This window comes from Candidatus Finniella inopinata (assembly GCF_004210305.1).
Lineage (GTDB): Bacteria > Pseudomonadota > Alphaproteobacteria > Paracaedibacterales > CAIULA01 > Finniella > Finniella inopinata_A.
The window spans coordinates 227,844-343,186 of record NZ_SCFB01000004.1 but is presented as its reverse complement, the minus strand read 5'-3'; the positions used below and the strand labels follow the sequence as shown (position 1 = coordinate 343,186).

112 protein-coding genes, 1 tRNA gene and 2 pseudogenes (1 of these 115 only partly in view) are annotated in these 115,343 nt (G+C 44.6%); 79 read left to right on the top strand and 36 right to left on the bottom strand.

The features are described 5' to 3' along the window. The 6 genes from EQU50_RS03460 to EQU50_RS03435 form a co-directional block, all read left to right on the top strand. Positions 1–544, top strand: the 3' portion of a protein-coding gene (locus tag EQU50_RS03460; RefSeq protein ID WP_130153750.1) for an ATP-binding protein. The gene continues 332 nt to the left of window position 1, outside the view; 544 of the gene's 876 nt are visible here — the last part of the coding sequence; the start codon falls outside the window, past its left edge; the stop codon is at positions 542–544. Then, on the top strand, positions 545–1,150 hold the full coding sequence (locus EQU50_RS03455; RefSeq protein ID WP_130153749.1) for a hypothetical protein: 606 nt from the start codon (positions 545–547) through the stop codon (positions 1,148–1,150). Between the two features lie 15 nt (positions 1,151–1,165). Continuing rightward, complete coding sequence (locus tag EQU50_RS03450) at positions 1,166–2,875, top strand: DEAD/DEAH box helicase (protein WP_130153748.1); 1,710 nt, start codon at positions 1,166–1,168, stop codon at positions 2,873–2,875. Then, positions 2,872–3,795 carry a hypothetical protein gene (locus EQU50_RS03445; protein WP_242508815.1) on the top strand — a complete coding sequence of 308 codons (924 nt, stop codon included), beginning with the start codon at positions 2,872–2,874 and terminating at the stop codon, positions 3,793–3,795. The genes EQU50_RS03450 and EQU50_RS03445 overlap by 4 nt, the downstream gene beginning before the upstream one ends. Next, positions 3,795–6,029 (top strand): AAA family ATPase, encoded by a 2,235-nt coding sequence (locus EQU50_RS03440; protein ID WP_207216301.1) that lies wholly within the window; start codon positions 3,795–3,797, stop codon positions 6,027–6,029. The genes EQU50_RS03445 and EQU50_RS03440 overlap by 1 nt, the downstream gene beginning before the upstream one ends. Before the next feature lie 193 nt (positions 6,030–6,222). Beyond that, positions 6,223–6,828: a hypothetical protein gene (locus EQU50_RS03435; protein WP_130153747.1), complete on the top strand. Its 606-nt coding sequence runs from the start codon at positions 6,223–6,225 to the stop codon at positions 6,826–6,828. Between the two features lie 44 nt (positions 6,829–6,872). Here the strand turns inward: EQU50_RS03435 and EQU50_RS03430 are convergent, their stop codons facing one another. Further along, a complete protein-coding gene (locus EQU50_RS03430; protein ID WP_130153746.1) occupies positions 6,873–7,343 on the bottom strand; it encodes a crossover junction endodeoxyribonuclease RuvC in 471 nt (156 codons plus the stop codon). On the opposite strand from EQU50_RS03430, the gene EQU50_RS03425 reads away from it, so the two are divergent. From EQU50_RS03425 to EQU50_RS03295, 27 genes and pseudogenes are all read left to right on the top strand, one after another. Next, a complete protein-coding gene (locus EQU50_RS03425; protein ID WP_130153745.1) occupies positions 7,342–7,551 on the top strand; it encodes a hypothetical protein in 210 nt (69 codons plus the stop codon). The two genes, EQU50_RS03430 and EQU50_RS03425, sit on opposite strands and share 2 nt — an antisense overlap. A 729-nt stretch (positions 7,552–8,280) precedes the next feature. Then, positions 8,281–8,721 (top strand): DUF5681 domain-containing protein, encoded by a 441-nt coding sequence (locus tag EQU50_RS03420; RefSeq protein ID WP_130153744.1) that lies wholly within the window; start codon positions 8,281–8,283, stop codon positions 8,719–8,721. 405 nt (positions 8,722–9,126) lie between these two features. After that, positions 9,127–10,542 carry a terminase large subunit domain-containing protein gene (locus EQU50_RS03415; protein ID WP_130153743.1) on the top strand — a complete coding sequence of 472 codons (1,416 nt, stop codon included), beginning with the start codon at positions 9,127–9,129 and terminating at the stop codon, positions 10,540–10,542. Between the two features lie 229 nt (positions 10,543–10,771). Next, positions 10,772–12,604 carry a portal protein gene (locus EQU50_RS03410; RefSeq protein ID WP_130153742.1) on the top strand — a complete coding sequence of 611 codons (1,833 nt, stop codon included), beginning with the start codon at positions 10,772–10,774 and terminating at the stop codon, positions 12,602–12,604. Beyond that, positions 12,601–13,566 carry a hypothetical protein gene (locus EQU50_RS03405; protein ID WP_130153741.1) on the top strand — a complete coding sequence of 322 codons (966 nt, stop codon included), beginning with the start codon at positions 12,601–12,603 and terminating at the stop codon, positions 13,564–13,566. Before EQU50_RS03410 ends, EQU50_RS03405 begins: the two co-directional genes overlap by 4 nt. A gap of 190 nt (positions 13,567–13,756) precedes the next feature. Then, positions 13,757–14,944, top strand: a complete 1,188-nt coding sequence (locus tag EQU50_RS03400; RefSeq protein WP_130153740.1) for a DUF4043 family protein — start codon at positions 13,757–13,759, stop codon at positions 14,942–14,944. Between the two features lie 88 nt (positions 14,945–15,032). Beyond that, positions 15,033–15,404: a hypothetical protein gene (locus tag EQU50_RS03395; RefSeq protein WP_130153739.1), complete on the top strand. Its 372-nt coding sequence runs from the start codon at positions 15,033–15,035 to the stop codon at positions 15,402–15,404. A gap of 95 nt (positions 15,405–15,499) precedes the next feature. Next, complete coding sequence (locus EQU50_RS03390) at positions 15,500–16,138, top strand: phage adaptor protein (protein ID WP_130153738.1); 639 nt, start codon at positions 15,500–15,502, stop codon at positions 16,136–16,138. Positions 16,139–16,143: 5 nt separating this feature from the next. Then, the gene (locus EQU50_RS03385) at positions 16,144–18,291 is read left to right on the top strand and encodes a hypothetical protein (protein ID WP_130153737.1); all 2,148 of its coding nucleotides are present in this window, start codon (positions 16,144–16,146) and stop codon (positions 18,289–18,291) included. Next, positions 18,291–19,433: a hypothetical protein gene (locus tag EQU50_RS03380; protein WP_130153736.1), complete on the top strand. Its 1,143-nt coding sequence runs from the start codon at positions 18,291–18,293 to the stop codon at positions 19,431–19,433. Before EQU50_RS03385 ends, EQU50_RS03380 begins: the two co-directional genes overlap by 1 nt. An 11-nt stretch (positions 19,434–19,444) precedes the next feature. Continuing rightward, positions 19,445–20,596, top strand: coding sequence for a hypothetical protein (locus tag EQU50_RS03375; protein WP_130153735.1), 1,152 nt, complete (start codon positions 19,445–19,447; stop codon positions 20,594–20,596). A 5-nt stretch (positions 20,597–20,601) separates the two neighbouring features. After that, complete coding sequence (locus EQU50_RS03370; protein WP_130153734.1) at positions 20,602–21,048, top strand: hypothetical protein; 447 nt, start codon at positions 20,602–20,604, stop codon at positions 21,046–21,048. A 1-nt stretch (position 21,049) separates the two neighbouring features. Next, positions 21,050–22,081, top strand: a complete 1,032-nt coding sequence (locus EQU50_RS03365; protein ID WP_130153733.1) for a hypothetical protein — start codon at positions 21,050–21,052, stop codon at positions 22,079–22,081. A 3-nt stretch (positions 22,082–22,084) separates the two neighbouring features. Beyond that, positions 22,085–23,452, top strand: a complete 1,368-nt coding sequence (locus tag EQU50_RS03360) for a hypothetical protein (RefSeq protein WP_130153732.1) — start codon at positions 22,085–22,087, stop codon at positions 23,450–23,452. Further along, positions 23,449–25,383, top strand: coding sequence for a hypothetical protein (locus EQU50_RS03355; protein ID WP_130153731.1), 1,935 nt, complete (start codon positions 23,449–23,451; stop codon positions 25,381–25,383). The genes EQU50_RS03360 and EQU50_RS03355 overlap by 4 nt, the downstream gene beginning before the upstream one ends. Before the next feature lie 599 nt (positions 25,384–25,982). Then, complete coding sequence (gene istA, locus EQU50_RS03350) at positions 25,983–27,512, top strand: IS21 family transposase (RefSeq protein ID WP_420886594.1); 1,530 nt, start codon at positions 25,983–25,985, stop codon at positions 27,510–27,512. A 21-nt stretch (positions 27,513–27,533) separates the two neighbouring features. After that, complete coding sequence (istB, locus tag EQU50_RS03345) at positions 27,534–28,355, top strand: IS21-like element helper ATPase IstB (protein WP_130153461.1); 822 nt, start codon at positions 27,534–27,536, stop codon at positions 28,353–28,355. A 168-nt stretch (positions 28,356–28,523) separates the two neighbouring features. After that, entirely contained in the window at positions 28,524–29,297 is a 774-nt protein-coding gene (locus EQU50_RS03340; RefSeq protein ID WP_165380323.1) for an outer membrane protein, read from the top strand. Positions 29,298–29,590: 293 nt separating this feature from the next. After that, positions 29,591–30,022 (top strand): annotated as a pseudogene (gene tnpA, locus EQU50_RS03330) (IS200/IS605 family transposase). Between the two features lie 613 nt (positions 30,023–30,635). Continuing rightward, entirely contained in the window at positions 30,636–31,376 is a 741-nt protein-coding gene (locus EQU50_RS03325) for a lasso peptide biosynthesis B2 protein (RefSeq protein WP_165380322.1), read from the top strand. Between the two features lie 22 nt (positions 31,377–31,398). Next, positions 31,399–33,237, top strand: a complete 1,839-nt coding sequence (locus EQU50_RS03320) for an asparagine synthase-related protein (protein WP_130153728.1) — start codon at positions 31,399–31,401, stop codon at positions 33,235–33,237. Positions 33,238–33,273: 36 nt separating this feature from the next. Then, the gene (locus EQU50_RS03315; RefSeq protein WP_165380321.1) at positions 33,274–34,986 is read left to right on the top strand and encodes an ABC transporter ATP-binding protein; all 1,713 of its coding nucleotides are present in this window, start codon (positions 33,274–33,276) and stop codon (positions 34,984–34,986) included. Between the two features lie 85 nt (positions 34,987–35,071). After that, on the top strand, positions 35,072–35,239 hold the full coding sequence (locus EQU50_RS08355) for a hypothetical protein (protein WP_165380320.1): 168 nt from the start codon (positions 35,072–35,074) through the stop codon (positions 35,237–35,239). 230 nt (positions 35,240–35,469) lie between these two features. Next, positions 35,470–36,333 carry a hypothetical protein gene (locus tag EQU50_RS03310; RefSeq protein ID WP_130153726.1) on the top strand — a complete coding sequence of 288 codons (864 nt, stop codon included), beginning with the start codon at positions 35,470–35,472 and terminating at the stop codon, positions 36,331–36,333. Beyond that, the gene (locus EQU50_RS03305; protein WP_130153725.1) at positions 36,297–36,551 is read left to right on the top strand and encodes a hypothetical protein; all 255 of its coding nucleotides are present in this window, start codon (positions 36,297–36,299) and stop codon (positions 36,549–36,551) included. The genes EQU50_RS03310 and EQU50_RS03305 overlap by 37 nt, the downstream gene beginning before the upstream one ends. Positions 36,552–36,617: 66 nt before the next feature. Next, positions 36,618–36,827 (top strand): colicin E3/pyocin S6 family cytotoxin, encoded by a 210-nt coding sequence (locus EQU50_RS08635; protein ID WP_420886598.1) that lies wholly within the window; start codon positions 36,618–36,620, stop codon positions 36,825–36,827. 137 nt (positions 36,828–36,964) lie between these two features. Then, the gene (locus EQU50_RS03295) at positions 36,965–37,336 is read left to right on the top strand and encodes a hypothetical protein (RefSeq protein ID WP_130153724.1); all 372 of its coding nucleotides are present in this window, start codon (positions 36,965–36,967) and stop codon (positions 37,334–37,336) included. Between the two features lie 50 nt (positions 37,337–37,386). Here the strand turns inward: EQU50_RS03295 and EQU50_RS03290 are convergent, their stop codons facing one another. The 3 genes from EQU50_RS03290 to EQU50_RS03280 all read right to left on the bottom strand — a co-directional run bounded on the left by EQU50_RS03290 (position 37,387) and on the right by EQU50_RS03280 (position 39,436). Beyond that, entirely contained in the window at positions 37,387–37,662 is a 276-nt protein-coding gene (locus EQU50_RS03290) for a type II toxin-antitoxin system RelE/ParE family toxin (protein WP_130153723.1), read from the bottom strand. Further along, complete coding sequence (locus EQU50_RS03285; protein WP_130153722.1) at positions 37,662–37,931, bottom strand: CopG family ribbon-helix-helix protein; 270 nt, start codon at positions 37,929–37,931, stop codon at positions 37,662–37,664. Before EQU50_RS03285 ends, EQU50_RS03290 begins: the two co-directional genes overlap by 1 nt. 341 nt (positions 37,932–38,272) lie before the next feature. Then, entirely contained in the window at positions 38,273–39,436 is a 1,164-nt protein-coding gene (locus tag EQU50_RS03280) for a hypothetical protein (RefSeq protein WP_130153721.1), read from the bottom strand. A gap of 410 nt (positions 39,437–39,846) precedes the next feature. On the opposite strand from EQU50_RS03280, the gene EQU50_RS03275 reads away from it, so the two are divergent. From EQU50_RS03275 to EQU50_RS03255, 5 genes are all read left to right on the top strand, one after another. Further along, positions 39,847–40,173, top strand: coding sequence for a RebB family R body protein (locus EQU50_RS03275; RefSeq protein WP_130153720.1), 327 nt, complete (start codon positions 39,847–39,849; stop codon positions 40,171–40,173). 39 nt (positions 40,174–40,212) lie between these two features. Beyond that, complete coding sequence (locus tag EQU50_RS03270; protein WP_130153719.1) at positions 40,213–40,560, top strand: RebB family R body protein; 348 nt, start codon at positions 40,213–40,215, stop codon at positions 40,558–40,560. 73 nt (positions 40,561–40,633) lie between these two features. Next, a complete protein-coding gene (locus EQU50_RS03265) occupies positions 40,634–40,849 on the top strand; it encodes a RebB family R body protein (RefSeq protein WP_130153718.1) in 216 nt (71 codons plus the stop codon). A gap of 6 nt (positions 40,850–40,855) precedes the next feature. Next, a complete protein-coding gene (locus EQU50_RS03260) occupies positions 40,856–41,191 on the top strand; it encodes a RebB family R body protein (protein WP_130153717.1) in 336 nt (111 codons plus the stop codon). 11 nt (positions 41,192–41,202) lie between these two features. Further along, entirely contained in the window at positions 41,203–41,658 is a 456-nt protein-coding gene (locus EQU50_RS03255) for a hypothetical protein (protein WP_130153716.1), read from the top strand. A gap of 33 nt (positions 41,659–41,691) precedes the next feature. Here EQU50_RS03255 and EQU50_RS03250 read toward each other — a convergent pair whose 3' ends face one another. After that, entirely contained in the window at positions 41,692–42,855 is a 1,164-nt protein-coding gene (locus EQU50_RS03250) for a site-specific integrase (RefSeq protein ID WP_130153715.1), read from the bottom strand. Between the two features lie 411 nt (positions 42,856–43,266). Here EQU50_RS03250 and EQU50_RS03245 point away from each other — a divergent pair, with 411 nt between their 5' ends. Then, positions 43,267–44,415, top strand: a complete 1,149-nt coding sequence (locus EQU50_RS03245) for an ISAs1 family transposase (RefSeq protein ID WP_130153184.1) — start codon at positions 43,267–43,269, stop codon at positions 44,413–44,415. Between the two features lie 163 nt (positions 44,416–44,578). On the opposite strand, the gene EQU50_RS03240 is transcribed toward EQU50_RS03245, so the two are convergent. From EQU50_RS03240 to rnhA, 10 genes are all read right to left on the bottom strand, one after another. Then, positions 44,579–45,322, bottom strand: coding sequence for a hypothetical protein (locus EQU50_RS03240; RefSeq protein ID WP_130153714.1), 744 nt, complete (start codon positions 45,320–45,322; stop codon positions 44,579–44,581). After that, entirely contained in the window at positions 45,322–46,668 is a 1,347-nt protein-coding gene (locus EQU50_RS03235; protein WP_130153713.1) for an alpha-amylase family protein, read from the bottom strand. Before EQU50_RS03235 ends, EQU50_RS03240 begins: the two co-directional genes overlap by 1 nt. Positions 46,669–46,951: 283 nt before the next feature. Continuing rightward, positions 46,952–50,386 carry a transcription-repair coupling factor gene (mfd, locus tag EQU50_RS03230; protein WP_242508816.1) on the bottom strand — a complete coding sequence of 1,145 codons (3,435 nt, stop codon included), beginning with the start codon at positions 50,384–50,386 and terminating at the stop codon, positions 46,952–46,954. Between the two features lie 427 nt (positions 50,387–50,813). After that, positions 50,814–51,788 (bottom strand): sodium-dependent bicarbonate transport family permease, encoded by a 975-nt coding sequence (locus EQU50_RS03225; protein ID WP_130153711.1) that lies wholly within the window; start codon positions 51,786–51,788, stop codon positions 50,814–50,816. Between the two features lie 12 nt (positions 51,789–51,800). Continuing rightward, entirely contained in the window at positions 51,801–52,754 is a 954-nt protein-coding gene (locus tag EQU50_RS03220) for an acetyl-CoA carboxylase carboxyltransferase subunit alpha (RefSeq protein WP_130153710.1), read from the bottom strand. Positions 52,755–52,830: 76 nt separating this feature from the next. Then, positions 52,831–54,192: a M48 family metalloprotease gene (locus EQU50_RS03215; RefSeq protein ID WP_165380319.1), complete on the bottom strand. Its 1,362-nt coding sequence runs from the start codon at positions 54,190–54,192 to the stop codon at positions 52,831–52,833. Positions 54,193–54,320: 128 nt separating this feature from the next. Then, entirely contained in the window at positions 54,321–56,525 is a 2,205-nt protein-coding gene (locus EQU50_RS03210; protein ID WP_130153708.1) for an Rne/Rng family ribonuclease, read from the bottom strand. 283 nt (positions 56,526–56,808) lie between these two features. Further along, on the bottom strand, positions 56,809–60,087 hold the full coding sequence (locus tag EQU50_RS03205; RefSeq protein ID WP_130153707.1) for a hypothetical protein: 3,279 nt from the start codon (positions 60,085–60,087) through the stop codon (positions 56,809–56,811). 20 nt (positions 60,088–60,107) lie between these two features. Further along, on the bottom strand, positions 60,108–60,743 hold the full coding sequence (gene tmk, locus EQU50_RS03200) for a dTMP kinase (RefSeq protein WP_130153706.1): 636 nt from the start codon (positions 60,741–60,743) through the stop codon (positions 60,108–60,110). Then, positions 60,743–61,309, bottom strand: coding sequence for a ribonuclease HI (gene rnhA, locus EQU50_RS03195; protein ID WP_242508813.1), 567 nt, complete (start codon positions 61,307–61,309; stop codon positions 60,743–60,745). Before rnhA ends, tmk begins: the two co-directional genes overlap by 1 nt. Positions 61,310–61,470: 161 nt before the next feature. Here rnhA and EQU50_RS03190 point away from each other — a divergent pair, with 161 nt between their 5' ends. Next, positions 61,471–62,019 (top strand): hypothetical protein, encoded by a 549-nt coding sequence (locus EQU50_RS03190; protein ID WP_130153705.1) that lies wholly within the window; start codon positions 61,471–61,473, stop codon positions 62,017–62,019. A gap of 301 nt (positions 62,020–62,320) precedes the next feature. Here EQU50_RS03190 and EQU50_RS03185 read toward each other — a convergent pair whose 3' ends face one another. Further along, entirely contained in the window at positions 62,321–63,604 is a 1,284-nt protein-coding gene (locus EQU50_RS03185) for a DNA-packaging protein (RefSeq protein WP_130153704.1), read from the bottom strand. Positions 63,605–63,895: 291 nt separating this feature from the next. On the opposite strand from EQU50_RS03185, the gene EQU50_RS03180 reads away from it, so the two are divergent. Continuing rightward, complete coding sequence (locus EQU50_RS03180; RefSeq protein ID WP_130153703.1) at positions 63,896–64,837, top strand: phosphatase domain-containing putative toxin; 942 nt, start codon at positions 63,896–63,898, stop codon at positions 64,835–64,837. Positions 64,838–64,928: 91 nt separating this feature from the next. Here the strand turns inward: EQU50_RS03180 and EQU50_RS03175 are convergent, their stop codons facing one another. Beyond that, the gene (locus EQU50_RS03175) at positions 64,929–66,098 is read right to left on the bottom strand and encodes a class I SAM-dependent methyltransferase (protein ID WP_165380318.1); all 1,170 of its coding nucleotides are present in this window, start codon (positions 66,096–66,098) and stop codon (positions 64,929–64,931) included. A gap of 477 nt (positions 66,099–66,575) precedes the next feature. On the opposite strand from EQU50_RS03175, the gene lon reads away from it, so the two are divergent. After that, positions 66,576–68,984 (top strand): endopeptidase La, encoded by a 2,409-nt coding sequence (gene lon / locus EQU50_RS03170; RefSeq protein ID WP_130153701.1) that lies wholly within the window; start codon positions 66,576–66,578, stop codon positions 68,982–68,984. A gap of 8 nt (positions 68,985–68,992) precedes the next feature. On the opposite strand, the gene EQU50_RS03165 is transcribed toward lon, so the two are convergent. The 3 genes from EQU50_RS03165 to EQU50_RS03155 all read right to left on the bottom strand — a co-directional run bounded on the left by EQU50_RS03165 (position 68,993) and on the right by EQU50_RS03155 (position 71,159). Continuing rightward, complete coding sequence (locus EQU50_RS03165) at positions 68,993–69,577, bottom strand: hypothetical protein (protein WP_130153700.1); 585 nt, start codon at positions 69,575–69,577, stop codon at positions 68,993–68,995. 79 nt (positions 69,578–69,656) lie between these two features. Continuing rightward, positions 69,657–70,691, bottom strand: coding sequence for a beta-N-acetylhexosaminidase (nagZ, locus tag EQU50_RS03160; protein WP_130153699.1), 1,035 nt, complete (start codon positions 70,689–70,691; stop codon positions 69,657–69,659). A gap of 9 nt (positions 70,692–70,700) precedes the next feature. Next, the gene (locus EQU50_RS03155; protein ID WP_130153698.1) at positions 70,701–71,159 is read right to left on the bottom strand and encodes an outer membrane protein assembly factor BamE; all 459 of its coding nucleotides are present in this window, start codon (positions 71,157–71,159) and stop codon (positions 70,701–70,703) included. 360 nt (positions 71,160–71,519) lie between these two features. On the opposite strand from EQU50_RS03155, the gene EQU50_RS03150 reads away from it, so the two are divergent. Together EQU50_RS03150 and dapF are read left to right on the top strand one after the other, a co-directional pair. Further along, positions 71,520–72,041 carry a YceD family protein gene (locus EQU50_RS03150; protein WP_130153697.1) on the top strand — a complete coding sequence of 174 codons (522 nt, stop codon included), beginning with the start codon at positions 71,520–71,522 and terminating at the stop codon, positions 72,039–72,041. Beyond that, on the top strand, positions 72,038–72,847 hold the full coding sequence (dapF, locus tag EQU50_RS03145; protein WP_130153696.1) for a diaminopimelate epimerase: 810 nt from the start codon (positions 72,038–72,040) through the stop codon (positions 72,845–72,847). Before EQU50_RS03150 ends, dapF begins: the two co-directional genes overlap by 4 nt. Here dapF and EQU50_RS03140 read toward each other — a convergent pair. Further along, positions 72,744–73,403 carry a leucine-rich repeat domain-containing protein gene (locus EQU50_RS03140; RefSeq protein WP_130153695.1) on the bottom strand — a complete coding sequence of 220 codons (660 nt, stop codon included), beginning with the start codon at positions 73,401–73,403 and terminating at the stop codon, positions 72,744–72,746. The two genes, dapF and EQU50_RS03140, sit on opposite strands and share 104 nt — an antisense overlap. A 295-nt stretch (positions 73,404–73,698) precedes the next feature. Between EQU50_RS03140 and EQU50_RS03135 the strand changes: the two genes are divergently transcribed. Further along, on the top strand, positions 73,699–74,886 hold the full coding sequence (locus EQU50_RS03135; RefSeq protein WP_130153694.1) for a hypothetical protein: 1,188 nt from the start codon (positions 73,699–73,701) through the stop codon (positions 74,884–74,886). A gap of 170 nt (positions 74,887–75,056) precedes the next feature. Beyond that, on the top strand, positions 75,057–75,494 hold the full coding sequence (locus EQU50_RS03130; RefSeq protein ID WP_130153693.1) for a hypothetical protein: 438 nt from the start codon (positions 75,057–75,059) through the stop codon (positions 75,492–75,494). On the opposite strand, the gene EQU50_RS03125 is transcribed toward EQU50_RS03130, so the two are convergent. The 5 genes from EQU50_RS03125 to EQU50_RS03105 form a co-directional block, all read right to left on the bottom strand. Next, on the bottom strand, positions 75,455–76,333 hold the full coding sequence (locus tag EQU50_RS03125; RefSeq protein ID WP_130153692.1) for a nucleoside-diphosphate sugar epimerase/dehydratase: 879 nt from the start codon (positions 76,331–76,333) through the stop codon (positions 75,455–75,457). The genes EQU50_RS03130 and EQU50_RS03125 overlap by 40 nt on opposite strands. After that, on the bottom strand, positions 76,326–77,018 hold the full coding sequence (locus EQU50_RS03120) for a YcbK family protein (protein ID WP_130153691.1): 693 nt from the start codon (positions 77,016–77,018) through the stop codon (positions 76,326–76,328). Before EQU50_RS03120 ends, EQU50_RS03125 begins: the two co-directional genes overlap by 8 nt. 36 nt (positions 77,019–77,054) lie before the next feature. After that, entirely contained in the window at positions 77,055–77,930 is an 876-nt protein-coding gene (locus tag EQU50_RS03115) for a hypothetical protein (protein WP_130153690.1), read from the bottom strand. A gap of 44 nt (positions 77,931–77,974) precedes the next feature. After that, positions 77,975–78,883 carry a hypothetical protein gene (locus EQU50_RS03110; RefSeq protein ID WP_130153689.1) on the bottom strand — a complete coding sequence of 303 codons (909 nt, stop codon included), beginning with the start codon at positions 78,881–78,883 and terminating at the stop codon, positions 77,975–77,977. 187 nt (positions 78,884–79,070) lie between these two features. After that, the gene (locus EQU50_RS03105) at positions 79,071–79,730 is read right to left on the bottom strand and encodes a hypothetical protein (RefSeq protein WP_130153688.1); all 660 of its coding nucleotides are present in this window, start codon (positions 79,728–79,730) and stop codon (positions 79,071–79,073) included. A 171-nt stretch (positions 79,731–79,901) separates the two neighbouring features. On the opposite strand from EQU50_RS03105, the gene hslO reads away from it, so the two are divergent. Beyond that, a complete protein-coding gene (gene hslO / locus EQU50_RS03100) occupies positions 79,902–80,813 on the top strand; it encodes an Hsp33 family molecular chaperone HslO (RefSeq protein ID WP_165380316.1) in 912 nt (303 codons plus the stop codon). Position 80,814: 1 nt separating this feature from the next. On the opposite strand, the gene EQU50_RS03095 is transcribed toward hslO, so the two are convergent. Further along, positions 80,815–81,087 carry a DUF167 domain-containing protein gene (locus EQU50_RS03095; RefSeq protein ID WP_130153686.1) on the bottom strand — a complete coding sequence of 91 codons (273 nt, stop codon included), beginning with the start codon at positions 81,085–81,087 and terminating at the stop codon, positions 80,815–80,817. 258 nt (positions 81,088–81,345) lie between these two features. On the opposite strand from EQU50_RS03095, the gene EQU50_RS03090 reads away from it, so the two are divergent. From EQU50_RS03090 to EQU50_RS03070, 5 genes and pseudogenes are all read left to right on the top strand, one after another. Then, positions 81,346–83,025, top strand: a complete 1,680-nt coding sequence (locus tag EQU50_RS03090; RefSeq protein ID WP_130153685.1) for a hypothetical protein — start codon at positions 81,346–81,348, stop codon at positions 83,023–83,025. An 85-nt stretch (positions 83,026–83,110) separates the two neighbouring features. Continuing rightward, positions 83,111–83,377 (top strand): 30S ribosomal protein S20, encoded by a 267-nt coding sequence (gene rpsT / locus EQU50_RS03085; protein WP_130153684.1) that lies wholly within the window; start codon positions 83,111–83,113, stop codon positions 83,375–83,377. 5 nt (positions 83,378–83,382) lie between these two features. After that, positions 83,383–84,420 carry an NAD(P)/FAD-dependent oxidoreductase gene (locus EQU50_RS03080; RefSeq protein WP_130153683.1) on the top strand — a complete coding sequence of 346 codons (1,038 nt, stop codon included), beginning with the start codon at positions 83,383–83,385 and terminating at the stop codon, positions 84,418–84,420. Between the two features lie 89 nt (positions 84,421–84,509). Then, positions 84,510–84,737, top strand: a complete 228-nt coding sequence (relB, locus tag EQU50_RS03075) for a type II toxin-antitoxin system RelB family antitoxin (RefSeq protein WP_130153682.1) — start codon at positions 84,510–84,512, stop codon at positions 84,735–84,737. Continuing rightward, a pseudogene (locus tag EQU50_RS03070) lies at positions 84,721–84,989 on the top strand (type II toxin-antitoxin system RelE family toxin). The gene relB and the pseudogene EQU50_RS03070 overlap by 17 nt, the downstream one beginning before the upstream one ends. A gap of 5 nt (positions 84,990–84,994) precedes the next feature. On the opposite strand, the gene EQU50_RS03065 reads toward EQU50_RS03070, so the two are convergent. From EQU50_RS03065 to EQU50_RS03040, 6 genes are all read right to left on the bottom strand, one after another. Continuing rightward, positions 84,995–86,362: a UDP-glucose dehydrogenase family protein gene (locus EQU50_RS03065; RefSeq protein WP_130153681.1), complete on the bottom strand. Its 1,368-nt coding sequence runs from the start codon at positions 86,360–86,362 to the stop codon at positions 84,995–84,997. A gap of 67 nt (positions 86,363–86,429) precedes the next feature. After that, a complete protein-coding gene (fabF, locus tag EQU50_RS03060) occupies positions 86,430–87,689 on the bottom strand; it encodes a beta-ketoacyl-ACP synthase II (protein WP_130153680.1) in 1,260 nt (419 codons plus the stop codon). A 13-nt stretch (positions 87,690–87,702) separates the two neighbouring features. Then, positions 87,703–87,945, bottom strand: coding sequence for an acyl carrier protein (locus EQU50_RS03055; protein ID WP_130153679.1), 243 nt, complete (start codon positions 87,943–87,945; stop codon positions 87,703–87,705). A gap of 117 nt (positions 87,946–88,062) precedes the next feature. Further along, entirely contained in the window at positions 88,063–88,593 is a 531-nt protein-coding gene (locus tag EQU50_RS03050) for an N-acetylmuramoyl-L-alanine amidase (protein WP_130153678.1), read from the bottom strand. Then, a complete protein-coding gene (locus EQU50_RS03045; RefSeq protein WP_130153677.1) occupies positions 88,571–90,133 on the bottom strand; it encodes a GspE/PulE family protein in 1,563 nt (520 codons plus the stop codon). The genes EQU50_RS03050 and EQU50_RS03045 overlap by 23 nt, the downstream gene beginning before the upstream one ends. A 273-nt stretch (positions 90,134–90,406) precedes the next feature. Continuing rightward, a complete protein-coding gene (locus EQU50_RS03040) occupies positions 90,407–91,297 on the bottom strand; it encodes a hypothetical protein (RefSeq protein ID WP_130153676.1) in 891 nt (296 codons plus the stop codon). Positions 91,298–91,594: 297 nt separating this feature from the next. Between EQU50_RS03040 and EQU50_RS08505 the strand changes: the two genes are divergently transcribed. The 9 genes from EQU50_RS08505 (at position 91,595) to EQU50_RS03005 (ending at position 96,597) form a co-directional block, all read left to right on the top strand. Beyond that, complete coding sequence (locus tag EQU50_RS08505; RefSeq protein WP_242508812.1) at positions 91,595–91,981, top strand: phage portal protein; 387 nt, start codon at positions 91,595–91,597, stop codon at positions 91,979–91,981. Then, positions 91,929–92,837, top strand: coding sequence for a phage portal protein (locus EQU50_RS03035; RefSeq protein WP_242508811.1), 909 nt, complete (start codon positions 91,929–91,931; stop codon positions 92,835–92,837). The genes EQU50_RS08505 and EQU50_RS03035 overlap by 53 nt, the downstream gene beginning before the upstream one ends. A gap of 2 nt (positions 92,838–92,839) precedes the next feature. After that, a complete protein-coding gene (locus tag EQU50_RS03030) occupies positions 92,840–93,361 on the top strand; it encodes an HK97 family phage prohead protease (protein WP_130153675.1) in 522 nt (173 codons plus the stop codon). A 101-nt stretch (positions 93,362–93,462) separates the two neighbouring features. Next, positions 93,463–94,575 (top strand): phage major capsid protein, encoded by a 1,113-nt coding sequence (locus EQU50_RS03025; protein WP_130153674.1) that lies wholly within the window; start codon positions 93,463–93,465, stop codon positions 94,573–94,575. 3 nt (positions 94,576–94,578) lie between these two features. Then, positions 94,579–95,133, top strand: coding sequence for a head-tail connector protein (locus tag EQU50_RS03020; protein WP_130153673.1), 555 nt, complete (start codon positions 94,579–94,581; stop codon positions 95,131–95,133). After that, positions 95,130–95,354 (top strand): phage head completion protein, encoded by a 225-nt coding sequence (locus EQU50_RS03015; protein ID WP_130153672.1) that lies wholly within the window; start codon positions 95,130–95,132, stop codon positions 95,352–95,354. Before EQU50_RS03020 ends, EQU50_RS03015 begins: the two co-directional genes overlap by 4 nt. A gap of 140 nt (positions 95,355–95,494) precedes the next feature. Next, positions 95,495–95,935, top strand: a complete 441-nt coding sequence (gene gp17, locus EQU50_RS03010; RefSeq protein ID WP_130153671.1) for a tail completion protein gp17 — start codon at positions 95,495–95,497, stop codon at positions 95,933–95,935. 2 nt (positions 95,936–95,937) lie between these two features. Next, positions 95,938–96,078: a hypothetical protein gene (locus tag EQU50_RS08350; RefSeq protein WP_165380315.1), complete on the top strand. Its 141-nt coding sequence runs from the start codon at positions 95,938–95,940 to the stop codon at positions 96,076–96,078. Between the two features lie 9 nt (positions 96,079–96,087). Further along, positions 96,088–96,597 (top strand): hypothetical protein, encoded by a 510-nt coding sequence (locus EQU50_RS03005; RefSeq protein WP_130153670.1) that lies wholly within the window; start codon positions 96,088–96,090, stop codon positions 96,595–96,597. 165 nt (positions 96,598–96,762) lie between these two features. On the opposite strand, the gene EQU50_RS03000 is transcribed toward EQU50_RS03005, so the two are convergent. Continuing rightward, positions 96,763–97,758 carry a DMT family transporter gene (locus tag EQU50_RS03000; RefSeq protein WP_130153669.1) on the bottom strand — a complete coding sequence of 332 codons (996 nt, stop codon included), beginning with the start codon at positions 97,756–97,758 and terminating at the stop codon, positions 96,763–96,765. A 90-nt stretch (positions 97,759–97,848) separates the two neighbouring features. On the opposite strand from EQU50_RS03000, the gene EQU50_RS02995 reads away from it, so the two are divergent. The 8 genes from EQU50_RS02995 (at position 97,849) to EQU50_RS02960 (ending at position 103,311) form a co-directional block, all read left to right on the top strand. Beyond that, positions 97,849–99,468, top strand: coding sequence for a hypothetical protein (locus tag EQU50_RS02995; RefSeq protein ID WP_130153668.1), 1,620 nt, complete (start codon positions 97,849–97,851; stop codon positions 99,466–99,468). After that, the gene (locus EQU50_RS02990; protein ID WP_130153667.1) at positions 99,465–100,289 is read left to right on the top strand and encodes a hypothetical protein; all 825 of its coding nucleotides are present in this window, start codon (positions 99,465–99,467) and stop codon (positions 100,287–100,289) included. The genes EQU50_RS02995 and EQU50_RS02990 overlap by 4 nt, the downstream gene beginning before the upstream one ends. Continuing rightward, entirely contained in the window at positions 100,289–100,714 is a 426-nt protein-coding gene (locus tag EQU50_RS02985; protein ID WP_130153666.1) for a cell wall hydrolase, read from the top strand. Before EQU50_RS02990 ends, EQU50_RS02985 begins: the two co-directional genes overlap by 1 nt. Positions 100,715–100,716: 2 nt before the next feature. Further along, a complete protein-coding gene (locus EQU50_RS02980) occupies positions 100,717–101,256 on the top strand; it encodes a hypothetical protein (RefSeq protein ID WP_130153665.1) in 540 nt (179 codons plus the stop codon). Positions 101,257–101,541: 285 nt separating this feature from the next. Continuing rightward, positions 101,542–102,048 (top strand): hypothetical protein, encoded by a 507-nt coding sequence (locus tag EQU50_RS02975; protein ID WP_130153664.1) that lies wholly within the window; start codon positions 101,542–101,544, stop codon positions 102,046–102,048. A gap of 12 nt (positions 102,049–102,060) precedes the next feature. Then, positions 102,061–102,606 (top strand): D-alanyl-D-alanine dipeptidase, encoded by a 546-nt coding sequence (ddpX, locus tag EQU50_RS02970; RefSeq protein WP_130153663.1) that lies wholly within the window; start codon positions 102,061–102,063, stop codon positions 102,604–102,606. Between the two features lie 144 nt (positions 102,607–102,750). Then, positions 102,751–103,113, top strand: coding sequence for a hypothetical protein (locus EQU50_RS08345; RefSeq protein ID WP_165380314.1), 363 nt, complete (start codon positions 102,751–102,753; stop codon positions 103,111–103,113). Positions 103,114–103,234: 121 nt separating this feature from the next. Then, positions 103,235–103,311: transfer RNA gene (locus tag EQU50_RS02960), tRNA-Arg, on the top strand. Between the two features lie 8 nt (positions 103,312–103,319). Here the strand turns inward: EQU50_RS02960 and recR are convergent. Continuing rightward, positions 103,320–103,919 (bottom strand): recombination mediator RecR, encoded by a 600-nt coding sequence (gene recR, locus EQU50_RS02955; protein ID WP_130153662.1) that lies wholly within the window; start codon positions 103,917–103,919, stop codon positions 103,320–103,322. 151 nt (positions 103,920–104,070) lie between these two features. Between recR and EQU50_RS02950 the strand changes: the two genes are divergently transcribed. The 7 genes from EQU50_RS02950 to EQU50_RS02920 all read left to right on the top strand — a co-directional run bounded on the left by EQU50_RS02950 (position 104,071) and on the right by EQU50_RS02920 (position 110,710). Next, positions 104,071–104,910 (top strand): hypothetical protein, encoded by an 840-nt coding sequence (locus EQU50_RS02950; protein ID WP_130153661.1) that lies wholly within the window; start codon positions 104,071–104,073, stop codon positions 104,908–104,910. Positions 104,911–104,917: 7 nt separating this feature from the next. Next, positions 104,918–105,298 (top strand): ion transporter, encoded by a 381-nt coding sequence (locus EQU50_RS02945; protein ID WP_130153660.1) that lies wholly within the window; start codon positions 104,918–104,920, stop codon positions 105,296–105,298. Between the two features lie 109 nt (positions 105,299–105,407). After that, on the top strand, positions 105,408–106,556 hold the full coding sequence (locus EQU50_RS02940) for an ISAs1 family transposase (protein ID WP_130153184.1): 1,149 nt from the start codon (positions 105,408–105,410) through the stop codon (positions 106,554–106,556). Positions 106,557–106,733: 177 nt separating this feature from the next. Next, complete coding sequence (locus EQU50_RS02935) at positions 106,734–107,183, top strand: ion transporter (RefSeq protein WP_130153659.1); 450 nt, start codon at positions 106,734–106,736, stop codon at positions 107,181–107,183. A 57-nt stretch (positions 107,184–107,240) separates the two neighbouring features. Beyond that, complete coding sequence (locus EQU50_RS02930; protein ID WP_130153658.1) at positions 107,241–108,836, top strand: hypothetical protein; 1,596 nt, start codon at positions 107,241–107,243, stop codon at positions 108,834–108,836. Between the two features lie 47 nt (positions 108,837–108,883). Continuing rightward, a complete protein-coding gene (locus EQU50_RS02925) occupies positions 108,884–109,564 on the top strand; it encodes a lysophospholipid acyltransferase family protein (protein WP_130153657.1) in 681 nt (226 codons plus the stop codon). A 75-nt stretch (positions 109,565–109,639) separates the two neighbouring features. Then, the gene (locus EQU50_RS02920) at positions 109,640–110,710 is read left to right on the top strand and encodes a C1 family peptidase (protein WP_130153656.1); all 1,071 of its coding nucleotides are present in this window, start codon (positions 109,640–109,642) and stop codon (positions 110,708–110,710) included. A 54-nt stretch (positions 110,711–110,764) separates the two neighbouring features. Here the strand turns inward: EQU50_RS02920 and EQU50_RS02915 are convergent, their stop codons facing one another. Then, entirely contained in the window at positions 110,765–112,237 is a 1,473-nt protein-coding gene (locus tag EQU50_RS02915; RefSeq protein WP_130153655.1) for a leucyl aminopeptidase, read from the bottom strand. 218 nt (positions 112,238–112,455) lie between these two features. On the opposite strand from EQU50_RS02915, the gene EQU50_RS02910 reads away from it, so the two are divergent. Genes EQU50_RS02910 through EQU50_RS02900 form a run of 3 tightly spaced genes read left to right on the top strand, consistent with a single transcriptional unit; the run spans position 112,456 to position 115,171 of the window. Further along, positions 112,456–113,475, top strand: coding sequence for an ABC transporter substrate-binding protein (locus EQU50_RS02910; protein WP_130153654.1), 1,020 nt, complete (start codon positions 112,456–112,458; stop codon positions 113,473–113,475). A gap of 4 nt (positions 113,476–113,479) precedes the next feature. Continuing rightward, entirely contained in the window at positions 113,480–114,364 is an 885-nt protein-coding gene (locus EQU50_RS02905) for an ABC transporter permease (RefSeq protein ID WP_130153653.1), read from the top strand. Positions 114,365–114,382: 18 nt separating this feature from the next. Beyond that, the gene (locus EQU50_RS02900) at positions 114,383–115,171 is read left to right on the top strand and encodes an ABC transporter ATP-binding protein (protein WP_130153652.1); all 789 of its coding nucleotides are present in this window, start codon (positions 114,383–114,385) and stop codon (positions 115,169–115,171) included. Positions 115,172–115,343: the final 172 nt, after the last annotated feature.

Below are 115,343 nucleotides of genomic sequence, written 5' to 3'. Positions count from 1 at the left end.
CGACACTGTGTTTATCGACTCCATCACTGTGGCAGCGCGTCTGTGCTTTCAATGGTGCAAGGGTGAACCCCAAGCGTTTAGCGAAAAAAATGGTAAACCGGATACCCGAGGAGCCTACGGTTTGCAGGGGCAAGAAATGATCGCCTGGCTGACTCATCTCCAACATACCCGTAATAAGAACGTTTGGTTTGTCGGCATTTTGGATGAAAAGACGGATGACTTTAACCGCCGCCTTTATCAGCCCCAGATTGAGGGCAGCAAAACGGGCTTAGAGTTACCCGGTATTGTGGATCAAGTCATCACCATGGCTGACGTCACAGCGACCGAAGGGATCAAAGACAGCAAGTTCTATCGCGTGTTTGTCTGCCAAACCTTAAATCCCTACGGCTATCCCGCCAAGGATCGATCGGGACGCCTAGAGCTTCTGGAAGAACCCCATTTGGGGAGACTCATGGAGAAGATTCGCAAACCCCTCACCAATCGATCCGCAACCCTAACCTTTCCGATTCCACAACCTTCTAAACCCCACCAACAAGGAGCATAAATGATGACTTATAACAATACGACGAACATGTCCCATACCTATAATGGCCTTGATCATAATGGCCTGGATTATAACGATGCCAAACCCCAAGGCGTCTTTGATGTCATTCCCAAAGGAACTGTAGCTCGGGTCATCATGACTATTAGACCTGGGGGATATGATGATCCTCAGAGAAACTATACTGGTGGCTGGGCAACCCTTAATCCAAACACCGGTTCTATTTACCTATCGTGTGAATACAGCGTTTTAGAACAAGGAGAGTATTACGGTCAAAGAATCTGGGGGTTTATTGGTCTGCACAGCCCCAAGAGCGATGTCTGGGCCACCATGGGACGCTCAATGATTCGAGGGATTTTAGATTCCGCTCGAGGGTTTTCTTCCAAGGATGAGTCCATAGGCGCTAAAGCTGCCAGAAAGATTAAGGGTTTTGGCGATTTGAATGGCATTGAGTTTGTGGCCCGCATTGATGTGGAGAAAGACAAAGATACCGATGAGCTTCGCAATGTGATCAAGGCGGCCGTGACCAAAGACCAAAAGGATTATGCGGGTCATGACTCAGGCTATTATGCCGGGACGTCATCCTCAACAGCCTCTTGGGCTCGGTAAGGAGGGGTTGAGACGATGTTACTCAGACCCAGGCAAAAAGAATTGGTGGATCGGGCTGTTGAAGCTTTACAAACGCATGGTAACACGCTGGCCGTTGCTCCCACAGGGGCTGGAAAGACGATCATGTTGTCAGCTGCGATTGGAGCGTTATGCAAATCCACAACGGCTAAAACCGATTGGGTTAAGACCTGTGTGATTGCCCACCGGCATGAATTAATTTTACAAAACCAAGATAAGTTTTGTCGGGTCAATCCTCATCTCTCCACCAGTATTTTTAATGCTTGGGAAAAATCATGGCAAGGGGACACCACCTTTGCCATGGTTCAAACCTTGTCTCGGTATAAGAATTTGATAACCATGCCGCCCTTGGATTTGTTGGTTATTGATGAAGCTCACCATGCGCGGGCTGATACGTATGTTCGTGTCGTGGACTATGCCAAATCTTTAAACCCTAACATAAAACTGTTGGGTGTCACCGCGACCCCTAACCGAGGTGACAAAAGGGGTTTAGGAACGTTATTCAACAATGTCTGTGACCAAATCTTCTTTAAGGATCTTATGGATTCTGGAGACCTGGTCAGACCTCGAACCTTTGTGATGGACCAAGACGCTTTGGAAAAATTCCAAGACGTCAAGAAAGTCGAAGATGGTGAGTTTGATATGGTTGCCGCGGCTGGGCTTATGGACACCAAACCTCAGAATAAGGCTGTGGTGGCTCACTGGAAAAAGAAAGCTGGCGATCGGCAAACCGTAGTGTTTTGCTCAACCGTGGATCATGCCTTGCATATCTATCACGCCTTTACCCGAGCACATATTAAAACTGTGCTCATCCATGGGAAAATGGATAAAGACGAACGTGAGGAAGCTCTACGCCTCTATACCAGCGGACAAGCCCAAGTCATTGTGAATGTCTCGATCTTAACCGAAGGCTGGGACCATCCACCGACGTCTTGTATCGTGTTGCTTCGCCCTTGTGCCCATCAGGCCACTTTTATCCAAATGGTGGGTCGAGGTCTTCGTCCTGTTAACCCTGAAGAGTATCCGGGGGTTCAGAAAACCGATTGTATAGTCTTGGATTTTGGCAATGCCACGCTGATCCATGGCAAGCTCGAACAAACGGTTATCTTGGAAGATCGCCAAACAGAGGAAGAGAAAGAAGCCGCCTATCAGAGACATTTTCCCCAAGTTTGTCCTGAATGTAAGGAGCGGGTTGTTTCTCTTGAGCCGGAATGTCCTAAATGTGGTTATAAAGCCCCGGAACCTGAACCGAAAGAGCATCAGGAAGGCTCTTTAAAGGCAGACGAATTTAGTATGAGGGAAGTCACTCTCTTAGAACAGTCTGCGTTTTCATGGATTTCTTTGGACGATGATCAACAAACCTTGATGGCAGGTGGCCTTGAGGCCTGGAGCCGTGTGGTGTTTAGAGACGGCCAGTGGCATGCGATTGGGGGTCTTCATAAAGAAAAAACCTATCTTTTGACCACAGGAGACAAAATGAGTTGTTTAGCCGCGGCCGATGATTGGATGGACCAACAAGAAACCGATGATCGTGCTCATAAAACGAGAAGTTGGTTAACTCTTCCTCCTACACCCAACCAACTTCGGCATTTGCCTGAGCACGATAACGACTACGACATGACCCGTTATCAAGCAGCCCTATTGATAACCCTAAAACGCAAGAACGACGAAATCGAAACGGTCCTAACCCAAGGAGGTTCGTTATGATGCCCCACAAAATCCCTAACAAAACACAGATAGCCTTGGAATTCGCGTTAACGCTGATCCAAGGAACGACTGATTTTTATCAGGAGGACCTCTTCAAGAATGCCTCCCCCCAACTCGAACCTAAGGATTGTCTTTGTATGCCTGTTACCCATGATTTTAATGCCGTTTCGTCAACGGGAGACACGCCCAGCGACACAATTAACAAGCTGATTGACGACGCTTTGCAACAAGACCATGCCTTAAAACTCGGTCGTGACTATCTGGGAGCATCGCGATTAGGAGAGCCTTGTGCTCGGGCTTTGCAATATGACTACACCCAAACATCTCGTGATAAGCCCTTTACAGGCCAAACATTACGGATCTTTGAGATGGGCCATATGCTTGAAAAGAGGACGTGGCAGTGGTTGCAGGGCGCTGGTTTTGTCATTGACACACATGATCCTGCCACGGGAGAGGTTTATGGCTTCTCGGCTGCACAAGGACAGCTACAAGGGCATGTGGATGGAATTATGTGGCAGGTTCCAGAAAGTCTAGAGCCAGCGATCAAAGTGCCTGCCATTTGGGAATGCAAGTCCTTGAATGCCAAATCCTGGAAACACCTGGTCGACAAAGGGGTAAAGGTTTCTAAGCCTGTCTACGCCGTTCAAATCGCTTTGTATCAAGCCTATATGGAAGAACTGATCCCGGGCGTTTCGCAGAACCCAGCTCTTTTAACGGCGGTGAATAAGGATACCTCAGAAATCTACCATGAGTTCGTGCCTTTTGACGCTGCGCTGGCTCAAACGGCCAGCGATCGAGCTGTTCATATTCTACGGGCCACCCAAGCTGGAGAAACCTTGCCCCGTATCTCCCAGGATCCTGATTCTTTTTATTGTCGTTTTTGTGACTGGCAGAACACCTGCTGGAAGGAGATTGTCTAATGCAGCCCCCTCTGACCGTGATGACCAATCCCAACTGGCTGGATTTTAATGATGCAGCTCCTCAAAGCTTTATCGTCCCCAACCATGAGCAAAAGCTGAGTGTTGAGATGCTCAAACAGCGCCTGCATAATCAACTCACCACCGTCTTGGTTCATTTGTTTCCTTATGGCAGAATTAGGCAACCACACTTCGTTATTGGCAATGTCCAAGGTGACGCTGGCGAGAGTTTAAAGGTTGAGCTGACAGGGCCTAAAATCGGCATGTGGCATGATTTTGCCACCGGAGAAGGGGGTGATATTCTCTCCTTATGGGGAGCTGCCAAGGGATGGGATCATCGTCACGAATTCCCAGAAATTGTGAGTTCCATTCATGAATGGTTGGGAATGCCTCTGGGAATGGATACATATTCTCCAGGCAACACCCTTCAGCCACCTTATCAACCACCTCTATCTCAGACAACCTCTGGATCATATGAAGAATTAGGGGCCCCGACCGACAGCTGGAAGTATGAAGATGCTAAGGGGAATCTGCTGGCGTGTGTCTATCGGTATGACACCCCTAAAGGCAAACAGTTCCGACCTTGGGATGTCAAAACACGGGCCTTTAAAACGCCAGATCCTCGCCCTTTGTACAATCAACGAGGCATGATCAATTCAGAAACGGTTATTGTCGTCGAAGGCGAGAAATGTGCGCAAACGTTGATTGATTTAGGTATCTGTGCCACCACAGCCATGAATGGGGCCAAGGCGCCATTAGATAAAACGGATTGGTCGCCTTTACACGGCAAACACATGATCATCTGGCCTGATCATGATACAGTGGGTCAAGAGTATGCTGACAGGCTTGTAATCAAACTCAAAACATTAGGGATTACTTCTCTCTCAAAAGTAGTCATCCCTGACGACAAACCTGAGTCGTGGGATGCAGCCGATGCCTTTGAGGAAGGGGTGGACATTGACGCGTTGTTACAAGCTCAGACACAACCGATTGACCTTACAATCGCCAATACTGAAGAAACGCTGCCTTCAGCGACTGCCGGTGAAGTGATGACAGACAGAACACCCTCCCCACAAGATTGGATAGCCCCGCGTATTTTGACGCCTGGCGGTTTATTGGTACTGGGAGGTGCTCCTAAGGTGGGTAAAACAGACATGATTCTCAGCTGGCTAGCTCATATGGCCGCTGGTTTGCCGTTCCTGGGTATGATCCCTCCCAGACCCTTAAAGATCTTTTATCTGCAAACGGAAATTATGCGTCCTTACTTAAGAGAAAGGTTACAAAACCTAAAGTTTGATCCCAATTTCCTACCACTTCTCCACAAAAATTTGGTTGTCACGTTTCAAGTGCGACTGTTGTTGAATGAAGATGGTGTTAACAAGGTTTATGAGACGGTGAAACGCTTCTTTAAGCCAGAAGAAGTAGACATTTTAGTCATCGACCCGTTGCGCAATGTTTATGATGCGGGTAAATCAGGCAGTGAAAACGACAATATGGCGATGTTGGCTTTCTTACAAGATCGGGTAGAAAAACTCCGGGCCATGCTAAACCCGACTATGGGCGTTATTTTAACGCACCATACCAAGAAAGTGACCAAAGCGATGGTGGAAGAAGATCCTTTCCAGGCTTTAAGCGGAGCGGGCAGCTTACGAAGCTTTTATACCACGGGCATGCTGTTGTTTAAAGCGGATGAAAAGCAAAGTGTGCGGAACCTGATGTTTGAGTTGCGCAATGGGGAAGCTATTCAGGCAAAGCTCGTGGATAAAATTGATGGCACTTGGCAGGAGATGTCATTCAACTGCGAGAGAATTGTCCAAAAAGAATATGGCGCTAAACTGGATGCTGAACGTCATCGTCGCCACGATGTGATCTTGCAGTTAATATTTGATGAGGCCCGTGAGGGACGTTTGTATACACCAGCCCAGTTTAGAGAGGCTTTTGAGGGGCATGCAGGCCTTGGGGGTGAGAGAACCATTCATAATCGTTTGAGTGTTTTAGCAACCAAAGGCTACATCAAGTTCAACAAGGATAAGGCGATTGCCATGGGCATCAAAAGCAAGTATGGCATCATGTGCGTAGAAGACATGGAAATACCAACGAACATGGAAGAAGTAGACATTGATACAGGGGAAGTGCTGCCTATTATGCAACCTGTGCTACCTACCCACTTTAAGGAGAGTCAGAGCGGGGCCATTCTGCCCGTGGAAAATCCTGACGTGTGGGTTTATTTGGACTGATGTGTAGTCATCTTCAAAATAAGAGCTCTGAGTGTTATTCTCGTACGTAAAAAATTCCTACGATGAAAATACGGATATGAAAGCTCATTCCATTAATTTATAGGTTTGCGTGGTAATCGGGTGTGATTATATGTTCTGTACTTTACATCTGCCTGATATTTTATATCAACGCAAAAAAATAAAGGATTAAAAAATGAAGAAAAGTAATAAAATGTTAGCGATTTTAGGATGCTGTGCTGTCCTATCATCTCATGGTTTTTCTTCTGAGTGTAACTGGGCTAAGGATGAGGACTTGTCAGGAGGAAAACTTCTTTCCTCTGTCTTTAGAATTCCCAACTCTCTAATCGCAAGCTTAAGGAGAGATTTAGCAGAAGGATTTGCTGAAAGGAAAGCACGTAAAGCAATTAATAGGCTAAGCGAATCTTTCTCTTATTTTTGTGAAAGGGGGTCAAGTGAAACAGTCTTACTGAATCTCTCTAATAACAGTTTATTAGATTATGATATTGCTTATTTACCCTCAGTCATTATATCAAAATCCAGCCTCTTGAAATTAGATCTTTCTTCGAATGGCATTACTCCTATAGGGGCAAAACACATTCTGCATTGGTTGATAGATCAAAGATATTTTTTCGATATTATCTCACCTGCTAGCCACAATCAGACTTTGGCAGAAATTGACTTAAGAGGAAATAAAATTCCGACTATTTGCAACAAAGAATTAGATCAATTGGTTGTTAAAGTAAACAAAAGCCGAGATTTAATGAAAAGTCCAAAATTTGTATTAAGGTTAGACCGTTAAATATTTGATGGGTTGATAGACCATTTATCATTGGCCTTGATGGATCAGTGACAAACCTGTTGCATCCGGGCCCACTCCAGTAAAGCCAGTGCATCCGCTTCATTGTCATCCTGGGGTTGATAACCTTTGGCTCTAACGGATGCCAGCACTTCCTGTTTGCTGGCATTGCCTTTACCGGTGGCGTGGTGCTTAATGGTGCCAACGCTAACACCCTGATACGGAATAGATTCCTTTTCGCACCAAGCTGTTAAGGTGGCTAAGAATCCCCCGTAGGCATGCGCGGCATCGACACCTAAATGCCGTCTAACTTCCTCAAAATAGACTTCTGCAAGGTTACCTCCCGCTAAGGCTTTCATCTCGTCTAGCCAGCGACAGAAGCGAAGATAGCGCATGCCACCCCCTTGATACCGATCGTTCTTGAAGCTCAGGGTTCCGCTGGCTATGATGCCATCATGATGCAACAACGACCAACCTGTTTGGGTACCAAGATCGAGGGCTAAAAGGGTTGTCATAATGTTTCCTTTTTTACTTACGCGCTGGCGATTATTTATTTACCTATCATACCCTATACTTGTAGGGATGTCCACAAGGAAAACTGCGGATTTGAAGGTACATCGCCGCTATGCCCGTTTAATTGCACGCACAGCGGTTTTAGGGGTCGAGGATCACTCACCTATGGAATTTCCGATCAAAGCCATCACAGCCTCAAATTTGGGGCATTAAAGACGATGTTTAGTCATGATGCAAATCCCAGTTTGCAAAATCGGTCCAATTTTACCACATCGTCGCTAGGGTCGTTTAATCGCTCAGCCACGAGTTTTGGGGGTTGAGGTCTACTCTCCGGTATGGAATTTCGGGGCAAAGGCATTACAGGCTCAAATTTGGGGCATTGGCGAGGGTTCTTGTTCGTGAATCTTTCCCCATCCAGACAACAACGGCTGGTCAAATCGTTTTTTGGTTCAGCTAGGGGATGGATCGTGGGGTGGTGGTTTTGGGTTCCTTGACCCCCTCTGAATCAAACTGTCGCACCAACACCACACCACCCCTCCCCAGGATGGTATTATATAAAACCCCCTAGGGGGTTTATATATAATAACCCTCCGGGAGTGGGGGATATTTAGCAAAATCTAGGTTAGTGCCATTCTGAAAGCCGCAGAAAACAAAGGGTGGCACAGGATGGCAACAGAATGCAAATCCATAATCTCCGTTTTGCCATTCTGGAGCAAAAACTTCCAGAACCCATAAAATATAAGGATTCCAGGATGGCAAGACACTAGTCACCCCAACGGCATGACGAAAGGTGGATATGTCTAAAAAATAGGCATAAAGGCATTGGGGTGGAGGTGAGGTTAAAATAGGCTTAACACAAGGAGCCACAAGGCTTTGAGGCGGTTTTGAGGGGATGGTAAACCTTGACTTTTCCCACGAAATAGCCCACCATGGGCCCTGTTAATGTTGTTTTTAGCAAGGATGGTTCAGCAGATGACTTTTATGCCTGGAAAGAGCGGAAATCCTCATGGTCGGCCGAAGCGCATCGATCCTTTATCCCAACGATTACAAGCGTTTTACAACAAACATCAAGCGGATATCGACAAAGTCGGTGAAGTAGCCTTGAAGAAGGCTGTGGTTGAAGGCGAACCTTGGGCCGTTAAGCTTTGCATGGAGTACTTCTACCCCAAGCCAGGAAAAACAGTGGCTATCAGCAAGGAGGAGACGAGCTCAGTCAATCTGAGCATCCATTCTTTCACTCAATCCTTGAGCTTTGAGGATAAGCGCGAGTTCCTTCGGATGTGGACGAAGAGTAAAAGGGGCACGCCAGCGTTTAGATCTGTAGTCGAGGGTGATTGTGTGACGGTGGAAGAGGATGTCTTCAAGGGGGATAAAGAGGGCTGATTGGTAACATTGTGGTAGAATCCGATCATTTGCCTGCTTTAGTCTGTTGTTTCATAAGGCCTTTGGGAGATAGAGCGTCTGCTCGTACATCAGAAGGTCGTCGCGTTATCGATCATCAATCCAATGAAAATATGGCTTTACAAGTATCTAAGTATATGGATGATATGCTAAAAGTATTGAATACTTCCATTTATTGATTTTTTTTTTGGACCCTGGGGGGCAGGGGTGAGGGGTATTCAATTCACCAACCCCCATACCCCCCTTGAGGTTAATGGCAGGCACGGTTTGTCCTTGTTTTTGGACGCGTTTCTTAAAACACGTTTCCTTGAAAAAATCCCCCAAAAATGCTAGGATTTTCCTAGGTTCCAGCTGATTTTTAACCCCCCCCCTTTGGATGTGTTTTGTATGCTTAATTCTCAGGCAGCGGATAAGGTCGCTGAGACCCTGTTCAAACAGTTTGCTTTTTACCAACCTACCCCAAAACAGTTGGCGTTTCATGAGGCCGGCCTTCTAGCCTCCGAGCGATTGTTTCTAGGGGGTAACCGGACCGGTAAGACCAACGCTGTGTGTATGGAAATGGCCATGCACCTCACAGGTGTCTATCCCGACTGGTGGACAGGCTATCGGTATCGGCGACCCATCCAAGCCATCTCGGCTTCTATCAGCCTAAAGGACACCCGGGATATCTTACAAAAGAAACTGTTTGTGGGTGACATTGATGGCTCCATGCCACCCATCTTGCATGAAAGCTACATTGTGGAGAAGACCCACACGACGATTGCCGGCGCTTGGGATATGGTCAAGATTCAGCATATTTCTGGGGGCGTGTCTGAATTAAAGTTTAAAGCTTTCCAACAGGGCGAATCGTCTTTCCAAGGGGTGAAGGCCGACTTTATCCATCTGGATGAGGTGCCCAACTTTAAGGTCTATCAAGAAGCCCTGGTGCGGACCACGTCCTTTGATCACGAGAAAACCTTCCTCGTGTGCTCTATGTGGCCAGAGAGGGGCAAAGATGATCTCATCTCCCACTTTCTGGACTATGCCCCTGAAGGAGAAATTAGAAACGGTCGCTTTTACATTATGGCCAGCTGGGCTGACAACCCCTACCTCAAGGAAGAAGAACGGGAACGTCTTCGCCAATCCGTGCCAGCGTGGCAATTAGAAGCCCGCGAACATGGCATCCCGGTGTTTGGTCAAGGTAAAGTCTTTACCATGAAAGAATCCCAGATCTTTGTGGACCCCTTTGAGATTCCCAAACACTTCGCTTTTGTGTATGGGCTTGACCCCTCTTCGTCGTCAGGTGGCACCTGGGGATCCGTCCTTCTGGCCCATGACCGAGATCATGACATTCTTTACGCTGTCGCTGATTACAAGCTCAGCAATGCGACGCCCACAGAACATGCCTCTAATCTGTCTCGGATCATTCCTGACTGGTGTACTGGTATGGTGGATCCAGCAGGCGCTGGCGAGAACATGCACACCAAAGAAAAGACAATTGATTTCCTACAAAACCGTTCAGGGTTGCGCCTGCTCAAAGCGTATAAAGCCAACAACACCAAAGAAGCCATGATTGATGAAATCTATGAACGGGTCCGAGGCGATCGTTTTAAGATTTTCTCAGGCACAAAGGGAATCGGCTGCTGTCATCTGGTGACCGAGTGGCGGCAATACGCTAGGGATGATAATGGTTTGATCCTCAAAAAGAACGACCACTGCATCGATGCGCTCTTTTATGCCTTGAACGGCTTGGCGTATGCTCGCACTGAAACCCAGTTTGCTCAAGAAAGAAGTCCCCGCTGGCAAGAGGCAGGATACCTATAAACCAGTCCTTTACAAAAGCTCCAAAAATACCCTAAATCACCCGCTGATATAGGTTTCAAATGTTGACTGCGTGATGTATAATAAATCTAATTAGATTATTAATTAAAATCTCGACATGGACTTAAAGTGCCAAATTGATCTTAATAGTAATAAATACGCTATAAATAGCTGTTTTGTGATTAATTCGACAGCCTTTAATGATCTTGCTAAAGACTGAGTTAACTTTGATATGGCTTATCCTTTGTCTTCTTCCCGTCAAAAGGCCCTGACCACGGCGCAGGAGTTTTTTCGCATGGCTAACCTCCATCCGTCATCGGCAGAGTTCCGTTTAAAATGCCTTAATGATTATGGTTTTTATGATGGTACTGGCCAATGGGAAGCTCATGATTTACGGATCCTACAAGAACGGGGTCAGTTGCCTATTACGGTGAACATTTGTAAAGGATTTATCGATAACCTCTCTGGCGTTGAAATCCAATCTCGATACCGTATCGCGTGCCGTAACGATTCCCAAAACCCCGAAGATGATGCTTTGGCGGATGCCTTAACCCATCTGCTGTTTCATATCCAAGAAAACCAAGAAATCCCCTACAAGGGATCGTTAAAGTTTCGAGATTCCCTCATTTGTGGTCTGGGTTGGAGCTACCTTTACCAAGAAGATGGTGTTGTGTCGTATGATTATGTACATCCCTTCAACATGCTCCCTGACCCCGATGATTTGACACCCCAATACACGGCTATGAAATACGTCTGCCGCAAACGCTGGATGCGCCCTGATCGGGTTAAAGCGCGCTGGCCGCATACCGCTAAAGACATCGATTTCAGTGGGGACTTTGGGTATTACCAGGGAATGGAAAGTCCTGAGTTGATGGATCGAGAAGCCCTGTATACGGATCCTAATCTAGGTAACGGCACCAATCGCAGTCGGGTGTTGGTGGTGGAAGTCCAATACAAGGTGCCCGCTAAAATTTATAGGGGCTTGGATACCCAAGGACGATCGTTTGAGACGTTTCAGCTTGAAAAGGCTGAATCTCTGGCAGGGTCGGAAAAAAACCTAGAAGAGGTCCAAGGCGAACGCCTCATGCGTACCTTGTTCTTGGATAATACGCTTCTCGAACATGCACCGTTAGACGCCACGTTTCCGGATCAAAAGGATTTCAGTTACATCCCGATCGTCTTTCAGCGCCGGTTTAAGACAGGGGTACCCTATGGCCTCTTGGAAAGCATGAAGGACATCCAGCGTGACTGTAATGTGCGGGTGACCAAATCCGTCTATGCTATCAATTCGGCGAGGGTGGTCTTTGAAGGGAACCCCATGCCAGGGAGGGACATTGAAACCATTCGTAAAGAACTCAAAATCGCTGATTCTGTCATCCTGCTTCCCAAAGACTCCAAGTTTCAGGTCTCCAGTAATAGCCAACTGGGGGAAGAACAGCTGAAGATTGTGGAGTTATATTTGAACCTGATTCAACGGGTCACCGGCATTTATGATGAAATGCTGGGGATCCCAACCAATGCCACCAGTGGGATTGCTCAAAACATTCGCCAAGTCAACTCTGTGCGGAACAATGTGTTCGCCTTTGACAACTTCTCGCAGATGAAGAAACGTGAAGCCCGATTTTTATTAACCCTTCTCCAAGCCGGAGGTGAAGAGAACCTGGCGGTGGAGATTCTCAACCCCGAAGAGCGTAAACGCATCATTTTAAATCTTACCCGGATCATCGATGGCAAGCCGGTGGTCTTTAATGATATCCGCACCTTGCCTTTGTCCTTGTATGTCGAAGAAGTCCCAGATTACCAAAGCTCGTTTGCAGAACAAAAAGCCACCTTTGAATCCCTTCTCAGCAATGCCCATGCTCAATGGTTGATGTCCTCGCCAGAGCTACTAAGACGCCTCGGGGTCAGAGACCCTGAAACCGTTGCCAAGGAGATGCAAGCAGCGATGCAACAAAAGACCATGATGGAACAAGGTGTTGCTGGGCGAGGTCAGCCTATGCAGTTCCCTGGGCAATCCTCTCATCCACAACAACCCTCTATCCCTCAAACACCAGGAGTGCCATGATGACAAACATTTTTAAACAGGAGAATAATCCAAATGAAACCCAAAGTGCCAAAACACTTGAAGAAATGGGTGGCCCTTTTCTCAAAAATAGCCTGGATAAAGATACGATCTCTGATTTATTTAAAGATCGCGATTGGAACCCTTCTTCTGACAGAGATCAGAAAATACCTGAAAAGCCGTTACCAAAAAAACCCTCTTCCCCCGAAGAAGACGTCAACAGGGATACCATTTCTAAACAAGAAGAAAAGGATGAAGGCGAACCCCAACCCAAAAAACAAGAAACGCCGGTAGAGCTTCAGCGCCTGCAAGAAGAACTAACCAAGACCCAAAAACGCCTGACTGAAAACCAACAGTATGGCCGGCAAAATGCCCAGCGTTTAAAGAATGCTCTAAAGCTGACCAAAGAGTTTATGGAAGAAGGCTCATTAAGCGAAGAAGAAGCGGCTAAACTCATGGGCACGTTGGACACTGATGCTGAAGAGGATCTGTCTTCCTATTCCCCTCATCCCTTTGGAAAAGTGCTAGCCATAGCCAATCAGGAACTCGAGAATATCCGTAAATATACCGATGATGCTAGCTTAGATGATAAAATCCGAGCTTTTGATTATTTCCTGATGGTTGCCTCCAAAGAAGACCAAGACCAGGCCTTAGAAGACTTGACGGATATGAAAGACAACCCTCTTAAATTAGCTAAAGCGATGCTTGAAAGAGGGCAACGGTACCAAACCTCTTACCAAGAAATGAAAGCCGCTGGCAGCCTTTATGACTTGCTCAACAAAAAAGATCAAACCCTCGCAGATTTAAGGAAAAACCTTGACAAATTAACCAAAAAACTGGCACAGTATGAGGACTACGACAAGCCACGATACCGTCTGGATGAGATGGGTGAATCCGAAGAAGCTGCTTCCCAAGATTCCATCAGTTCTTTGTTCAACGATCGTGACCGTATAAGAAGAAGATAGAAAAGCCTCGCCATTATAGGCCCTTTTCAACTCTTCCGCTTGGATGGAAAGTCGATTGAGGTAACAGGAAGACAGCCCTGGTCATAATCAAGGCTCCTCTCTTCCTCGGTTAATTTCAGTCCCTCCTTTTTTGAAAAGACGAAATAGAAATATTTTTTGTTTTTTTAAAGCCTGAAGGAGGTTTTTGACCATGGCTCTCTATCCTGTCCCTGCTCCCGGTTATAACGGGATCAACCAAAACCTGTTTCCATTTGAAGTGGCCTCTTCTTTGTTCAAAGAATGGGTTCAAATCACGCCTCTCTACAATCTCATAGGCAATGAGCCCACCCGTCCGATTGTGCGGAAGAAACTGGGACCTAAAGAAGGCCTCCAATACCGCATGGGCAAACTCCAAGCCCTGGACTATAAAAACCCCATCGTCAACTTCGATCAACGCCGCGGTAATGCGCAACAGCAAAAGGTCGATTATGATGCGGTCAACGTGGATTTTAAAAGCTTTTTGGTTCAGATCAAAGGCTATGACATCCTCAATTACGGAACCCCCATTGAGTTGCCACCTTATGCGAGAACGCAGCTTGTCGAGGCTTTCTCACGGGCCTTAAACCGCGATTTATTTTTAGCCGCTACCACCGGGGCTTATCCAAACATGACCAATGGCGGCGCCAACTGTAACGTGGCCAACACCATCCCTTCCTATGACCGAGCGGTGATGGCTGGGTTAACCCCCACATTAGCTCAGTACTACGCCAATGCTGCGTTTCCGGTGTTGTTCAATGCCACCAACCCCGCGCCTGCCAACAATGGCCTCAGTGCAACGCACCTTAAAAACCTAAAATTAACGGCGGAACGCGGCGGCACAGCCATTAACCGAGAAGATGCGATTCAACCTGCTTACGTTCGAAACAAAGCCGGTTGGCCGATGAACAAATACATTTATCTGGCCCATCCGGAGAGCTTAACTTCCTTATTCGCCGATCCCTTATTTTCCACTTCGACCTTTAATCGAGGCACGGTCATCGATGCTGAGAATACGCCTCAAACCTTGAATGGGGCCGATTACATCGGGGAATTCTTTGGTATCAGCATCTATTCCTGCAAGGACTTGTATGAGTTTGAATTTACCAGTGCTGCCAACAATCACCGCATCGCTTGGAACCTGTTTATCGGCGCTGGGGCTTGGTCATTGGGTTGGGCAGAAGAACCGATGCTGGGCATGGAAAATGATCTGGTGGAAAGGATTCAGTTGTACTTTGGTCATGAGTTTCGGGGGCAAAAGATGCTGAAGTTTGCCAGTCAGCAAAATGCCAGGAACGCAGCCACCAACTTAGCGACCACAGTGGAACAAGGGATTTTGCATTCCTTTGTAGCCTTGACTTAAAGCAAAGCTGGAAGAATTTCCATTCGTAAAAAACCCCTGGGGAATAATCCCCTAGCGGGATGACCTTAAAACGATAAAGGAGATAAAAATGACCAGTGTTATCCGATATGTAAAAAGCACCACAACCGCGCCCAACGTCAATACAGCAGTCGGCTCAACAGGCAGTGACTATCAGCTTGTGGCCTTTGACATAACGACTACAGCCGGCATTGCCCAAGGAGCCAATTCCAATATTCTCACCTGGACAGGGGCTGGGAAGATCAAGTCGATCCAAAACGTCTTTATTAGAAATCCCGCTGATGGCGAAGTCATTCCGATGGGAGAAGTGGATCAAGCCACCCATACCATCATCACGCTCAATGATACCGGCAAAATCATCAACCTCAGTGTTCCTGGAGGGGGTGCTGCTCTGGATGCGGGGTGTGTGGTGTCGTTATTGTTGGTCATTGGTAACTATTAAGGGCCTAGGAGCGTTCTCTTGACTTTTCTTATTTTAGTTCTCCTCTTTTTGCTGTTCCTCATGAGCAAATTCTTTTCCAATCAGGGTTTTTGACTATGACGGTGGTACAGCTCTTAACATTGATGGGCCATTTATCTCTCGGCAATGATAATATCACGGCCGGTGAGCGGTCTATTTTCTTGCAATACCTGAACCTTGCGCACTATGAGCTTTATCAAGTCACAGCCACCTTTAACCAGGACTTGTACACCAAACAAGAAATCAATAAACCCGCCAATGTTGGCCTCATCGACCTGCCTGAAAAACCGTTTGTGATGGGAGGGGTCTCTGTGCCTTCTTTAAGAACCACCCTTAAGAAGATTTCCATCCAACGCGCACTGGAAATGGACCCAGAGTTTAAAAAACCGGGACCCCTGACAAGTTATGTCCTGAAGAAAAACACCATCCTCTTGGTGCCCTATCAATCCATGCCTTTGGATGTTGTGATTTGGTATATCCCAGAGGTTGCTCCCTTGACCGAAGATACTCAAGAGTCAAACATCCCCTATCCCTTAGCTTATCATCCCGTGTTAGTCGATGGGGCTTTGTATTATCTGTTTCAAGAAGAAGGGGGGTTTAAAAATGCCCAAAAAGCCTTGGCTGCTGAACAACGGTGGGAGATGGGACAATCTCGCTTGTTGAGTTATCTCTATAACGCCAGTGGCGAAACTCTTTCAACCTTTATGAATGTGTAACGCTGATGCTACAAGAAGGCAATTACACGGTTTTAGAGTTTTATCCCCCAACCGAAGGGATGAACCGGCTGATAGCCCCAGAAGCGCTTCCTCAAGGTTTTGCAAGTTCCTTGGAAAATATCCTCCCAACGCCTCTGGGTTCAGCGACGGTACGCTATGGCACCCGTCGGTTACAAGGCATGACCTTGGATGCGGATGCCTCCATCTTGGAAGCGTTTCCCTTTTCAATGCCCAATGGGGATAAGCAAGCGGTTCTGTATGTCCAAACCTTTGTCCATGACGCCACGGCACAAAACTTTGCCGTCTTGAACCCGCAGAGCTTCCGGTTTGACACCACCAATGCCGTTGCTTTTCAAACCGACACCCCGGTTAAAATCGAATATACCCATCGAGGCGATACCACTCTCTATTCTTCGATTGTGAATAAAACTGTCACAGGACAGACCGTGACCATAACGGTAGAAACCAATTCATTTCCGTTTCCCGTTGATGGTGTGACGCTTCATCGGGTGAGTTTTGCCCAAGGGTGCCTGTATGTTTATGATTTTCAAACGGCGACTTTAAGACCCGTGCTTAAAACCGGCCTCAGTGCAGGTTGCGTGCCAAGGTCGGTGACCTTCTTAAACAAACTGCTGATTTGTAATGGCGTGGATCGGGTTCTTATTTGGGATGGCGACACCCTCAGTGAGATGATGGAGTTTGTCAAAGAAGAAGCCACCCAGATCACACGCTTGGATGACCGACGGTTTTCTTTTTCCTGTACGGATAGCTTTGAGGCTTCTCATTATGTTGCAGATCGTATCATCCAGCTGCGGATCAATGGCTCTACCAGACGGCGAACGGTTGTCAATGCTGTCAGAGCCGGCAATACCGTGACCGTCACGGTCAGTATGAACATTCCTGCCTTTGTGGCTGATCATACGGAAATCCTTTACCAAGATTGGCCCCCAGCCTTTAGTTTTCTATCGGTCGCCCATAACCGACTTTGGGCTTTGGGTCCGGGGGCTGTCGGTCTGAAGTATCGAAATCCCGACCAAGCCTTGCGGGTCCATTTTAGTTATCAGTCCAATACCTTAAACGGCTGGTTTAATCCCACTACCAAGACCGTGCCCAGTATCAATCTGGCAGAAGGGCATGGCAGTCCTGATAATCTTGAAGCGATCGCTTTTGTGAATGGCCTCATGGTGTTCATGGGACGGCATAAGACTCAAGTCTGGACAGGATCAGAACCTTTAGGGGGATCGATTGACCCCACCAAGCCCAAGTTTGAGTTTTCCTCTCTGTTACCCATTGGTATTGTGCATGGCAATTTGGTGGTGGACATGGCCAATGATCTCTACTTTGTCAGTCAAAATGGCCTGTTATCGTTTAGTACCCTCAACATAGCCAGACAGTTTGCCGCCACGTCCAGTGACAGTGTGGATCCGTTAGTCAGGCAATACGTCAGCTCCACTACAACCTCCAATCAAGCCTATCGGGCATGTCGGTCTTTCAAATACCAATCCGGTGCCTTCTGTGGCTTTAAGATTGGCCTCAATAAGGTTTTGGTCTCTCTCTATTCAGCTAATCTGTATGCTTGGACGCTGTTCTCGGGGGATTTTGCCAAAGCCCAAACATTCTTGTCTGATTTGGATAATACTTTGTATCTGTTGATCGATAATCAACTATACCAATATGCTGATAGTACCGATTCGATCCCTGTTTATGGGGATAACAATGGAAAGGATTTAATATCCTTTTTATGGACGCCGCCCGTTATTAATTTTCCAGGCAAACGCTATGCCAACAAGCGTTATGAGATTGCCTGTGATTACCCCTCGAGCTTTGTCCTCAAAGACCAAAACACTGTCTGCTTGATGATTGCAGGGGATTTACGCAAGACCTTTCAGCTCCAGGATGACTATAAGCTTCAGTTTAAAGGCGACAGCGTGGGGGAGACGCCTTTTGTGAATCCCGCTGATGTAGGTTCCAACCCCAATGATCCGAATGAAGACGCTTTAGGGTTTCGCTTCGATGAACCCTATGGTTTTGTCAAAGGGCGTCTCAAGTTCCTCAGCTCCAGCTTTAGCTTGACCCTGACGGGCTCCACCCTCAGTGGCCCCCTAGTATTTAAAAAGATTCGTCTCTTTGGAATTGTGGAAAGGAGTTCGTAATGCCATTACCCACCAACAATAGCAGACCCAGTTTACCCTATACACCGGACCAATCCTTGCCCAATAACCAACGGTTTAATTTACTGGGCAAACGACCTCCGACAGCTCAGATGTTAGATGCGGAATTCAATTCCTTACAAGACGATGTCAATATGTTGGCCCATGGGATTAACGAGGTGGAAGCTGGCAATATTCCTGGATTTGATGATCCCTTGAATGCCAACAAGGTGTTAAAGACAGACGGTCATGGCACGTTATCCTTCACGCTGATCAACAGCAATCAGATGGCTCCTAATTCTGTCGTGGAAGCGGCTTTAGCGCCCCAAAGTGTGACAAGCCCCAAGATTGGGGATGGTGCTATTACATCCGCTAAAATTGCTAGTGACTCCATTCAAAACCGACATCTTCAAGCCAATTCGGTGAACACAAATGAACTGGTTGATCAAGCAGTAACGTCAGAAAAGTTAGCCCCCATCTCCGTGCAGACAGCGTCTATAGAAGATCAAGCGGTGACCACAGATAAGATTGCGGATCGAGCCATTACGACAGCAGAGATTGCCGATCGGGCCGTCACAACAGCCAAAATAGCCAATGCAGCGGTATCAACGCTTCAGCTGGGCTTAGGAGCGGTTACCACGAATGAGTTGAGTAACCTGGCGGTAACCAACCCTAAAGTTGCCCTGAAGGCCATTCGAGATACCAACATTGATGCTCAAGGATCTGCTACCAGTACGGTCCTCATGGCCACAGGGTCTGGGAATGTCAGTTTTAACAAAATATCTTCGGCGTCTTTTGATGGCTCGTTGATCCAAGACGGAACAACCCTTGGTTCGATCAATGGTTACAGTCTAGGCGCTGTGGGTGGCCTCATCTTTTGTATGTTCCAGATCATTTCTGGAAGTGATTCAAGCCTTCAATGGAAAGGATTTAACATTCGAAGAGCCACCTGCACTATGGAGGATGATTTTGGTGACTGCCTTGTCACGGTTACTTATAGGCGTCGCTCGCCAGGGCATTTGATTGGTTTTGCTGCGAGTAATATCTATTCTCCCACCTACTCAGACACTGGCTTTACATACAGGACACCTCACCATACAACTGCCTCCTATTTGATATTAGCCTACTTACCAGAAGGCAGTTAAAGGAGAACCGTATGCCTCTTCCCACCAATAAAAGTCGCCCCTCTCTCCCTTATGAGCCTGATCAATCGTTGCCCAATAACCAACGTTTTGATCTGCTGGGAAAAAAGCCGCCCACAGCGGAAATGTTGGATGCAGAGTTTAATGCCGTAACGGATGATATCAATCTTTTGGCCCATGCTATTAACGAAGTGGAAGCGGGGAATATCCCTGGGTCTTCTGATCCTTTAAATGCCAACAAAGTGTTGAAAACGGATGGACAGGGGAACCTGTCATTTGTCTTGGTGAATGCGGCGCAATTGGCTCCCAATGCGGTGGTTGAAGCGAGTTTATCATCTCAAAGTGTCACGACAACCAAGATTGGGGATGGCGCGGTGACGCAAGCCAAACTGGCCGATGGATCAGTTCAGACCAGAAACCTTCAAGAGAGTTCTGTGACAACCGATAAGCTTGCCGATAGAGTTATCACCTCACCCAAACTGGCGAGCGAATCTGTTCAAAGACAGCACTTGGTGGCCTATGCAGTAGATACTGACGAACTGGCCGATAATGCCGTTACGACCCCAAAGCTGGGCGCTTTAGCGGTAACGGCAGAGAAGCTCGCTTCTTCAGCAGTCACAACAGACAAAATGGCGAATTTAGCGGTAACCAATCCTAAAATTGCCCTCAAGGCTATTCAGACAACCAACCTTGATTCTCAAGCGGCTGCCAGTGGCACGGTTCTTATGTCTCAAGGATCTGGCAACACAACGTTTCAAAAGGTTGGGAGTTCCAGTATTGATGGCTCTTTGATCACCAGAGGAGCGGTTTTAGGATCGACCGATGGCTACACCCTTTCCCCTCAATTTCTGCCAGTGTTTTCTATTTTTGAGAACTTAGGGCCCCCTTCCTTTGGGCAATGGAGAGGATACAACATCCGAAGAGTGGTGATAGGAGGGAGCGGCGCCCCCACACCTTATTCGTTAAGAATCACCTTTAATGGGGGTTATGATTCAGATGAGTATGATCGGTATTGGTTATGGAACCCAGGGGCATATTATTCCTTTCATTTTAGAGGTGACCCCAGTTATCCAAGCCATCTTCCCAAAAATTGTGATCTCATCATCCCTCTCAATGGTCAATCGAACAATAAATTCCTTCTTTATTATTACCCTGAAACGAGTTGACACTCATGACGATTACCTTTCAAAACCTATCGCCTGAAGACGTTTGTACAAACCATCCTCGGTATTATCGAACGGATATTACCTGTTTTTTGATCCTGAAAGATCAAATATCGGCAAGGGCCTCCCCGGCTGGGCTTTATGGCCTGATCGATCGGGGTATCGATCCTGTGACAAACGTTCGTGAAGCGGAAGCGTTTTTAACCATCTTTCCTGCCTTTCGACACCAAATCCTTGGGAAGGGCTTTTTCTTAGGCTTGTTTGATCATGCGTTCAAGTCAGGGTTTGAGAAAGTCTATACCTGGACCCGCCTTACCAGTTGGCAAAAGCTTTTGGATCGGTTTGAGCCGTTAAGCATCCATCGTCTGGAAACCCCACCCGCCTGGAGTCTCGACTCGTCGGACATTGATCCAACAAAGGTTTGGTTCCTGAAACAAAAGAAAAAGGAGGTTTGATATGTGTTTTGGTGGTAATGATTCTGCTCCTCCTGCTCCGTATTATCCGCCGGTACCGCCGCCTGAAGAATTGATGGATGTGATTGACCATGTGACAGGGACCCAAGCGATTACGGTGGTGGGTGCTGATGGCAAGAAAAAACGGGTGATTGAACGGTTACCCAGAACCCCGGAGGAACAAGCCTTGTATGACCAGGCCGGTGACTTAATGACGCAGGCGATTACAGAGATACAACGCCTCAATGAGTATGATCCCTCAGCTCTGGTGGACTTTGCCCCGTTTGTTCAGGTGATGAATGATCTGAATACCGAGCGTAGGCAAGATATGGAAGAATTAGCTCGGGTTCCTGACTTTAATGGGTATGTCCAAAACTTTAAAGACATGAACAAAAGGGTTTTGGAAGAAGAATTCACCAGGCAACAAAATGAAGGCCAAGAATATCTCAACCGTCGAGGGTATGGCGATAGCACCGCCGCCATTGAAATGCGCAACACCTTGGGCAAAAACAAGGCCCAAGCGTTGGAAGAAAGCCAAGTACGAGGGGATCTATATGGACAACAGCTCAAAGGGGCTGACTTAGCCAACCGACAAGCAGCGTATGGTCTTCGAGAACAAGGACGCATGGGTCAGTTGCAACGAGCCCAGATGGAACATCAGTTAAGGTTAGATCAAAGGAACCAGCTGGATACAGCCCGTCAACAAGCCCTGCAGAACCAGATGGGCCTCTTTAATGTTGGTGCTGGGATTCGGGGCGAAGATGCCAACAGAGCCATGGCGAGCCGGGCTCCTGATTTAGCCAATACGATCTTTCAGCAAAGCAATATGGACAGTCTCAACCGTCATCAGGCTCAAATCAATCAGATTAACGCCCAGTATCAAAACCAAATGGCCCAGTATCAAGCCACCCCTCCCAGCTTTGGCGATACGATGTTGCATCTTGGGGGTATGGGTATCGGAGCGTATTTTGGCGGTCCCATGGGGGCGATGATGGGGTCTCAATTTTCTAGCACTGCCACGGGAAGAAGGAGATAAAAAATGTCCAATCCACACATTGAGATGATGAAACAAAATAGATTTCAACAAAAAGCCGGACAAACTGCAAGCAGAGCGGGTGTTCAGAATTTAGGACTCCTTGGGGCCATGGCCAAGCAAGGCCATGATATCCAAGCCAATGCCCCTGATCCCAGAAACGATATGGCTGACCTCTTGGGTAAAGCAGGAAAAGAGGTGACAGGGAATCGTCCCGCACGAGGATGGCGAGCGTTGCTATCCGGCATGCTAGCGGGTGCCGCTGCGGGTCTTAAAGGCAAAGTGTCTCAAGAAAAGAAGGAACAAGCCGAAAAGGTTGGACGTGTCTTTGAGTGGCTAGAAGCCAATGGCATGGCCATGGCTGAGAAGAACAAACAGCATGAGCTCAAGATGCAGGCAGAAGAAGAGTTGGAACCTCTCTTAAAAGATTACTCCCAGAATATGATGACCATGGCACCCTTAGCCAAAGAAAAGTATGCCGAGCATATCTTAGGCAGACTGAACGAGATCACGGGTTCTGATTATGAACTGTCGTCTATTGATCAGGTAAACCCGTTAAAGATCACCGTTAAAAGCCCATCAAACGGCAATGCCCTGTTTGTGCAAGACTTTAGCAAAAGAGTGGGTGGGGTCAATGCTGATCTGTATCAAAAGGCCGTTGACTTTGAAAGCCAAAAGTTCTCCCAAGAGAATCAACGCATTGCCATTGCCCAACAAAACACAGAAGGGCGCTGGAACCCTCAAAAACAGTTTGAGGTGGGCCTTGGTAAAGAAGGCGCTAAAAAGCTTGTCGATTCTATTAAGAAAGCCGAACAAGAAAACGCCACCTTGGAAGATGTCTTATATGCCACCAAGGAAGCCAGAGACCTTCTCTCCTCAGGCAAAGTGATCGCCGGTTCAGACTTAAGCGCCTATCTGCAACGCCTGACTGGCAAGGCCTTTAATACCGAAGGCATGACCGCGACGCAACTGTATGACACAGCTGCAGCCCAACTCTATGAGTTTGCCAAGGGGAACATCTCGTTTGGCAATACTAATCAAAAAGAATTTGAGTTTTTAACCAGTCGGATTCCTGAATCCTCTAAAACCCCTAAAGCCTTAGCCATGATGTTGGACCGGTTTGAGAAGAAGATTGAACGCAAAATGGCCAAGAATGAAGCCTTGATCAGCAAGATTCCTGATTACAGTCAGGGTTTGGAATCCAGGTCAGCGGGACTCATGCCTCAGGGAGGAACACCACAAGCAGGGGGGCAATCCGGTATTCAGGAACAACAAAGGACGTTTAAAGTCAAAGCGCCTAATGGTGCTATTGTTTTAGTGCCGGAATCTGAGATTGATGACGCCATCTCTCATGGTGGAACGGTGGTGCAATGATGGTTTCTAATTACTGGGATCGCTTCGCAAAAGTCGGTGAATCGCAAAACCAAGACAATACTTCCAATTATTGGGGACAGTTCCAAAGTGCGGAAGTAGGAGAATTATCGGAGCCACCAATAAACAATGATGGGGTACCACCCCAAGAACAACAACAAAATCACGGTCAAGATTCTTCTTTTTGGGAAAAGACCAAGCGTATTGCCGGCGTGGCTGCTCATGGCTTTTCTCAAGGTGTGGGAGGACTGGCTGATATAGCTGCCATAGCTGAGCAACGAAACACGCCTGAAGGATTTCCTTCAAAGACCGAGGTGGGGGTTGAGAAACAAACCTCGTCTGTTCCTTCTGATCCTGTCATCGCCGACTTTCTGGGTCAAAAGGTCAATCAGCTGTTCGGAAGCAACCTAAACCCGCAAGATGCCTTTGAGAAGTTTGTCCATTTGGCTGGTGAATTTTCGGTACCGATTCCTGGATTAGGGATTGCCAAGACTGGTGCAAAAGTAGCCAGTCTACCTATGAAGGCTTTAAAGCATGAAGCGTTAGCCGCGGGGGGAGCAGCAGGTATCACGGCAGCAGACGAAGCCGGCGTGGAAAGCACACTGGGCAAGATGGCAGCTGGTATTGGTGGGACGACGGCTGTAACGGCTTTAGGGGCCGTTAATCCAAAAGCATTAGCGTTAACTTTGGCGGGATTTGGCAAGAGCCAGCTGAAGACCAAAGCTTTAGATGCCGCCAAAAGAATTGGCGTTGATTTACCCGGTGTGGCGGCGACCGATGCCGTCGCTCCAGCCGCTGCCCATAATCTGATCAGTCGCATTCCGTACTTTGGTGACAAGATTCGAGAAACCCTATCTAAGACAGGAGAACAGTATCAGCGGTCCTTTGAGGAGTTGTTAGATAAAGTCTCGCCTCCGTTAACCGAAGATTTGTCGCAGGTGGCAAAAAGAATTTACGCCCCTCTAGAAAACCTTCTCCCTGCTACCGATACCATTGATCCGACCCCTTGGCTTCAAGAGATCAAGAAACTGGAAACCAAGCTGCAATCGGTTGCGAAGTCTGAACCCACCAAAAAGCTTTTAGGCGTTTTTAGGGAAATCAAGCAGAACTTGGAGGGCAAAACACAAGAAGCTCTGCCAGAGTATCTGGCAACGGCTTCAGAGACCGTCAAGAAGTCCCTGGAAAAGCAACTCCAGGAAGGGGCCCCTGCCGTTAAACCGATTACTGTTCAAGAGGCGGTACGGCAAAAAATAGAATTTAACAAGATGATGAAAGACAAGAATCTGTTTGATCGAGCGGATAGCGATAGCTTGTCTTATCTTCACAATCTTCAAGCCACCACCAAAACCATGTTAGAAGACTATGGCAAGCAAAATCCTGCCTTCTTACAAGCCCTTAAAAAAGCTGACTTGGAATACGGTGCCTACGCCAAAAGGGAGAATTTAGAAGGGTTATTGGGTGAAAAGCTATCGAGCTTGATCACCGAAGAACCTCAGTACAATCCCCTCATTAAAGCCCTTCAAAAGAAGGACAATCAGAAATTCCTCAAAAACAACCTCGGCCCTGAGAATTACCAAAAGCTTGGTGATTACGTCGACGTCGCCAAGGCCATGGAGAGTATCAAGCGCAATAATCAAAACCCTTCGGGATCGGGATGGGTTGGGGCCCTGGCAAGCATTGCAGGCGGTCTCTATGCAGCACCAGCCTATACAGCCAGTCTTTTAGCAGCAACCCAGGCTGGCACCAAGCTTCTCACCAGCAAACGATTTATCACCCTGGCTCATCGGTATGCCAAAAACCCCACCCAATCGACCGCTCAAAAACTAGAAGCCATTATAAAAGAGACAACAGGTAAGTCCTCTAACATTCTAAGCCAAGAACTGGGAGAGATTCAGAAACGTCAAGAAACATCAACCCATAACAAAGAAGAGTGAGTCAAGCGTATGCGTATTTTTAAACCAACCCCAATCTCCAAAATGATCTTGTGTGTATTTCTTCATCTCGCAGTCTGTCATTTCCTATCAGGATGCTCTGGTCCTGTTGTTGCAGAAATCGCCGAAGGCGTAACCGAGGGGATCATCGATCAAATAGAAGAATACGTCCAGGAGAAGAACCACAAGAAGTAAAAGCTATTAAAGCCTCTACTTCAACTCTGACCATCTTATCATACATCAAAAAAACTTTAACAATAAGGATATATCCCATGAAAAAAATTCTTCTCCCTCTTTTCTTAACGGTTGCCACCCTAGAGTGCGTATTCCGGCGAAAATCGAATAGTGATTCCGGTCTAAACCGAACGGCAATTCCGGCTCAATTCGAATGGTGATTCTGGTCTAATCCGAACGGCAATTCCGGCTCAAATCGAACAGTGATTCTGGTTTAAATCGAATAACGATTCCAAGACGAAGCGATGGCCTTTGACCTCCTGTATCAAGGAGACCTTTGGTTATAAAACGCGTTTTATGAACGCTGTATCCTTTTTTTGTTCAACAAAACATGAAAGGAACAGCCCATGTCACGGAGTCACATATCAATGAGAAAGATCAGAGAAATCTTACGTTTACGGTACAGCTGTGGATGTAGTTACCAGGAGATAGCCAAGAGCATTGGCATTAGCGCGAGTACGGCGGTTGAAGGCGTCAAGAGGGCAAAAGCAGTTAACTTAAGCTGGCCTGTGCCCGACAATCTAGGCGACGAAGAGTTGGAGATCAAGCTGTATCCGCCTGCTCAAAAAATCAATAAAGAACAACGGGGAGAGATTGATTGCATTTATATTCATAAAGAACTCAAGTGCAAGCATGTTACGTTACAATTATTATGGAGTGAGTATAAAGAAAAGTACCCCCAAGGGATTAGCTACAGCCAGTTCTGCGACGTTTACCGAGGATGGCGTAATTCAACACTTGATGTCTGGATGCACCAGACCCACAAAGCAGGAGAGAGACTTTTTGTGGATTATGCCGGTCAAACGATGTCCGTTGTAACGGATACGTCGACAGGGGAAGTCGGTGAAGCACAGATTTTTGTAGCTGCGCTTGGTGCGTCCAGTTTTACCTACGTGGAGGCCACATGGACCCAAACGCTTGCAGACTGGATCAAGTCTCACGTGAATGCGTTTGAATATTATGGTGGCTGTCCAGAGATTGTTGTGCCAGACAATTTAAAGAGTGGGGTCCATAAGGCGCATCTTTACGAACCTGATATCAACCCAACCTATCAAGATATGGCCTCTTATTACGGCGTCGCAATTATTCCAACAAGGTCAAGAAGTCCGAAGGATAAAGCTAAAGTTGAGAATGCAGTCCAACAAGTCGAGAGACAAATTCTGGCCAAGCTTCGTAACCGTACCTTTTTTAGCTTGAGCGAGTTAAACCAAGCTATTCAGCCACTTTTGGATGTCTTAAACCGACGTCCTTTCCAAAAACTGCCAGGATCCCGTTTAAGCCACTTTCAAGACCTTGAGAAACAGGCATTAAAATCCCTTCCAACAACTCGGTATGAGTACGCCGAGTGGAAAAAAGTTAAAGCCGGCTTCAACTACCATATTGAGTTAGACAAGCATTTTTACAGTGTTCCCTATGCCTTGGCAAAGGAATCTCTCTATGTTCGCTATGGACCGACGATTGTTGAAATTTTTTGTCAGAATAAATGTGTCGCGACCCATGTCAGAAGTTATGGTGCCAACGGATATACGACAAATACTCTGCACATGCCAAAAGCTCATCAAGCACAGGTGGAATGGACACCCGAACGAATTGTTTCTTGGGCCAAGAAAACGGGGGAAGCAACGGCAAAATTGATAGAAGTCATCATGGCTTCACGCGCCCATCCTCAACAGGGGTTTCGCACGTGTCTTGGGATTTTAAGGCTCGGCAAGAGTTACGGTGAAGACCGTTTAGAGCTGGCTTGTAAAAGGGCTTTAGAGATAGGAGGCCACAGTTACAAAAATGTTGAATCTATTTTGAAGAACAAGATGGATCAACAGTCTTTATCCTCGTCCTCAGAAGTCAATAGCCTCTCTGATTCTCACGAATATATTCGTGGCCAAAAATACTTTAAATAATCTAAAAAAGGAGACCCTTTCATGTTACTGAATCCAATTGTTTACAACCTTCAAAAACTTCGTCTTCATTCTATGGCAAAAGCCTTTAAAGAACAGCTGGAGCAACCAACCATAACGCAGCTGAGCTTTGAAGAACGTCTTGGCTTGTTGGTTGATACAGAAGTCATCGCCCGGGAAAACAGGCAATTACAGGCACGCTTGCGCAGTGCCAAACTACAGCAGACGGCCTGCCTTGAAGATATTGACCATTCATGTCAGCGTAACCTAGACAAATCTTTGTTGGCCACACTTTCTCAATGCCAATGGGTTGCTTCTCATCATAATATTTTGATTGTTGGGCCGTGTGGCACGGGGAAAACATTCTTGGCTTGTGCTCTGGCCCACAAGGCTTGCCTTCAAGGTTATAAAGTTCATTACTGCCGCCTCAGTCGCTTGCTTAGCGAATTGCAGCTTGGAAAGGGGGATGGGAGTTATGGAAAAAGAATGAGTGAACTTGCTAAAACGGAGGTTTTAATTTTAGATGATTTTGGATTGTCTATTCTGACAGATGAGCAACGCCGTGACTTATTGGAGGTTTTGGATGACCGACATGATAAACGCTCTACGATTGTCACCAGTCAGATTCCTGTCAAACTCTGGCACGAAACCATAGGAAATGAGACGTTAGCGGATGCTATCCTCGATAGGTTGGTTCATAATTCTTATAGGCTTGAAATTAAAGGGGAATCTATGAGAAAAGTGAGGAGTAAAGAAAAGGATCAGGAAAACACCAAACAAAAAAACATCGAGGGTCCTTTGCATGACACAACGGAAATCACAAACAATGAAGGGGTGAAAAAATGAGATAAAATCGGAGAGTTCGCTTCTCTTTGATTCGTATTCGAATTAAACCAGAATCCGCGTTCGGATAAAACCGGATTCACCGTTCGAATTAAACCGGAACGGCCATTCGGATAAAACCAGAATTGCCGTTCGAATTAAACCGGAACGGCCATTCGGATAAAACCAGAATTGCCGTTCGAATTCGCCGGAATACGCACCCTAGAGGGAACCCATGCTGATTCAGGGTTGTTTAACGGCTTTTATTTAGGTGGGAATTTAGGAGGCATCCAACATCATGTCCAGACCAGTTTCCCCTCCATCGATTGGACGGTGAACGTCAAAGATTCTTCCCTCAATAAGAAAACCGCCTATGATTCGTTGGTTTATGGCCTTCATGCCGGATATGGCCACAACTTTTCTGGGTTTTACCTCGGTTTAGAGGTTAATCTTGAACAGGACACGTCTCGTCAGAAAGCAACATATGATATCGAAACCATTAAAACAGGAGCTGTTTCCTATCAATATCCAACAAAACTGACAACTCAATACCAACGCGGTCTTGTCTTGGGTGTCGCCCCTCGTATTGGTGCTGTCACTGCGAATGATAATCTTTTGTATCTGAAATGTAGCCTTGGGATGAGTCGTGATAAGGTTGAAGCCTACCATGCCTGGCAAGAGGTCAATGTCAGAGGATTTATCATCCCTGGAAGTGGAGCTTGCAAAACCGTCTCGGCCTCGAAAAGGCAAATTGTTTTTGTGCCCGGGATTGGATATGAACGCGCTTTTGGAAGCATGGTCATCCGTCTTGAATATAATTATAATTTAGGAGCCAAGGTTAAAACTCCTTGTTTGATGGAGAATACTATGCCCAAAGACACGCTGGCAACGCTTCAATATTCCGCTCATGTTATTAAGGCGGGATTGTCTTATCAGTTCCAGCCTAAGGGACTGGTGATTTTTTGAAGCGCCAGTCCGTCTTCTCAAGACATGCATCATCACCCTTTAAAATTAAAATGGATAACCTCAAAAGCCCTATCTAGTCCCTATTTCCTAAATTGATTATAGACCGACTCTAGCTTGGAAAGATAGGGCAAATGACACCACGGACACCCTGTTCTTAGCATAAAAACAGCATTCAATAACTCTCTCTTAGTGTGTTTAATCGGCCGCGCTAGATTGCTGTCTCTCTTACAACCAATAACCGCGGTTCTTAATAGAATAATACATTAAATATACTGCTCTAAATTTATTTAAAGATGTCTGAGAACCAATATATCCATAAAAGTCATAATGTATCGGTATTGTTGTGTAATTTGGTTTGTGCAGCAAAATATCACAGGGTAGTTTTTAAGGAACGAGTGGATAAAATTTTAGAAGAGACTTGTTTAAAGATTTCTAAACGATTGAGATCGTATTTTTAGAAGTTAGAACTGGCCAAGACCATGTCCGCCTTTTGATTCAATCTGTTCTAATGTGCAGTCCTAAAAAAGTGCTTCAAGCTCTTAAGAGCATTACAGTACGAGGGATTTTTAGATTTATGCCTGAGGCGAAGAAACAGTTATAGAGAGGGGAGTTTTGAGGTGAGAAATATTTTATTAATACTGTAAATCAGCATAGTAATGAAAAAAATAGATAATTATATTAAAAACCAAGAGGAAGAAAAGGCGTATGAAATTCTCCGCAAATAATTACAGTTAGCATTATATCTTGTTTTGAGGTTATAACAAAATTGTCCTTTCGAAAAAATCTCAATACCCCTTTGGCTCTTACTTCACAAGGGATTACCTTGAGCAAAAAAACTCTAATCACAAACTTCCTCGGCTGCTGTAAGAGGTGCAAAAAATTTCTTAGTCAAATTAATTTTTTAAAAGTCAAATTGATTTTTTAAAAAAATTCTCAAACATTGACTCCTGTCAAGTGTGATATATCATGGACAGACTCAATAGTGAGTCTGAATAAAGGAAGGTTCTAATGATGAATAATATTCAGTTGTTTGTATCTCTTGGTGCGGCTTCGGAGATGACTCTCGGGACGTGTAGTAATAGTTTTGAAAACTTTGGTATGAAATGGGCGTGATTTAGGTTGTTGAAATCCTCTGTTTTGAAGCTTTATTAACTTAATAAATAGGTTTTAATATGAAGACAAATGAAAATATAGTAAAAAAAATCAGTCAGTTGTTTGTATCTCTTGGTGCAGCGTCAGAAATGACTCTCGGAAATGGTTGTACTAGTTTTGAAAACTTTGGCTCTAAGTATTGTAACTGTCATTAATTGAATGGCGGTAGGTCAAGGATATTCAGTTATGAATAGTTTCTTGGTTCAATTTGAGTGGGCGCCTGGTGTTTACGGCGCCCTTTGTAATGACAGGTTTGTGATACTTAAAGCCTCCGATGATGAGTATCTATCTATGTCTGTTGAGTCAAGTGTTTTTTTATCCAAAATTTTGAGAGAAGTTTTTGTAAAAAATGGTTTAGAGTATTCCAGTGAGTTTAATTCTTGCGATGGGCTGTACATAAGCCAACACATAATTTTGTTTATTAAAAATGGCTTAATAGTTGAAGCAGCATGTAGACAAAGAAACAATAGAGTAGCTTCTCCAAAGATAGCAGGCGGTATTAAAGTACGTGAATGGGTTTCAGATATTAAAATTGAACACAAAGTAAAAAAAACTTTAGTAATTAAATCTTTTTATTTATTGCTGAAAGTGCATAGAGTCATAAAACGCGACAAGATAAAGGGCATCCTTTCCCTTCTTCAAACCGTCGAAAGTAAGATACCCCGATTTTCTTACTCAAAAAGTGAAGAACTTTCAGCTGCGGTTGAAGCTGCAAGTTTTTTTTATCCTAAAAAAACTATGTGCCTTGCATTTGCCGCAACATTAGCGCTTTTACATAAAAAACAAGGATTAAATTGTGATTTTGTAATAGGTGTTCAAAATTTACCCTTTTATGCTCATGCTTGGGTTCAAGTCCAGGGTAAAGTAGTTAATGACAGAGAAGAGCTCAACATTAAGCTTGCCCCTATATTGTTTTTAAGTGTTTAATTTTTAGGTTTTTTAATATACAATGAATGTAATTTTTTCAGGAATCTTTTATTCAAAAAAAAGTTTTATAACGGATGCTATTAAAAATAAAACCATAAATTTGGTATCCCCCGCGATAAGTGAAAATAAAACTATTATTGAAACACCATTCTCCCAAGTTATTGCAGGAAGACGTAAAGGTTGCCAACAATCATATTACGATTTTTTTATAATAGAAGCTTCCGATTCAAAAACCTCATATAAAGGGTTTTTGGCTGGAAATTTATATAATAAAAGCACTAGCACAGAATCATCCAAAAAAGTGAATTTTTTAGAAGTAAATATAATAAGAAAAATAGTAGAGACAAAAGGTCAATATTTATCTGAAAATTTTTGGGGGCAGTATATTCTGCTATGCCAGGATTTGGAAAACAAGAAAATTTATATTTTCCCAGACCCAATTGGCTATAGTTCGCTGTTTTATGCAGAAACGGAACAAGGTATTTTATTTTCTTCAGACTTATGGTGCCTTGCGGACCAAATAGAGAAAAATATTTCAATCAATTATTTTGTATCTCAGCTAAGCAGTATGGGAGGACTTCTAAATTCAAACACGACTCCTTTTTCAGGAATAAAAGAATTACCCCATGGTAATTGCATTATAATCACCAATGATAATTTTGAGATAACTGAGTTTTGGAACCCTTGTAATACTAAAATACTGGATAGCAAAAATAAGGGATGTTTAGAAGTTTTTTTTGATGTTATCTCTGCTCAGATCAAAGAAAATCATAACACATCCCTATTTCTTTCTGGTGGTAGCGATTCAAGTTCTCTGTTGATGGCCTTAAAGCATCTTAAACCTACAAAACATCTAATAGAAGCGCTTAATTTGAGAGACTTAGAGGTTTCTTCATCTGACGAATCTAAAGAAGCTACCAGAATTGCTGATTCCCTGGGTATAAATTTAAATTTCTATGATTGGGACAATCCGTATTCTTTAATGCAATCTAGTAATATGTATATGAGGTTTGATAAGCCCCATGTATCTCTTCTCAACCGGCGTTCAATCATTGAGCAAGAAAATATTATGCTTAAGAATGGGGATACCGTTTTTTGGAGTGGTCATGGTGGTGATCATTTGTTTTGCCAAGGAAATACTGTTTATAAATCAATAGCTGATTATTGGATTAAACATAAAAATAAGGGGATTACTAAAAAAATTATTGAATTATGTGCCCTTCATAAAATCCCATTGGCAATGGTATTGAAAGATAATATTCAAGCTTTATGGAAATATTACAGAGGCGATCATCAGCAACATGACTTGCTAAATTTTGGGAAACCAAAATGGCTTTTGCCTGAATTTCATAATCTTGAATATGATCGGGATGCTATTTATCCTTATTTTTTTGAAGATTTGAAGAATTGTCCTCCAGCGAAGGCCATTCAGGTTCTTTCTATTTATGAAGGAGTAAATCAAACAAAAGTCTCTGAGAAGCTTAATAGAGTACCAACTATATACCCCTTTTTTGCACAGCCTTTGGTTGAGTTTGCTTTAGCATTACCAGTATATGAATCATTTGATAAGTTTGATACAAGACTACCATTTCGTGAGGAAATTAGGAATTTTTTTAAAAACAATATAGTTTTAAGGAGCACTAAAGGTGAGACCTCAGGAATGTTACAAAGAGGGATAGAACAAAATATTAGAGAAATTTATGCATTATGTTTAGATGGCTATTGCGCAAAACAAAAAATCTTAAATACAAGAATTCTTGAAGAACATATTGAGATGGTAAGAGGTGGTAAAGTTGATGAATTACATTCTATCCTTAACTTAATTTCCGTGGAGTTATGGTGTCGTGACTGGGGATTGTAATTAAATTCTACAATAAAAACTAAATGAATTTTACTAGTGAGGTTAGATACAGTGAAGATTATTTTTGGTCCCAACGATAGATTAAAGAAGTATTTAGCCGTTTTTAAACCGATTTTTTGGGAGTTATTATCAGAAAATAAAGTTGTTTGTCTGTTAAGCTTTTCGCTACTTATCTTAGCATCTTTAATAAACGTTACATTGCCATATCTGTTTAAAAATGTGCTTGATTCTCTAAATACGCAAGAATCTATATATAGTATTTTCTATGCTATCGCTTTTTATTCGATAATATGGATATTAAACAATTTTTCCCCAATAATAAAAGAATTCTTTATCTCAGTAATAAAGCAAAAATTTTCTTTACACTTAATACATAGAACCTTATCTCATATATTTAATTTGTCTTTCTATCAATATATTGATTACAGTGTAGGAAAATTTTCCAATCTATTCGTTAAAGCTAAAAACAGCATTCCTCCTATATTTTGGACTACTTTTTTTATTGTTATTCCTTTGGTGTTAGAGATATTCATAGTTACTTTAATTCTTTTGATGACATACCCGATATTTTATGCCTTTCTTTTATTGACATCATTTTTATTGATTTTTTCTTTTGCTTTTTACACAACCAAGTTGGCATTAAAAGCTCGCGAAAAAGCTAATATTAAAGATATGGAAACTGATTCAACTATCCACGATTGGATTATGAATTATGAGGCAGTCAAGCTTTTTGATATAAAAAAACAAATAATGGAACGAGCAGATGTAATATTAAAAGAGAGAGCTTTGTCCGAAATAAATGTTCAAAAAATATACGATTTTTTATTATTTGCGCAGGCGTCAATATTAGGCTTATGTTTTACAATGATAACTGCAATTCTTGGTTATTATGTTTATACTAGAGAATTAAAATTTTCAGATTTTATCTTAATACATGGGTATTTAACTCTATTTATAAACCCAATAAATGCTTTAGGTTTTGTATTGAGTGACTTAAAAAAGTCTATTATTGATCTAAAACAGTTGTTGGACTTTTTTTTAATGACAAATCAAGAGGAAAAGATAACATCAGTAAAATTATTATCACAACCTCTAAGGATAGATTTCATTAATGCTTCATTCCACTATGACAAAAAAGTTATTTTAAATGATGTATCATTTACATTGGAGGCTGGTAAAATCACAGGCTTGATTGGAGAAAGTGGTATAGGAAAATCCACGATAATGATGCTTATATTAAAACTTCGTAAGCTTTGTAGTGGAGAAATTTTAATTAATGGAAATAACATTTCTGATATTTCTCAAGAAGAAATTGCTAGATTATTCAATATTATTCCTCAAAATACATCTATATTCAATGATACAATTTATAACAATGTTCTTATATCAAACTCTAGTTCAGATTTTAAAAAGGTAAAAGAAGCTGTTGAATTAGCTTGTTTGAGTAATTCTATAGATAGTATGCATGATCAATATAAAACAGTCGCGGCGGAAAGAGGTATGAAATTATCTGGAGGAGAAAAACAAAGAGTTTCTATCGCAAGATTTTTTTTAAAAGATAGCTTGAATTGCTTAATTGATGAACATACAAATTCTTTAGATACGGATGTAAAAAACATAATACAATCAAACATTCACGCATTTATCACAGGAAAAACATCTCTTATTATTTCTCACGATTACTCTATTCTGCAAAATGCAAATAGGGTGTTAGAATTAAGAAATGGTAAGATATCAATCATTAAGTAAATTAGGATAACTGATTTGCCAGCTTTTTCTCATTCTTGTCCGATAAGTATTAATCATGATAGTTATTTTCGCGAAAGGGTAGGACATGTGTTTTTTCATCAAACCCATTCTTGTTCTGATTGTTACCCTCAAAACAATCTATGCTTATGATGGTGTTGACGTTCGATTCGAAGTTGAGAAAATTGGGCACAAACGATTGATTATCAAAGCTTTTGAACGATCCACCTCATTGTTTTCTCAAACTGTCGATTAGTCTTTTAATTCAACCCTTGTGTTTGGTCAGAATATTTTTAGTCGCCATGGTAGTGGTTATAAAGTTGTTTACAAAGGCCGAGACGAAACGTCTTTGAGCCTAGAAGTGAAGATGAAGGTAATATATCCCTTGCAGATAGCAGTAAGAGAACGGGGTTTGAGCGATATAAATCTTGGGGGTTTAAAACATCAGGAATTATCCGTCATACGGGTGCTTCCCTTTGCTACCAGATGTTCACGCGTGCCAAACAGTTCCACAACCAAGGCATTCTGAAATCCTATACAGGCGAGTTTTTGCAAGATTACCTCTTTAACGGAGGAATCATCCATTTTGGGGATGATACTCTTCATGTGACTCCTGAAACTTATTTAGAATGTTTAGCAATGGTTGATGGGAAAGCAGGACCTTCTTATGAAGAGGGTATCATTGATGATAGAGGAGTTATCCTTGCTGACAAAGGACTGCGCATTACTAATTTAACCTATCGTTCTCAAGGTCTAGCCGATATTGGTGGACAAGGATTGCAATTAGAAAACGCAGGAATCGATAGTCGCAATGGAATGAAGGTGGAAGGCCCTATCAGAGGACATCTTCACCATTTTGCTAATTCCTGTTCTTTCTTTACTGAGTCAATGGACCGATCAGGTTTAACAATTTTAAATTGGTCAAACAGTTCTAACGTTTATTTAGGCAGAGAGTCAGACATTTTTGCCCAAGACAGTTGGAATAATACTGGGCAAATCTTTGTCAGAGGAAACTCCTCAGTCGGAAGCCGCAAGAAACCTACAGCTTTAGGCGCTGTTATTGCGGATGGAACAATCATAGAAGAAGCGATGGATGAGGCGTCTTCAAAAGCTTTGTTGGGAAAAGCTGTTTTCTTCTCCGGTAAAGGCAAGGTTATCCTCAACCGACTTCAACACACGGATCATTACCTGAATACGATTACTCGTCACTATGCGGTTGATAAATTGGGAAGGCAACATTTCACTCATACAACAGAAACGGGTTACATTTTTCAAAGACGAACGACAGAAAGGACTGTCAACCGCCTTCTGAAATGCAACACCAGCTTCAATCTGATTTGCCAGATATAGGTTCCTTCTTAAACGGCGTTGCTTCACAAGATCAACGAGCCAGTATTTTTATTTGGCAGTGGGCACAACGGAACGGGCCAGAATTCCTTGAAGGGGTCTGTAATCTTGCTATCCTCACTTCCCGTTTTATACCCCATCCTGCCGTTACTGTCCCTGCTCGAGTATGCACTTTGGGACAGTTGGCCGCTCGTCCTGCTCAAAACCTGCAAAAGGCGTAAGCTTTCTTTAACAAGAAGCACGGTGATGGGGGTAAGAGTCAGAGTGGAGGCGGTAGCTCAGGACATATGGGAGCTCACCAGCCAGTAGTGGCTCCCGTATCTCTACCGGCTTTTCCTGAAGCTGTCATAGCTCCACGCAAAACATATGTGCAGGGGGGAGGAGCCATGAGAAGGAGATGGAAAGACAAAGATTATATCTGCGAGTGGGATAGCAGGCATGGAACCGTTGAAAAGTATAATAAAAGAGGAACCAACCAAACACCTTGGCGAATTTGATCCGATTACAGGAAAGGAGTTGAAGCCCTCTAATCCAGCCAAGACGGTGGAACCTTAGACATGAATCAAATTATTCCATTAACGCTTGAGTGGTTTTCCAAACGAAACGATTCCCTTATAGGGGGGAAACATGCTGTATGGATCTTGAACTGGCTTTAAATCTAATTGGCATAGATTGGGAACTTGATCCATATGTAGCGTATGATTATAAAGTTTCTCAGAAAATCGCCAAAAAGATACAGAAATATTATAAACATCATATAAATCTTAAAGAGTTTTCTTACTTTTTGTGTCGTTATAGTGATAACATCATTCCACGAGGTAACCTAGTATGGCGAGATTACCCTCGCATCCGCGCAGTCGAACACAAACCAAGAATGTTACTGGCAATCTCGCTTTCTAAAAACAATGGTTATCTTGCTTCTTGTAACCGCTTTGTTGGTTATTGTTCTCAATCAGTAGAAACAATAAAAATTCTTTCCATGTGGCGACTTTGGCACGTTTCTTAGCCATGAGCTAGGAATACATAGATAATAGATCAAATTTTTGTTGATATGGTTTACCTGTTTTCTCGCGTGTGCCAAACCCTCAGAATGTAAATTGTCTGATCTCGAATCTCATAACGGATTTCATATTTTTGCACGAGTAATCTTCTCACCTCATGGGGTTCAAACCCACATAATCTATCTCCAATACGAGGGGTTTCTATTAGCATGAGCGGCGCCTTAACCAAAGATTGCACGGACTTATCAGCGGCTATTTTGTTTGAGGGAGAAAGAAATTGATGCAGTCGTATAATATCAGAAACGGCTTTGTCCGTCCATTGCAGTTTCATTAAAGTGGCATTGAAATCTGGTTGTGTGTGCTCAGATTCTCTGCCCAATCTTGCATAAGCGCTTGATTGATTGTTTTCCCAGAATCAACACTGGAAATAGCTTCCCAGGTTAAAAGGTCCTTCTTTTCTTCCTGTTCTATCCAAGAAGAAAGGGCTTCCTTGATAATCCATCCACGAGATCTCTCAAGCTTGTTGGAAAATAAATCAACTTTTTCCGCTAATGTTACCGGAACATGTGCCGTCAAAACCCTGGTTTCTGTTGGGATCATATCATTTCTCCATGTCTTATTGATAAACGTTTGTTTGGTTAATAATAATGATTAACTCTGATTAATGCAAGCTATTGACTTGCTTTGGAGATTATCTTCTAGATATTGATCATCTTCTCTGATCAAAAGAGGAGGCGCGACAAGAAAGAAATTGGACCTTTTTTCTCGCCGCTAATCACAACTAACTTCTAGGGAGCTACATGTTTAGTCTCACTAATCATCATGTGAAGCATGTCGGCGTATTTAAGAAAGTACCCTTTGAATTTTTCTCAGTTTCAAAGGATAGCGAAAAAAAGCCAATTTAATTGATGATATACCCTAGTCAAGGAAAAAATACAGTTTCATTTAAGCTTAACTTTGACTTCCTTGCCGTTATTTATTCTAATCAGAATAAAAGTGGGTTGATGAAATTCATTCAACGCCAACTCAGGGCTATGTTCTATATCTTCTTCACCTCTAGCGCCTGAAGAAGAGGCGTAACAATCGTAACCCGTACCACTTTCTTTATCCAATCTAATTAAAGGCTTTATGACTTTTGGATAAAAAAACAGTGAAGATCCAAAAATATTAGCTTTTTGGTCTCCAGAAAAATTAACTAGTTCAGGATGGTAGAAAGTGGAGGCTTCAAAAGTTATTACAAAGGGCACTGGCCTATCTCTACCAGAGGTATCTTTACCGCTGATAAACTTAAAATCCTTCAATTCTTCGCGGCACTCAATTTGTAATTGACGTAAAGACTCATAACATGAATCACAAGCATCATTCGATGAGAATAATTTAAAACCAATTATGTCAAGTTTTTTATCCTCTGCTGTTATAGATGATGATTGGTGCATAAAATAATCCCAAAGAGCTTTTTGATTTAATTTTATGTAATCTAAAAATACTTTCTCGGTATGTCTTCCATCACAGTTCACGTAAGTATAAGCACGTTTTGAACCATCGGCATCTTCTTCGATCTCATCTTCTATTTTGTCACGTTGAGTTTTCCAAATTATTCTAGATTTATACCCTGTAGAGGTAAACATTTTTCCGTTTCCTACCCGCCTAACAGGCACTTCTATCTGTTTAATAGTCTCTCCATCGCCGGCTGTATTTGTGTAACTCCAAATTCCAAAAAAAATTGCTCCTAAATAGTTTTTGACAGCCGTTCGGTCTAAGCCAAAAATTTTAGTTTTAGTATGAGGGCTTTCCTTTCCACCTCCTGAGAATAAATCACTATCATAATATTTTGCACCTTTAGAATAGGAACCCCCTACTGTGTCACCACAATCAAATGTTCTAAAAAACGTTCCATCAGAAGGGTTATGGAGTTTTAATGCTAGGCGAGAAGATGGATCATCTATTCCTAACTCTTCAACACCTGCAACAATTTCTGCCACATCAGCAGCACTTACTTTATCTGCTGCGATGCTTATGTTGGGAACGAGAAAGGTAAAAGATAAAACTAATATTACGATATAATTTGCTAAAAATTTTGGATTAATCATCTCATTTTTTTCCATAACTATGGCCCACCAAATACCAACAACAGAAGAGTAGAAGCATTATTCAACCTGAAAAACAATCATTTTTTCTCTTATGAGATTCTAATGTCTTAAGTCTAAAACGCTAAATTGGGTATTTATAAATATCATATTCATAGCTGCTTTGTGTGCCAACTAAAAATATATCAATTCTAATTGCTACCTTGTTTTACATCAGAGTAGATCCCATAACTATATTTTTTTTGTAAGTTAAGGGTTCATCCTTGCATATCTCTCATTCTGCTAAATATCGCTGAATTCATATAAATAACACTGTTTTGATACGAATAATATTGTGTTTATTATTCACAAATAAATATTGTTACAATAAAGTTTTTGTGCTTTAATGGTAATCATCTCCCCCGATAAACCCAACAGGAGTCTTCCCTATGGCCTTAGAAACAGCTCTCAATTCCCAAATTACCGATGCCGTCACCCAAGCAAACGTGAAAGTGCTCGCCGATTCACCGGCTATGGCACTCAGTAACCTTTATCAAATTTCCTCCCAATCCTTGGGTCTTGCCGCTCAAAATGCTGTCATGGCCCAACAGCAATCCAATATCATTCACCAAGCTTCAACCACGCAAGGGGTCAACTTGATCTATGCCGTGGACACAGCCGCTGTTGGCGATGCCAGTGAAAAGATTTCCAGAGGCGATATCCCTTCTGACATGGTCAATATCCTGGGTGTCCTTAAAGCGTTATCAAAAGCCTAATATCATTCAATCATTTCTAATTCTTAATGGAGGCTCCCTATGACGCTACCAACACCCGTCAATTCCCAAATTACCGATGCTGTCACCCAAGCGAATGTGAATGTGCTTGCTGACGCCCCCGCTATGGCGCTCAGTAACCTTTACCAAATAGTATCGAGCTCTTTAGGCTTATCGCTGCAAAATGCCACCTCTGCCCAACAGCAGTCTAATATCGTTCATCAAGCGTCGACCACCCAAGGGGTGAACTTAATCTATGCGGTGGATACGGAAGCCGTTGCTGATGGAACGGAAAAAATTTCACGGGCGGATATCCCGTCTGATATGCTTGATGTTCTCGGCGTGGTTAAATCGCTTAACAGGAAACAACCAAGTTCTATTGTTGGCTAACAATACTATAAAGGGAAAGAGAGGGTAAGGCTCTTTCCCTTTACCCTGGGGTTGTGAAGGAAAGGCATAGCTAATGAATGACAAAGTCAATGGACAAATCACGGATGCTGTTACCCAAACCAATGTAAAGGTTTTAGGGGAATCGCCTGCTCAAGCTTTGTCGATGGTTTATCAAACCATGGCCCATTCCTTAAGCTTATCTATGCAGAATGCCAGTTCCACCCAACAGCAGATGCAACAAATTGGCAATGCCATTGTGGCAAAAGCCGTTAAGAATATTATGGACTAATAACCGATGGCTGATTCCTTTGATCCAAGTGTTTCTTTTATTCATGGCCTGGTTACAGGCGCTAGCACCTTGCAAAGCGAATCAGTTGGTAAAGCGTGTCAAGCAATGGCCCATACCCTTGCTTTGGCTTTACAGGATGCAAGCGATAGCCAGCGGAACTTTGATGCTATCAATGGCGCCGCTTTAGCCAAAGCAACCGAAGAGTTTGTCAAAAGCAAAGACCCCGCCTGGTTGCCGGTAATTGAAGGATTGCAAAAAGCAAAGATGACCCAAGATACCGAGTTTTTAAAAATAAGCCAGGGTGTGGAAGGTTTATTGAAAAACCTGCCCTTGCCAAGCTAGAGGTTATAAGCATGGAAGAAACAACACCGACACCATCATCGGACTCTTCGCCAGCTGGATTGATAGCCCGTTTGGAAACGCAAGTGATAGCGGATATGGATGCCCTCGTGGCTCAACTCCAGTCTTCTCAGCAAAAAGGGAAGCTGGATCACTCAGCCTTCAAGAGAGGGGTTCAGCAGGCATCAGGTTTCATCCAAGCAAGCATACTTATTCATACGTTGCCAACCTTATTGGCCGCACCCACCCATGAGTGCTCCTTACAAACAACGCATCTTTATACCAAATTAAATCAAGTTGCCGAAAAGCTAAAAACGCTTTGTCAAGGTCAGGCCAAGCAAATGGTGGCAAAGAAAGCTTCCAAGATTCTGGAGCAGATTCAAGCCAAGGAGCAGGCTATTCGAGAACAAATCGCCCAGAAGCAGAAACAAGTTGCTCAACTTGTCCAAGACCAAATGACGGTGCATTAAGAAACAGCGTCACAGGTCTTATGTTGGCTTACGTCATCCCCCAAAGACTTGGTTTACGATATTGGTGGATTCCTTGAGCTGTTCGAGCTCTAGGTGAGCATATCTCATCGTGGTGGCAATATTTCGATGGCCTAAGAGCTTGGAGACATGGACAAGGGGGACACCCTTCTTGAGAGCAAAACTGGCGAAGGAATGGCGGAGATCGTGGATGCGAAAGTCTTTAATTCCGGCTCTTTTTAAAATCGTTCCCCATGCTCTTTTAATTTCAACAACAGGTTGACCAGGCACTTTGCCATAGAAGACATATGGATTGCCTTCCTGTCGTTTCATGGAAACCAAAAGATCAATCGCTTTTTGATTGAGAGGCCGCGCCCCTTCACCTGTCTTTGTGTCGGGTAGATGAATGTAGCGGTCGTCTAAGTGAACATTTTCCCATTTGAGATTAAGAATTTCACTAACTCTGCACCCTGTATACAGGATCATGAAAATAGCGTTAACAGTGCAGTAAGAAGCTGGTTGCTCTTTGTGTTGTTGTATCAAGGATTCTTCTAATCGTTTCAGCTCAGCATCACTTAAAAACCGCTGCTTCTTGTTTTCCTTATATTTATTGACGCCTGTGCAGGGATTGCTTCTAGGAGGCAAATACTCCCAATCCTCTGCCTTTTTAAAAGCCATACTCAACAAAGCAAAACAGCGGTTGGCTGTTGTGGAAATATGCGCCAGTGAATCCAGAAAACTTCTAATGTCTTTAGAAGTAATCTCGTCTAGTTTTTTTTGACCAAAGTAGGGATGGATGTGTAGGTTGGCACACCCCATATTGTTTCTTCCCTTATCTTTATAGGCAATAAGAATATGCTTGGTCTTGAAGATTTCAAAGAAGTCAGCAAAAAGAATGGATTGTTTTTCCTCAACCAATTTCTCTTCTTTTTCTTTTTTAGGATCGAGACCTGAAGCAACGGTGGCAGCCAGTTTCTTAGCAGCATTTCTGGCAAAGTCTACAGTTATGTTGCCATGACATCCTATTTTGACATAGCCTTTCTTCCTAGTCAGAGGAGACCAGTAATAAAAGACGTAGGTTTTTTTTGTGCCACTTTTTAAAATCTGACATCCAAACCCTTTAATCTCGTTATCCCAAACAATATAATTTTTCTCATTGGGGGAGCTGTAATCTATAATGGCTTTTGTTAACCTTGGCATGGCAAGTAGGCTCTTTAGTAAAATCTACCACAATCCTACCAGTTAATTTGATACAAAAGCAATTTTTTAGAAGAATTAAGTAGAATGAGACTTCAACAAACACCCTTAAAACCCTTACATAGGCTCATGTTTCGCGGATATGCTGGGTTTAGAAGTAGATAGGGCATGAGATTTGTAATCAGTAGGTCGCGAGTTCGAATCCTGCAGCCGGCACCATTATCAAATACTTTTCCTTTCAAATCATCCTTTCAAGCCACTGTTTAACGATGATGATGGTGACCTTCCCATGGCGATTGCACTGAAAATTAGTTTAGTATTCTAAAAATTATTTCCTAATTTTTTATTCGGCTTTTCTGCTGTTCTATCCGTTGTTATTATTCTTTTTTCTCAATAAAGAAAAAGGAAACAGGGATGCAGTTATCAGATACTTTCCTCAAACATTTTGAACCTCTTGCCGATCCTCGTATTGATAACCACAACAAGCTTCACAAATTGCACGATATCTTGGTAATAACAATATTGGCCACAATTTGTGGCGCTGATAACTGGGTTGATATTAGTGAATTTGGCAAAGCCAAATACGATTGGTTATCAACATTTCTCGAGCTGCCTAATGGTGTGCCATCTCATGATACTTTTGGCCGTGTGTTTTCCATACTTGACCCAGAGCAATTTGAATCCTGCTTTTATGCATGGATCAAGTCACTCTCTATCGATGTTAATTCTGAGATTATTGCTATTGATGGAAAAACGCTACGGGGTTCTGGCAACAGAAGAAAAGAGAAAAAAGCCCTACACATTGTAAGTGCCTGGGCAAGCAATCAAAGTCTTCTTTTAGGGCAAGTTAAAACGGATGAAAAATCCAATGAAATTACAGCCATTCCAAAATTACTCAAGATGATTGATGTTACTGGTAGTACAGTCACCATTGACGCCATGGGTTGTCAGCAGTCAATTGCTGAAGAGATCTTAATTCAAGGTGCAGACTACGTATTAGCTCTAAAAGATAATCAACCGAAGCTTCATGAAATGGTCAAGGCAATTTTCCATATAGGAGAATCACGTCAGTACAAGAAGATGCTTAATCGACGGAAAGTAGAGAAGATCCATGATCATGGTCGCATAGAAACACGTCGCTATACATTAGTATCAGCACGCGATCCGGCAGTATTTCAACTTCGTTGGCCTGGGTTAAAGGGTGTTGGCATGCTTGAAACAACACGCACAACTAATAATCAGGTTGAGCGTAGTACCCGCTACTTTCTAACAAGTTTAGCCTATGAAAATATTGATCAGTTTATGGTTGCTGTCAGAAAACACTGGAACATAGAAATTAACCTGCACTGGTCTTTGGATGTAGGTTTTAGGGAAGACCATAACCAGGTGCATGTTGGCCACGCGGCCAAGAATTTGGCTGTCATGAGACGTATTGCTTTGAATCTACTCAAGCAAGAAAAAACGAATAAACGAGGGGTGAGCTGTCGACGGAAGGTAGCAGGCTGGGACAACAAATACTTATTGAAAATTCTAACCGCTGACCACAATTTAAAGCGCGTTTGAGCGGATTGACTGATATAAACGGTAAGTCTTTTAAAGGGGAGGATAGTGTCTAAAAATAAAAAAAACAGGAAGTAGATCTCTCAAAACCTACAAAATCAAATCAATCTACAAAAGTTTGGGAAATAGCAGAAACCGTAATTTTAAAAACTAGGCTGAGGAGATGTCAGTGCAATCGCCATGGGGTGGTAACCTGGAAAACGACCGATTGTGAGCTCATAGTCGATGGTGGATTTTGCAAGACAAAAAATTTGATATTTCTTGAATTGGCCGTTGCGTTGAAGCTACTACTACTTTTTGTATAAGAGCTTCCAGCTTCATCTTTGTATGTTCCATCAGGTATATATGTCGATGGGACTTTTTGAAGATCCACCAGGCTGATTGTCCGATTTCCGCTTGCGTCAACCGGAGAAGTGTTACTAGAACTGCCAGTCCACATATTTATCACCGCGAAACCATACTGGCGGGCAATCAATAACGTGTTCGTGTCAAGAACCAAGATGTACTCGTGCGGGGCGTTTTTTGCATCCATAGCTGTTCTGAAGGCCAGAGCATTTTGAATAATACCGGCAAAGTCACCTGTCGCAACCGTTCCATCAGGGCTTAAGTAACCATTTTCATCCTCAAACCGTAAAATAAGGGGTGATCCATCACGTTTAGTCAACAGGTATGCAATGGATAGTTGCGAATTGATAACGAATGCAGGGCTTGTTCTCTGGGCAGCGCAAATTACACAGTTGCTCGCATTAAGTGCATTTGGGAAATGTGCCTGCATGGATGGGTCGGCAACCGTAGAACCATGATTACTGTCTTCATAAAATGTAAATCTTTTGTTGGCTATGTTCGGGTACATATCGTGAACGACAGAGAACGGTACGGCTGATTGCGAGTTACCAAGAGCCGCGGGCATCAAAAGATTGCTAACACTGCCGTAACCCGGATTAGCAAGGCATGAACCTGCCAGCTGCCCTGTATGATAAAATCCACCAGAGGCATTATGGGAATAAAGGGAGAGACCTGTGGGCTGTAGGACCAGAAATATTCACCATATCCACAATTAAAGGAAAACCCTGGCAAAGTCACAGACGTGCTGCTGCCTTGTGGTGTGTATGTATATGCCGTGTTGGCTTGAGTGAAAATAGATTTCCAAATTGCTGCCGACTGCTGATTCGCAATATATTGGGCATCTTGACCCGATAGTGCAATGATGGATGCAGCACTGATAATAGGCAAATCATCCACGCGAACGCCTGCAACACCCAAATCATAAAGAAGCCTTAGGTAGCCAACAGCCATTTTTTGTACCAATGGATTGCTTAAATCCAATTTAGGACCGAATTGCCAGCTATTTTTGTTCAAATCATCTTGCGTAAAAAAACCGGCTGGGAAATATCTGTTTTTATCTTGAGTAGCACCTTCAGGAAATGAATTGTCAATTTTCATAGGATGCAATTTAGCAGGAACAACTTGACTGTTGTCAGGCAGCGGAAGGGGCGTTTCTACCATAGCAAAATTAGCTTGGTCAAATACAACATCTGCAATCACACCAATATTGGTTTTCGGAGTAGGGTTGAGGTTACTCTGTTTTATGCCAAATGGTGGATTCCCTGCCGCCGTCAAGATAAAATTGGTCAGATCTGAAAGCCCCCCATATAGAGGGCTTTGAAGCATATATCCAACAGTAATTGTTTGACTACTTTTCGCCGTATCCGGAATAGCAACCCCATAGCGTTGAAGGTCAGTAACTGTTGATTTACCCATTGCCGTTAAAGCAGTATTGACCGCGGTTAAGTAATATGCATACGGTGCTGTCGTTTGATCTGAATAGTTTGGGTCATAAAGAACCATGACATAAGGTTGATAAGCTGCGCTCCAAATATTGGAATTGCTTGGAATGTATTGCATGGGGGAAATTTGAATGTGCGTATATCCCCTGGCGCCGGCACGGTTGATAGCTTGTGTAGGATTGACAGCTGTAGAAGGAGCATAGACATAATTCAAGATAGGGCTCATGTCTGCCGTATTAAAATTTGGGTATATAGTACTGAATACTGGGTCACATTGAAAAGTTGGTGGCCGTGTAATCGTCGTTAACGACACATCAAATGCATGCAAGATGGCCCGCGGCCGTGTAACACTGCTGTTAAACAAAAATGATGGTCCACTCACCGATGTGGCTTGTGAAGTTCCTGCATAGGCGCAAGTGACAGACGTTGACATAAGCAACATCAAACGCATAATTTTATTAAAAACCATTTCAAAGCCAATTTAATAATTTTGTGTATACTTAAGTGTAAATAGAGATTATTAATATATGTTTAATGAAACGTATCGAATACATTCCAATTGTATTCCGACGATATCTCTTTTCCCTTAACGCTGTATTGTTACCCCCGCGGAGGCAGGGGTCCAGTTTCATTGATTGTTTGGATTCCCGCCTGCGCGGGAATGACAGGAGGGACTGTGGGAATGACAAGGGTGATTGATGGAATTGATATCCATAGTGTTGAAACGAGGGGTTCTTAAGAAAAATGCCGCCCTAAACCAGCGCTGCTATGGCCTTCACAATTTCGGTCGTCCCCCTCAGGCGCAGTTGTTCCGATGGCCATTCGCGAATAAAAACCAACTTTTGGTCAGGGCGAATTTTGGTCGCGCCAGCCTGATGCACAACGGGCGATTGAAGGTATACAAGCAAGGCCTTGGGGTTGGAAAATGTCCCATCCCTGAAGCCAATCACCAACCCCTTGGGGCCTGCATCGATTTTTTCAATATGGGCTTGGCGACATAAACTTTTCAGTTCAATCACAGCCAGCAGGTTTTTAACCTCCCGCGGCAGGGCACCAAAACGATCCACCAGTTCGGCGGCAAATTCATTAATTTGTGCACGTTCTTGTAAATGGGCCAACCGGCGATATAATTCCAACCGCAGGCCCAAATCTTTGACATAGGTTTCTGGAATCAAAATTGCCATGCTTAGGTTAATTTGCGGAGTCCAAGTCTCTTCAAAAGCATCGGCCTGGTTGGCCTGCTCGGCCCTTGCCATGATGATCGCCTCTTGCAGCAGGTTCTGATACAGCTCGACGCCCACTTCGCGAATATGACCCGATTGTTCTTCACCCACAATATTGCCGGCGCCACGAATATCCATGTCATGGCTTGCCAATCGAAACCCAGCGCCCAGGCTGTCAAGGCTTTGCATCACGGTCAACCGTTTTTGCGCGGTATCAGAAATCGGCTTATCCGCGGGCAGCGTTAAATACGCGTACCCCTGAACCTTTGCACGCCCGACCCGACCCCTTAATTGATACAGTTGCGACAATCCAAACAGGTCAGCCCGATGAATAATCAGGGTGTTGGCGGTGGGGATATCGATGCCCGATTCCACAATATTCGTTGATAATAAAACATGAAACGCGCGGTCATAAAAGGCGGTCATCACGTCCTCCAGCTGGGCAGCTGGCATTTGTCCGTGGGCAATGGCAATTTTAACCTCTGGCACCAAAACGCCCAGCTGTTCCTGCAAAGTTGCCAAATCCTCTAACCGGGGTGATACATAAAAAATCTGTCCGCCCCGATGATATTCCCGCAAAATCGCCTCTTTAATGACAACGCTGTCATAGGGCATCACGAACGTGCGCACAGCCAACCGATCAATAGGCGGCGTTGTGATCAGGCTAAGCTCTCTAACGCCACTAAGGGCTAATTGCAGAGTGCGGGGGATGGGTGTGGCGGTCAGGGTCAGAACATGCACATCGGTTTTAAGGGTTTTCAGCTTTTCCTTTTGCTTCACGCCAAAGTGCTGCTCCTCATCAACGATCAGTAAGCCTAAATCGTGAAAGCGAACGTCATTGGCCAAAATCGCCTGGGTAGCAATGATAATATTAACGTGACCGGCCTCTAAGTCCTTCTTGATCTCGCCAGCCTCTTTGGTCTTAACCAGGCGTGAAAGTTGCTGCACCCGATAGGGAAGCCCATGGAACCGTTGACGAAACGTTTGATAATGCTGACGCGCTAAAAGGGTGGTGGGCACGATCAGGGCAACCTGCTTGCCATTCGCCACCGCCATATAGGCGGCCCGCAACGCAACCTCGGTCTTGCCAAAACCAACATCCCCGCACACCAGGCGATCCATAGGTTTACCAAGCGTCAGATCATTCAGGGTCTCTTCAATAACGCGTTGCTGATCTTCCGTTTCGGCATAAGGGAACCGAGCACAGAATTGGTCATATTCATTAGAAATCTTATCCAAGACAACGCCCTGGTGCAAAGCCCGTTCTGCCGCCAGGCGAATCAGATAATCTGCAATCACCCGAATGCGTTTCTTAACCTTCGACTTTCGATTTTGCCAAGCGGCCGAGCCTAGGCGATCAAGGGATGCCAGGCTGTTCTCATCGCCATAACGACTAATCAACTCAAGGTTTTCAACGGGCAGGAAAAGCTTATCGCCCCCCTCATATTCCAAGCAAAGGCAGTCATGGGCTTTTTGATTGACGGTCAGAGTTTCCAACCGCAAATAGCGACCAATCCCATGGTCATTGTGAACAATTAAATCACCAACGGCTAACTGGCTGGCGTCTTGAAAAACAGAACTCTTTTTGCGTTTGGGCGATTTGCGCACCATACGGTCGCCCAAAATATCTTGTTCGGTCAAAACCAACTGATCAGGCGTCATAAATCCCTGTTCAAAGGGGGCGGTCAGACTGTAAACAACCCCGCGATCGGCGCCGTCTGCGGGCCAATTTTGTACCGCTAAAATACGTTTCAACCCTTGGGCCCGAAGCAGACTTTCCAGGCGCTGGCGTGAGCCATCCGTATGGCTGGTGATCACAACCAGCCGGCCTTGTTGTTGATGCGTTTGAATCGTTTGACAGACTTGGTCGAATACTTTTTCAGGCTGCGATTGACGAATGGCCGTAAAATCAGGCGGCAAGCGCCCCCCTTGGTCTTGGCTGTTTTCAGCAACAAAAGGGCTTAAACTTACAACCTCAACGGTTCGCTGAAAATCTTCCCATTCTGTTTTTGTCCAATACAACTGCTCAGGGGGCAGGGGGCGATAAGTCCCCTCGCGACCAATGGGATTCGCCCGCGCCTGATAATACTCATGGATAGATTGTTGATGGCTGATCAGCGCTTGATCGGCAGCATCTTCCTTAATCATTAAAGCATTGGGGAAATAATCTAATAACGTCTCACACCCGTCGTAAAACAAGGGCAGCCAATGCTCCATACCCGCATAAGATCTGCCAGCAGAGATGGATTCATACAAAGCGTCCGATTCAATGCCCACTTTGCTGGCCCCAAACAATTGACGATACTTCTGACGGAACTGTTGAATGGTCTCGAGGGTTAAGGTGACTTCATGGATGGGTTTCAATTCAACCCGTTCACAAACCGCAATCGTTTTTTGAGTAATAGGATCAAAGCTTTTTAGGGCATCCAAAACATCATCAAAGAAATCAAGCCGCAGCGGATTTTCACAGGTTGTTGGAAATATATCAACGATGCTGCCCCTGACAGCATAGTCGCCCGGTTCATAAACCGTCTCGCAACGGCGAAATCCTTTATGAGTCAGGTAACTTAACAAGGCCTCCCGGGCAATTTTCTGGCCGATCTGCAAGTCAAGCGATTCGCCAATCAATGACAATCGTGGTGGTAGATGCTGGGCCAAGGCCGCCACAGACGTGATCACACAGAAACGCTGGGGTTGATGAATAAGGGTTGTTAACGTTTCCAGGCGTTGGGTTACAATGTCTTGACTGGGGGATACCCGATCATAGGGCAGGCAATCCCAGGCCGGGAAGTTAAGGCATTGGATATGGGGCGCTATCCGATTCAATTGTTCTTGAAGAGCCCCCACATGCTCCTCCGTCGATGTGACCACCAACAAAGGTTGGGCATGATCCTGCCACAACTTTTCAATGACAAAAGGTTGATAGCTTGTGGGAACACCCCCTAAATACACAGATCCAGCCATCACATCCTAATACACATAATCTAAATACCTGCCACTTTTATCTCTTTTTGAGCGTTGTCAGGGCATTATACGTACCCATAGAGCCGATATAAACCAGAAACTTTCCGTATAGCTAAATCAGTTGGGATAGAAATGTTTTAGCAGGAACAATTAATGAATTGTCCGAACTTGTGGGGGCAAAGCAATCTGCATCAATATATTCCGCCTCAACGGCCACCTGAAATATGTGTTCAGCATTAAGTTACTTTTGAAAGTGCATAAGGTTTTTTGATAAAGGTTCCTCAGGATTTGATTTGACTGAAATGATCATTCAGAATTGTTTGGTATATTCTATCCATGTTTTTTGGCGCCTCATATTTGTCCTAAGGATAGCATATCCGGCAAAATTTATAAGACCAATCCGAAATAAGCTTCGGATTGGTCGGCTTTACCGCCCAAACAACCAAACGGCAAATTGGTAATACAACGGAATCCCAAAGGCCAGGTTAAAGGGGAAAGTCAGCGCAATGGCCGAGGTTAGGTAATAAACCGGGTTAGCATCGGGAATCGACACCCGAACAGCAGCTGGCGCTGCTATATAAGACGCGCTGGCCGACATGGCGCCCAATATGGTGGCTCCGCCCAACGATAAACCGGCAAGGTAACCGCCATAAACACCAAGGGCACCGTTCAGAATGGGAATTAAAAAGGCGTATACGAATAAGAAACCCTTAACTTGTTTTAGGTCATTTAGGCGCTCGCCCGCCACCAACCCCATGTCTAACATGAACAACACCAACACCCCTTGAAAGGGCGCAATAAAGAAGGGGGAGATTTTTTCTAAGCCCGGCTTGCCAGAGATAAAACCAATGAGCAATCCCCCTAACAACAACAAAATACTTTTGCTGAAAAGGATACCTTCCAACCGTTGCCAAAGGCTTGATTCTTGTTTAACACCGGGTCGGTGTTCTGCCAACAGTAAGGCGATAATAATCCCAGGAATTTCCAAAATGGCCACCAGGGCGGCCATAAACCCTTCGCCAGGTGTGCCTAAGGTCTCCACAAAAACTTCACACGCCATAAACGTGACCACCGAAACCGACCCATAATGGGCCGCCAGGGCCGCCGAATCAGCCTGGGAAAAACGCCCAATGAAATGCGCAATAACATAGGCAATAACGGGTAACACCATCCCCAACAACAAGGTCATAGCCGCTGGCACGCCAATGATATTAAAAGACGTTTGGGAAAGATACGCCCCGCCCTTTAAGCCCAATGCCAACAGCAAATACATCGACAGGCTGGCGTACAGCCCCTCTGGCAATTGCAGGTCGCTTTTGGCCCAAACAGCCATAACGCCCAAGAAAAAGGCCAGAACCATAGGGGATAATAGGTTGAGTTGTAAAAGCTCGAAGGAAATCATAACTGGGAACCCTTAAGCTAGATTTGAGCCCATGCTCAAGAATTTTTCTCGGCGATGACTAAGGATTTTGTGACTGTCCAGATGGGAAAGATTTTGAAACGCCTGGTGAATAGCCTCTTTGACAGACTGAATCGCAACATCGACAAGCCGATGCGCCCCGCCCACAGGTTCAGGAATGATTTTATCAATAACCCCAAACTGCAAAAGGTCTTGCGCTGTCAATTTTTGCGCCTCAGCCGCCTCCGAAGCCTTACTGGCGCTTCGCCATAAAATAGAGGCACATCCTTCCGGCGAGATAACAGAATAAACCGAATGCTCCAGCATCAGAACCGCATTGGCCGCTGCAATCGCAATCGCCCCCCCGGATCCCCCTTCGCCAATCACCACACTGACCAAAGGAACTTTCACCTTGAGACAAGCTTCGATACACCGGGCAATGGCTTCCGCCTGGCCGCGCTCTTCGGCATCAATGCCTGGATAAGCACCTGCCGTATCGACAAATGTTAAGATGGGAATGCCAAAACGATCCGCCAATTCCATCAAACGAATGGCCTTGCGATATCCCTCTGGCTTAGCCATACCAAAATTATGTTTAACGCGGCTTTCAGTGTCGTTGCCTTTTTGTTGGCCGATGACAAGCGTGACTTTACCCATGAAATAGCCCAACCCGCCGATGATGGCATTGTCTTCACCGAATAAGCGATCCCCCGCCAGCGGAATAAAGTCTTGAATAAGGGTGTTTAGATAATCAAAAAACTTAGGCCGGTCAGGGTGGCGCGCCACTTGAACTTTTTGCCAGGGTGTCAAATTTTTGTATGTCTTACGCAACATGGCATTGGCTGAGACCTGAAGACTTGAAACTTCCTTGGCAATATTCAATTCATCTGTACTGGCAAGATTCCTAAGTTCCTCTATTTTATTCTCAAGCTCAGCTATTGGACGTTCAAAATCTAGAAATTTAGTCATGTAACTTTATTTATGTTGGGATTTTGGAATTACCCTTCGTTTCTAAAAGGTTCCTGCGCACAAAGCAAGCTTTGTTTCACGCACCAGCAGGCTCGATCTGCCCCAAAATGTCTTTGGCACGTTTAGCCACGATAGGATCCTTGCTTTTAGAAGCCTTCTGAGCCTGGGATTTCGCCATGGGGACGTTATTGAACAAGAAAGCCTCTTCAGCTAAACACAAGGCCATATGATCCATTTGATTTTTTCTGCCGTAAGCCTTGGCCAATAAACGCCAGGCAAAAACATTTTCAGGGGCGTGGTCAACAACCTCCATTAGCAAACTAACAGCTTCGTCTAAAATTTTGCTGTCAGGGATTTGGCTTTCCAATAAAGCCTGAGCTAACAGCATAGAAATGGTTTGAGCCTTGGGCAAAAGTTTCAAGGCTTGTCGGAAATAACTTGCCGCTTCAGAAATCTTGCCTGTTTCAAAATAAATCTGCCCCTTCAATTCTAAAAAGAACGGGTCAGAAGGATGTTCATCGATTAAGCCCTGCAATACAGCCAATGCTTCGGAATGTCTTCCCTTGCGATACAAGGCAATTGACCGTGCATACCGGGCCGCAATGCTTTTGTCAGTGGATTTATATTCCCGCAACACAGCATCCGGCTTATTCATAAAACCATTGATTTTGCCTTTGATGCGCTGGAATTTTCCCTCTTCCTTTGGCAGGGTCTGAACGTTTACCAAGGCTTGTCTCTCGAATAACGAAACTTTTTCCCGACGTTCATTCGACAAAGGATGGGTTAAGGTGTAAGGGTCTGTGGGGCCCGTGTAATTGGTATCCAACAGGTGTAAAAATTCCCCCAATCCACGCGTGGGCCAGCCAAGGGCTGTTAAATAGCGAAGGGCTGACGCGTCGGCTGTCTCTTCTTGGTCTCGGCTATGCTTTAAAAGGCCGCGTTCAAATACCTGGGCTCCCCCCGCCAAACCTGCTGCCAAGAGGTCTGGGGATCCTGCAGCTAACGCAGCGGCTCCGCTTAACAACATGGTGGCCACAGCTGGAACCAACGCTTGATTTTGGGCCTCGGCCGCACGGGCGCTGTGGGCGCCTGCAATGTGACCCGTCTCATGCGCCAAAACCCCCAACAGTTGATTGACGTTTTGACACTTTAAAATCAATCCGGTGTAGACAATAATCATCCCCCCCAAAGTCGCACCAGCGTTCACCTCAGGCGAGGATAAAATCAAAACCTTCGGCTTCATGGACACATTAGCAACCTTAAAGATTTGACTTAACCAATCCGTTAAGGTTTGTTCAATTTCTTCGTCGCTAATAAACTGGTCTTTTGGAATGTCTCCGGTTTGGGCAGTCGACAAACATAAAAACAGACATGCGAATAGAAGGGTAAAGAATTTGCGTAGTCCAGCCCCCAGTGGTTTTTTACTCTTCTTTATCATCGCTCTGCCTTCTATTGTCACCCCCGCGTAGGCGGGGGTCCAGTTGTATTGTTCTAGATTCCCGCCTGCGCGGGAATGACATGGGGTACAATGGGGATAATAACCAAAAACCATTTGAAAGAAGTTTTTTAAGAATCTAGAAGACGCCTGAGCCACCCACGGTTCCCTTTTTTTGAAGTAGTGCTTTTTGTGGTATCACCTTGGTCGACATTGGCGGGAAGCCCCTCTATATCAATAACCTGAGAACTTGGTTGATTCCCCTTTACAGTGGAAGGTTGGGTGCTGTCTTCTGCAACCGTGGCTATTGTTTTGTTCGTTGCTGGGCGTCTGCGCCGGGGGCGACGATTCTTGCTGGGCGGACGTACTTCCCCCTCTGTTTTTGGTTGCGCCGGTAAATCCGATATAACAGCTGCAACTTGAGGCTGAATAGGGGATTGAGTACTTGCCGGCTCTACATTTTGTTGGCGTTCAGCAGCTGAACGGCGACGCCGTTGACGACGACGGTTATTGCGGCTTTTTGTTGCAGCCGCTTCCTCTTCATCTCGCCCTTGAGAGGTTGGCTCTTTCTCGTCTTCGTCCTCTTCCATGATTTCGGGTTTAGCCAATAATGGTTTTGATTTAACATCAGGAACAATTTTTTTAAGGGTTTCTTGAATAGCCAAAACATCTAATTTGAAATCAGGCGAGTTCAAGGCAGGGTCCCGATTGACCTGTATTGATACAGAAAACCGATTTTCCAAGGCAATAAGATTCTGACGTTTTTGATTAAGCAGATATAAATCAACCCCACTTGGAACCGTCAAAAGAATTTCCTTTGCAGACTGTTGCAAGGCGCACGTTTCAACAGCGCGCAGGACATGCAATGACATAGATTCAATGGAGCGGACCAAGCCCGTCCCATGACAATGCGTACAGGGAATGGTATAGGTTTCAATCAAACTGGGACGTAACCGCTGACGTGATAATTCCATCAAGCCAAACTGGCTGATTTTCCCCAACTGAATGCGGGCACGATCGGTCTTAACAACCTCTTTCAGTTTTTTTTCAACCTGCTGAATATGATTGTTATCACTCATATCAATAAAGTCGATGACCACAAGACCGGCCAGGTCGCGCAGGCGCATTTGCCGTGCGACTTCATCAACGGCTTCCAGGTTTGTTTTTAAAGCAGTGTCGTCAATATGACGTTCCCGGGTTGAACGGCCCGAGTTGACGTCAATCGCCACCAAAGCCTCGGTCAAATTGATCACAATCGACCCACCAGACGGCAACCTGACAGACGGTTGCATCATTTGGTTGATTTGTTCCTCAACCTTAAAACGATGCAAAAGGGGAGAATTTTCATCCTGATACAATTTAACTTTGCGGGCATGACTTGGGATCAATTGGCGCATAAAAGCCTTGGCTTGCTTATAAGCCTCTTCGCCTTGCACCAAGATCTCATCAATATCCCGGTTGTAAATATCGCGTATTGATTTTTTGATCAGATCGCCTTCGGCATAAACTAAGAACGGCGCAATGGACTGTAAGGTCAAATCGCGGATTTCGCTCCACAGCCGCAGTAAATAGTCGTAGTCGCGACGGATTTCATTCTTATTTCGTTCTTGCCCGGCGGTGCGCACAATCAAAGCCATGCCTTCAGGCATGCTTAAATCTTTGACAAGGTCTTTCAAACGGCGGCGGTCTTCCCCATCATTAATCTTGCGAGAAACTCCACCCGCCCTGTAACCAGCGTTTGGCATCAAAACACAATAACGACCCGGAAGGCTAAGGTATGTGGTTAAAGACGCGCCTTTATTGCCACGCTCCTCTTTCACAACCTGCACCAACATGATATGGCGGCGTTTGATAACCTCTTGGATCTTGTATCTATAGCCAGCGGTTCGAGAAGGTTTTGGTTTTTGACTAACTTTTTCCGTGTCTTCGGAATCGGCGCTTGAATCTTTTTCTGACGCATTTTCATCTGGTTCTGAAACGGCATCCGCTTCTTCATCTAAAGACTCCTCTTGTTCGCTGCCGAACAAGGTATCGTCTATATTTTCTTCGTCATTTTCCAGGCCTGATTCTGCAGCAGGGCGATCAGCAACAGGCACACGATAATAATCGGGGTGAATTTCGCTAAACGGCAAAAATCCGTGACGATTGCCCCCAAATTCGACAAACGCAGCCTGAAGGGACGGTTCAACACGAACCACCTTAGCAAGGTAGATATTGCCTTTTATTTGTTTTTTAGTTGAGGTTTCGGAATCAAAATCTTCTAAGATTTGTCCATTAACGACAGCAACCCGAACCTCTTCGGGATGATTCGCATCAATAAGTAGTTTTTTGGCCATTTGGCAGTGATCTCCACGCGCCGCCCAACCAAAGCCTCAAAGTGATCCTTAGTGTTATTAACGTCAAGGGAAGTAATTCTAGGCATGTCAGGCGTCATCATATAATAATTAAAAATTTTGCGACCAGGTCAGAAGGCAGCTCGATAGACGCCGAAACATTATTAAAGCCTTAAGATGGCGTATGATACCAAGCTGACACAGTAATCCCATTTAATGCTGCGATTTAAGCATACTTTGTTTTTAATCACCAGTGAAAAAATACTCCCCCGGGACCCCTAGAAAATCATCCTATATGGAATCGCCTCAGGACAACCTCATTTTGCCATGCCTTTTCTTGATATGGCATAAATTGGCATGTATTGGAATTCACGTGATACTGAAGGGCATGAGTCCCTATTTTTTGTTCCTTGATCTTTTCCTCTTGTATTAATTTCTCTATGGGTGCCATTAGTTTCTGAAAATAATCCTTAACTTTTTGGCGTTTACACAGACATACAGAAATTCCTATCGAGGCATGGTATTTCCCAATCGTATCGATTGTTTGTGGACCATCCTTGAAAAACTCGTTCAATCCAATATAGCTGTCTTCCCCAACACGGAAAAGATTTACACCTATTCCAGCCCCTGTTATTTCCTCCACATTGGGTAGATAGAAACTTCCCCCCAAAGCAGTTTTTAACGGGAAGGATCCATCTTGTTGAACCCTTTGAGCAGATGGCACAAAATTTTTTATCTTGTTAAAACATTTTTGAAGGTGTCTAAATTTTTGCCATTCTTCATCCATGTTCCAATGCCCAGAAAGTCGATCATGATCCCTTGTTGCAAACTTTCCCAAAGTTTCAATTGTTGGTCCGTCAATTAAGGGAAGGAAAAATTCTTTATCTTCATCCTCGCAATGCTTTATAAAAAGTTGGCTTGTTATGTGGGGCAGTACAACCCAATTAAGAGTTTGACGCAGGCTTTGATCATCAAATTTCGTCATTGAGTCATCAGCGACTAAATCGGAAAAGGCGAATACGGTCGGATAGTGTCTTTTTTTAAAAAAAAATGATATCCCAAAGACTGTCTCAACATACCAATAATCGGACTTGGTGAATGGTTTCTTGTCGTAAGACTTGTTTTTATTCATAGTCAATAAATATTCAAGACGCGTTTGCGCACAATAGGCATCATATTCCTGCTGGCTTTGGGGCGGTGTCCATCCTTGGCGCTGGGCGGGGGTTGTTACCGAACAATAACTTTCCCACGCATCTTCTAAAAGTTGCCTGTTCTTTTGTGTGTAGTAATCGCTGAAACCTTCCGTGGTGAAAGAGGATTCGACTGCCTTCAAGACTAGACGGCCCCCTTCTGCAAGCATAGCATCAGTTGATTGAATTTCTTTAGGTTTAACTTTTGCCTTGGACCCCTCCCATTCTGCTGGAATGACAAAAAAACAGCACGTGCCAGGTTCAACAAGAAATTGCAGTGGGTGTACGCCTTCCTTCTTCTTATATCTTCCCTCTGCAATTAATTTTTTTATGATAGGCATTGTTTTGGTTACCAGCCATTCAGATGTTTTGATTCCTTTGCTTTTTGCGCGTCTTTCAAGTTCTGTTGCAATATCAAACAAACTTTTTGGGCCGTCTACGAACAGGGGGTCGTAGCTTATGTAAAGTTGTTTGGCGATATCAACGCAGAAAAGACTAAGGCCTTGAGAGGGGCCCAATTCTTCCTCTCCCACGCCGGGCAAATAAATGGCTCCACCCTGAACGGTTTCATAGGGGAAATTTTTACCTTGGGGTACATCCTGAATTTTTCGCGGAATTCCCCGTAATTTTCCAAGGCTTTTCTGAAACCATGTCAAGGTCTTGATTGTGTCGTCCAGGCCATCGAGCCAAGTCGAAAGTTGAGGGTTTTTTTTAAGCTCTGCTTTGCTTAAAGTTCGTTGGCTTTTGCGCTGCTGTACCAATGCTTCCGCCAATTGCAGCTTCTCTGACAAAGTGTGCTCACTAATCAAAGGAAAGCAAAGCGGTTCAGTTACCGATTCATATTCTTTGACAAAGTTATCAACAGTATCCTGGGGTAAAATACTCCAAATGCCAATTTGTTCAGCAGTAACGCTGTCAAATTGTGTCTTTGATGTGTCTTGCATCAAGTCTTGAATGGCATGTGAAGTAAGTACATTTGGTTTTTTTAGAAAAAATACATCTCCAAAAATTTCTATCGTTTCCCAAGATGGCGATTGTGTAAATGGTTTTTGGCCGAAAGTTTGTTTTTGATTCATAAGAGAAAAGAGCGTATGCAGAATTTTTGCACAACAAACATTATATTCTTCTTGGGTTGATGGTGGGGGTGATTCATCAGTCGCGTCCAGTGCTTCTTCTTTGCTTAAGGTTGACAGCGTTTTTTCTTTGGCAGCATCGCTGATTTCCAAATCTGGAGGAGGGTTCCAATTCGCCGGCTTTATGTAGTAGGTGTGTAAGGAAGGATCGGTAAGGTACTGCAGGGCGTGGGTCCCTGCCTTTATTTTTTTTTCCTTTATTTTCTGCTTTTGAAGCGAAATCGATATTTGGTTACGGTACCATTTTTCGGCATCTTGTGCTGCGGCGCTGATTTCTGCTTTTACGCGCCTCTCGTGGTCTGTCGCAAGCTCAAACAATGTTTTAGGGCCCGCTTTGAAGAAAGGACCAAATCCGCTATAAAGTCCGTGAATGGCATCCACACAATAAAGGTATTGACCCTTTTCTGGAGTTTTTTCTCCTTCGGCATCTATACCCTCCACACTCGATAAGTAAAGAACTCCCCCCAATACGTCCGTTGGTAAAGCCCCATTACGTGGCACTATTTCAGAACGCGGCAACAAGCCTGCTGTTTTTTTAAAATTTTTCTTTAATAAATCAACCTTCTTCAAATCATCAGGATGGGCGGGCTCTCCAATGAGAGCGGGGCAATGATCAAGCATTTTTTGTAAATATTGAACTATCTGGCCGCTTATTAAGATGAACTGAAAATCATTATCTTTTTGTTCAAGGTCACTGATGAAAATATCCGTTGCGTCCAGCCGCAAAAGACTCCAAACGGGCAATAGCTGGGCACCGAAACAGTCGAATTCAGTTTTTGATCCCACGGCAATTAAATCCTGCAGGGCTGCCGAAAAGGGGATACCTTTTTTCTTTGCAAAAAAGGGCATTTTAAGGAAAGTTATAACTTCCCAAGCTTTCGATTGGGTATGCAAATCGCCTGTGAATCTATTATGTTTATTGATGGTTTCAAAGATAATGCGAAATTCCTTGGCACAATAGGCATTAAAATCTTCTTGGGTTAAAGGCGCTTCTTTTTTAGGGGCGACATTGGTTGTTGCTGCTGCGCCTTGAGCTAATTCATATTTAGCTTCTTCTTCTGACTCTTGGATGGTTGGCAATGTCCCATTTGTTGAGGCGACAGACGATGCTGCTGCGCTCTGAGGTAATTCATATTTCTCTTCTTTATCTGATTCTTGGATAGTCGGCGATGTTCCAATGGTTGAGGCAGCAGCCCCAAGACCACAGCACAAAACCATGGTCAGTACGCGTAATATAGTCATTATTTACTCTGGGAAAAGCATCATAAATATGAACAGATATCCTGACGGATTAAGTCTTGAATCTGTTGGATTGATTGATTGGCATCAACCATAAGACAGCGGCCCTGATTCTGCTGAGCAATCGTAAGGAACCCCTGATGGACCCGTTCATGAAAAGAAAGGTCGAAACTTTCAAAACGGTCTTCGTTTTTATTCCCGTCAATAAATCGGTGGGCAGCCCGCCCTAGACCTTTATGGGGGGCAATATCAAACACATAAGTTCTGTCAGGGTTTCGGTCCCCAACGGTTTTTTTGTAAAGCAGATTCAGAAAGTCAAGATCCAGCCCCCGCCCATAACCCTGATAAGCCACGCTTGAATCGGCAAATCGATCGCAAACAACCCAGTATCCTTGGTCAAGGGCAGGGTGGATTCGTTTTTGCCAGTGGTCGGCTCGGGCCGCATACATCAACAACAGCTCAGCCTCTGCTGACCATTTGTCGGCCCCACCCGTTACCAACAGGTTTCGAATCAGCTCGGCCCCCGGGCTGCCGCCTGGTTCCCGGGTCAAAATGACTTTGAACCCCTGCTGTTCCAGATAGTCGGCCAGATATTTTGCCTGGGTACTTTTCCCCGCACCTTCTCCGCCCTCAAAGGTAATAAATTTGCCCGGCGACATTACGATGAAATCCCCATACGCTGGGCGATAATGGCATTGCGGGCTAAGGCATCTGCCCGTTCATTTTCTGCATGGCCGTCGTGGCCGCGTACCCATTGCCACTCAACCGACTGGTTCTGCGTCAGGGTATCCAAGCGTTGCCACAAATCTTGGTTTTTAACGGGGCTTTTATCAGCCGTTTTCCAACCATTCTTTTTCCAATTTTTAAGCCACAGATTCATACCATTTTTTAAATACTGACTGTCCGTATACAGGACAATTTTTGTTTGCAAAGGCAAACAAGTCAAACTTTCCACCGCCGCCAACATTTCCATGCGGTTGTTGGTGGTTTGCACCTCGCCCCCTGAATGTTCCCACTCTTGCCCTTCACAGCGCAAAACAGCGCCCCAACCCCCCGGACCTGGATTGCCACTGCAAGCCCCATCCGTGAAAATCTCCACCAATGAAGACGGCGTTATCGCGTTTAAAAATGTTTGAAAGTCAAACGTGTCGGTTTGGTTGGAAAGTGTGGGCATCATACCTTGAAAATCTTTATAAAAACCTACTTTTAGACTTAAACAGTTCACACAAAGTTTTCAAGCTGATGATTTATAAAAAAGGAAAAGTGTGCCTCATAAACCAGACGAACCAAAATTAACCATTATTTTAGTTAAATTTTTGTTGAAATTATTAATAGTTTTTAACTAAATTAGTAATTGAAATTAATTGTTTGTTAAGGAATTGTTCAATGACCACCAAAAATCACACTTTAAAGCTGTGTGCCGTTGGCCTAACTTTGTTGCAAACCAACATGACTTGGGCAAGCTGCGGATGTCCAAGCCAGCAGCATACAACGAAACCAGCTGAAACTTCGTCGAATCGATGGGGTGTTCAGGCTAGCATTGTCGACAGCGGCACCACTTCCATTGGTGTTGTCAACTATGGCGAATGTCATTCAGCAGGCTTTAATGTTTCAGGATTTTTAAGAACAAATGGAAAAAGCACTAATGTTTTCTCTCCTGCATTTTTTGGCGGACCCCGTTTCAAAGTCCGGGAAAATACTTATTTCGCCTTTGGAGTTGATATAAGCACAGACATAGGTAAGAAAGATGGAAGAAGTATTAATTCTTCTGTGAATGTAGGGCCTTATGTATCGATTGAGTATCAACCCGTTAGCCACATTGTTCTAAGCGCTTGGATTAATCCCTACACATACCAAAACCAACGGATTGGTGGCCAACGAACCACAACTCATAAATTCGCAGCAGGCGGCATTGGGATCAGTTATTTGTTCTAGGGAAATCCGGGTTATGCACTACAGTTGACGGCCTGGTCATGGAGCAATTCAGAGCCAGGCGTCCAATTGTGTCAGAATAACAAACACACATTTTTCTGTTTGCAATTCCAATTCGACATGGCGTTATACGAATAACAAACACACATTTGTTATCTTTATATTCCACGAGTTTTGTATGAGTCATTTCATAGGTAGACAAGATGAGCTTAAAAGACTTGTAGAAATCACCAAAAAAACACGGCCATTGTTGATGCAAGTGACTTGCTTCTGGCAACGTCGTAATCGTTTCATAGGGGATTGGCTATACGCCGCCCCATATTTTTGGAACCGGGTTGCTTTCTTTATCCAATACCAAATCGGTAAGGGCCCAGACCAAGGCATCCAGGCGGTCGGGTGATTTACTGGTGATGCCCGGAATATACTCACACAATTGGGTTTCTAACAAAGTATGGGGGCGGGTGTGAAAAACTTTCCCTTGTTCATACAACGCCGCAATCGGCTCAGCTCGCGTTGCCTTCCCACGGGTGGCCCGCACAGCGCGATAGCTGACATGTGGGTCAAGGCTTCGAACAATACGCTCAACCATATCGCCGCCTTTGTTCACCTCCGCTACTACACGGTCGGCTTTATGACGCCAATACGCCTGCACAACCCGCTGGCCCCAATCGGCCGGACTGTGGCGCCCGCTTAAATCCTCTAACACATAAGCTGTCTGATCAGCGGTAATGCCAGCAACGACAATACCCGTCTCGTCGCTTTGTTCATGGTGCGTGGTGGCAGGGTCAATAGCAATCACAATGCGTTGATAATTTGTCCCTTCCGGTGGCTGTTGATATCGAAGCATCGACCGTTGCCACAAGGCGCCCTGGCGTTCGGTTAAAACCTCCGCATACAATTCCTGGGCCCCCAGACGCGTCCCCTCAAACTGTTTCACGATTTGTTGCAGATAAACCGCCGCCAAGTTTGCCTGATTCTCAAACGTGGTGCCCTTGGTCACAACCGTATGGGGCGATTTCAAAAGTTGATCAATTAACGGAATCGGCCGTGGTGTTGTGGTGATCAGGCAGCGCGGATTATCGCCAAGACGCAGGGCCAGCATCAGCTGTTCCCACAAAGCCTGGGGGTATCGAAACTTTGCCAGCTCGTCAATCCATACCAAATCAAACTGCGGCCCGCGGAGCTTTTCAAAATTATCCCCTCCGAATAAAGTCGCCACAGCCCCATTGGGCCAAACCAACCGTTGCTTCGAGGCCTCAAACTTGGGCTGCTCTCCCACTGGATGACAGGCCAACAGACCGCTTTGACCCTCCACCATGACGTTCCTGGCTTCATTTAGGCTGCGTCCGATCAGGGCCACATGACGATACAGCCCCTTTTCAATCCACAGACGCAGCGTTTCAGCGCCCGTTCGGGTTTTGCCAAACCCACGTCCTGCCAAAATCAACCATACGCGCCAATCGCCCGGCGGAGGCAGTTGGTTCGGTCGTGCCTGTTTTAACCAGTCATAGCGCAGTTTAAGATCTTGCCGCCGTTTCAGTTCTTTCTTTAATAACTTCAGCAGTTGTTTTTTTAAAACTTTGGACATCCTTTTTCTCCCTTTCGGGATCAGGATCAGGGGATGACCGGCAAAAAGCCAGTTCTGAGATAGCCTGGGATAAATGCGTTGAAAGGCGAAGGGTATAGCTAATTCGATATGAAGCGAGTACAAGGCGCCCAAGTGTCGAGGAGCGGAGTTTACATAAGTAACTGAGCACCGCAGATCACGCCGGGAAACGCCGTAATCGTTTCATAGGGGATTAGCTATATTAACGATTAATTAACATGTTACGCATATCTTCCCTTCTGCATAGCATTGATATCAGGAAGGATTATTCACATGTTCTTTCACAAAACATATTCAGGAAAAAACGACTTTTATCTTATCATTTTTGCAGTTTCTCTTTTATTCACTTTACAAGCCCAGGCGGCCACCGCCAGCCAACAGATTTATCCACAGGACCTAACCCATTTCCCAGAGGGTCTTATTCCCCAAAAATTTAGAATGGCAGAGGATTTGTGTGTTTCTGGAAGTCACCAATTCACCGAACCAGAATTTCAAATTTTACTAAGAACAATCCCTCATAAAAATATAACAATTGTGGACCTTCGAGAAGAACCGCATTTTATGGCGTTTATGACCGAAACGGCGTCTGTTACTGGGCCAAAAGTCAACGCCTATAACGGGCTGACCAGCAAAGAAATCCAAAGGTTGGAGAATGGATTTACCGCCAGATTTCCCGCTTATCAAACGGAAAAAACGTGCGTAGAGGGGCTGGGAATGCGCTATCTTCGCATTCCCGTAACCGATGTGACCCGGCCAGAAGATTCCGATGTGGACACCTTTATAACTTTTCTGCGGTCCATCGAAGGACAGAACAATTGGCTGCATTTTCATTGCTTGGCGGGGCAGGGACGGACAACCACTTTTATGGCTATGTCTGAAATGATAAAAACGGCCGCTTCAAAAGACACCTGCTTGGAGGATATTTTGGATCGACACCATCAAATGGGCGGGGCCAATTTAAAGAACATGTGGTATTCGTGCTCTAAAACCCAATGGCTAAATTTTTTACGAAATTTCTATGATTATGCTGAAAATGGCTTTCACAAAGGAATGTTATGGAGTCAGTGGGTATCTGAGAAAGGTTTGCAAGCTTTTCAACAACAGCCCTCTATAACGTCCTGGTGGAGCCTAAAAGGTTTTTCTTCTTATGGCAGGTGCGCGGCCATGCTGTTTTTCATGCGCGGTTTGCAACTTTACAGAGCGGTGATGAATTAAGCTGCGGTTGTATTTATATGAAAATGTGAGAGTTTTAAGAGAATATCAACCAAGATAATTCCCTTATGGGTATATGAATTTACTCAGGTTTTTAAGCCACAAAACCAATGACACTTTGCATGAATTTGCCCAACTGTTTTTGATAGGTGGAGTCTGTTTTTATTGCTTCTTTAGTTTTGTTCTTAAAAGAATCATCAACAGTCATTCCTTGTGCTTCAGCCAGCTCTATCTGACGCTTAAGGAATTGTTGTTCGAAAACTTCGGGTGTTGCGACAGGAAAGGATTTCGCTTCTGTAATTTTAAAGCCCAGCTTCTGGAGAGCCTGACCCAAAATGGCTACACTAAGGGGGTGAATAAAAGGTTGATCAAAGGGGAAAATTTTTCTATCAAAACCTTTACTACCTAGGCTGTCTGCCAGTTGATTCGGGTTAAAGCCCGTTGGCCAAGAGTTTGTTTTGACTTTCTTGGCCTCCGCTTTCAAATAATCCTCGCACCATTCAAAAGGGGTACCATCAATAGAAAGAGCCGTGATGAATAACCTGCCACCTGGCTTTAAAGCTTTAAGAATGAGCGCAAGGCTGGCTTCAATCTTTGATCCCTCGAAGTAATGGATCAGATGAAAACAAGCAATGGCATTCTGAGAGTTGTCGGGAAGTTTTAATTCGTCAGGAAAAGTTTGATTGTTGAGGAAAATGTCATTTCTTTTGGGAAAATCAAGGGCTGGCCTCATCAAGTTCAAGGGCATCATGTCATTAAAGATGTATTGACCTTTGTAAGTTTGAAGAATCTCGTAAGCCAAGCTACCGGTACCCCCAGCAATTTCGGTCACGCTCTGAATTTCCGTCGATTGGCAATAATCCCAGAAGGCTTTCTTGGTGGGATCGATATGGGCCATTTGGGCTCCAAAATGTCCGGAAGAATTAAGATTGTGTGCTCGCGGAGGGATTTGTCTAGCAGCCCGAATTTCTTCGCCCTGGTAGAGGATCTCGAGATTAATATATTGCTTTGAAGAAGCTACAGGGGCTAGCATTTTGTTCGCATCAATAGCGGTAACAGGCGTTCCCAACGATGTCTTATTAAAAACATCAGGGCCATACACTTTTACAAAAGGACCACGAGGATCAGCACGAAGTTGTTCATTTAAACAATCTCCAGGCGTTTTTACAACAGTTGCCTGAGATGAAGCTGAAGCTAGAGCGTCATATGAATACACGAAGAGGGCAGAGACGAGAGAAAGTAGAGGTAAAATTTTATTAGGCACTTTTAGCACTCCGTTCTTATTTATAGTATTCATATATTCTTTTCCATCATTTAATGCAAACATTATTCACATATTTTGAATGAAAGGAATGAGGGCTTCGCCTGGAAGCCCTTAATAACAGTTTATTTAATGCCGTAAAAGTCCTTAGCACAGTATTTGTTTTCCAAGATACTTCAACTCTAGCTTTGGGGGCGTAATTTTTCTGATCGCTGGTTGGTTTTCCAGGATGATTAAAAAATGATGCAGCAACGCCTGTTCCTAGAAGTATGGTCGCAATCAGCCAAATTTTGCTTAGGTTTGTTTGCATAGGACGTAAACATATCCCGATATAATGCTCGACACAGCGACCCTAGAAAACCTGTAAAAAACAAGAAAATTATTTCTGTTTGTGCCCAATGAATTCTTAGTTCCTTCTTAATCTTCACCGTGATAGACTGATTCCGTCTATAAAAGGTTTTCTAAAATGGGGGGTTAGTCATGCAAAAAATTAAAAAAAGGTATCCAGTTTTGCCCTTGCGTGACATTGTCGTTTTCCCCCACATGATCGTTCCCTTGTTTGTGGGTCGGGAGAAGTCTGTTTTGGCTTTGGAAGAGGTGATGCAGACTGAGCACAAACTGATCCTTCTGATAACGCAAAAAAACTCAGCCCAGGATTTTCCCTCTGCCCAAGATCTGCACAAAGTTGGAATCATTGGAACAATTTTGCAGATGTTAAAGCTGCCCGATGGGACTGTTAAGGTTTTGGTTGAAGCACGCGATCGCGCAAAGGTTACGAAATTTGAACGTCACGAAGATTTTTTAGTCGCCGAAGTTGAAACCATCGATGAAATCGTTCATGACGACGACGAGACAGAGGCTTTATGCCGAACCATCGTCACAGAATTTGAACAATACATTAAGTTAAACCGGAAAATCCCCCCTGATGTGTTGATCACGATTAATCAAATTGAGGAAGCTGGTAAGCTTGCAGATACCATCTCGTCATACTTCAATCTGAAAATTGCCGATAAGCAGGTTTTGTTAGAATGCGCAGACATTAATAAGCGCCTGGAAAAGGTTTTAACTTTCATAGAAAACGAAAACAACGTGATGCAGGTTGAGAAAAAAATTCGCACCCGCGTTAAACGACAAATGGAAAAAACCCAGCGCGAATACTATTTAAATGAACAAATGAAAGCCATCCACAAAGAATTGGGTGAAGGCGAAGAAGGAAAAGACGAAATTGCTGAAATTGAGCTTCGCATTAAAAACACTAAATTCTCTAAAGAGGCCAGAGAAAAAGCAACTGCCGAAGTTAAAAAATTAAGATTGATGAATCAATCCTCCGCCGAGGCGACCGTTGTTCGTAATTACCTGGATTGGTTATTGTCCATTCCTTGGTCAAAGCCTAAGAAAACAAAGTGTGACTTAAAACAAGCACAAGATTTTTTAAATCGAGAGCATTACGGTCTGGAGAAGGTTAAAGAACGCATTTTGGAATATCTGGCCGTTCAAACCCGGGTTGGCAAAGTGAGGGGGCAGATTTTATGCTTGGTGGGCCCCCCTGGTGTGGGTAAAACGTCTTTGGGTAAATCAGTTGCCGAAGCAACAGGTCGTGATTTTGTTCGTGTTGCCTTGGGCGGTGTGCGTGATGAGTCGGAAATTCGGGGACATCGCCGCACCTACATTGGCTCTATGCCCGGCAAAATTATCCAGGGAATGAAAAAGGCCAAGACGTCGAATCCTTTATTCTTATTGGATGAAATCGATAAAGTCGGCAGCGATTGGCGCGGAGACCCTTCCTCTGCTTTGTTGGAGGTTTTGGATCCCGAACAAAACGCCACCTTCAGTGATCATTACTTGGAGGTGGATTACGATCTGTCCGATGTCATGTTCATCACAACGGCCAATACACTTAAAATGCCGCAGCCGCTATTGGATCGTATGGAGATTATTCGTATTCCCGGGTATACAGAGGACGAAAAGTTAGCCATAGCCCAAAATTATCTGGTTCCTAAGCAGGTTAGTGCCCATGGCTTAAAAAAAGGCGAGCTTGAGGTGACGCAAGAAGCCCTGGTATCGCTTATCAGAACTTATACGCGTGAAGCGGGTGTGCGAAACCTGGAAAGGGAGATTGCTAACTTGGCGCGCAAAGCTATTAAACAGATTTTGACAGATTCGAAAACGTCGATTGTCGTGACCAAAGACACGCTGGAGCAATACGCTGGCGTGACCCGGTATACCTATGGCCAGGCAGAGGTCGACGATTCCGTTGGAACGGTTACAGGTTTGGCCTGGACCGAGGTGGGCGGAGATTTGTTATCTATTGAAGCTGTTGTTATTCCCGGCAAAGGTAAACCCATCTTTACCGGCAAGTTAGGCGATGTTATGCAAGAATCCATACAAGCCGCGCTTAGTTATGTGCGATCAAGAGCACACCTGTTTGGCCTTCAGGCGAATTTGTTTGAAAAAAGGGATATCCACATTCACTTTCCAGAGGGCGCTATACCAAAGGACGGTCCCTCAGCCGGTATTGGAGTCTGTACGGCTATCGTTTCGGCCTTTACTGGCATTCCCGTTAAAAAAGATGTGGCGATGACGGGCGAGATTACCTTACGCGGTCGGGTCTTACAAATTGGTGGATTAAAGGAAAAACTGCTGGCAGCACACAGGGGCGGTATTAAGACTGTTCTGATTCCCATTCAAAACCAGAAAGATTTGCAAGAAATTCCCGAGAACGTTAAGGCGGGGTTAACGATTATTCCAGTCTCAACCATCGATGAGGTTTTGAAGTTGGCGTTAACGCATCAACCCCAACCGATTCCGTTTCAGGATTTTGACCCGATTATTGCCCAACCTCCTACTTTGAGTGTGAGCAAGGAACAAGGCGCGCCCTTGACGCATTGATGGTGGGGCTAATTCTGGGGACTTAAAGGATTCTTGGTGAATTTATCTTCAGGGTCGAGGTATCGAGAAGTTTCCACCCAACTGTCAGATAAAGTTTTCTGACTAATTAAGCTGTCTTTCTTTATATATTTTTTGATGAAACGGTTCAGGTCTTGCCCCGCGGGCGTGACCTGGTACCTGTATTCAATAACACTATAAACGCCGGCCTGAACCGTTTGTTCCGTGGCTGTGATGATCAGTAATTCGTTCAGATATCTGAAACCATAGTCCAGATTTACCCCATATTTTTTTTCAATATCATCATCCAATTGTTCGATCTTTAATCTGATCTCTTCATCGGTTTTCAGGGTGCTGCAAGCTGCCTTGATCTCAGTCAAAATGGTTTTCACCGTTTCTATTCGGGCCCCTTCATCAAGGTATAATTTTTTAAAGTTACTTCTGATGCGACCTATGACGACATGATCTGGAGCCAGTGTCAGTTCAGCAGTTATCGACGCGTTTGCAGCGTTAGCTGATAAGCTGTCGTTGGTGTCACTGGCCATTGCCCATGTGCCGACCATCAAGGTAATAATAACTATAATATTTAACATCATGAACTATAAACCATTTTGTAATATAAAAAGATTTGTAGGGTTATGATATTTAAAATTAGTTAATATAAAGTTAAGTCAATCAAAAAGACTTGACGGCCTTCGAAAGACTTAAGACATAGTCCTGTTGGTCACTTGGTGAAAGCGTTTGAACCTTAGGTAATAAAGATTTTTCTAGACGTTGAAGGGCCTGTGACGAGAGCGTCTTGGCCGCTTTGGCTACTTCCACCATCTCGTCCAAATTACTTTTGCAATATAAAACGGCATCGCAGCCAGCCTTTAGGGCCTTTTCAGTGCGGTTTGTAAACGACCCTTCCAAAGCCTCCATCGTCAGGCAATCACTGATGAGAAAGCCTTCAAACCCAATGAATTCACGAATGATTTTTTGCGTGACCACCCCTGAATGAGTCGCTGGTAGTTGGGTATCAACAGCATTATAAACGACGTGGGCCGTCATACCCCAAGGTTGAGGGGTTCTATCGTTCAAGGATTGGCAAATCTGTGAAAACGCCAGAAAGTCTGTTTTGTGCAAAACGTCCAAAGGGGTTTCAACAATTGGCAGTTCCTTATGGCTATCCACCGGCGCCCGTCCATGACCGGGCAAATGTTTGATGATGGGGATAATGCCTTGGCTTTGAAGACCCTTTATGGTTTGCAGACTCAAGTGGTGAATGATGGGAACTTGGTCCGAAAAAGCCCGGTCCCCAATAATGGGGTCTGCATCTGGCATAAACAGATCAGCACAAGGCGCGCAGTTCACATTGATGCCAATCTCGGCCAATTCTTGCCCAATAAGGCTGGCTTGCCAAAAAGCGCACTGCCCAGCCAGGGCTAAATCCTTTTCAGCCAGTTGTCCAAAAACCGAGGCAGGGTAGGCTGATCGCCATATCGGGGGCTTCAGACGCACCACTCGCCCACCTTCTTGATCAATCAGAATGGGCACAAATGAATGGGAAACAGTTGACCTTAAATCCTCAATCAGCTTTTTAACCTGTTCGCGGCTTTTGCAGTGGCGTTCAAACAGAATAAAACCCAGCGGCTGAACGTCTTTAAAAAACGCCCTTTCTTCAGGCAGAAGCTCTGGTCCTTGGCAGCTTAAAATGACAGCTTTTGGCATTATAAAACTTTATTGACGTGGTTTTGTCGCAGCAGCACCGCTGTATCGGCCAAAGTTACCAAAGATATCCCGCAACATGCTGGATTCATAACCAGAGGTTTCTGTCTTCCGATTCACGGCCTCAACTTGATGTTCGCCTTCAAATCGTCTGATATTTTGAACTACCCCTTTGTTGTTGAAATCAATCACGAATACGTGCTGCTCAAGGGTGTCTGGTTGATAAAAGGAGGTCGATGAGGTCTTCTTGGATATATAGTACCAAGACTGGCCCTGCTGCGTTGGAGAGAATAGGGAAACTGTGGAAGGCGACCCTAGACGTTCCTGTATGGTCTGCTGGGTGTCAATGCCAACCTTTACATCAGCTGTATTGATGGTTTCGATATTATACCCGCGGCTGTCTATTCGGGGACTGCACCCACATAAAAAGACCAGAGCCAGAATTGCCAAATTTTGAAATACAGAGAACATAAAAAACCATTCTTTAAAAAGTGATGTGCCCCGCTCAGATCATTTCGCTGACTTGCTTCGTCTCAACACCCCTTTTGTCACCCCCGCGTAGGCGGGGGTCCAGTTGTATTGTCTGGATTTCCGCCTACGCGGGTATGACATCTGGGACGTTATAAGAACGGAAGGTCTCACAGAATCATCAATAAGCAGCACACTAAAGCACTTACATTTTTTAGCTTTCGTATTATACCGCTTTCTAATGAGTTTGCGAGAATTTTATGGAAGAGTTGATGGGCAAAAAATCAAACAGAAAAACTCGCAAAATCATTTGAAAGTGGTGTAGCTTAGGGTTATGTCAACTCCTGTTGTGTTTTGAGTTTTATGGAACCCTACGTCGAACTAAGCCGCCTTGTTAATTTAGAACGTCTTCACAAAAAGAATTTGCTTTATTCATTAAAGGCCACACCCAGCGAAGCTGCAGCTTTAGCCCAACGGTTTGGTGTCGTAAGCATTGATAAATTGAAGATGGAATACGCCATTGAATCGGGCCACACAGCCTACAAAGGGTATTACCTGACGGGCAGTCTTCAAGCTGAGGTTATTCAAAGCTGCGTTGTCAGTTTGAAAGAGGTGCCGGAAAGTGTCGACAGTCGCTTCAGCTTTCACGTTGTTGATCAACGATATCAGGACGAAACTTTTCATGATCACGAAGATGATGATATAGAATTTAGCATTGAAGACGTTGTTGATTTGGGCGAAATATCTGCGCAGTATTTGTCTTTATCCTTAAATCCCTATCCCCGTGCCTCAGCAGATTCGGATCAACTAATAGTTGACTCAGAAAATTCGCCTCCTTCAAAAAAACCGAATCCTTTTGCTATTTTAAAATCTTTAAAGCCATGATAGGGTCCCTTTCGTTCATCAAGGCATGTGCGTTGGGGAACGATTTCGTGATCATTACTGACCACACCTTGATTGACCCAACAACCCTACCCAGCCTCAGTCAAAAAATGGCTGATCGCCGTTGGGGGGTTGGATGTGATCAGGTTATTTACGTTTATCCCGCTGGTGACAATGGCAGTATTCATAATGTTCGTTTTTTCAATTCTGATGGTTCAGAGGCTGAAGCCTGCGGCAATGGTAGTCTTTGTGTTGCAAAGCTGCTGATTCAACGTTACAACCTTGAAAAAGTCACTTTGCAAACGGCGGGGGGTACCTTGGATTGCACCCTTTTAAAGGATGGGACTGTTCGTGTTGTTTTGCCAAAGCCAGTTTGTGTTCAAACAATTGATTTGAATATTTTTGATGATTTTGGCAATCCATCGGCTGTTTTTGTTGATTTAGGAAATCCCCATTTGGTTTGTTTCGTTAATGACCTGTCTGTTTGTGAAAAATGGGGGCCTCTTTTAGAAACGTATCTGCCTAAACTTGACCCAACCATGCCCCAGCGGGTGAATGTGGGGTTCGCCACCGAGGTCGATCGACAGACTTTGCATTTAAGAGTTTGGGAACGAGGAGCGGGCTTTACGCAGGCTTGCGGAACGGGGGCCTGTGCTGCCGCTGCAGCGGGTCAGGCCCTGGGTTTGATTGATCATGATGTTCAAGTTAAGCAGCAAGGGGGCGTGTTAGGTGTTCATCTTGGGACTGACCATTTTCTGATGCAAGGTGAAGCTCAGCTGATTTATGCAGGCTCTTTTTTGGCGGATTAAAAAGAAACTTGTTGCCAAAAATTTTCTGCAAGTCCTCCCAACCTAAAGCCCCTTTTTCACCATGTTTCATCAAAGGGTTGCCCATTAAGTTCAAAGTACTCAAGCTTTTTTCAAGCTGTGCTGTTTCCGCTGGCAAGCTGGTCAGTTCATTAAAGGCCAAATTTAACTCTTTTAAGTCGTTCAGATCCCCAATCGTCTTTGAGACGCGGTGCATTTTATTACCCTGCAGGTGCAAAGTCGAAATTCTTCTAAATTGCTGAACAGCAGCATCATCTACAGATCGAAGCTGATTGTTTTCCAAATACACCTGTTTCAATTTTGGTAATTCACTTAAACCGACAGGGATATTTGTCAATTTGTTGCTGCCCAAATAAAGGGTTTCAACATCCCTCCATTGGTCTGCTGGAATAGTGATTGATGAAAGTCCGCACCATGTCTTATTAATTTCTGTGATTTTTGGACCAGCATTAGTCGATTCATCAAAAAATGAATTACTGGCCTGGCAAGGTTCAAGGATAAGAATGGTGGCTGCAAAAGTAAGTAAATTGGTTTTCATGTTCGCCTCCTATGGGGTTGAAGATGTTAAAAATATCATCTTGTTACCGCACCAATCCAAATAACATAAAGCTATTAATAAAGTCTTAAGAAACAATAAAAAGCTAGAGATTATTGAATTTTTATTTGTGTGCGCGATGAGACAATTCTGGTCAGCGACGCACCTTCGTGCGGTTTTGTTGCAGACGTTGTCTTCCTTAGACATTTCTATACATTTTTTATTTTAACAATATTTTAATAAAGAAAATGTAAGATTATATTGTGACTAATAAATTTAATTAAAAAGGGTTTTAAAAATGAGAAAGAACCACCTAATGCAAGCCGCTTTGGCTTTGTTCATGTGCCAATCCGTCATGGGGTCAGGTACGCCTGACTTGACGCAGGTAACTGCAAACGGAAGCACCTATATAAGGTTGTTTCCCCTTACCACTGACAATTCTGACCAACAGCCAACATCCACGATACCATTTGCCATTTTTAATAACACATGGGCTTATCAAAACCATCAAGGCGGGTTTCCTATGAATCTGGTCCTACTGACCAGTGATGGAACTGTCACTTCACCCTCCATCACTAATCTTGATTCTAGCAGCGCCTATATTCAGCCTGGCGGATATGCATACTGGAATACTCCCATCAATTCCGCGAATGCCTGGGTATGTTGTCCCGTTATTAATGGCGAGGATCCAACGCAAACGATAGCCGCCTTAACTGCCGGCAGTATAGGCGTTGGCTTCCAGGGACATACGAACGTAGTGACGAATGATCCTTATCCAAATTGGGCATTTTGGAATGTAAGTCAAGATACCTTAGGCATGGTTATTTCTGTTCAAATACCCAATTACAGTCAACAAAGCTCTGCCAATTTCTTTGCGGCCCTTTTGGGAACATTACAACCCGTATCCCCACCTGTCACACCTGCCGTCGATCCATCACCAGGGCCCGTACAGCCTGCCCCCAGCGATTTGACACCAGTTAGTGTGGGCCAGCAAGTTTATCAGCCCCTGTTCTCGTTGCCCTCAGAAAGTCAGCAAACAGCAGCAATTATCATAAACTCCACAGCATCAACCATCAGTATAAGCCTGTTCCAAAACGGTAACGCAGCTGCCACCCAAAACGTAACCATCTCTGCGGGGCAGTCGTATACGTTTCCAAGTCTTAATGCGGGCAATACATACTCGGGAGTAGGATCGCTTGTCACGAATGACGCCAGCACGCCGCAAGCGATCACGGCGTCAAATATAGGCACACCAGTTGGATTGGTTGGAAGCGTGCAAATGTTGTCGGATCCGCAACAATACATGGCTTACAATGTCAATGAACCTGTCTCTGTTATCACGGTTTCTGCAGCGACACCTGGAACGACGGCGACTGCAGCTGCGTTCCATGCTGCTGTTGCAAGTGTTGCTTATCAGGCACCTGTGACTGTTACTACCCCCTCTCCCGCAGCAGTGAATAGTGCCGGCCTGACATTTCAACCATGAGTCTATTAAACAGACCATTGATCAAAAGAATAAGGGTGTCTCTCCATGGGGAACCCCCATTTTGAGTTATCACCGGTTCTGGCTTAAATCCAACTTTCAACTTAACCTTATATTAATAATAAAACGCCTAAAATTAAGTTAATAGAAAATTTAATTGTATAGACATGATTATGAAAAGTTTTTACATGATCCCAGCTGCCCTGGTGTTATTTTTCTGCCAATCTGTAAGGGGCAACGATATAGAAATCAATGGAGCCCAATTCAGCATCCTAAACACTATTCCCTCGCACCAGCATAAATCAAGCATCCAAATTGTGAATCATGGAAAAGAAGGCATACAAGTGCAGCTGGTCAGGGTTAAAACCGGCCAAACAAGCGAGTGGCATTATCTGAAAACTGGTGAGGATTATACTTGTCCAGGACGACCAGATTCCACAGGCGATCTTTATCTTGTGACTCCCGTCCTTATCAAAAAGCTGGTGGATATAACCCCACGCCGTCTTTGCACGGTTGAACAACATGAACAAAAGATCGTGTTAGCGTTGAACGATGCACTGCAACCTCTAAACTACCCCTCGTCCTCTTCAACCACATCCAACGAAAAATGATGCAGCAAATGCATCAAAGTTAGGCCGTAAAGTCGCGCGGTTTGGGCAATAAATCGGCGATCTTTGGCTTCTATTTGGTTATGGGTGATGATCAGTTGCTTTGGCATACGGTTCTCGATTTTCAAATCATTCAGAACAGATGCCAATTCTTTCAAGCTGCCTGTAATGGGAACGCCATGAATCTTGCGTCCAATCTCCTCGTCGTCAAGGGTTATCAAGGCAATCGGGTCATAGGGCAAATTGGGACTGTGGAAGGCTTCACGAATAAAACTTTCCGCGTGAATGCTGCACCCAATCAGCAAAACAGGCACCGCGGCCTCGGCGTCTTTTCGTTTATTTTGCTGCAGATGGCGTTCCTGAACAAGACGATACAAAAAACGGGGAACGCCCAGTAACATGATAGAAACCAAACTGTTAATCACAACAACTGATCGGGGCATGGATTCTTGTTGGGCAATTAAAATCATCAAGGGGAAATAAAGGACGTTGGCCAAAAGGGCGGCCAAGGCCAAAGGAACCATATCCTCAAACGTAATATATCGCCATAACGTCCGGTGCGTCTGCATCCAACAAAAAATACTGGCCGCAGTTAGCGAAAAAACCACCATATTTTTTAAAATAAATTGGGGCGAATAATCTAAAAATTCATCCCCCACCCGAAGATAAAGGGCGATAAACAAGGACAGAAAGGCCATCAATGTGTCGAACACCAACACGGTTTGAGGCATCATCATATTAGGGTGATTACGGGCGATATCGAATCTTTTTTTAAGGTGTTGTACCCAACTTCTTAAAAGTTCTGCCCCCCAGTTGTTTGTATTGAATTTCCCTTCAAGCATTTGAAAATCCCCAGCGTCTGACCTGACCGGTATCAATGTGAACAAATTGAGAGTATCCGCCCGTTCCACCTTTTTTTAAACTTAAGGCTGCCTTGAAAAGAGTGCGTGTTGAAATGCCATGGATATAAAAATCCATCGCTTGACCTTTTGTGTGGTAACTGTTGCGGGCGACCCCTTGGCTTTGTTCACACAAGTGCTGGTTAGACGCCACAGATCGGTAACCTGAAACAATATTAACGATCTTGGTGGTATCTACTTTTTCTAAAATCTTATTCAAATACAGCAGAAGTTGGGGGTCAATGGGCTTAATCAAACCTGTACGATGGTCGCGACATAACCGGTTGATAGCAGACAGTGCCTGGGAACAAAATTTATTGTCAGCCCAAAATGTGCAATTTTTCAAAAACTCACCCGTATGATTGTTGTAGAAACTAACAACCTTTTTTAAGGGTCTGAGAACGGTTTTTTTAACTTTTTGCGATGCCGTTGGTTGCTCAACCTTAGCTGCTTCAACAACAGTTGAAAGCATTTCTATTGGTTTTTGATCCCGAACTAATAAGCCTGACGGCAAGCTTACGAAAACACCAGCTTTAAAAACTGTTCCCAGAAATTGACGCCTTGATAGACTAATGACCATCACCGTTAAATCAAAAAAAGTATTAATATACCCTAATGAATTACACAATCAAGCTCAATCTAAAAAAGCGTTTTTGGTCAGTTCTTATGAATCCTCAATCATCCTTTTTATGATTTTTTGTTGTTTAGGCGTTCCATAGGGCAAAACTTTTTTCAACAGGTTTGAAATAGACGGTGTTATCGGAGAACACTCGAAAGCTTTGATGATCTTTTTGATGGCTTGTTTTGTGCCTTTGTCAATTTCACAATCTTGTGATGAAGTGGCAAGACTTCCGAATGGATCAATCGTTATATCCAAGGCTCCCTTGCCTTTAAAGTCCAGTTTTACACCACATTGTTCTAATAACTTCGCATAAAAAGTAAGATCGCTGAATTGAGTCATTTGGGCCTGAAGCGATAATGGATTAAAAGCAGCAGCATGCTCCGTTCCACCGTTGGCAAGGCCAGCCTCAGCTTTAGCCACTAAACGAGCATTGAAATTTCTTGAAAAGTTCTCAATCAATTGAGCAATTTTGCAAGAATTTAAGTCTACATCTGCTGTTAAAGTGATGGATTTTCCTGTTTTTTCAGATGACTTTTGTTTTTCCTGGCTGATGGAAGGTTTCGGATTTGTCTGAATGATCAGTTGTATCAAAGCGTTACCAGAAGCCAGTTTCCTTTGTTGAGAGCCTGTTTCTAACATTCCATATAAGGACATAATAGCAAGTTCCTGCTGACCATTATTGAATTTTTCCAACCAACCCGCAGCTTCTTTTCGGGGTGAAATATAACTGGAACCACAGTGACTTGGAGCTTTTTCTTCACCAATTTTAAGCAAACGCTTCATAATAGTGCGTCTGTTTGCCCGAGCTTCATCGTCTGAGTCGGAATCACATCCAAAATTGCTTGATTGAGCAGTGCCATTAAACCCAAGGGCAAAGACAAGAGCCAATAAGGATATCTTCAAGGTATCAAGTTTCATGCTATTCTCCAGAAATGTTTTTTCTAACAACAAAAGGCCTTTTTTTACAGGTAAGCTTGCCCTAGAATTCGGCGTGCAAGATCTGAAAGAAAATATTCATCCCCCCTAAGGTCGTTTGCAGCCCTGCTAAAAAGAGTAATAAGGGGCGAAGTCGTTGGGGCTTTGTAAAGGCATTTGACCACAATCTGAGAGATAAAGGGCTCAGGTGCTGCAATAGTTCGCCTTAAGTTTGAGGTCATTGGAATTTCGTTGTTGTTCAAGCTGTTTTTGTTAATAGCTTCTTCTAATGCTGCATTCGCTGCAGCCAAACGGATGTCCAATGGGATATCCTGACAATCATCCAAAATCTTTGAAGAATTCAGTATATCGGCAGTACATATATTAGAGTTTCCCCCACTTAAGATATAGGTAAGCGCATCAGCAGCTTGACGGCGGACATCAACACACCCTCTTGCCATCAAATATCCCAATAATTCGGCCTTTTTTATGGAACAAGATATCGTTTTCGCGATATCGAAAAGCTTTGCCCCAGTCGGAAGGGCAATAGTTTCAGTTGAAAACCTCAATAATGTTTTGAGGGCCAAGATTTGTGTTTCTTGATCAACGGTTTCGAACTGGGAAGGTGCAGATGCTAAGTCTCTTTTAGCATGTGCACAAAGGCTTCCAGTGGCACAACTTTGACAGATATTTTCTTGAGAAACACTTACCGAAGTCGATCCGGGACTACTTAACGCAGAAAGCCCTGCGGAAAAATCGGTTAAACTTAGTGAAGGTTCTTGAATGGTTGGGGAAGTGACAGGAGTGGGTATGCTGGAGTTAGAGGTGTTAGAGCCTAAAGTGGCATTGTTTATATCGTTCTGATTTGTATCAGCTGAAAAGGCATTCTGAGCTAGAGTTGTCCATAAGACCAGACTAAAAAAAGCAATTTTAAAAATTTTTTTGTTAAATTTCATGCGTTATCTTCTTAAATTTTACTAAATTTCATTCATAATTTTGCCATACAAAAATTTAACGAAGTCTTAATAAAAAGGAAAAAATATCGAGGGAGTGAAAAATAATTTGAATGGGGAGTATAAAGGCAGAGACTAAGCTACTGCCTTGTCGATATTCTAGGCTTAAGAGGAAACCTCTTCCCGGGTTTTATTTTGCATCAGTCGGATTTTTAAATTGTTTCATCAACATGATTAACTCTGTCTGTTGCTTTATCATCATGCTATTTTGTTCTGTAATTATCGATAATTTAGATACTAATTCCTGGGTGTTGGTTCTTCTGTGATTAGCAATCCCAGGTGCGGTTTGAGTTTTGACAGTTACGGTCGGTAAATCTGCAAGATCGGAAGAATCATTATCTTCTGCGCCCAATTGATTCAATGCTGCCCAAATACTGGCCGTGTCGGAAGTGGAACTACTCCCCCCTAATTTTTCCTTGCGCCGTTTTCCTTTCTCAACCTTGGGTTTAGCGACAGATTTCTTGTCGGATTCATCCTCTAAATCGCTGCTGTCTATATCGTCAACGACAGGAATTGCAGGTGTTGCTACAGTTTCACCCTTTTTTTCTTGGGGGGCTTGTGCACCGCCTGTCCAGTTCGAGGAAAAAGCCAACGGCTCTTCAGTATCACTATCTGATTCATCTTTTAAAGTTGTCTGTTTTGCAGCAGAACCCTTATTTCCAGATTGCAAGGCTGAGATACCGTTTTTCAATGCAGCTTGATCCAATTGACTATCAGATGCTATTAAACCTGTGCTGGTAAACAGGCAAGGCAGCACCAAACCATACAAAAATTCTTTTCTTAAGCTCACTTTTAAGACTCCTTATTAAATTTGATCCGTTGACGACAGATACATTTTAAGGTGAATTTATTTCAAATTAACACTAAAATTTTAAAACCTTTTAATGGGCCTCCTGTTTTTATGTTTGATCTTTTTTCCCCAAAGGGCGTATGGATTAAAGGACATTAGAATAGGATGTTTATGGCTGTTTCAAATTTCTTGTCTTCCACAGCGGAAGGTGTTTTTCCCTTCTACCTTGATCATGCCCATGTTAAAGGGCGGCTGATTCGTCTGGGGTCCGTGATTGAGGAGCTTTTGGCGAATCACCAATATCCTGATTTCGTCAACCAATATGTCGCCGAATTGGTGGCCTTAACCGCGGCCTTGTCGGTTGATGTTAAATATGATGGTATTTTTACCCTTCAAGTTTCGGCGCACCCTGATCATGAGGGGCCCATCCGTCTGATCACGGTTGATATCAATACGCAGGGTCACGTGCGTGCCTATGCCCAATTGGCGCCTGCGTTTGAAAGCACAAAGGATTATCATTCGCTGTCCTTGCTGGATGTTTTTGGACAAGGGTTTATGGTTTTTACAGCAGACCTTGCCCATCAAACCGAACGGTATCAGGCGATTGTTGAGTTGACTGGGAAGACGCTAGCGGATTGCATGCATCACTTTTTTCGTCAATCGGACCAAATAGCCACCGGGTTGGTTGTATTTAGTCAACCGAGCCGTTCGGATGGGCAGTTGATGGCAGGGGCTTTGATTCTGCAACGCTTGCCTTTAGAACAAACAAGTACCTCTGAACAGAAAGAGCAAGAAGAAGACGATTGGATAACGAATCTGAGTCTATTGGGAACGTTAACCAAACACGAATTGTTAGACGCTGACCTGGGCAGCGAGCAGCTGTTGCATCGCCTTTTTCATGAACGCCAGTTGCAGCTTTTAGAACCAAAATCGTTGAAGGCCCAATGCTCCTGCTCAAAAGATCGCATCGAAAAAGTCATTCAAAACTTCCCATTGGAGGATCGCATGGACATGGCTGTTGATGGAGAGATCAAAGTTGTTTGCGAATTTTGTACCGCCGATTATCGATTTGGTGTGAATTAATTCAGATGTTAATCCTGATGGTTTTGGTTCGACTTTTAAGGCCGTGGGTAATTTCAAACGCCCCTAAAGGCAGGCCAAGCTCTTTCGCCAGCATTTTAAGCAGGGCTTTGTTGGCTTTGCCATCCTCTGGAACGATGGTTAAATATGCGCGAATCAGTACCGTGCCATCCTCTTGAATCTGGGCTTTCAGGCGGTTGGCCGATGCTTTCGGGGTTACCCGAACAGTCAACGTATATGGAATTTTGTTGTCAAAAAATTCAAGGATTTTGTCCATGGTTATTAATCAACATAACGCAAGTTACTTGTCAACGAATTCACCCTAAAGATTACCAATCTTTCATCCGATGGAAAACACTCATCGATTCCAAAAAATTGAACAAGTCTAAAATAGATTATTATTATACTTTACATTTAATCCTTTTGCAGGTAATTAGTTTTTATGTAAGAGGATGTTTTTGTATTAACGTTTAAGAACGGTTTTCAGAATATGTGTTTAAAAAAGATTACTTTATTTTTTTGTGTAATGGGGTTAATGGCGCATGGTCATGCGGGTGATCATTTTGATGATGATGACTATTTGATGCAAGCCACTATTGCGCTTTCTGTAGAAGAGCAAAACCAACGAGAACAAGCGGAAATGGGGAGAGCTATAAAACTTTCAATACAGCCTCAGCAGAGTTCAGCAAAGCAAACAAAATTCCCCCTGTTCGCGCATGTAACGCAGCTGTTGAAAAAACAAGATCAATCAATCGATCGTTTGTTTAAGGCCCCTGATTACACAGAATGGCAGAAACTCTGGAGTATTGTTGGTCTCAAAAATACTCTCACAGCGGTCGATGTGGTTTTGCAGCTTAATGACTTGAAAGAATCTTGTCACAAAGACAATGATGCCGGATTAATTGGTCTGGCGGACCACGCTTTGCTGCAGATATTCTCTGGATGTTGGGGTGTCAGCGATAAGCGGGCAGACTCTGACACGGAAGAAAAATTAAAGCGGATTTTGCGTAAGGTCGGCCAGACATTTGCCGAAAGAAAGCGAAACGCGGAAAAATTCAATGAAACAATTTTTGGCGCCTTTAATGCCCATGGAATTTTAAAATCGCAACCGCATCTGAACGGCCATTTTTTCACTGTCTTTCAGTGTTTAGGTGCGGGGTATAATGGGACTTCCGAGGTGTCTTTAGAATTTCTATTGAAGGGAAAGGGGTTTTTCCAAAGTATTCAGATTGATGGTCGTCAATTTGATGCGTTTTTTGAAAGAACCGGCCACTTGGTGACTTTGGAATCTTTGGTTGAATCAGGGCATCTTAAAGGTGTCATCAGTCTGTCACAAATAGAAAAACTTGAAACTTATTTGAAAGATTTTGATCCTGACGGCCCACACGTTCAGGCGAACCTTGAAAACCTGAAAACGTTGTGGCGGTTATTAATGGCCCAATCACGTGAACAGACGTCAACACCCCACAACTTGGCCCAGTTGCTGTTTAAAGGTATTTTGAATGGCGTTGAAGACGATAATCGTAAGACTTTGATTGATATAGTAGTAGAATCGATGCGTTTTAGAGAATTCAACGGTGTAGATGCAGCTTATGATGCGGCGTTAGCGGGTAAAACAGTTAGTCAGTGGGAGCCTGAGAAAGGCGCAAAAACATTGGATGAGGGGGGTTATAATTGGCTTATTCAATACATCTCAAGAATTCATAATGGAAATAAAATAAAAAGAGAAGCGTTCTTGGTTAAATATAAAGGGGTATCTTATTTCCGTCGACAGCCTCGGGGGGCAAGAGAATTCCGCGATATGTTTAATATTACTAGCGTCCTGAGACCAGAGCTGCAACGCCTTGCCCACCGTGAACCAAATGCAGATGCGGAGCAAGAAGAGGTGGAGGCAGCAAGAGCATCCATTCGTATAAAAGAACTGATAGATGAATTAGCAGCCCTGGGGGAAACAGAAAATCTGGATCAAGGGACAGAGGTCACTCAGGAGCACTTCAACTGGTTGAATGTCTATTCTCATTTGCCTTTGGCCAGAGTAGAGGAAGGCAGATTAGAAACTGGGGCCATAAAAGACCCCCGTTACAACGTACAGGATGAGGATGATCATTTTGCCAACCGCGGGCGCGCCCTTGATTATTTGATTACCCAAGGCAAAATTGATCGTTCCTTAAAGTTGCCTATTTTGCTTATGCTGAACGCGACTGTCTTGGATTAATGACTTTCTGATTGACCTTCACTGGCTTTTGGGCAATATTAGGTACAAATTTTGTTTGCAAATTATAGTTTTTTAAAAGGTTACCATGGCATCGCATAAATCAGCCGAGAAATGTATTCGTAAAATCGAACGTCGCACAGCGGTTAATAAAAACCGCATGAGCCGTATTCGCACGTTTATCAAGAAGTTAGAAGACTTATTAATTCCAGGGACCCCAAAGGAACAGTTGACTGTTGCGTTGGTTCAGGCTGAACGCGAAATCAAGCGCGGCGTGACCAAGGGTGTTTTGCACCGCAATACGGCTGCCCGCAAGGTTTCCCGCCTGGCAAAGCGCGCTAAGGCTTTGGCTTAAGCGTATTGATTGAGTCTGCTGTGGCCGCCATACATCAAACAGATGTCGTCGTTATTGGGACCGGCCCAGTAGGGTTGTTTTCTATTTTCGAATGCGGCATGCTGCGGTTGAAGTGTCATGCATTTGATTCCTTGGACCAAGTTGGGGGACAATGTGCGGCCCTTTACCCTGAAAAACCTATTTATGACATTCCGGCCCACCCAACCATTTTGGGAGCGCACTTAGCGGCAAACCTGGAACTTCAGGCGGCTCCGTTCGACCCCATCTATCATCTTAAAGAGCAGGTCCATACCGTCGAGGCGCTGGACGATCATGGAAAATCGTGGCGTTTGACAGGTACCCAAGGCACTGTGGTGGAAGCCAAAGCCATCATCATTGCAGCCGGTGTCGGGGCGTTTGGTCCCAATCGCCCTCCGCTAAAGAACCTGGAAGAATTCGAGAAAACCAGCATCCATTATTTCGTTAGAATGCGGGAAACGTATCGCCATAAACATATTGTGATTGCGGGTGGCGGCGATTCGGCCGTTGATTGGGCCTTGTCCCTGAGTGATGTTGCCGCCAGAGTTTCTGTGGTGCACCGGCGTGATAAATTTCGGGCCGCCCCTGAGACGGAACGTCAGTTGAAACAATTAGCTGCCGATGGCAAAATTGATTTGGTGATTCCGTATCAATTGGCGGGTTTAACGGGCGTTGATGGGCAGCTGACTGCCGTTGAGGTTGAATCTCTGGATGGCCACAATAAACAATTGCGTGCTGATTATTTATTGCCTTTTTTCGGGTTGTCAATGAATTTGGGACCTATCGCCGAATGGGGTTTGGGCTTGACTCACAACCATATCACCATTGACCCAACGACAGCGGCCACCAATCGTCCCGGGGTTTACGCCATTGGCGACATTGCAACGTATCCGAACAAGTTAAAACTGATCCTGACAGGCTTTGCGGAGGCGGCCCAGGCGGCCCATGCCATCCGCCATTTTTTGTACCCTGACGAAGTGGTGCATTTCGAGTATTCGACCACGCAGGGCGTGCCGAAAGCTTAGGTAGTGAATACTCGCACGGGGAATTCAATCTTATAAAATAAGGTTGAAACAATTACAATGTATTATATGCATTACATGGGGAGTTAGCCATGACTTACTCAATTAGATTGCCAGATGAGATAGAAAAACGCCTCGATGATTTATCTTTGCAAACAGGTCGCAGTAAATCATTTTATGTCAAAGAAGCAATCCTTGAGCACCTGAGCAACATTGAAGACGTGTACCTGGCTGAAAAGAGGCTTGGAGACATTTATGCGGGTCGCACAAAAACAGTTCCCCTTCAAGAAGTTATGAAAAAGTATGGTCTGGACAGTTGAATTAGATCCACACGTAGAAAAAGCTCTGAAGAGACTTGACCCTCAGGACGCCAAACGCATTTTGCAGTACTTGTTCGATCGTGTTTCTCATTTAAGTGACCCTCGAAGTATTGGCGAGGCTTTGAAGGGGTCACAATTTCAAACTCTTTGGAAATATCGAGTAGGAAATACCGAATTATCAGCAGCATTGTAGATAAGTCCTTAAAAGTTCTTGTCGTCAGAATAGGCAATAGAAAAGATGTCTATCGCTAAGACTTCTAACCACAAACGGTCCCGACCCCACGACCTAACGAATGATACTCCATCCCCTTCATTTCAGCGGGCTTATAGATATTGCGGAAATCGATTAACAGCGGCAGGGCGGGATCAGGCGTTTTGAGACTGGTTTTTATTTTGTCAATGTCCAGGGCCCGAAATTCATTCCATTCCGTTAAAATGACAACGCCATCAGCCTGGTCCATGGCCTCATAAGGACCTTGGGCCCAGGTCACAGACGGCCAATCTTTGTCAATTCCCCCCAGACGTTCAGACCCTAAATAATAAAGGGGGTCATAGACGCGAACCTTCACGCCGGCCTTTAAAAGGGCTGGCACAATGACCAAACTGGGGGCGTCGCGCAAATCATCTGTATTAGGTTTGAAGGTGATGCCTAAAATGGCAACTTGTGCCCCCTCGACCGGGCCGCGCTTGCTTAAGGCCTGAAGAATCCGGACAGCCATCACGTCCTTTCGATCATTGTTGGATTTGATGATGGCATCCACCAATGTCAGGGGCGTTTTTTGATCATGGCCCGTTTTGCTAAGCGCTAGGGTATCCTTTGGAAAACACGATCCTCCATATCCCGGCCCAACGTTCAAAAATTTACGACCGATGCGGCCATCAAGGCCAATGCCCTTGGCAAGCTCTTGCACATCGGCGCCAACTTTTTCACACAAATCAGACAGTTGATTGATAAAGGCAATCTTCATAGCCAAAAAACCATTGGCGGCGTATTTGATCAATTCAGCCGTTTCTATGTTTGTAAAGACAATAGGTGTTTCAATCAGGTAGAGCGGTCGATAAAGCCGTGACAGGACTTGCCGGGCCTTTTCACTGTCGGTGCCAACCACCACGCGATCGGGGCGCATGAAATCATTAATAGCCGACCCTTCTCTTAGGAATTCGGGGTTTGAGACCACATCAAAATCGACCCCACGTTTTAAATCGGGGCGGGTTTTTTCAATAATCTCAGCTACCTGACGAGAGGTCCCGACCGGCACCGTTGATTTGGTTACAACAACTGTATAAGGGGTCAGTGAGGCTGCGATCTGTTCAGCCGCCTGAAACACATAGGTTAAATCAGCATGGCCATCGCCCTGGCGGGACGGGGTTCCGACCGCAATCATCACGACTTGAGAATTTTGAACGGCCTGCGATAGGTTGGTGGTAAAGGTCAGTCGGCCTTTGTTAAGCCCTTGTTGGACCAAAGATTCTAAGCCGGGCTCATAAATGGGGATCTGTGCCTGGTTCAGGGCCTTAATTTTAGCCTGATCTACGTCAACGTTGATAACCTCGAAACCAAACTCAGCAAAGCATGCGCCTGTCACCAGCCCCACATACCCAGAACCTACCATAGTTATTTTCATAAACGAACCCTTTTAGAATACCCTTTACCTTTCGAAATCTTCTCTCCGAAAATTGCGGGTATATAAACTAAACCTGCCTTAAAATAAGGCAAGCGTTGGTTCCCCCAAAACCAAAGGAATTGGACATCACGGTCTTTAAGGGCTTTTCCTGAGGTTTGTGCGGAATAAAGTTCAAATCACATTCTTCCGAAGGATTATCCAGATTCAAAGTTGGCGGCATAACACCATCACGCAAAGCAAGCGCACAAAATAACGCCTCTATGCTGCCGGCAGCCCCCAACAGGTGACCAATGGAAGACTTTGTGGATGAAACACCAATCTTTTTAGCATGATCCCTAAACAGGCGTTTTAAGGCCCGTACTTCGACCACATCGCCCAACGGAGTTGATGTACCGTGGGCATTGATATAGTCAATGTCTTCTGGATTCAGTTTGGCATTGCGCAAGGCTTGGCGCATGGCACGAAAGGCGCCATCACCATCTTCAGCCGGGGCTGTTATGTGATAGGCGTCGCCTGTTAGGCCATAACCAATAACTTCGGCGTAAATCTTGGCGCCACGTCGTTTAGCATGTTCATATTCTTCTAATACCAAAATGGCAGAACCTTCCCCCATCACGAATCCATCCCGATCGCGATCCCAGGGGCGGGAAGCTGCTTTTGGGTTATCATTAAAATTGGTTGATAAAGCCCTGGCTGCGGCAAACCCCGCAACGCCAATGCGACAAATGGCGGCTTCGGTACCGCCAGCGACCATTACATCAGCATCGCCATATTGAATAAGGCGGGCAGCATCACCAATGGCATGGGCACCTGTGGCACAGGCGGTCACCACCGCGTGATTGGGGCCTTTAAAGCCATGCTGAATGGACACGTGGCCCGAGACAAGATTGATCAAACAAGCGGGGATAAAAAAAGGACTAACGCGTCTGGGGCCTTGATCGTTCAAGGTTAAAGACGTGTCATAAATCTGGGATAATCCCCCAATGCCTGACCCAATAATGACGCCTGTACGTTCCTTTTCTTCGTCAGTCGATGGAGACCATCCAGAATCCTTAATGGCCTGGGCTGCTGCCGCGATGCCAAACACAATGAACTTGTCCATTTTACGTTGGTCTTTTAAGGCCACGTAGTCATCAGGATTGAAATAGTTTTCATGGGTCGGGTCGGACGGAACTTGACCGGCAACATGAGCAGGCAGGCCGCTAATGTCAAAACCCGTGATGGTCCGAAGGCCCGATTCAGATCGCATCAGACGTTGCCAAGTTGCCTCGGCACCATTTGCCAGGGGGCTAACCGCCCCCATTCCCGTAATTACGACTCGACGCATTTAATGAAAACCTTTAAGCGTTGGCGGCTTGTGATTGTATATAAGAAATGGCTGATTGAATCGTTGTCAGTTTTTCGGCAGCATCATCAGGGATTTCACAACCAAATTCGTCTTCGAACTTCATAACAAGTTCAACTTGGTCCAGGCTGTCTGCGCCCAAATCATCAACGAATCTAGCGTTTTCAACGACTTTTGCTTCGTCAACACCGAGATGGTCAATTACAATTTTCTTAACACGCTGAGAGATATCAGTCATGGAGGTTCCTTACTGTTGGGTTAAAACTTTTCATAATACATAACAGATTTCTGATAAAACTCAAGAACCATGATTAAAAAGTTTATAACAATGTATACTAAGGGCACTTCATTTCTATCAACAAAAAACCAATTTCCCGATATCAGACTTCATCAATAAGCTTGTAAAGCCTTTGCGTGCCAGCCAATCCCAATCGAAATGGGGGCCGGGGTCGATTTTGCGGGCGGGGGCGATATGACAATGCCCCACTGTATTTTGGGTGACAAGGGGGTGGCGGGTGGCGATGTCTTTTAAAAGCGACAGCAGGGCCTGATATTGAGTGTCAGGGTAGGGGTGCCAAGCGCCGGTTTCTAAAAAATGAACATCGCCCGGGTTGTGGAGTTCAATGCCAATGGAAAAATCATTGACCCGGGGGCGGCCCTGCCAAATGCTTTCACCGGCGTGCCAGGCGCGTTTTTCCTCGGCCACCAATTGGTAGATGGTGCCGTCCTGATCAATTAAGTAGTGTGAGCTGACTTTGTGAAGTGGATCGCATAGCCGTTGTAATGAGACAGTTGCTGAGGACATGTTGGTATAATGAATGACGATGGTATCGACAATGGTGTTTAAGGGCCTGTCATCGAAGTTAGGCGAAGGATGGAGGAGCATCACCAAGAACACGTTTCAATTCATCTGTTGTTATTATACCAGCGGCAAGCTTGGCTTGTCCATCGTGCCAAAGGGTGGAATGGTTTTTTTGTAAGCAGTGTTGTTTGATGAGGCTGCGGTTCGCTCCGTTTGCAATCATCTGATCGATTTCATCATCAAATTGTAGAATTTCGACCAGGGCGCTGCGGCCCTTATAGCCTGTTTGATGGCAATCGTCGCATTTGTGTGTTTGACAATTTTGGCAGATTTTTCGAACCAAGCGTTGGGAAACAGCGCACAGAATATGGCCGGCTAAAAGGGAGGGTTGAAGGCCAAGGTCCACCAGGCGGGCGGGGACGCCATAACAATCGTAACTGTGAACGGTGGCAATGACCAAGTGTCCAGTCATGGCTGATCTTAGCGCCATTTTGGCCGTGGCTTCGTCGCGAATTTCACCAATGAAGATGACGTCGGGGTCTTGGCGAAGGATGGAGCGAACGCCATCGGCAAAGCTGATGATGCCGCCCTCTTTGATGTCGGTTTGGCGAATGCCGGGCAGATGATACTCAACGGGTTCTTCCAAAGTCATGATGTTGCGATTGCGGGAATCCATTTCGGCAAACAGGGCATAAAGGCTGGTGGTTTTTCCAGAACCGGTGGGGCCGCTGACGATAATCATGCCTTGGGGGAGGCTGGATGCTTTTTTTAGGTAATCGATGTGGGGTTGTGAGAATCCCAATTCAGAAAGGCGCAAAAGAGTTTTGTCTTTATCCAACAGGCGCACAACGATGTTTTCACCAAAAATGGTCGGGTGAGTTGACAGGCGAAAATCCACCTGATGGCCGGCGAGGCGAAGGTCGAACCGACCCGTTTGGGGACGGCGCGATTCGGCAATATCAAGCCCTGCCATAATTTTTAAGCGCACGGAGACCCCTGACCAATCTTGTTTGTGGAAGGTTTGTTCCGTTTGAAGCAAGCCATCGATGCGATAACGCAGGCGAATGAATTGTTCCTCTGGCTGGAAATGGATGTCGGAGGCGCCGGCCTTGACGGCCTGGGTTAGAATGGTCTCGACCCTGGTGATGCTGTCGTCATGGGAGGAGAGAGCCTGGGTGGGGTGGGCCCGATGCAGGAGGGCCAGAATTTGTTGGGGGTCGGCGTGGTGGAGGTGAAGGTTTGATGGGTATGGAAGGGCTTCGCGCAGTTTGTCGACCCATAAAATATGTTCGGGATCAGCCATGGCAAGGGAGAGGATTTTTGTGGTCTTGTCATAGGCGAAAGGGACGGCCTGGTGTTGTTGCAGCGTGTCCAGAGGCAAAAGCGATAAGGCGTCTGGGTCTGGGGTAATTTGAGTTAGGTCAATATAGGGTAGGCCAGTTTTTTGGCTGAGTGCCTGTTGCAGTTGGATTGATTCAATGAATTTTAAATCGACCAGTATTTCGCCCAAAAACCGTGGGCTTCGCTTTTTTTCGTCTTCTGCGACGCTCAACTGATCGTGGGTAATCAAACCTTGGGTTAGCAAGATTTGCTTTAACGTTGGGGGGGAGTGAGTATACCCCATTCAAACCATTTCCCCTGTTTTTCTGTTTGATCTTTTTCCCATAAACCGCGGTTCAAAAGCCTTAAATAGAATGACTATTCGCGGCTTTCTCGCCTTGTTTCTGTAAAAAATCTCTGTCATAAAAATCCCGAAAAATGATTTGAATGGGGTAGCTGTTTCCATGCCCTCTATTCTAATAGCTAAAAGCTTAAAGAATCGTTAGCAGGGTCATTTGGGACGATTAAAAGTTGTAAGTATAAATTGGACATCCCCCCCTTTACCCGAGATGCTTTATCACCACGTTCCATTCTTTTTGGCGTTTTTCCACCATTCTGTTGTGTTTTTAAGTTCTGGTTCTAGATCTTTAACGAGTTTTGCCTGGTATTGTTCTTGGGTCTTTTCGAAAAGTGTTGGAGCGTAAGCTTGAAAAATAGTCTTTTCTGGATAATAATTTGGATCTGGTTGCATGCTTCTGTGCACCTCGACGACGATTGATGGTGGATAATCAACTGACCATGTAACCGCTGCATTAATTTCATATTTAGGCAATGTGGGCTTGTACATAAGCTCAATAAACTGGTCTATCGCATTTTGTGCTAACGCATTAATTGTTAATTGTTTGTCATATGCTTCGCCAGTTAGTTTAGCCAGGGCTTCGGGTTCCATGTACCTTTTCACCTGTTGTTCCAGGTATTGCAATCCTGCTGATTCTGTAAATCCACGAAGGCCTTCTGCTGCAGCGGTGTTAAGGCGCCCGCCGGCATCTGCGTCATTGTGATTGGTAAAGCGATCTTCCAGATACTGGCGTCCCGTCGCGTCAGTGTACCGACGGCTACTTCTAAGGGCTATCGTGTTGAGACAAGATTGCGCATATCCATTCTGAATCATGTTTGCATGTCTTTTTAGATAAACATCCCCTGTTTCCTTATCAAATTCACCGGTGCCATTCATTGCGGCGTTATAAACTTCACTCCCCCATTCATTAATCATCGTCCTGATCTGAGGGTCTTGAGATGGTACGGCTTCTAGAAGGAGATCTAGAGCCTGTGAGGAGCTTTGATTCCTTAAAGTTTTTGCCCTGACGATGATGCTATCACCGTCCGCGGCAGCTGAAGCCTGAACAAGGCTTGTATTGCTTGACAGGAGCAAGAGGGCCAATAAGAAGTTTGTTGCTATATTTTTCATAAATTCCACCTTAGATTTTGTTTTAATTTTAGTAAAATTTTAGATTTTTACAAACAAAAAATATACACCTGCCTTCTTTTTTATGGGACGTTTTAAAATTTGTGGGCTATGGGGGAAGAGGGGTAAAAGAAATGTAGAATGGTTATACCCTTCGCCTTTCGAAATCTGCTTTCCGAAAATTACGCCACATCGCGTCCTCATGTACTTCAGTACATTCCGGGCGCTCTGGCCTTATTTTCGAATTCATATTTCGAAATCCATTGGGTATCAAAACACTAATGTGTAAGAAAAGGTCCGATGATTTCTTTGTTGCATACTATTAGAAATCTGTTGTCCTCAGATAATAAAGCGGACAATAAGACTGAGCAAAAATCAAGTCAAATGGGGTCGTTGTTGGCCTGTGGGATTTTGGGGCAGCCGTTGTGGACGCCTAAGCGGTATGACAGTTTGGCTGACGAGGGGTATCAAAAAAATGTGATTGTTTATCGGTGCCTGAATGTGATTGCGCGGGGCTTGGCTAGTGTTCCGTGGTTGTTATATGAACGCAAAAAACAAGATGAGCATGAGCTGGAGACGCACCCTTTGTTGGATTTGCTGCAAACCCCCAGCCCGCGTTTGGCGGGGGCGGCCTTTGTGGAGGCGGTGGTCAGTTATTTGTTGTTGTCGGGGACATACGTATATTGAGGCGGTTTATAACCAACAGGGGCAGCCACAGGAGTTGTACCCTTTGCGGCCGGATCGGATACGGATTGTGCCGGGAAGCGGTGGGGTGCCAGCGGCGTTTGAGTACGCGGTTGGAGGGCATAAAAAGCAGATGCCGGTTGATCCGTTGACGGGTCAGTCCTCTATCTTGCATTTGAAGTTGTTTAACCCGTTGCATGATTGGTATGGGATGAGCCCCTTGGAGGCCGCTAGCGGGGCGATTGATCAGCATAATGCGGTGGCGGGGCATAACCTGGCGTTGATGCAAAACGGAGGGCGACCATCGGGGGCGTTTATGATTCGGCCAGGCCCGAATAGTTATCCATTGACGGAGGAGCAGCGTCAGACATTGCGTCAAGATCTGAAAGCGTCCTATGAGGGGGCGCGCAATGCGGGTCGGGTGATTATGCTGGAGGGGGATTTTGAGTGGAAAGAGATGGGACTGTCGCCGAAGGATTTGGATTTCATTGAGGGTAAGAATTTGTCGGCCAGGGAAATTGCGCAGGCTTTTGGGGTGCCGCCTATGTTGGCGGGGGTGCCGGGGGATGCGACGTTTGCCAATTATCGAGAAGCCCGGTTTCATTTGTGGGAAGATACGATTTTGCCGTTATTAGAGTTTTTGGTGGCGGAGTTTAATTTGTGGCTGACGCCTTATTTTGGAGAGAATTTGCGTTTGGGATATGACACGGATGCTATTCCGGCCTTGGCGCCGCGTCGGGAGGCGGCCTGGTCAAAAATTGTGAATGCGGATTTTCTAACGATTAATGAGAAGCGACAAGCGGTGGGGTATGGGCCGTTAGATTCCGGTAATGTTCTATTCGCAGAAAGGAAGGAGTGAAAATGGAGACAAAAGAACACCGATTAAATATCAAAAATTTGGAAGAGGATGGGACTTTCACGGGGTATGCTAGCGTGTTTGGGATGGTGTATCTGCATCAAGAGGTGGTGGCGCCCGGGGCGTTTAATCAAAGTTTGAAAAAGTGGAGCCAGCGGCAGCAAATGCCGAAAATGTTGTGGCAACATGACCCGAAAATACCGATTGGAGTGTGGCTAGATATTCAAGAAGATCCCTATGGTCTTTATGTGAAGGGGAAACTTTTGTTGGATGTTCGTCACGGGCGGGAGGCCTATGCCCTTTTGAAGTCGGGCATTGTGGATGGGTTGTCGATTGGGTACGAGGTGGTGAAGGCGCAGCGTCAGTCGAAGCAACGGGTGTTGGAGACGATTGAGCTGTTTGAGGTGTCGTTGGTGACGTTTGCGGCGAATCCGGCGGCGAAGGTGACGGCGTATAAGAATCTTGATTATAGGGACGATGAGGCGAGGATTTTGGTGCGGTTGCGGGGGTTGGCGGAGGTTATGTAAGAAGAGAGTTCAACCATTTTTCCCCTTAAAAGGGGGGATGCACAGGGAGCAGGCTTGGTAGCCGGCTCCCTTTTTTTATAACAACAAATAAAGGAAAGATCATGGAAAATTTAAGTATCAATAAAATCGATGAAGCGTTGAATAATTTAGAGAATTCCTTCAAGGCGTTTCAGCAAAAGCAAGATCATCGGTTCAATCAAACGTATTCGGCGCAGAATCGTCCATTGATGAATGGCGGTCAAAGCGAGGGGGACAGCCTTGAGAAGAAGGCGTTTTTGAATTATGTGGGGAAGGGATTTGAGGGGTATGACCAAAAGTCTTTGACATCCCAAGAGGGGTCGCGCGGGGGGTATTTTATTCCGCAGCCGATGATGGAGCATATTCAGCAAACGTTGTTGCAGGCGTCTCCGCTTAGAAACCTGGCCCGGGTTACCCGTATTTCGGGCGATAGCTTGGAATTATTGCTGGATAAGGGGTGCGCCGATGTGGGTTGGGTCGGTGAGGTGGAAGACAGACCGGAGACAACGACACCGGAATTGATGAAGCTGAAAATTCCAACGCATCAGATTTACGCAAAGCCTAGGGCCAGCCAAAAGCTTTTGGATGATGCCAGCATTGATTTGGAAAGTTGGTTGATTGGTAAAATTGCGGACAAAATTGCGCGTACTGAAACGGCAGCATTTATTCATGGGGATGGGAATGGGAAGCCAAAGGGGTTTTTGAGTTATCCATTGGTTGAGGCAGGTTCTAAAGAGGGTGGCAAAATTGAGACCTTTAAAAGTGGTGTTGATGGAGAGTTGTCGAACCCTGATGTGTTGTTGGATGTTTTAAGTGCCATGAAGCCTGAGTATTTGGCGGGGGCTGTGTGGATGATGTCCTGCAGTGCGATGGCAGGGATTAGACGATTGAAAGACAGATCAACGGGGAACTTTTTATGGCAGCCGGGGTTGTTGGCGGGGCAGCCGCATACATTGTTGGGGCATTCTGTGGTGATTGTGGATGAAATGCCGGCCTTGGTAAGGGGGAAGGCCAGTACAGCCGTTGCCTTTGCCAATTTCAGGGAAGGGTATCAGATTGTGGATCGGGGGGATATTCATGTCTTGCGGGATCCATACAGTGCCAAGCCATATGTGGAATTTTATACGACCAAGCGTGTGGGCGGGGATGTGATCAACACTGATGCGATTAAAGTTGTCAATTTTACAAAGGAATAAATCATGTTGACGGTTTTAAAGCCAGCAGAAATTGAGGTTGTCAGTTTGCCAGAGGTCAAGGCGCATTTGCGTCTTGATCATTCCTTTGAGGATGATTATTTACTGACGATTATACAGGCGGCGACGCAGAACGTGGAAAGCTATTTAGGGAAATCGTTGATCAGTCGAACGTGGCAGTTGATGTGGCAACCAGATAAGTCAGAAAAGGGGGGGTTGGTGGAAATTAAATTGCCGTATCCGCCACTTATGGAAATTATTTCCGTGAACAAAATTTTCCAAGGTGATCGAAAACAGCCCATGAAACGGTATGGCTTGGAGACGATGTCTTCCATGCCAAAACTGATTTGTGTTGCAGATAGTGAAGCCGTTGAAGTGATTTACCGGTCTGGTTATGGCGATTATCCCAAGAGTATTCCGGCCGGTATTCGCCAGGCCCTGTTGGTGAGAATTGCTGATTTTTACGAAAACAGGTGCAGTGCCAGTTTTGAAAGTAAGTCAACCCTGGACAGTTTGTTTAAAGAGTTGTTGGCGCCCCATCGACTGGTTGGGCTGACATGAAGCGTTTAACGGCGTGTTGTTTAAAGGAGCGGATTACTTTTTTAAAACGGGTGATTTCTGAAACAGAGGTTGGTGATTATGAGGAAAAGTGGCAGGAGGTGGGGCAAACGTGGGCGATGGTAAAACCTATTCCAGCCATGAATCAGCAGCAGGGCGAGGGTTGGCACGTTGTGGAAGAGCAAAAATCAATGGGTTTGTATCGAGTAGCTATGCGAAAATGAAATGATAGAAATGCTTTACATGCAGGTTTACGCGCGATAGCCTGGAAAGGTAAAATTTTAAATATATTGTCCCCATTTCAGCTTTCCCAATCGGTTGGCTTTGTGGAGGCGGTTGTTGCTGACCATGGGAAAGTAAACGAATGAGAGATTTTGGGATTAATCTTGGGAGTAATTTGGTGGCTGATTTTGGTGTGTTAAACGCTGTTCGTCAATTATTGGCGATGCAGGAAGATGTGAGGGTGGCTGGAGCTTCGGAAAACATTCATATGGCCGTTCCCCCAAGCATGGGGCTGCCGTTGATTGTATTGGAGCTTGAGGAAGTGTGGACGTCGATGGCTTTAGGTAAAAATAGCGCCAATACGCGTCTTAAAGTGAAGGCGTCAATTTTTAGTAGGTCGCCTAGTGGTCGAGAATCAATGGATTTATCGGCCAGTGTGCGTCAAGCAATGGACGGGACAGTTCTAAGTTTGAAGAATGGGAAAAAGGGGATGCTGCGTTTGGCGGAAAATGTGGTGGAACGGCCTGCGGCAAATAGACCCAGGAATGTGCAGCAGTATTATGATGTCCTGATCAGAGTTTAAGCATGCAATCTAAAGAAGAAAAATTTGACGAGTCTTTGTCGCAACAAATTGTGAGCCCTGCGGCTGTTTTGGAATGGTTGGAGGATCAGGCGAAGGAAAGTGTGCGGGGTCGGATACATGACAAGCCGCGGTGGGCAGAGTAGGGGATAATAATGGAAACGGAATTGATTTTAAGTTTGGGTGGTCTGCCGCCTCTGTCGGCCAGAGGGTGCGTACAGGAATTATTGCCGGTAGAACAAGGGAAGATGAGGCGTACCATTAATGGCGAGTTGGTGTTTGTTGGGACACCGCGTTCCAAGTATCGATCGATTATTCATTGCAGCGACAAAACAAGCCTGGCGACTGACGGATTATGCCCTGGGGCTGTTGTGCAAGTGGGGTGTATTCAACGGTTATGGCAAAAGGTTTTGCCGGATATGAATAATAACCCGATTAGGCTTGAGCGGGCGGCGGTTGAGGAATCGGTTGTGGCCATGGATGAAAGTCAGAAAATGATTTCGGTGGAGCGCCTGGGCGTTGATCAGGTTCGATTAAAGGAAAGACGTTTGCCGTGTTTTGTGAGTTATCGGCCGTGGCTGAGTATGCGGACGGTGCGGTATAGCCTGCATACGAATGAATGGGGGTTGAAGGCTGGGTGGAGGTTGGAATTAGAAGAGATCTAATTGATACCCAATGAATTTCGAAATCTGCTTTCCGAAAATTGCGGGTGCTCTCGTCCTCATGTAGCAAGTGTACACCCCATTGAAGGTGAGGGACGCTCGCCCCTTATTTTCGAATTCATATTCCGAAATTCATTGGGTATCCCCTTCGAATTTCGAAGCAGATATCTACTTAGCCCCATCAGCCCCATCAGCCCGATCGCGTTTTTCGCGGCGGGTTTCGACGACAGTGATATAGAATGTGCTGGCGATGATGAGGGCGGCCCCTAGCATGATAATTAAGGTTGGGATTTGGCCCAGGATCAGGTAACCAAAGACGGCGGCTACGATGAATTCCACATATCGGAAGGGGGCAAGACCTGAAGCCTCGGTTGCTGAGAAAGCGCGGAAGAGGCATACCTGAATCATATTGCCGCCAATGCCTAAGAGAGCTAAGAGGAACAGTTCAAATAGGGTAGGGGTTTGCCAAAAAAAGCACGCTGGGATCAATGCAAATAAGGTGGTGCCCAGGCCAAAATAGAATAGCAACGTATACGAATGTTCATCGCGAATCATGGTCTTAGCCATGATATTTAAAATCGCAAACAAGATGGCGGCGGTCATAGGGACAAAGGCAACGATTTGAAAGGCCTCGGTCCCGGGTTGCAAAATGACGGACAGGCCAAGGAAACCAACGCCTGTTGCCATCCAACGTTGCAGGTTGACTCTTTCACCCAGAATGAAAAAAGCAAGAATCAAGAAAAACAACGGTTCCACGAACATGATGGTTGTGTTTTCAGCCAAGGGCATGATGTTTACGGAATAACAACACAAGCCCAAAGCGCAAGCCCCAATAACAGCGCGCCAGACATGCATCATGGGTTGTTCTGTTTTGAATAGCTGAGTTCCTCTTGAGAGCATCAAGGGTAAGACGGAGAGCATGCTAAAAAGAAATCTGAAAAACGAAATTTCGACGACGTGAAGGCGTCCGCCCAGATGATTCATGAGTAAGTCGTTGGTGACGCTGACCACGCAAATCATGATGGCCCAAAATACACCCTGGGCATAACCACGGCTGACGAACCACTTTAAAAAAGCCAAAGGGGTGGACTTTGGGGAAAAGTTTTTGGGCATGTCCAAGGAGGTGTGAATATCGTCAAGGGCGGCGGTTTTAAGATTGCTCATAAAGGGTCATTTTCGAACGAAGGGTGATCTTATGGAATTTTATAGCCTGTTCAATAAATATTGTCGAGTTAATTTTATATAAGAGTTTTTATGAAGATATACTTTGCGTGGGTCGAAAATAAGCAACCGTTACAAAATATAGAATCCTTAAAGAGGGAAGATTTAAAGATTTTTAAACTGACGATTTCCCAGAAAGAAGGGGAAGTGGCGCTGGCGAGGCTGCTGGTGCCAGCCGGTGCGCCTGTTCGGGGAAGTTGGGCAGTTATAAGTTGTGAGGATCAAAATGGAAAAGTGACGATGCTGTTCCAGGGGCAGCCATTGGGTTTTCCACGAAGCTTTAACCAAGACTTTGCTGAGATTGAATTGTCAGCCGAGCCTAAAGACGCGGCTACGCAATTGGAGGGGGTGGCGTCGACGTTGAAGGTGGCGCCCTTTTACGATGAGCTTTTTGTGGAGCCGGGCGATGATAATCCGGTCAGCGTTTTGGAGGCGCGGCCGGAGTTGTTTTGTTGGGATCGGTGCGCTGGGACGCTTGGGTTGTCAAATCTGTTTGAGGGGAGGCGGCGGCTTGATTTGAGTGAATGGGTGTTGGCCGATAGTTTGAAAATTGGTCTGGGAGATGTGCCTTTTGATGGGATTGAGGTTGAGGTGAGGGCGGAGTGGTTGCAAAGAGCGCATGGCGAATTCAACTTGTTCCCTAAAATTGCAGGCCAGTTTTCAAGCGGGCAGATCAATACGTTAACACCGAATGCGTTGGTTCGTGCGTGGCCAAAAGTTGGGGATAGGCTGGGGCCGGAGAAGAGCCGAAAGAAAAGTGGTTATCAGGTTACAAGAAGTTTTTTGGAGAAAATAAATCCCCCACGCACAGGGGCTTTGAGCCTTTATCCGACATTAAGCCCAGAATTTCCCCTGGGGCCTGATCGAAAGCCAATGCGATTGAAACGGTCATGGTTTAAGGGCGAGCTGTGGCTTGATTGGCAGTATCGTCAAAAGCGAACGGAGGTGGCGTGTTTTACATTGCATCATGATTTTCAGTTAAAGGGGCGAATTCGCCGTAGGCATAAAAAGCTAAAAATACAGCTGCAAAACGTTGAGGGGTGTTTGCCCGAGGGCAGTGCCAGTTTTTTCCAGACGAGCAGGGGGAAGCAGGCGATTGCGCATGGAATTGAAATGGCAAAGGCTTATTTGGCGGGGACGGCGCGTTGCATTGAGGTTGAGTTTCAAGTGCCGTTTGAGAGAGCACTGGATATTGGGTTGGACGATAGCGTCGTTTTGAGGGGTGGTTTTATTCCGGGTGGGGCCTTGGAGGGGAAAGTCATGGAATACCGCCTTGAGGTTAATGATCAAGAAAGGGTGGTTTTGGTGCGCCTGGGGGTGGCTGCGGGGGTGGGGCAAGGTTCGGTTTCTTGTCGGGATTATCAAGACCAGCAGCCCACGCAAGGGATTATTAATCCTGCAACCTTAACGCTTGAGACGTTTGTCAAAAATATTCAGGTGCATGGCCGTGCGGAGGATCAAATTCGGCATTTGTTGGCGTCTTTTGATACCGAGGGTGTGAGTCTTGAGGGTTTGTTGGGTGAACAGACGACAGCGGTTGATGTGGAATTGTTGGATTTGAGGACTCAAGGCAGTTTGGAACATAGGATAAAGCTTGTGTTGGAGGGGCAGTGGTCGGCCCCTCGTCAAGTCAGTCTAGGAGAAAAATTATGAGATTCCAACGACACTTAGCGCCACGACGGGCGTTGCCGCGGGGGTATTCGGCACCGTTTACTGGGGAGGAGAATTTCGACCAGGCGGTGTTTCGGTTAGGGGGCGGGCCTGTTGAGTTTGAAACCGATAAGGAGGGTTGTTTGGAACGAATTTCAGTGCAGGGGCGTTTGAGGCCAATTGTTTATGCGCCGAAAGGTCCCATACACGCGATTGTTCAAAACCAAGGGAAAGATTGTGAACCGTATGAGTTGTATAAAGCCAATAAGGCGTTGGAGCGGTATGGCAGTTTGCAGTCGTTTGAAATTCATTTTGAGAGATTTTTAACACAAGGTTTGGGTGAAGAATTTAGGCCACTTTCAAGTCTGTTGATTCGTAAAGAGTTTAAGGTGCAAGCCGAGTCGCCTTGTGTTTTAAAGCAAGAAATTCTAATGGGACAGTCGGTGATGACGCCGCCTGGCACAATGGGAAAGAAAGCCTTATGGGCGTATGGGGGATATTATCAACCGGGTTGTGGTTTGAGCGAGATTGAGCAGATTGTCTTTACGCCGATGCGTGAACACGAAAAAACGGGTTTGCATCTATCACGCCTTTCCAGTTGGCACACAAAGGACCATGACATTGTGTGGGTGAATCCGTTGGAGGAGAGGCAAAAGTTTTCGTTATTGGGGGATATTGAGCAAGGAGCAGCCACGTTTGATTGGTTTCAGGGCAGCGATGAACAGGGGAATGCGTGCTCGGTTCGTTATCAGTCGTTTGCTGTTTATCAGCGGGATCGGTTGAGTGATTTGGTGGAGATGGAGTTTTACAGGGAGGGGAAATAATGGAAACAGATCAAGATTTGGATATTTTGGCGCGGACCATTTATGGCGAGGCGAGGGGGGAATACAACAGAAAAGATGGGGGCCTGGCAAGTTTAATCGCGATTGCGAACGTTGTGATGAACAGGGTGCGACAACAAACCTGGTTTGGGAAGACGATTGGGGAGGTGTGTCAAAAGCCCTGGCAGTTTTCTTGTTGGAATGCGGGAGATCCCAATTGTCTGATTATAAGACAGCGCTACATCCATGACCCGTTGTTCTTAACCTGCCTGAACGTGGCTGAAGGGGTTGCCTGTAGGGATTGGCCAGATATCACCAAAAGGGCGGATCATTATCATAGTGTGCTGATGAAGCAACCCAAGTGGGCTGTCAATCAGGAGCCAAGAATGCGAATGGGGCAGCATTTGTTTTATCAATTGGGGAGGTAGGTATGCCGTTTCCGATTATTGCGAGTGCTTTGGGTTTAGCGCAGTTTGCCCCTGTTATTGCGAAATGGTTGGGGGGAAATCAGGCAGAACAAATGGCGGAGGAAGTTGTTCAGGTGGCGCGTCGGGTGACGGGTCAGGAAGATCCGACCCAAATGATGCAGTTGTTGCGTGAAAATTCTTTATTGGTTGCCGAGTTTCAAAAATCGATGATGGAGATTGAGGCGCGACTGGAGTTGGCGTTTTTGGAAGATCGGCAGAGTGCGCGTTTGAGGGATGTGGCGTTTATTCAAGGTGGCCATAAAAATACCCGTGCTGACATTATGGTGATTTCAGCGGCCTTTGGTTTGGTTTCGTGTTTGGGATGTTTGACACTTTACTCTGGTCATATGCCGGGGGAGGCGACGGGGATAATTTCAACGATTGCGGATATTTTTGGAGCGTGTTTGAAAGACGCCTACGCCTTTGAGTTCAGGTCGTCACGGGGCAGTAAGGAAAAAGATTCAACAGTTGCAGCAATGATTGAAAGGGGATTTACAGGATGAAAATTTACCCAGATCGACGATATGGGAGGGCTTGTTCATGTTTGAGAAGGCGTAACAAAAGTTATAGGGCTGGGGCCCGCTTCAATTGTAATTGTCGATCGCTGGCTAATATCTGCAAGGCATTTTTGTTGGCGATGGTGAAGGAATCAAAATGATTTTGTTGAGATTTTTATCACACATTTTTATCACAGTTTGAAAGTAAGGGACCTGAAAAAATATTTCAGTGTTGAGGTTTGAGTTAATATGTGAAAAAATTAGGAAAATTTAACATGAGGATTAAAAAAAATGTCCAAAATTTCAAAAATTTTTCTGGTTATAGTGAGTCTGTTTATTTGTGAGCAAGCGGGTGCTTCGACAAAGCAGAAGATTGTTGAGGAAGCGAATAAGCGGTTTGAAGAGCTATCTAATATTATTCAGACCAAAGGGCCCGAAACTATTATTAATAGTATAAATACAGATCAGGAGAAAAATTACCAAAATTACCCAATAAAGCCTGTAGTTCTTGGCGATGCTACGAATGGAGGGCCCCTGATTTGGGTGGAAGATGGTAAAGTTATCGCTGCAAGTTCTGATAGATCAGAACTTAATAAAGATGTCTCCAAAGACACGGTCGTGCTGCAGATTGTCGAGGCCTTGAAAAACAATGCGGATGAAAAAGTTGTGGTTTCCTATGATGGCGGCAAGAAAACAGCTGTGGCATGGGGTCGGAAAGCTTTGCTGGGTAAACAATTTAATAAAGACTTACGTATGAAGTTTTTCTGCTACGTAACGTTTGATAATCCAGGTACTTAAAAAGGTTTTAAATTGGCGTTAGTTGAGATTACTGAAAAGACCCATCCTGTTATCTTGGATTTAAGGTATGGATCGGAAAATAATTTTACGGGGCAGCAGATTTATGATCAATCGATCTGTCTGCTGCATCCGCAAGCATTGCCCTTGTTCGAGAAAGCAGTGGATCTAGCGGCACAGCAAAATTTGAGATTTAAAATTTTTGATGCGTTTCGTCCCCAAAAAGCTCAAGAGAAATTGTGGAAAATTTTTCCGGATTCGCCTTATGTGGCTGATCCTAAGAAGGGGTCTAACCACACCAGAGGGGTGGCCATTGACTTAACGTTAGTTGATGGAGTCGGCCAAGAGCTGGATATGGGAACGCCCTTTGACGATTTTACGACACAGTCGCACCATGCGGGGGATTGCTCGCCGCAGGTGAATGCTAATCGATATAAATTGTTGGGGATTATGCTGACGGCAGGCTGGGATTTATATCAGTTTGAGTGGTGGCATTATCAATTGCCTGAGGCAAAAGCTTTTCCGTTAATTGAAAAGAGCTATGGGATGATGGCCCCGTAGACACAGTTTGGCAATAAAATGATTTAAGAATAAAAAATTAATGTTTTATTAAGCAAAATTCATATAAAATTACTCATAGGTCATCTCATGTTATTTTGAGAGACGATTAACAAGCCTATTCAAATTAAGGGAGTTACCTCGGCTATGAAAAAATTGTTTATACCAACTGCTTTGTCTCTTTTGCTTGCTACTGCTTTGGTAGCTGAAGACGCGAAGAAGCCAGACGCTGCTGCAAGTGCACCAGCTGCACCAGCAAAGACTGAAGCAGCGCCTGCTGCTCCTAAGGCAGATGCAAAGGCTGCTGAGGCGGCGCATCCTGCTGCTGCACACCCAGCAGCAACGCCTGCTAAAAAAAGTGGCGCACACCACCGCCACCACAGCAATGTAAATGTTAAAGTTGCGAATGAACTGACTGATAAGTTGAATAAAATGACTTGCCCATGTCCGGCAACACCAGTCGCAGCGGCACATGCTCATGCACCAGTGATGAACGCGCCAGCGGCATAAATTACATTCCTTTTAAGAAATCAAAAGCTCGGATAAAAAGGTCTGGGCTTTTTTTTTGTGAATAATCTATGAAATCTATTGCAAGCATGAGCTCTTTTAATTACAAATAGAGATTGTTAGTGCGCCCGTAGCTCAATTGGATAGAGCGTCAGACTACGGATCTGAAGGTTAGGAGTTCGACTCTTCTCGGGCGCGCCATTTTCCCACTAAGCGTATAGTCTTTTTCTTTCAGAAAAGGCAGCTGACAGTGTTCCATCATCCAGGTAATCTAATTCTCCGCCCATGGGGACCCCTTGAGCTAAGCTTGATAGCTTAACGGCATATGATTGAAGATGATTGGCCAAATAATGAACAGTGGTTTGCCCATCGACTGTTGAATTTAGTGCCAGGATGATTTCCTGTATTTGTCCATTTTCTAAACGTTTTAAAAGAGGTTGGATGGTAAGTTGTTGAGGGCCAATGTTATCAAGGGCTGATAAAAGCCCTCCTAAAACATGATATCTGCCTTTGAAAATTTGTGAACGTTCAATAGCCCATAGGTCTGCGACATCGGCGACGATGCATAGGCTGTGGTCATCACGTTTGGTATCTTGACAAAGGTGACAGGGGTTGCTGGTGTCAAGATTGAAGCATTGTTGGCAGGTCGTGATGGTTTGATCAGCGGTTTGCAGGGCTTCGATCAAGGGCTTTAAGAGTGCCTCTCGTTTTTTTAAAAGGTGCAAGGCTACGCGACGCCCCGAGCGCGGACCTAAGCCAGGTAGTCGGCTGAGTAGTTGGATCATCTGTTGAATTTCAGGGCTGTTCATTTTTTTAGCAGTAATTTGAGTCGGTAAATCGTGACAATCTTAGGGAAACGTGGCTGCTTTTCCAACCATTAATTCCTTGAAATTTTAGCCTTTTATTAATAAAGAAATTAAATTAAAATTAATTAAAATATTAAATTATTGAGTTTCGATCGTGATAAATTTTCTAACAACGGCTGGGGCCAATTTAAATCCCTATGGTCTTGAGATTATGTCAAACAAGGGGAAGCCTTTAGATGTGGTCATGGCATGTGCGCTTAGTATGGTGTGTCTGCTTTTTGTGCACTGGTTGGTGCCAAGGCTTAGAAGAGTTAACGCCTTGAACGATGCCATTTTAAATTCGATTGGCGGAGGGCTGGCCCTGGGGTACGTTTTTTTACATGCTATCCCTGGGTTTATTGGTAACTTGGCCTTGGTGAAGCAACAAGTGACCACAAATTTCATGCAAGATGAGAAGAACCTGCTGTTTGTTGTTTTCTTGTTTGTGATTTTGGGATTTTGCGTTTGGTATGCCCTGGAAAAGTTGGCCCACGATCACAGTAAAAAAGGTGAAGAAGCGGGGGGATTTGTGTATGTGAGTCATGTGCTGATTATGATGTATGTGGGATTCCTAACGACTTTGATTATGCCGGTTTTGGCCCGAGAAAGTTTATATGGGATGATTTTGTTCACCGTGATTATGGCTTTTCATTTTGTTTTGGAGGATCATTCTTTAAGTTATCATTTTCCAAAGCGGTTTAAATATTCTGGTCGATATTTGATTATGCTGGGTGTTTTGGCCGGGTGGTTGTTTAGTTTTTATGTAACGACGCCTGTTCACCTGATTATGACAACGTTTATGGGTGCCTTTTTGGCGGGTGGCTTGATTTTAACAACAGCAAAAACGGAATTTTCTTTGCTGGAGGGCCGGTCCCATTTCCCGACATTTCTTGCCAGTCTTACGTTCAAAAGCCTTATAGTTTTTATTATGTTGCTTTTGGAAAATATTGGATAATTTTTTTATGATGTTAAAGCGCGATAATGAATTAGAACTGTTTTTAGAGAGTAATCGAGGTCACGAGTTTATAGGTGTCTTGGTTCTTTTAAATGCGGTGCTTTGGGGCATACAGACTTTTTCTTGGGCCCAGCATCCTGATATTGTCAGCCTTTTACACCATTTTGACAGTGTTTTTCTGGGCGTTTTTCTGGTTGAGTTGGTCGTCAGAATTTATGCCAGCGGATGGCGATCCTTCGAGAAAGGCTGGAATTTATTTGATGCCTTTGTTATCTTAATTGCATTGGTGCCATCGACAGGGCCATTGTCAATTTTGCGGACATTGCGCCTTTTGCGGGTTGAACGATTAATTTCGTTATTTCCAAGGATGCCATGGCGATTGCACTGAAAATTAGTTTAGTATTCTAAAAATTATTTCCTAATTTTTTATTCGGCTTTTCTGCTGTTCTATCCGTTGTTATTATTCTTTTTTCTCAATAAAGAAAAAGGAAACAGGGATGCAGTTATCAGATACTTTCCTCAAACATTTTGAACCTCTTGCCGATCCTCGTATTGATAACCACAACAAGCTTCACAAATTGCACGATATCTTGGTAATAACAATATTGGCCACAATTTGTGGCGCTGATAACTGGGTTGATATTAGTGAATTTGGCAAAGCCAAATACGATTGGTTATCAACATTTCTCGAGCTGCCTAATGGTGTGCCATCTCATGATACTTTTGGCCGTGTGTTTTCCATACTTGACCCAGAGCAATTTGAATCCTGCTTTTATGCATGGATCAAGTCACTCTCTATCGATGTTAATTCTGAGATTATTGCTATTGATGGAAAAACGCTACGGGGTTCTGGCAACAGAAGAAAAGAGAAAAAAGCCCTACACATTGTAAGTGCCTGGGCAAGCAATCAAAGTCTTCTTTTAGGGCAAGTTAAAACGGATGAAAAATCCAATGAAATTACAGCCATTCCAAAATTACTCAAGATGATTGATGTTACTGGTAGTACAGTCACCATTGACGCCATGGGTTGTCAGCAGTCAATTGCTGAAGAGATCTTAATTCAAGGTGCAGACTACGTATTAGCTCTAAAAGATAATCAACCGAAGCTTCATGAAATGGTCAAGGCAATTTTCCATATAGGAGAATCACGTCAGTACAAGAAGATGCTTAATCGACGGAAAGTAGAGAAGATCCATGATCATGGTCGCATAGAAACACGTCGCTATACATTAGTATCAGCACGCGATCCGGCAGTATTTCAACTTCGTTGGCCTGGGTTAAAGGGTGTTGGCATGCTTGAAACAACACGCACAACTAATAATCAGGTTGAGCGTAGTACCCGCTACTTTCTAACAAGTTTAGCCTATGAAAATATTGATCAGTTTATGGTTGCTGTCAGAAAACACTGGAACATAGAAATTAACCTGCACTGGTCTTTGGATGTAGGTTTTAGGGAAGACCATAACCAGGTGCATGTTGGCCACGCGGCCAAGAATTTGGCTGTCATGAGACGTATTGCTTTGAATCTACTCAAGCAAGAAAAAACGAATAAACGAGGGGTGAGCTGTCGACGGAAGGTAGCAGGCTGGGACAACAAATACTTATTGAAAATTCTAACCGCTGACCACAATTTAAAGCGCGTTTGAGCGGATTGACTGATATAAACGGTAAGTCTTTTAAAGGGGAGGATAGTGTCTAAAAATAAAAAAAACAGGAAGTAGATCTCTCAAAACCTACAAAATCAAATCAATCTACAAAAGTTTGGGAAATAGCAGAAACCGTAATTTTAAAAACTAGGCTGAGGAGATGTCAGTGCAATCGCCATGCCAAGGATGCGCGTTATTGTGGCATCTGTTTCCAGGGCTTTGCCTGGCATTTTGAGCGTAGCGGTTATATTGCTGTTGTCGTTCTATGTGGCGTCAATCATTGCATACAACTTGTTTTCTAGCGATGCTGAATATTTTGGCACACTGGGGGGCACCATGTTTACCCTGTTCCAGTTGATGTTAGCGGATGATTGGGGAAATATCCTGCGTACTTTATCGAAGACGTATCCCCATTGTTATTTATTCTTTGTTCCGTTTATGGTTTTGGTGACGTTTACCGTATTGAACTTGTTTTTTGGTTTGATAGTCAATTCCATGCAACAGGCGGCCGAGGCGGAAAATAAATCGTTGGAAGGCCCGGATGAGGAGGATGAAAGTTCCCTGCGTGATGAGATTCGAGGATTAAAAGAGCAGTTAGAAGAAATCAAAAAAATAATTAGTCGTTGAATTTATTGTCTTTATTCACTATATAAAAAGCACTAAAACTTTTTTATTTGGTGCGCGATGAAAAACATAATTAAATGCCTTTTGGCTATGAAGTTCCTCTTGGCTGTCGTGCATGCGTCCGATGCGGGAGATTTGAGCGACGGAGTGACAAGTAGTGCTAGCTGCTCTTCCAGTAGTTCAAGCAGCTCCTCTAGTAGTTCCAGTTCTGCACCAGCACCGTTTCTTTTTAATGGCAAAAGTCTTGAAGACACGGAATTATCTTTTAATAAGATTCAGGCCATTATGGAGGGTAGAAAGGGTTATAATGAAACGCTGCGTGTTTTCATGTTACGGGACGATCTTTCTCCTGAGGTGAAGCTGGAAACCTATTGCCATCTTTTGGGAACAGGTCATAAAGAAGGCAAAATTGTATTGGAAGACGAGATTGCTAAAATTCAACATGATTTAGATGTTTATGTTAGACTTCAAAAACGATATACAAAGCCAATTGGTCTTTGTATTTCTTTGATGAAAACACGAAAATCGGTTGGTTCATTCGATCTAGAAGCTTTTTTAGATCAGTTCTATTCGAATGTTTATTTGGATTATTTAAAAGAAAAAGAACTCTATGAAAAGTATAGGGGAAAATTAAAGGCTAATAAGAAGGCAAATTCTCATACGAAGCTGCGCGCCATAATACGGAGCCAAGAAAATAGAGAGTATTTTTATGTCAAAGAAATTTTAGATTTGACGAAACCTTTTGTAGATGAAGCAACAACTATCGGGCTTGAACGACATGGAATTCTTACCGAGGATGGGATGAACCTGAGTTATTCAGGGGATACGCTGAATAATTACTACAGAGAATTCAAAAACGACGGTTTCAAAATATTGGGTCTGAGTGATAGTTCTTCTGCTGAAGATATGGCTTCCTTAGTGGAGCGCATGAGTCGTGATCCACAAATAATTTGTGTGCGTATGTCTTTTATGGCAGGAATGAGGGCTTTTGGTGAAATAATGAAACTTGCAGACAAGAACGGTGTCGAAAAAGAGATTGCGAAACTGTTAAAAGTGTTCGTAAAAAGCTGTTTATGGATAGAACAAGCTAAGAAAAAGTATGAAGCCGAACAAAAGGCAATGAAGAAGGATGCTTCATCCTCATCCTCATCCTCATCCTCATCTTCGAGTACAAGTGCATGTGCTAGTTCTGGACAACAGTCTGAATCTGTGGCTTCTTCTGAATCTGACGAAGAGGAGGAAGAAATTTCATCATCATCTTCGAGTTCTTCATCTTCCTCTTTTTCTAGAAAAATAACGGAAAAAGATAAGCGGAGAGAAGAACAAGCTCTTATGGAAGCTATAGGTTGCAGTAGTTCGGCAAGTTCAATCTCTGGTATTCAACGGGTCAAAAAGGATGTTTTGGCGTTTAAAGAAGTTGCCGAAGACAATGAACGCAAAAAGAAAGTTGACTACAATGACCTTAAAACGATTATTGAAAGGATGGGGGGGACGATTCGTGCATTTGGGAAGACGACGGGATCTCACCGTCGGATTAATATTCCACATGTTGAGACTGGAAAACTTGTTATAGGTGGGACTTATGAGCCACACGAAAAAGGATATCCTCTTTGGTTGGATTTAGCGATGGATGCCATTAATCGGGCTGTAGCTTAGTTACACAAGTAGTGGCGCTTTTAGAAAACTCCTTTTAAGCTGGAACCATGAAACGATTTTTTAAAAAAATTTCACGATCAAAGCTTGGTCAAAACATTTTAAGTTTTTTAGGCTATGTTTACATTCAACTGGTTTATCGCACCAGTCGTTGGGACTATAAAAATCGACACATTATTGAGGAGTATCTAAAGGCTGGAAAGCCCTTTATGGTGTGCTTTTGGCATGGGCGTTTGATGATGATGCCCCTTGCTTGGCAATGGGATCGGCCGTTTAAAGTGTTGGTATCGGAACATGGTGATGGGACATTTATTGGCAAGGTTGTGCGATATTTCAAGGTTGGTTGGGTGGCGGGTTCAACGACGCGGGGGGGGGCTAAGGCATCCTTGGCATTGATTCAGTTATTACGGGGTGGGACCATTATTGGTATTACACCTGATGGCCCGCGGGGGCCTGCCTGTAAGGTATCGCGAGGGACGGCGGTTTTGGCTAGATGGACGCAGGCTGACTTGATCCCAGTGACCTTTTCTGCGCGCAACCGGCGGCATTTAAAAACGTGGGATCGTTTTCTGCTGCCCCTTCCTTTTACTAGGGGTGTTTTTGCAATTGGTGCCCCTATTCCTTATGCGAAAGAGGGCGAGGATTCGCATACGATTACGGCTTTGGAAGAGGCTTTGAATGTCTTAAACGCAGAGGCTGATGAATGGGTCAGATCTGTAAGTGACGATTGAACCGTGTTCACGCTTTCTTAATTTTTTTACCTAATAATATTATTGGATGCGCATCTGTTTTTGGTAATTATTTTTATGGGGTTAAATAAAATGGTTCAAATTTTGAATTTTAATTCAAAACTTAAAGCGTTGGCAGTATTAATTTTACTGACTATTTACAGTCAAAGCAGTTTTGCGTCTTCAGCTGCTGACGTTTCTTCTGACTTGGATCAAAGCAAATCGGCGCATCCTTCTCAAAGGAAATATAAACTCATTCGTGATAGTGAAACGCATCATGCAAGCCGTGATTTTATGAGAGGGCATCCTGTGGCAGCACATGGTCACGCACTTTTGGCTAAGTTTGGAAAAACCCACCCGGCGGCTTTACCGAAGGCGCACGATATAAGGTTGAGTTTGGCGAAGACAATTGATGCGGCCAATGCGCTTTTTCCCGTTTATGACCAGGGTAACTTAGGGTCCGGTGCGGCAAACGCATCGGCGGCCGCTTTGCAGTTCAAGGGGCTTCAAGAAAAATTTGATAAAGCCACGCCTTCGCGTCTGTTCATTTATTACAATGAAAGAGCCAATGATTCAACTTTGGATGTTACCCAAGATTCTGGGGCGTCTATTGCGGACAGTTTGGCAGCGATCACAAGATTCGGAGCATGCCCTGAAAGTGAATGGAAGTACAGTGATGATACAACCTCATCAAACCCTCTTTTTACTCAAAAACCATCAGCTAAGTGTTATGCAGATGCGCTGAAAGACGCGGATACTGACAGCACAGCAACGGCGGGTATTCCGCAAAATTCAAATACTTTGCATTTGTTTAAAACCATTTTAAACCACAACAATCCGATTCTTTTGGGTCTAAATCTTTATGAATCCTTTAAATCTGACGATGTGGCTCAGTCGGGAATGGTTCCAATGCCTAATACGACTTCGGAACAACTTAAGGGTGGCCATGCTTTGATGGTGACGGGTTATAACGATGCTACTCAAAGAATTACGATACGAAATTCATGGGGCTCTTCATGGGGGGATAAAGGTTACTGTTATGTGCCTTATGATTATATAACGAATGCAGATTTAGCATCTGATTTCTGGTTTGTATCAAAGGTTGGGGCTAAGAAAGCTGCAAGCGCTTCAAGTTCTTCCCACCAATAAAACCTAAGGAAATTTGGAATGAGAGCATCTTGAAATGGATGCTCTCTTGTCTATCTACTCGTAATTTTGTTTTATAAACGTGTTCAACAGTCGCACACCAAAAGCCGTGGCGCCCTTGCCGGTTAAAGGGTGGTCTTTTTTGAGCCATGCGACGCTAGCAATATCCAAGTGGGCCCAGGGGACATTGTTCACGAAACGCTGCAAAAATTGTGCTGCCGTTGTGCTGCCGGCACCGCGACCGGATCCGACGTTTTTCATGTCTGCAATTTCGGAATCAATATCACGGTCATAGGCCTCGCCCATGGGGAGTCGCCATAATTGCTCCTGCACCGTTTTTCCTGCTTTGGTCAGTTTTTCAGAGAGCTCATCATTGTTAGAAAACAACCCGGCATATTCTTCGCCCAATGCCACTTTAATGGCCCCTGTCAGGGTGGCCAAGTTGATCATAGCTTTAGGTTTAAATCTGTCTTGGGTGTACCATAGAGCATCCGCCAAAACCAAGCGCCCTTCGGCGTCCGTATTCACAACCTCGATCGTTTGACCGGACATGGAGGTTACCACATCAGCTGGCCGTTGGGCGGATCCTGATGGCATATTTTCAACCATGCCCATGATGCCAACAACGTTCACCTTTGCTTGGCGTGTGGCCAACGCCTTCATCATGCCCAAAACAACGCCCGATCCCGCCATGTCGTATTTCATGTCTTCCATGCCGTTCGATGGCTTGATGGAAATTCCGCCGCTGTCAAAGGTGACGCCCTTGCCAACAATGGCCACGGGTGCTTCGTCTTTTGGGCCATTCAGCCACTGCAACACAATAAGCTTTGATTCCCGGATGCTGCCTTGCCCTACGCCCAATAAAGCGCCCATGCCCAACTTTTCCATATCTTTTTCGCCTAAAACCTCAACCTTAATGCCTAAGGTTTCTAGCTCCAGGGCTTTTTGGGCCATGGTTTCCGGGTACAAAACGTTCGGGGGCTCTGAGACAACGTGGCGCGTCAAAGCGACCCCTTCACTGATGGCGGAGAGGTCTGAAAATAATTTTTCAGCATCATGGGGATGCTGGGTAACAAACGTGAACTCGTCTAAACAAGGCGTATCTTTTTTCTGAGTTTTGTAGAGGTCGAATTTCCAATGTCTTATTTGCGCCCCTGCTGCCATATGGGCGGCACCGTCTCCGGCTTTTCCAAAACTGTCCAGGTGTATGTCAACGACAATTCTTTTGGCTTGGCTTTTCTCTAGAGTGGAAATGGCTTTCGCACCGACCTCTTGCAAAACTTGTTCTGTCACTTTTTCGGCCTTGCCCAAACCGATGACTAAAACTTGCCCAGCCTTCATGTCGGCTGGAGTGACCAAAGACAGCGTTTCTGCTTTTTTGCCCTTAAAGGCGGTCGTTTTGAGGGCATGTCTTACAAAATCTAAATTTATGAGGTTGGAGGGAGAGGCCAAATCAGCCTCCTCAAACATGCCTATAACCAAGCAGTCTTGTTGGGTTAAGTTAACTGTGGATGAGAAAGAAATTTTCATAGCATCTATTTTAAGTTATGGAGAAGTTAAGTTTACTATAAGGGTAGGCAGCAAATGTGTCCACGAGGAACGCATACATGATCCGAAAGGCTCCTGCTTTATTAAGGAATAATTTCCGTATTTTAAGCGCCATAAAATTCTGTATTCTCATACCAAATTGAGATAGACTGTTGGTTCGATTAATCGTTTAAATTTTACCTATTAGATCTTTTAGCCCTATGAAGACCATTAAAATTTTTGTCGTTCTTGCTGCCCTTATTGCGATTGGTGTGGGGTATAGGGTCTTCTTCGGATCGTCTTCAGAACACCTTACATCAGCGACGCCTGAGTTGCCGATTGTTGCCATTACACAGATTATTGAGCATCAGTCACTTGATCAAGAACGGGAAGGTCTTATCGAGGCCCTTGCTGATGCGGGGTATAAAGATGGGCAAAACATTAAAATCATGTATCAAAATGCCCAAGGAAACTTAGGCATATCCGCACAAATTGTAACACAGCTTTTATGTCAAAAACCAAAAGTGATGGTGGCAATTTCAACCCCCTCTGCGCAGGCAGCGCTGGCTCCTTGTTTGGGCCAAAAAGTTCCTTTGGTGTTTACTGCCGTGACAGACCCTGTGGGTGCGAAATTGGTTAAGGATTTAACAAATAAGACTGATGCGGTGACGGGGGTAAGTGATGCTTTGCCTGTTGCCTCACAAATTGAACTGATGAAACAATTGGTGCCTGGCATAAAAACGATTGGTGTGGTTTATAACCCCGGTGAAAGCAATTCCATGAAAATGGTTCAAGTCCTCAAAGAGGCTTTGGCGTTAGAAAACATTACCCTTATGGAAGCCACGGCCAGTAAGACAGCTGATGTCAGTGCCGCCGTGACGAGCCTTGTTGATAAGGTCCAGGCCCTTTATATTCCCAACGACAACACGGCCGTTTCTGGCATGAAAAGTATTGCATTGATTGCGGAACGTCACAAAATCCCCTTATTTGCGGGCGATGTGGGTTCTGTGGCGGCGGGGGCTTTGGCGACAAAAGGCTATGATCGTCGTGAACTTGGTAAAAAAGTCGCCGAGTATGTTGTGAAGATTTTACAAGGGGGCGATGCAGCCACCTTGCCTGTTTTAACAAATCATCCCCTGCACGTATTCGTAAACAAGCAAACGGCTGTTCGTATTGGGATAAGTTTCCCTGAAACATGGCTTAAAGAGGCTATTGTTGTCGGGGAAGAGGTTAGGGGATAAGCATATGAATTTGTTTCAGTTTGTAGGGACCGTCGAACTGGGTCTTATTTACAGCTTGGTAGCGGTGGGGGTTTTCTTATCGTTTAAAACGTTGAATTTTCCAGATATGACCGTGGATGGAAGCTTCCCTTTGGGGGCCGCGGTTTGTGCGTCGTTGATTACCCATGGCGTTCATCCAGGTCTGGCTACCCTTAGCGCCATTTTGGCTGGGTCGTTAGCTGGATGGGTGACGGCCTGGTTGTCAACGCATTTGCGAATTTTGAACTTGTTGGCCAGTATTTTAACGATGACGGCATTATATTCCCTTAACTTAAGAATTATGGGCAAGCCCAATATCGCGTTGTTGGGCGAAAAAACAATCTTCACTGAGTGGTTTGGGAACGCAAGTTTTTTGGGTTCTGTTTATCTTATGCCGCTGATGGTTATTGCCGTTATTTTGATGATGGGGGTTTATTGTTTCTTAAACACTCGCCTGGGTTTGGCGATGCGGGCAACCGGTAATAATCCACGCATGAGCCGGGCTCAAGGTATTAATGATAATAAAATGATTTGGCTAGGTCTTAGTTTGTCGAACGCTTTGGTGGCCCTGGCAGGGGCTTTGTTCGCCCAAGTTCATGGATTTGCTGATGTATCACTTGGTGTAGGGACAATCATTATTGGTTTGGCTGCGGTGATTATTGGTCAGGCGGTTTTGCCAACGCGGACAATTTTCCAGGCTCTTGGCGCGTGTGTTTTGGGGGCAATTTTGTATCGCTTGGTCATTGCCACTGCTTTAAATGTGGGCGACATTGGGTTGCAGGCTTCCGACTTAAACCTGGTAACGGCGGTATTGGTGGCTTTGGCTATGCTGTTGCCATCGTTGACGCAACGCATTAAAGCCCTTTCTTGATCCTCAGTTGGTGTAAAAATGATCACATTAAATAATATTCATGTAACTTTTGCCCCAGGTGCCATCACGGAAAAGAAGGCGTTACAAGGGGTCAATTTAAGAATTCAAGAAGGCGAATTCGTCACTGTTATTGGCAGTAATGGTGCCGGAAAATCAACGTTCTTAAATGCAATTGCGGGTGAGGTTTTACCATCCCAAGGGTCGATTTGTGTTGACGATAAGGATGTTAGTAAATTGCCCACTCATGCCCGTGCTGACTTGGTTGCCCGGGTTTTTCAAGATCCGTTGGCGGGGACGTGTGCTGATTTGACCATTGCTGAAAACATGGCCTTGGCTTTGCAGCGGGGGAAACGACGGGGTTTGTCGTGGGCCTTAAAGCACAATACCCGTGATCTTTTTTACCAGACACTTAAAAAGCTTGATTTAGGTTTAGAGGATCGTTTGGACACATTGATGTCTTTGCTGTCAGGGGGGCAGCGTCAGGCCGTCAGCTTACTGATGGCAACATTAAGCCCTTTGAAGATTTTATTGTTGGACGAGCACACCTCGGCCTTAGACCCAAAGACAGGGGCTTACGTGATGGAGCTGAGTCAGAAAATCATCACCGAAAAACAATTAACGGCCTTGATGGTCACCCATAGCCTTCATCAGGCTTTGCACTATGGCACGCGTACTATTATGTTGCACGAAGGCAAAATTATTTACGATGTGTCTGGGCCTGAACGGGCCAGTTTGACGGCACAGGATCTGTTAAAGCAGTTTGGACGTTCCATCGACGATGATCGATTGCTGCTGCAAGGGGGCTAATACTATACTGATGCTATTGCTTTTTTCTTGACGGCAAGTCCAATTAACTTAAAAAAGTTGATTAAAATTTAACCCATCAATTTATTTTGAAACTTAAAAATTTTTTATATTGAAATGTATATATAAAAACGCATATTGTGCGATTAAAGTGTAAGTTATCTTTAAGTTTTTT

Coding starts and splice junctions, on each gene's coding strand:
- EQU50_RS03455 (WP_130153749.1), top strand. CDS start 545: ATGATGACTTATAACAATACGACGAACATGTCCCATACCTATAATGGC.
- EQU50_RS03450 (WP_130153748.1), top strand. CDS start 1,166: ATGTTACTCAGACCCAGGCAAAAAGAATTGGTGGATCGGGCTGTTGAA.
- EQU50_RS03445 (WP_242508815.1), top strand. CDS start 2,872: ATGATGCCCCACAAAATCCCTAACAAAACACAGATAGCCTTGGAATTC.
- EQU50_RS03440 (WP_207216301.1), top strand. CDS start 3,795: ATGCAGCCCCCTCTGACCGTGATGACCAATCCCAACTGGCTGGATTTT.
- EQU50_RS03435 (WP_130153747.1), top strand. CDS start 6,223: ATGAAGAAAAGTAATAAAATGTTAGCGATTTTAGGATGCTGTGCTGTC.
- EQU50_RS03425 (WP_130153745.1), top strand. CDS start 7,342: ATGTTTCCTTTTTTACTTACGCGCTGGCGATTATTTATTTACCTATCA.
- EQU50_RS03420 (WP_130153744.1), top strand. CDS start 8,281: ATGTTGTTTTTAGCAAGGATGGTTCAGCAGATGACTTTTATGCCTGGA.
- EQU50_RS03415 (WP_130153743.1), top strand. CDS start 9,127: ATGCTTAATTCTCAGGCAGCGGATAAGGTCGCTGAGACCCTGTTCAAA.
- EQU50_RS03410 (WP_130153742.1), top strand. CDS start 10,772: ATGGCTTATCCTTTGTCTTCTTCCCGTCAAAAGGCCCTGACCACGGCG.
- EQU50_RS03405 (WP_130153741.1), top strand. CDS start 12,601: ATGATGACAAACATTTTTAAACAGGAGAATAATCCAAATGAAACCCAA.
- EQU50_RS03400 (WP_130153740.1), top strand. CDS start 13,757: ATGGCTCTCTATCCTGTCCCTGCTCCCGGTTATAACGGGATCAACCAA.
- EQU50_RS03395 (WP_130153739.1), top strand. CDS start 15,033: ATGACCAGTGTTATCCGATATGTAAAAAGCACCACAACCGCGCCCAAC.
- EQU50_RS03390 (WP_130153738.1), top strand. CDS start 15,500: ATGACGGTGGTACAGCTCTTAACATTGATGGGCCATTTATCTCTCGGC.
- EQU50_RS03385 (WP_130153737.1), top strand. CDS start 16,144: ATGCTACAAGAAGGCAATTACACGGTTTTAGAGTTTTATCCCCCAACC.
- EQU50_RS03380 (WP_130153736.1), top strand. CDS start 18,291: ATGCCATTACCCACCAACAATAGCAGACCCAGTTTACCCTATACACCG.
- EQU50_RS03375 (WP_130153735.1), top strand. CDS start 19,445: ATGCCTCTTCCCACCAATAAAAGTCGCCCCTCTCTCCCTTATGAGCCT.
- EQU50_RS03370 (WP_130153734.1), top strand. CDS start 20,602: ATGACGATTACCTTTCAAAACCTATCGCCTGAAGACGTTTGTACAAAC.
- EQU50_RS03365 (WP_130153733.1), top strand. CDS start 21,050: ATGTGTTTTGGTGGTAATGATTCTGCTCCTCCTGCTCCGTATTATCCG.
- EQU50_RS03360 (WP_130153732.1), top strand. CDS start 22,085: ATGTCCAATCCACACATTGAGATGATGAAACAAAATAGATTTCAACAA.
- EQU50_RS03355 (WP_130153731.1), top strand. CDS start 23,449: ATGATGGTTTCTAATTACTGGGATCGCTTCGCAAAAGTCGGTGAATCG.
- istA (WP_420886594.1), top strand. CDS start 25,983: ATGAGAAAGATCAGAGAAATCTTACGTTTACGGTACAGCTGTGGATGT.
- istB (WP_130153461.1), top strand. CDS start 27,534: ATGTTACTGAATCCAATTGTTTACAACCTTCAAAAACTTCGTCTTCAT.
- EQU50_RS03325 (WP_165380322.1), top strand. CDS start 30,636: ATGAATAGTTTCTTGGTTCAATTTGAGTGGGCGCCTGGTGTTTACGGC.
- EQU50_RS03320 (WP_130153728.1), top strand. CDS start 31,399: ATGAATGTAATTTTTTCAGGAATCTTTTATTCAAAAAAAAGTTTTATA.
- EQU50_RS08355 (WP_165380320.1), top strand. CDS start 35,072: ATGTGTTTTTTCATCAAACCCATTCTTGTTCTGATTGTTACCCTCAAA.
- EQU50_RS03310 (WP_130153726.1), top strand. CDS start 35,470: ATGTTCACGCGTGCCAAACAGTTCCACAACCAAGGCATTCTGAAATCC.
- EQU50_RS03305 (WP_130153725.1), top strand. CDS start 36,297: ATGCAACACCAGCTTCAATCTGATTTGCCAGATATAGGTTCCTTCTTA.
- EQU50_RS08635 (WP_420886598.1), top strand. CDS start 36,618: ATGGGAGCTCACCAGCCAGTAGTGGCTCCCGTATCTCTACCGGCTTTT.
- EQU50_RS03295 (WP_130153724.1), top strand. CDS start 36,965: ATGGATCTTGAACTGGCTTTAAATCTAATTGGCATAGATTGGGAACTT.
- EQU50_RS03290 (WP_130153723.1), bottom strand. CDS start 37,662: ATGAAACTGCAATGGACGGACAAAGCCGTTTCTGATATTATACGACTG.
- EQU50_RS03285 (WP_130153722.1), bottom strand. CDS start 37,931: ATGATCCCAACAGAAACCAGGGTTTTGACGGCACATGTTCCGGTAACA.
- EQU50_RS03280 (WP_130153721.1), bottom strand. CDS start 39,436: ATGGAAAAAAATGAGATGATTAATCCAAAATTTTTAGCAAATTATATC.
- EQU50_RS03275 (WP_130153720.1), top strand. CDS start 39,847: ATGGCCTTAGAAACAGCTCTCAATTCCCAAATTACCGATGCCGTCACC.
- EQU50_RS03270 (WP_130153719.1), top strand. CDS start 40,213: ATGACGCTACCAACACCCGTCAATTCCCAAATTACCGATGCTGTCACC.
- EQU50_RS03265 (WP_130153718.1), top strand. CDS start 40,634: ATGAATGACAAAGTCAATGGACAAATCACGGATGCTGTTACCCAAACC.
- EQU50_RS03260 (WP_130153717.1), top strand. CDS start 40,856: ATGGCTGATTCCTTTGATCCAAGTGTTTCTTTTATTCATGGCCTGGTT.
- EQU50_RS03255 (WP_130153716.1), top strand. CDS start 41,203: ATGGAAGAAACAACACCGACACCATCATCGGACTCTTCGCCAGCTGGA.
- EQU50_RS03250 (WP_130153715.1), bottom strand. CDS start 42,855: ATGCCAAGGTTAACAAAAGCCATTATAGATTACAGCTCCCCCAATGAG.
- EQU50_RS03245 (WP_130153184.1), top strand. CDS start 43,267: ATGCAGTTATCAGATACTTTCCTCAAACATTTTGAACCTCTTGCCGAT.
- EQU50_RS03240 (WP_130153714.1), bottom strand. CDS start 45,322: ATGCCCGCGGCTCTTGGTAACTCGCAATCAGCCGTACCGTTCTCTGTC.
- EQU50_RS03235 (WP_130153713.1), bottom strand. CDS start 46,668: ATGGTTTTTAATAAAATTATGCGTTTGATGTTGCTTATGTCAACGTCT.
- mfd (WP_242508816.1), bottom strand. CDS start 50,386: ATGGCTGGATCTGTGTATTTAGGGGGTGTTCCCACAAGCTATCAACCT.
- EQU50_RS03225 (WP_130153711.1), bottom strand. CDS start 51,788: ATGATTTCCTTCGAGCTTTTACAACTCAACCTATTATCCCCTATGGTT.
- EQU50_RS03220 (WP_130153710.1), bottom strand. CDS start 52,754: ATGACTAAATTTCTAGATTTTGAACGTCCAATAGCTGAGCTTGAGAAT.
- EQU50_RS03215 (WP_165380319.1), bottom strand. CDS start 54,192: ATGATAAAGAAGAGTAAAAAACCACTGGGGGCTGGACTACGCAAATTC.
- EQU50_RS03210 (WP_130153708.1), bottom strand. CDS start 56,525: ATGGCCAAAAAACTACTTATTGATGCGAATCATCCCGAAGAGGTTCGG.
- EQU50_RS03205 (WP_130153707.1), bottom strand. CDS start 60,087: ATGACTATATTACGCGTACTGACCATGGTTTTGTGCTGTGGTCTTGGG.
- tmk (WP_130153706.1), bottom strand. CDS start 60,743: ATGTCGCCGGGCAAATTTATTACCTTTGAGGGCGGAGAAGGTGCGGGG.
- EQU50_RS03190 (WP_130153705.1), top strand. CDS start 61,471: ATGACCACCAAAAATCACACTTTAAAGCTGTGTGCCGTTGGCCTAACT.
- EQU50_RS03185 (WP_130153704.1), bottom strand. CDS start 63,604: ATGTCCAAAGTTTTAAAAAAACAACTGCTGAAGTTATTAAAGAAAGAA.
- EQU50_RS03180 (WP_130153703.1), top strand. CDS start 63,896: ATGTTCTTTCACAAAACATATTCAGGAAAAAACGACTTTTATCTTATC.
- lon (WP_130153701.1), top strand. CDS start 66,576: ATGCAAAAAATTAAAAAAAGGTATCCAGTTTTGCCCTTGCGTGACATT.
- EQU50_RS03165 (WP_130153700.1), bottom strand. CDS start 69,577: ATGATGTTAAATATTATAGTTATTATTACCTTGATGGTCGGCACATGG.
- nagZ (WP_130153699.1), bottom strand. CDS start 70,691: ATGCCAAAAGCTGTCATTTTAAGCTGCCAAGGACCAGAGCTTCTGCCT.
- EQU50_RS03155 (WP_130153698.1), bottom strand. CDS start 71,159: ATGTTCTCTGTATTTCAAAATTTGGCAATTCTGGCTCTGGTCTTTTTA.
- EQU50_RS03150 (WP_130153697.1), top strand. CDS start 71,520: ATGGAACCCTACGTCGAACTAAGCCGCCTTGTTAATTTAGAACGTCTT.
- dapF (WP_130153696.1), top strand. CDS start 72,038: ATGATAGGGTCCCTTTCGTTCATCAAGGCATGTGCGTTGGGGAACGAT.
- EQU50_RS03140 (WP_130153695.1), bottom strand. CDS start 73,403: ATGAAAACCAATTTACTTACTTTTGCAGCCACCATTCTTATCCTTGAA.
- EQU50_RS03135 (WP_130153694.1), top strand. CDS start 73,699: ATGAGAAAGAACCACCTAATGCAAGCCGCTTTGGCTTTGTTCATGTGC.
- EQU50_RS03130 (WP_130153693.1), top strand. CDS start 75,057: ATGAAAAGTTTTTACATGATCCCAGCTGCCCTGGTGTTATTTTTCTGC.
- EQU50_RS03125 (WP_130153692.1), bottom strand. CDS start 76,333: ATGCTTGAAGGGAAATTCAATACAAACAACTGGGGGGCAGAACTTTTA.
- EQU50_RS03115 (WP_130153690.1), bottom strand. CDS start 77,930: ATGAAACTTGATACCTTGAAGATATCCTTATTGGCTCTTGTCTTTGCC.
- EQU50_RS03110 (WP_130153689.1), bottom strand. CDS start 78,883: ATGAAATTTAACAAAAAAATTTTTAAAATTGCTTTTTTTAGTCTGGTC.
- hslO (WP_165380316.1), top strand. CDS start 79,902: ATGGCTGTTTCAAATTTCTTGTCTTCCACAGCGGAAGGTGTTTTTCCC.
- EQU50_RS03095 (WP_130153686.1), bottom strand. CDS start 81,087: ATGGACAAAATCCTTGAATTTTTTGACAACAAAATTCCATATACGTTG.
- EQU50_RS03090 (WP_130153685.1), top strand. CDS start 81,346: ATGGCGCATGGTCATGCGGGTGATCATTTTGATGATGATGACTATTTG.
- rpsT (WP_130153684.1), top strand. CDS start 83,111: ATGGCATCGCATAAATCAGCCGAGAAATGTATTCGTAAAATCGAACGT.
- relB (WP_130153682.1), top strand. CDS start 84,510: ATGACTTACTCAATTAGATTGCCAGATGAGATAGAAAAACGCCTCGAT.
- EQU50_RS03065 (WP_130153681.1), bottom strand. CDS start 86,362: ATGAAAATAACTATGGTAGGTTCTGGGTATGTGGGGCTGGTGACAGGC.
- fabF (WP_130153680.1), bottom strand. CDS start 87,689: ATGCGTCGAGTCGTAATTACGGGAATGGGGGCGGTTAGCCCCCTGGCA.
- EQU50_RS03055 (WP_130153679.1), bottom strand. CDS start 87,945: ATGACTGATATCTCTCAGCGTGTTAAGAAAATTGTAATTGACCATCTC.
- EQU50_RS03050 (WP_130153678.1), bottom strand. CDS start 88,593: ATGCTCCTCCATCCTTCGCCTAACTTCGATGACAGGCCCTTAAACACC.
- EQU50_RS03045 (WP_130153677.1), bottom strand. CDS start 90,133: ATGGGGTATACTCACTCCCCCCCAACGTTAAAGCAAATCTTGCTAACC.
- EQU50_RS03040 (WP_130153676.1), bottom strand. CDS start 91,297: ATGAAAAATATAGCAACAAACTTCTTATTGGCCCTCTTGCTCCTGTCA.
- EQU50_RS08505 (WP_242508812.1), top strand. CDS start 91,595: ATGATTTCTTTGTTGCATACTATTAGAAATCTGTTGTCCTCAGATAAT.
- EQU50_RS03030 (WP_130153675.1), top strand. CDS start 92,840: ATGGAGACAAAAGAACACCGATTAAATATCAAAAATTTGGAAGAGGAT.
- EQU50_RS03025 (WP_130153674.1), top strand. CDS start 93,463: ATGGAAAATTTAAGTATCAATAAAATCGATGAAGCGTTGAATAATTTA.
- EQU50_RS03020 (WP_130153673.1), top strand. CDS start 94,579: ATGTTGACGGTTTTAAAGCCAGCAGAAATTGAGGTTGTCAGTTTGCCA.
- EQU50_RS03015 (WP_130153672.1), top strand. CDS start 95,130: ATGAAGCGTTTAACGGCGTGTTGTTTAAAGGAGCGGATTACTTTTTTA.
- gp17 (WP_130153671.1), top strand. CDS start 95,495: ATGAGAGATTTTGGGATTAATCTTGGGAGTAATTTGGTGGCTGATTTT.
- EQU50_RS08350 (WP_165380315.1), top strand. CDS start 95,938: ATGCAATCTAAAGAAGAAAAATTTGACGAGTCTTTGTCGCAACAAATT.
- EQU50_RS03005 (WP_130153670.1), top strand. CDS start 96,088: ATGGAAACGGAATTGATTTTAAGTTTGGGTGGTCTGCCGCCTCTGTCG.
- EQU50_RS03000 (WP_130153669.1), bottom strand. CDS start 97,758: ATGAGCAATCTTAAAACCGCCGCCCTTGACGATATTCACACCTCCTTG.
- EQU50_RS02995 (WP_130153668.1), top strand. CDS start 97,849: ATGAAGATATACTTTGCGTGGGTCGAAAATAAGCAACCGTTACAAAAT.
- EQU50_RS02990 (WP_130153667.1), top strand. CDS start 99,465: ATGAGATTCCAACGACACTTAGCGCCACGACGGGCGTTGCCGCGGGGG.
- EQU50_RS02985 (WP_130153666.1), top strand. CDS start 100,289: ATGGAAACAGATCAAGATTTGGATATTTTGGCGCGGACCATTTATGGC.
- EQU50_RS02980 (WP_130153665.1), top strand. CDS start 100,717: ATGCCGTTTCCGATTATTGCGAGTGCTTTGGGTTTAGCGCAGTTTGCC.
- EQU50_RS02975 (WP_130153664.1), top strand. CDS start 101,542: ATGTCCAAAATTTCAAAAATTTTTCTGGTTATAGTGAGTCTGTTTATT.
- EQU50_RS08345 (WP_165380314.1), top strand. CDS start 102,751: ATGAAAAAATTGTTTATACCAACTGCTTTGTCTCTTTTGCTTGCTACT.
- recR (WP_130153662.1), bottom strand. CDS start 103,919: ATGAACAGCCCTGAAATTCAACAGATGATCCAACTACTCAGCCGACTA.
- EQU50_RS02945 (WP_130153660.1), top strand. CDS start 104,918: ATGATGTTAAAGCGCGATAATGAATTAGAACTGTTTTTAGAGAGTAAT.
- EQU50_RS02940 (WP_130153184.1), top strand. CDS start 105,408: ATGCAGTTATCAGATACTTTCCTCAAACATTTTGAACCTCTTGCCGAT.
- EQU50_RS02935 (WP_130153659.1), top strand. CDS start 106,734: ATGCCAAGGATGCGCGTTATTGTGGCATCTGTTTCCAGGGCTTTGCCT.
- EQU50_RS02930 (WP_130153658.1), top strand. CDS start 107,241: ATGAAAAACATAATTAAATGCCTTTTGGCTATGAAGTTCCTCTTGGCT.
- EQU50_RS02925 (WP_130153657.1), top strand. CDS start 108,884: ATGAAACGATTTTTTAAAAAAATTTCACGATCAAAGCTTGGTCAAAAC.
- EQU50_RS02920 (WP_130153656.1), top strand. CDS start 109,640: ATGGGGTTAAATAAAATGGTTCAAATTTTGAATTTTAATTCAAAACTT.
- EQU50_RS02915 (WP_130153655.1), bottom strand. CDS start 112,237: ATGAAAATTTCTTTCTCATCCACAGTTAACTTAACCCAACAAGACTGC.
- EQU50_RS02910 (WP_130153654.1), top strand. CDS start 112,456: ATGAAGACCATTAAAATTTTTGTCGTTCTTGCTGCCCTTATTGCGATT.
- EQU50_RS02905 (WP_130153653.1), top strand. CDS start 113,480: ATGAATTTGTTTCAGTTTGTAGGGACCGTCGAACTGGGTCTTATTTAC.
- EQU50_RS02900 (WP_130153652.1), top strand. CDS start 114,383: ATGATCACATTAAATAATATTCATGTAACTTTTGCCCCAGGTGCCATC.